Source organism: Salinimicrobium aquimaris (genome assembly GCF_035607535.1).
GTDB lineage: Bacteria > Bacteroidota > Bacteroidia > Flavobacteriales > Flavobacteriaceae > Salinimicrobium.
Genome location: NZ_JAYDZX010000017.1, coordinates 230687 through 346029, shown reverse-complemented (window position 1 = coordinate 346029; position 115343 = coordinate 230687). Strand labels below are relative to the sequence as shown.

The following is a 115343-nucleotide window of genomic DNA, read 5'->3' as shown; positions in this document are numbered from 1 at the left end:
ACAAAACATTGGGACTAAATCTTTCGGGATGATTTTCTACAAGGTCTTCAATTTCCTCCCGGGTCCAGGATATTTCTTTATCGTGAACAAAAAATTTCCCGCCCCTCTCAACGATCCGCTCCCGAAGTCCTTCCGTCATGTAGAACAGGTTGATCTCCCGTGGATTCACCTGTACTTTGTAGCCCTCTTTTTCTAAAGCTTCACTTTGAGTGATGACCGCATTTTGAAAATCGGGTTTAAAAAGTTCTGCTTTTATGTAAGGAATAAAATGTCTTTTAAGATCGGGCTCATGTGCGTCCAGGATTACAAGTCCCTGCTCCCCAAAGAGTTCATTGGCGAGATAGCGGGTAGCATCTGCAAGATTGTCATGCTCCAAATATGCCTTTTTAAACCACTCCTTCAGCTGTTCGGCGTTTTTGCTGTTCCCAATTTCAGCTGAAAATAGCTCAAAGACATCTTCCAGACCGTCGGTCGGCAACTCTCCTACAGGTCCGCCTGACTTATCTGATTTTGGTGGATTCCACTGAAACTTTTTTCCGTGGAGATGAAAAAAACTGATCTCCTCAAAATCATGATCTTCAGTAGCCATCCAGTACACAGGCACAAAATTGTATTCAGGATATGCCTTTTTAAGATCGGCAGCCAGATTTATTGCAGTAACGATCTTGTAAAGGAAATAAAGTGGTCCTGTAAAAAGGTTAAGCTGGTGGCCCGTTGTAATGGTAAAAGTGGTTTCTTCCTGTAAAAGATCGATGTTCCCGGAAGTAGCTTCTGAAACCTTCAGGTGGCGGTACTGCTTCTTCAGGACCTCAACAAGTGTGGAGCGTTTCTCTCTTCCGTCGTTGCTGTTGTAGTTTTCCTTTTTGGAAAGTATTTGTTTTCCGAAGTTATTCAGACTGGGAAAAAGCTCATAGAACTGCTTTACATTCTCTTTTTGGTCCAGATAATCGGTCACTAATGGTGTAAAATAATTAGTCTCCCGATACGAAAGAGAATTTTTCTGCATTGAAATGAATTTTTGCAAATATACAATTAACAGCGGTTGCGGTAAAATTGAGCAAAAAGATATTGGATTGGATAATCATTATATTTACCAGCTAAAATTAAAACTCTGCATCCCGTTATGATAAAAGTACCGGCTTTAGTTACAGCCCTTTTTTTCAGTTTCCAAGTTGCCTTTGCACAACAATCTCCTGAAGAGTTTTTGGGATATCAACTGGGCACTAATTTCACGCGCCACCATAAAGTGGTGGAATATTTTGAACATGTAGCCGAAAAGTCGGGTCTTGTACAATTTAAAAGATACGGTGAAACTCCGGAAGGCAGGCCGCTCACATATGCGGTAATTTCTTCGGAAGAAAACCTGAACAACCTGGAAGAGATCCGTCAAAGTCATCTGCAAAATGCCGGTGTAATTGAAGGAAATACCACTTTACCTTCCAAAAAAGGCATTATTTGGCTTAGTTATAATGTTCATGGAAACGAAGCTTCGAGTACCGAGGCAGCAATGCAAACGCTTTATGAACTTGTAACTGAAAAACAACAGTGGCTACAGGACCTGGTGGTGATCATTGATCCCGCTGTAAACCCCGATGGTCGTGACCGATACGTCAACTGGTATAAACAGGTAAAAGCCACACCTTATAACACAGCACCCATGGCTGTGGAACACAATGAGCCGTGGCCCGGAGGCCGACCCAATCATTACCTGTTTGACCTCAACAGGGACTGGGCGTGGGCAACCCAGGCAGAGACCAGACAACGCCTGGAGATCTACAATCAATGGCTGCCTCACATCCATGTAGATTTTCATGAACAGGGCAGGAACGATCCTTATTATTTCGCCCCTGCAGCCGAACCCTTGCATAACATCATCACTCCTTTCCAGAGAGAATTTCAAAGGGAGATAGGACTTAACCATGCCCGGTATTTTGATGAGGAAGGCTGGCTTTACTTTACTAAAGAAAGATTTGATCTCCTTTACCCCAGCTATGGAGACACCTATCCCACTTTTATGGGAGCTATTGGGATGACTTATGAACAGGCCGGGCAGGAAGGACTTGGTATTGAAACCGAACAAGGTTATGTTTTGATACTCGTAGACCGGGTAGAACACCATCATGTTACGGGATTGTCTACAATTGAAATAGCTTCAGAAAATGTGGAGAGATTAAGTGCTGAATTTTCTAAGTTCTACGATAACAGCGGAAAAAATGCAATTAACTATGTTTTGACCGGGCACCGGGATAAACTTGAACTTCTAAAGGACCTGCTCGATCGGCATGAGATCAATTACGCGATGGCGCAGCCGGGAAAAATAAAAGGTTATGACGCCCTGAAGAAAAAGAACAGTAGCATTGAAGCTGCACAAAATACCCTCGTCGTTAGCACTGCCCAACCCAAGGGAAAAATGGTGAAAGTTCTTATGGAGCCGGCAACTAGCCTTCCGGATTCTCTTACCTATGATATCACTGCCTGGAGCCTTCCTTACGCTTATGGCCTTGATGCTTTGAGCACCACGTCTTCTGTTCCGACTATAGCTGCAACAAAAACCCATATTACAGAAAATAAACCTGCTCCAGGTGCAGCAGCCTATATTACGCGATGGAACAGCATGAAAGATGCACGATTCCTTTCCGCGCTTTTGAAAACCGGAATCAGAGTCAGATTTACAGAAACTGCGTTAGGGACTGCCGGACAAAACTTCGGGCCCGGAAGCCTTATTATTACTAAAAGTGATAACGGAAAAGTTAATGATTTTGATGAGCAGTTAACCCGAATAGCCAACGAGCACGAAAGAGAGCTTTTTTCCACCAGCACCGGCTTCTCTACTTCGGGCCCTGACCTTGGATCTTCGCAGGTCAAAATTATAAACACCCCCAGAATTGGCATTTTAAGAGGGGAAGGTACTTCCTCCCTGAATTATGGAGAACTCTGGTACTTCTTTGAACAGGAGCTAAATTACCCTGTGACCTCTATCGATACGGGATATTTCTCCAACATAGACCTATCAAAACTTAATATCGTCATTCTCCCAAATGGCAATTACAGCGAGCTTTTTAATGAAGTAGGGCTTGACAGAATTACTGAATGGGTAAAATCGGGAGGTAAGGTCATTGCTATTGGAAACGCATTAAAGTCTTTTGCGGGAAAAGAAGGTTTTGACCTAAAACTCAAAGAACAGAAGGAAAAAGATTCACTTTCCAAACCCAACCTTGTTCCTTACGCCCTTCGGGAGAGAGAGGGAATTAAAGAACTCATCACAGGTAGTATTATTGAGACACAAATGGATAGCACGCATCCAATGGCTTTTGGATATGAGGACACGTACCTAAGCCTAAAGCTAAGTTCCGAGAGTTATTCTCTTCTCAGCAATGGTTTCAACGTTGGCTACCTGCAGGATACTCCTAATATTGTTGCAGGATTTGTAGGTAGTGAAGCTGGAAAAGAGATCAGGAATTCCCTTACTTTTGGAGTAGAACCTATGGGTGCCGGTAGTTTTATCTATCTGGTCGACAACCCATTGTTCCGCGCATTCTGGCAAAACGGAAAGCTCCTCTTTGTGAATTCAATATTCTTCGTTGACAACAGTGAAATTTCAACCTACACCAAATTATAGGATCATATGTTAGTAGATATTCTTTTACTTTTAGTGGGTTTTGTTGCTTTAATTTATGGCGCCAATGCTCTGGTCGATGCAGCTTCAAGTCTCGCTGCGAGGTGGGGAGTTCCCAGCATTGTTATTGGGTTGACCATTGTAGCTTTTGGAACATCTGCTCCCGAGCTGGTAGTGAACGTTTTTGCAGCCACCACCGGCAGCACAGATATGGTGCTGGGAAATGTCCTGGGAAGTAACATTTTTAACGTCCTTGGAATCTTAGGTATTTCTGCAATTATCTATCCGCTTACGGTAAAGAGCAATACAACCTGGATTGAGATCCCGCTGAGTTTGCTCGCAGCTATTTGTGTGCTGGTGGTTTCTTCAGATGTATTTCTCGACGGTGCAGGCAACAATTTTATTTCCAGAAGTGACGGGATCATCCTCCTCTTGTTCTTCCTTGTTTTCCTCGTCTATAACCTCATGGTAGCCAAAGCTGGTGGTGCAGATGAGGAGATCCAAACGAAAGATTACAGCACCTGGAAAGCTGTACTATTCATAATTCTGGGCTTAGCCGGGCTGGTAATTGGCGGTCGCCTCATAGTAACAAGTGCAGTGAGTATTGCCGAAGTGATAGGGCTTTCGGAAAGAGTTATAGGATTGACCGTAGTTTCCATTGGAACTTCTCTTCCCGAACTTGCCACATCCATAATCGCAGTCCGAAAGAAGAATGTCGACATCGCCATTGGAAATGTGGTAGGATCGAACATCTTCAATATTTTCCTCATCCTGGGAGTATCGGGCACTATAGTTCCTCTGGGAATTAATCCAGATTCTCTTTTCGATATTATGGTGAACATCCTCACCGGCCTATTGCTCTTTATCTTTGTCTTCACCGGCCGGGGCCGCAAGGTAGAGCGTTGGGAAGGCGCAGTTTTTGTTGTAGGCTATGTCGCTTATGTTACTTATTTAATTATCTAATTCTGAATTTTAAACTGAATGAAATCCTCTCTAAAATTGTATTTTCTGGCATTTCTCCTTACCGTTTTCTCCGGAAATGCCATTGCTCAGAAAACGGCTGAAGCTTCAGGGTTTGAAGTAGATTACGAAACCTTCACCCTCGATAACGGACTCAAAGTCATATTCCACGTCGACCGGTCGGACCCTGTGGTGGCGGTAGCGCTTACCAGCCACGTAGGATCGGCACGTGAAAAAGAAGGAAGGACCGGCTTTGCACACCTTTTTGAGCACCTGTTATTCCTGGAGTCCGAAAATCTTGGGAAAGGCGGACTGGATAAGCTAAGTGCCCGCATAGGAGGTAGTGGTGCTAACGGATCAACGAGTCGTGACCGTACCAATTATTTTCAAACTATCCCTAATGATGCCCTAGAGAAGATGATCTGGGCAGAAGCCGACAAACTCGGGTATTTCATCAACACAGTAACAGAACCTGTACTTGCTAAAGAAAAGCAGGTTGTGAAGAATGAGAAGAGACAAAGCATTGATAACAGGCCTTACGGGCATACCCAGTATGTAATTGATAAGAACCTTTATCCTGAAGGACATCCCTACAGCTGGCAGGTTATCGGCTCCCTTGAGGACCTGCAAAACGCCACTCTTGCCGATGTAAAGGAGTTTTTTAACCGCTGGTATGTTCCCAATAACGTTGTGCTTACTATAGCGGGAGATTTTGATACAGATCAGGCTAAACATTGGGTGGAAAAATATTTCGGAGAGATAAAAAGAGGTCCGGAAGTAAAAGAACTAAAGAAACAACCTGCTAACCTGAAGCAGACAAAAAAGCTTTATTACGAAGACAATTTTGCCAGACTTCCTGAGTTGACCATGACCTGGCCTGGTGTACCTTCTTACCACAAGGATTCCTATGCCCTCGACATCCTTGCCAACTATTTATCTGAAGGAAAAAATGCGCCGTTCTACAAAGAACTGGTAGCAAAGGAGAAGTTAACCCCTAATGTTAGAATGTACAATTACAACTCTGAACTCGCAGGACAATTCATGTTGCAGATAAGAGCCTACGATGGTACAGATCTGGACAAAGTGCAGTCGGCTGTAGAGGAAACTTTCAGCAAATTTGAAAAAGAAGGAATTTCAGAAAAAGATCTGAAACGAATCAAAGCTGGGCAGGAAACCTCTTTTTATAACAGCCTGTCCAGCGTCTTGGGTAAAGGTTTTCAGTTAGCGCAGTACGAGATCTTCGCGAATGATCCTAATATGATCAATAAGGAAATTGAAAACATCCTCGCAGTGACTCCCGAAGACGTGATGCGGGTTTACAGGAAGTATATTCAGAATAAGCCTTACGTAGCTACCAGTTTTGTTCCGAAGGGTCAAAAGGAATTAGCTTTGGAAGGATCGAAACTCGCTGAAGTAGAAGAAGAACAGATTGTGATGGGCGCCGAGCAGGAATTTGATCTCGATGAGGAGGTGACCTATCAGAGAACTCCTTCAAGCTTTGACAGAACGATTGAACCTCCTTATGGAGATGCCCCACAAGTAAAAGTTCCGGCGATCTGGGAAGAGAATCTAAAAAATGGCCTGGAAATCTATGGAATTACAAATTCTGAAGTACCTCTTGTACAATTCATGCTTGAGATCAAAGGGGGAATGCTCCTGGAGGATCCTTCTAAAGTAGGAGTATCTAATCTACTGGCAAACCTAATGACCAAGGGTACCAGGAACAGGACTCCGCAAGAGCTGGAAGAAGCCATTGAACTGCTGGGTGCAAACATCCGGGTAAACGCTACAGATGAGAAGATCATTCTTAGCGGCAGTACTCTTGCAAAGAATTTCGCAGAGACCATGGCACTTGTAGAGGAGATCCTACTGGAACCAAGATGGGACGAAGAAGAATTTGAACTTGCTAAACAACAGGTAATAAGCCGAATTCAGCAGGACAAGGCCTCTCCCAACAGCATTGCTTCCAATGAATTTAAAAAACTTATCTACGGCGAGGATCACATTCTTTCCCACAACAACCTGGGTACAGAAGGATCTGTAGCAGCCATTAACCTGCAGGATCTAAAGGACTATTATAATAATTATCTATCCCCTCACCTTGCCTCTTTTCTGGTCGTAGGTGATATTTCTAAGGCAAATGCAGTTTCTGAAGTCAGAGATCTTACCCAAAACTGGAGTGTCAAAAATGTCATTTTTAAGGACCTTCCGGAAGTAACTCCTCCGGCTGAATCTCAGGTTTATTTTTATGATGTTCCCGGGGCAAAGCAATCGGTACTTCATATTGGGTACCCGGCCCTTGCAGAGACGGATGAAGACTTCTTTCCTGCAACTGTGATGAATTACAGGCTTGGCGGCGGAAGTTTTGCTTCTCAGCTAACACAGGAGCTCAGAGAAGGAAAAGGTTATACTTACGGAATCAGATCGGGGTTTGATGGAAGCACCATCCCGGGACCGTTCCTTATTTCCAGCGGAGTAAGATCCAACATCACTTATGAAGCTGTAGACCTTGTAAAAGAGATCCTGGAGAATTATCCTGAAAGCTTTAACGAACAGGATCTTGATGTCACCAAAGGTTTTATGATAAAAAGTAATGCCCGTAAATTTGAAACCATGGGTTCCAAGCTGCAAATGCTTCGGGAAATAAGCAACTTTGATCGTTCTAAAGATTACATCCTCAAGCAGGAAGAAATTGTGCGAAATATTACTGTTCCTGAAATTAAAGCACTTGCCCGTAAATATGTAGATCCAAACAAAATGTATTACCTAATTGTAGGTGATGCAGCCACTCAGCTTGAGAGACTGGAAGGCCTTGGTTATGGAAAACCGGTTCTTCTCAATGCAGAGATTGAATAATTTTATTTAGGACCTCTTAAAAAGATACTTTAAGACCTCTTTAAAAAATGCCCGGGAAATTTCCGGGCATTTTTATTTCAGAAATTCTGGTGCCAAGAACAACAGGATGGAATTCCTCCTCCCTAGGAATGACAAACAAGTACCCTTTGTCACCCTGACGCAGGAAGGGTCTCCTCTGAGTAAGCAATGGAAATACTGAACAACAGGACGGGATTCCTCCTTTCATCGGAATGACATACAAGTTCCTTTGTCACCCTGACGCAGGAAGGGTTTCATCTGAGTAAGCAAAGGAAGTCCTAAGTAACAGGACGGGATTCCTCCTTCCTCGGAATAACAAACCATCACTTGTGTCACCCTGACGAAGGAAGGGTCTCACCTGAGTAAGCAATGGAAGCACCGAACAACAGGATGGGATCCCTCCTTCGTCGGAATGACAAACGAGTAACCTTTGTCACCCTGACGCAGGAAGGATCTCATCTGAGTAGCATTGGAACACTGAATAACAGAATGGGATTCCTCCTTCGTCGGAATGACAAACAAAGCCCCTTTGTCACCCTGACGCAGAAAGGGTCTCATCTGAGTAAGCAATGGAAGTACTGAACAACAGGATGGGATTCCTCCTTCCTCGAAATGACAAACAAATACCCTTTGTCACCCCGACGCAGGAAGGGTCTCATCTGAGTAAGCAATGGAAGTACTGAACAACAGGATGGGATTCCTCCTTCCTCGGAATGACAAACAAATACCCTTTGTCAACTTGACGCAGGAAGGTCTCATCTGAGTAAGCAATGGAAGCACCGAACAACAGGATGGAATTCCTCCTTCCTCGGAATGAAAAACAAGTACCCTTTGTCACCCTGACGCAGGAAGGGTCTCATCTGAATAAGCAATGGAAGCACCGAACAACAGGAAGGGATTCCTCCTTCCTCGGAATGACAAACAAGTACCCCTTGTCACCCTGACGTAGGAAGGGTCTCATCTGAGTAAGCAATGGAAGCACCGAACAACAAGGGGATATTCCTCCCTCGTCGGAATGACAAGCAAGTACCCTTTGTCACCCTGATGCAGGAAGGGTCTCATCTGAGTAAGCAATAGAAGTACTGAACAACAGGATGGGATTCCTCCTTATTCGGAATGACCAACAGTCACTTGACGCAGGAAAGGACTCATCTGAGTAAGCAATGGAAGCATCGAACAACAGGACGTGATTCCTCCTCTGTCGGAATGACAAACGAGTACCCTTTGTCACCCTGACGCAGGAAGGGTCCCATCTGAGTAAGCAATTGAATTATTGAACAACAAGACAGAATTCCTCCTTCCTCAGAATGAATAACAATCACTTATGTCACCCTGACGCAGGAAGGGTCTCATCTGAGTAAGCAATGGAAGTACTGAACAGGATGGGATTTCTCCTTCCTCGGAATAACAACCAAATACCCTTTGTAGCATATAAAGGTTTGCACAGGATCTTATTCAGACAAAGGATTCGATAATTGCTTTTTAAAAAAAGAATTCTAACTGACAATATTTTTTGGAATGATGCTAAATCGCCTTTTTTGAAGTCTATAAAAAAGAACATGTCCGGGATTTTCCCGGGCATGTTCTTTTAGGTCATAAATCTTGTCTGCAGGATTTTTGTGTTCACTAAGAATCCTTCTTCTTTCCGCCTTTTTTCTTGCGGTGCTTTAGAACTTCAGCTTCTCTGAAGAAAATGATCTCTTCAGCGATATTTGTTACCAGGTCTCCAATCCTTTCCAGCTTCTTGATCACCGAAAACAGCAACATCACCTGGTCTATCACTTCGGCATTAGCCTTTACTTCTTCAGAAATAATGGGGAAAGACTTCATATTGATCTCGTTAAGGATCTTATCTTTTTTGAAAACTTTCCTTGCTATTTTTGTATCTACAGTGTTATAGGCTTCAGTAATGTCGTCCAGCATGGAAAGCGCAGTGGTGAACATCTCCTCTACCCGCATTTTTTCCATTAGCCTCTCCTCGATCTGGGTGTCAAGTTTTACGATATAATTGGAAATTCCGTAGGCGTGATCCCCCACCCTTTCCAGGTCGAAGTTTATCTTCCTCAAGGCCAGTACAAATCTAAGGTCACTGGCCACGGGGTTGTGAAGTGCTATGAACCGCTCACAGTCCCGATCAATTTTAAGATCCAGTGCATTTACCCTGTTCTCGGTATGCAGCACCTCTTCGGCCAGGTCGCTGTCGTGCTTGAAAAAAGCTTCCTGCGCATGCTCCAGCTGAGTAGTACAGAGATTGAGCATTTCAAGACCCGCCTGGTTTAAGGCCTCTTTATGTTGGTCTAAAGTTATCATAGTTGGAAAATTTATCCGAATCTACCGGTAATATAGTTCTCGGTCTGTTGTTTTTCGGGGTTGGTGAAAAGTTTCTTTGACTTGTCATATTCAATCAATTCGCCCATGTAGAAAAAAGCCGTGTAATCGCTTATCCTCCCTGCCTGTTGCATATTGTGGGTAACGATCACTATCGTGTACTTCTCCTTGAGCTCATATATAAGCTCCTCAATTTTAGCAGTTGAAATGGGATCCAATGCTGAAGTGGGTTCATCCATAAGAATAATGGATGGCTCTACAGCCAGGGCACGTGCTATACAAAGCCGCTGTTGCTGCCCTCCGGAAAGAGCAAGGGCCGATTTATTTATATCCTCTTTTACCTCGTTCCACAATCCCACCTGTTTAAGAGAGTCTTCCACCTTATCCTTCAGGTATGCTTTGTCTTTGATCCCCTGAATCTTCAAGCCGTAGGCTACATTTTCATAAATGGATTTTGGAAAAGGGTTGGGCTTTTGAAATACCATCCCCACCTGCTTCCTTAGTTGCTCAACATTTACTTTCTTTTTGTAAATGTTCTCACCGTCTATGAGGATCTCTCCTTCCATTCTAAAGCCCTCAACGTAGTCGTTCATACGGTTGAACAGTCTCAAAAAAGTAGATTTCCCACATCCCGAAGGACCAATAAAAGCGGTGATCTTATTTGCCCTAATTTTCATGTCGATCCCTTTGATCGCCATAAAATCATCATAGAAAACCTTTACTTCCTTAGATTCAAGTTTGTGTTTTCTCTTGAGAGATTTATCTATAATTTCTTTTTCTTTCATTTACTTTAATCTTTTTTGCCAGCGGTTTCTAAAATATACAGCTATACTGTTCATAATAAAGGTAATCAATAGCAGAATAATGATCGCTGCAGCTGCATTGACCTCAAAACCATGCTGGGGTCTTGAGATCCAATTAAAGATCTGGATTGGCAAGACCGAAAATTCATCCATTGGGGAAGCAGGGGCAAAAGGAACGTAGGCCAAGGCACCTATGACAATTAATGGCGCGGTCTCCCCTACTGCACGCGACAGCGCCAGGATGATCCCGGTTAGAATGCCTCCAAAAGAGGCCGGTAACAATTGTTTTGAAATTGTCTGCCATTTTGAGGCTCCCATGGCAAAAGAAGCGTCTCTAATAGATTTGGGTACGGCTTTGAGGGCCTCCCTCGTAGAAACAATTACGATGGGAAGTATCAACAATGCCAAAGTAAAACTACCTGCCAAGACACTCGCCCCCATTTGTAGTATCCTTACAAATACTTCAAGTCCTAATAAACCATAAATGATGGAAGGTACCCCTGCCAGGTTGGAAATATTAACCTCCAGCAAAGATGCGAGTTTACTTTCCTTAGCGTATTCTTCGAGATAGATGGCAGCCGCAATCCCTATAGGTAAAGCAATAATCGTGGTGAGAAGCAGGATCCAAACACTTCCCATTAGAGCTGTATAAATACCTGCTCTTTCAGCTTTTCTGGAAGGTAAGTTGGTGATAAAATCCCAGTCTATCCTTTGAATTCCGTCAATGAAAATGGAACCTATAAAGATGATCAACAGGACCAGGCCTAAAAAAGTACAGGCGATCCCCCAGAATTTAAAGAGTTGGTCAAAAATCCTGTTCTTCTTGATGTTATTCATACTTCTCCCTGAATTTTTTCCTAATCCTGTAACTTATTGTGTTAAGAAGGAAGGTGAAAATGAAAAGTGTAATACCTGCAGCGAAAATTGTACGATATTCAAGGGAACCGTGTTGAACATCTCCCAGACTTACCTGTACAATATATGCAGTAATAGTCTCGACCGGTACTGTGGGATCAAATGTGAGTCTCGGCTGTTGTCCTGCTGCAATTGCCACGATCATGGTTTCGCCAATAGCTCTTGAGATCGCAAGAATAATTGACACTACTATTCCCGAAGAAGCTGCCGGCACTAAAACCCTAAAGGAATTCTGAAGCTTGGTAGAACCCATTCCATAAGCCGCCTCTCTTAAAGAATTTGGTACTGCGTGAAGCGCGTCCTCACTCAAAGAAGAGATAAAGGGTATGATCATGATCCCCATTACCAAACCCGCCGAAAGCGAGTTGAAACCTGAAAGCGACGGGATGAATGTCTGCAGAAATGGTGTCACTACCGTTAGTGCAAAGAAACCATAAACCACAGTTGGCACAGCCGCTAGTAACTCCAGTAGAGGTTTTATGGTTTTCCTGAAACTACGTGGTGCGTATTCGCTGATGTAGATACTAATGGAAAGCCCCACCGGTACAGCAAACAGGATTGCGATAAACGAGGTAAGCAAGGTCCCGGAAAGCAAAGGCAGGATTCCGAAATGTTTATCGGAGTATAATGGAGTCCATTGGGTATCTGTCAAGAACTCTGTAATAGGAACTTCGCTAAAGAAATTAATAGCTTCAATGGAAAGGACAAGGATAATGCCCACTGTCACCAGGATGGTTACAAGGGCACTGGCTTGTAATCCTTTCTCAATAACCGATTCTTTGAGTTTCCTCATAATTTAAGGGAATTAGATCCCAATGAAGTTATTCCTGAGTTGTGTTTTCCTGAACGAAAGAAGAAAATTTCTGTCTTTCTCTTTGGTATTCCTCAGCGGTCAAAGGAATGTATCCCACATCCTGAAGCAACTGAGGAGCTTCGTCGAGGTAGAATTCTACAAAGTCAATCACTGCCGGATTTTCTAAAGAAGAACTGTTCACGTATATGTAAAGTGGTCTCGAAAGCGGTGCATAGCTGCCATTGCTAACAGTTTCGGCAGTTGGTTCGACACATCCTTCTCCCCCGTCAACTGCGACCATTCTCAATTTATCTGCATTTTCCTCATAGTATGCAAGACCGAAGAAACCAAGGCCGTATTTATCTCCGGAAACCCCCTGAACTAATACGTTGTCATCCTCACTGGCAGTATAATCTCCACGGCTGGCTCCACTTTCCCCAACAATGGCTTCAGTAAAATAGTCAAAAGTACCTGAAGCTACTCCGGGGCCAAAAAGGTGAATTTCCTCATCTGGCCAGGAAGGATCGATCTGGTTCCAACGGGTGATATTTCCCTGGGCACCGGGTTCCCATATCTTTTTAAGTTGTTCTACAGTAAAACAATCAACCCAGTCATTTTCAGGGTTTACCACTACTGCAAGTCCGTCATAAGCTACTTCAAGTTCTACAAAAGAGATTCCGTTGCTTTCTGCAATAGCTCTTTCGTCTTCTTTAATGGGTCGGGAGGCATTGGTGATAGCCACTTCTCCTCTACCAAATTTCTGAAATCCACCACCGGTACCCGAAACCCCAATAGTAATATCGGTTCTGGGAGCTTCATTCCTGTATTCTTCGGCTATTGCTTCGGTCACCGGATACACTGTACTGGAACCATCTATGCTTATGGCCGAGCCATCATCTTCTTTTTTGTTATTTCCGCAGGAAGCAAGGGAAACAGTTATTGCTGTAAGTAAAAGGAATTTTTTCATTTTTCTGTAGTTATAGTTGTAGTTCAAGTTGCATTCTAAACATAAGGTCATCTTCCAGTCCCAGGTTCATGTTAAGGTAACTTAGATCTGCCTGCACCTTTAGGTTGTGCTTTGAGATATATTTTGAAAGCCCTAAGGTATACTGGTTTTCAACCGCCTGAGTCACTGTGTCATCAAGATCAATATTGGTATATCTCCCCAGTACTTGATAATTTGAGGGAAATAGATAACCCGCCTGCACATTAAATCCACTACCGGCATTTACTGCAGCTCCTGTTAAGCTGTTATCAGAATTCATTGCTAAGATTTCACCTGCATCCCGGTGTGCAAATTCTGCCAAAGCAGAAATCCCTTCATACTTAAAGATGGCATCCAGAAAGAAAGTTGTAATATCTGTTTGAAAAAATCCATCATCAGTAATCATATAGCTTCCCATGTTGGAACGGGTCTTTACTGCATCGTCATTAAAATCATACGAAACGCCTACAGCCAGTTTAGGTTCTTCTTCACGAGCAAAGTCGGCACCTGCGTAGTCTGCAAAATCTCCGAAAGGAAGAAATTCCAGTCGGGCTGTATATTGATATCCTCCAAGATTTCCGGTAGTGATATTTCTTCCCTCACCCTGGGCAACAGATAAAGCTTCTCTCATGATAAAATCACCTCCAAGAGAAGTTTCGTGGTGTAACTGTAAGCCCAGATCCCTGTCAATATTAAAGCGGCTGTTTACCAGAGAACGGTCAACGGTCTCAAGACTTCCGGAAGAAATGATGCGCTCACGGTTTCCGGGAAGTTTGGTTTGTCCAGCCCACAATTCAAAATTCTTATAGAAATTCCACTTTACTACAGCATCAAGAATGTATCGGGGTGCATCACTGGTAAAAGGCGAAGCTCCTGAAATGTCCCTGTTGGAAAGTCCAAGTTCTATTTTGTACTCCAGGCGTGGAGAGTAGGCAAAACCTCCAAATTTGAGACGGGCCCTTCTAATTAGAAAAGCAGATTCACTATCTCCAAAACCATCCTCTTCGGTAATTCCCCAGTTAGTGGTAAAAAGAGACTGCATTCTAACATTCATTTTCACACTGTAGGAGCTATCCGAGGCTATTGTGTTAATAATACCTTTTCCAAATTTGTTTTCTGTAATATCCTGCCCGTATAAATGAATTGAAAGCAAAAGTGCTATAGCTGTAAGCCAGCCAGAGGTAATTTTCATAATCTCTTAATTTTTGTCGATGCAAAGAAACTGCATCAATGTTAAGCCAATGTTACCTCGAAATTATCAATAAGTAAAAAACTGAAGAATAGTGTCCTTTACAAGCCTTAAAATGAGGTGTCAAAAATGGCATTTTTAGAAGGTTATATACTCATCCTCATGTAAATAAAAGTTTAAGTTTTATTAAGAACTTCTTGCAGCACTGCTGAATATTTTTTTTCTAATTTGTGTCCAAACCGACCTCAGAGTGAGTAAATCGTTTCTTCAAAAATATCTTTCCTTTTTTATTAGCGGTGCAATTCTTTTGTTTCTGGTCATCCTCTACTTTACCCATTCCCCTTTTCAGGAATCGGTTGAAGAAGCATGGAATATACTATTAAGTGAGGACCAGGACCGCATCAAGGAATACGTTCAGCAGTTTGGGGTACTGGGGCCTATAGCGATAATTATTTTCATTATTTTACAAATGTTCCTCATTATTTTTCCCTCCTGGCTACCTATAATTGTTGGGGTGCTTGCTTATGGGTTTTGGTGGGGAGTATTGATCAATCTCATAGGTGTGGGGATAGCTTCTACTATAGGTTACTTCATTGGGAAAAGATTTAAAAAGGTCTTTATAAGCAATAAAAAATATGAGAAGATGGAATTCTGGATCGAGAATTACAGCTTTATAACGGTGATCTTGTTCAGGGTCTCTCCCTTCTTTTCAAATGATGCTATAAGTTTTATTGCAGGAATCTTTAGAATGAACTATAAAAAGTTCATGTTCGCTACTTATGCCGGCATGATCCCATTGTCATTGGCCGTGGGTTACTTTTCCACCGACATCGACCGCCTGGAGAATGGTCTTTACTGGATAGGCGGTGCCGGCGCTGTATTATATGCCATCTACATTTACATTGATTACAACAAAAGAAAGAAAAATGAAAAGCAATAAATTTCCAATTGATGAAGTCCGGTCCCAATTCCCGGCACTAAACTTTAAAAACAAAGAACAGGTTTTCCCTGTTTATTTTGACGGACCGGGAGGAACGCAAATGGTACAATCCTGTATTGACAGGATGCTTGAGTATATCGAAACCGGAATGGCAAATCTTCACGGCACTTTCTCTACAAGTCAAAAAACAGATCTTTTGCTGGAGAAAGCAAAGGAGGCGGTGGGAGATCTCTTGAATTGTTCTGCCAGGGAAGTCGCCTTTGGGCAGAATATGACAAGTCTTGCTTTTCAGGTTTCAAATGCTCTGCGACCGCTAATAGAAGAAGGAGATGAGATCCTGGTCACTCAACTCGATCATCGTGCAAACGTGGATCCCTGGATCCACCTGGCCAAAGAGACGGGCGCAACTGTTAAATGGCTTCCGGTAGATAAGGAAAAACTGGCCCTGGACCTCACTAACCTTGACTCTTTGATCAACCCTAAGACCAAAGTTGTTGCTGTAGGCCTCTCCTCTAATCTCACCGGAACTGTGACTGATGCAAAGAGGATCTTTAAAGCTGCAAAAAACGTAGGTGCGATCACCATTGCCGATGCTGTTCATGCAGTACCTCACTTCCTTATCGATAAACAGGAGCTGGAAAGTGACATCCTGTTCTGTTCTGCCTACAAATTCTTTGGTCCTCACCTGGGAATAGCAGCTATTAAAAAAGGTCTTTTTGAAAGGTTAGAAATTCCGAAGCTACAGCCGGCGCCAAACGAGATCCCTTACAAGCTCGAAACCGGCACCCAAAATCATGAAGGCATCGCCGGACTTTGCGGCGCGATAAGCTTCATTGAAAGCCTTGGCCGTGGAAATTCCCGAAGGGAGAAACTCGGCTTTGGTATGAAGGCAATTGAAGCTCATGAAGAGGAGCTTATGAACGAGCTGCAGGAATTTCTTCAATCCATTCCTGAAGTGGAACTGTTTCGCGCAGGAAATGACATTAAGAAAACACCCACTTTTGCATTCAAGATCAAGGATATCCACTCCAGGGAGGCGACAGAATTCTTTGCTGAAAAGTTCAACCTCTGCATCGGGGACGGGCATTTCTATGCGGCCACCATGGCCGAAGTTTTCCCGGTGATGGACACCGGTGGCTGGATAAGGATTGGTTTTGCCCCCTATAACACGTTTGAGGAGATAGCAATTTTTAAAACAGCTCTTAAGGAACTCCTCCTCATGAAAACATAAAGATGATCGTAAGGGTAATAAAATTCTTTGCCAAAGGCCTGCTCGCTTTTTTGCTCCTTCTTTTGCTGTATTTTGTTGCAGCTTTAATAGGTTCGGCCATACCTGTGAACAGCGACTGGGAACAAGGTGAAGATGTTACTATTTACCTGCGAACGAACGGAGTGCATACAGATTTTGTTTTTCCTGTGGAGAATGAATTCATGAATTGGGAGCAAATGATCGATTCTTCATATACCCTCTCAAAAAGGGGAAATTACCAGTATATTTCTTTTGGGTGGGGAGACCTTAAATTTTACCAGAACACCCCACAGTGGAACGATCTCACTTTTCCCACAGCCATGCAGGCGGTGTTTCTTCCTACTCCTTCGGCCATGCATGTTGAGTTTGAAACAATGCCCAGATTTGACCAGCCTACTGTTCCCATTAAAGTCTCCGAAGATGAGTACATGAGGCTGGTGGAATATGTAAGATGGAGCTTTCAAAAAGATTTCTCCGGAAATGTAAAGCCAGTTCCCGACCTTCACTACAACCGGAATGATGCCTTCTTCTACGCAAAGCGATCTCTCAATTCTTTCTACACCTGCAACACCTGGGTCAATAACGGTTTAAAAGAAGCCGGGCTTCCCGCTTGTTTGTGGACTCCTTTCGACGAAGGGATCTTCTATAAATACCGCTGATTTTATACATATTTTAAGAAGCTGCTGTTTAAGGTTTATAGCTAAAAATCTTAACTTCAGCTTCATACGCTTAAAAATCAACCAAAACACCCTTTTGCTATGAGCGAGATAAACAAGATAACCGAACTTCTGGGGGATGAAGCAGAATCTCTACTGGGATACAAAAGCGAGAAGATTCCGAAGGAAAGACTTACGAAGCCGGGTCCTGAAACCGTCGATAATTTTACTGAAAGTGACCGGAATCCACAGGTTCTTAAAAATCTGGCGCAGCTCTACAACCACGGTGCACTCAGCGGAACGGGCTACCTCAATATTTTACCGGTAGATCAGGGAATTGAGCATAGTGCGGCCGCGTCTTTCTATAAGAACAAAGACTACTTCGATCCCGAAAATATTATCAAGTTAGCTATTGAAGCCGGCTGTAACGGCGTCGCTTCTACTTTTGGCGGGCTCGCACTTCACGCGAGGAAATATGCTCACAAAATTCCTTTTGTAGTAAAGATCAACCACAATGAGCTAATGACCTATCCCAACAAATATGATCAAATCCCCTTCGGAAGCGTTCGGGAAGCCTGGGATATGGGAGCAACAGCTATAGGTGCTACTATCTACTTCGGAAGTGAAGAAAGCACCCGACAAATTCAGGAAGTAGCTGCAGCCTTTGAAGAAGCACATCAACTGGGAATGGCCACCATTCTCTGGTGCTACACCCGAAATTCAGCTTTTAAGAAAGACGGAAAGGATTACCACACCGCCGCCGATCTTACGGGGCAGGCCAATCACATTGGTGTCACGATCAAAGCCGATGTGATCAAACAAAAGCTTCCGGAAACCAATTTCGGCTTCCGGGACATCAACTTTGCTAAACATTCAAAAGAAATGTACGAGAGCCTTACTACAGATCATCCTATAGACCTTTGCCGCCTGCAGGTGGCGAACTGTTATATGGGTAAGATCGGGCTTATTAATTCTGGTGGGGGTTCTGAAGGAGATTCAGATTTTAAAGCCGCTGTAAAAACAGCCGTGATCAACAAACGCGCCGGCGGCTGCGGACTCATCATGGGACGTAAAGCCTTTCAGCGGCCACTTAAAGATGGGATAGATATCCTAAGAAGCGTACAGGAAGTTTATTTGGCCAAAGAAATTGACCTGGCGTAGTGAGTTGACCTGCAAGGTTTCCAAAACCTTGTAGGTCTTATAATAGGAGAAATACAGGTCCAGGTTTAGACCCTGAAATAAATTAAGGGTGACGAAAAGAAGGAAACGTCATGCTGAACTTGCTTCAGCATCTCTGACGTCGCCAAAACTAGACCCTGAAATAAATTCAGGGTGACGAAAAGAGTGAAACGTCATGCTGAACTTAATTCAGCATCTCTGACGTCGCCAAAACAAGACCCTGAAATAAATTCAGGGTGACGAAAAGAAGGAAAGGTCATGCTGGACTTGTTTCAGAATCTCAAATTTTGCGAATCAATACCCTTAAATAAATTCAGGGTGACGAAAAGATTGAAACGTCATGCTGAACTGTTTCAGCATCTCTGGCGTCGCCAAAACAAGACCCTGAAATGATTTCAGGGTGACGAAAAAAACTAAACGTCATGCCGAACTTGTTTCAGCATCTCTGGCGTCTCCAAAACAGGACCCTGAAATAAAATCAGGGTGACGACGGATACGTTACGTCATGCTGAACTTGTTTCAGCATCACAAACTTCGAGTCAATGCCATAAAATGAATTCAAAGAATAACCCTTTCAGGGTTTCGAACCCTAAAAGGGTTGCAGTGGTCTAAGAAAAAAAACCTCTCAGCTCTTGAAGAGCTGAGAGGTTTATACAACAACATTCTGATCCCTGATCACCGATCACTGACCACTCGTTTTGAACAGCTCCTTCCGCTTCGGCTTTTCTGCGTTCGCGTTTACAGGCTCTCCAAAAAGGTCAAAATCGGCAGCATCTGTGATCTTGACATCGTAAAAATCTCCGGTTTTCAGGTAGATCTTTGTCGCATCGATGTGTACCTCGTTATCAACATCGGGGGAATCATGCTCTGTTCTCCCCACATAGTTCTCCCCTTCCTTTCTGTCAATGACAACTCTAAAGGTTTTTCCGATTTTTTGCTGATTAAGTTCCCAGGAGATCTGCGACTGGATTTCCATTATCTCATTAGCCCTTTCCTGCTTCACTTCCTGCGGCACATCATCTTCAAGATTATAAGCGTGGGTGTTCTCCTCATGAGAATAAGTAAAACATCCAAGGCGTTCAAAACGCATATCTTTCACCCACTGCTTCAGCTCCTGAAAATGTGTTTCGGTCTCCCCGGGATAGCCAACAATAAGAGTGGTTCGAATTGCCATTTCCGGAACCCTGTTGCGAAATTCCTTCAGCAGATTAGTAGTTTTTTCTTGGGTAGTTCCGCGGCGCATGGACTTCAGGAGATCATCTGAAATATGCTGCAAAGGGATATCCAGATAATTACAGATCTTCAACTCTCGCTTCATCAGGTCCAGCACATCCATAGGAAATCCGGTTGGGAAGGCATAGTGTAACCTTATCCATTCAATTCCCTCCACCTTCACCAGGTTTTCAAGAAGTTCGGCTAAATTTCGCTTTTTATAGAGGTCTAATCCGTAGTAGGTAAGATCCTGCGCGATAAGAATTAGTTCCTTCACTCCCTGTGCGGCAAGTTTCCTTGCTTCCTCCACCAGGTTTTCAATGGGTGTGGATTTGTGTTTCCCACGCATTAGCGGAATAGCACAAAAAGAACACGGCCTGTCACAACCTTCAGCGATCTTCAGGTAAGCATAATTTTTCGGAGTAGTAGTTAACCGCTCTCCAACCAGTTCATGCTTATAATCGGCTTCAAGTGCGGCAAGAAGTTCAGGCAGTTCGGTAGTTCCGAAGTACTGGTCCACGTCCGGGATCTCTTTAACCAGATCTGGCTTATAGCGCTCGCTGAGACATCCGGTCACGAAGACTTTATCCACTTCACCTTGCTCCTTCAGCTCTACGTACTCTAAAATGGTATTTACCGACTGTTCTTTTGCGTTATCAATAAAGCCACAGGTATTGATCACCACAATATTTCCCTCCTGCTCATGCACCACATCCTTGTTGTTTGCCTTCAACTGCCCCATCAAAACTTCACTGTCATAGACATTCTTGCTACAGCCAAGGGTGACCACATTGATCCTGTTCTTCTTTAACGACTTTGTTCTCATACACTTACTTATCAACAATTTAAAAACCTCACAGGTTTCTGAAACCTCTGAGGTTTCAAAATGAAAGATTTCTAAAAGGGCTGCAAAGATACGATCAAATTTGACAAATCTCACATCCAACAACTTATGCTTTTAATTCTAAAAATCAGGCTGTAATGATTTAAAGGAAGAAATCTTTTTCAAAATATCTTCCTGGCCTCTTTCCGGCAGATTTTAAAATTTTTCGCGGAAGCAAAACAGACAGGTATGGTTGGTACGGGCGGAAACCTCAAAGTGGAGATCTCCAAAAATTGCCTGCTGAAGGTGACGTTATCAGGTTTAGGCACAAAACTTTTTAAAAAATTGGATTGCTTCTTTTTTATTCAATAAAAAATGAAATGCTTACACATTCCTTATCTTTACCCGTACCAACTAAGAATTACCATGAAAAAACTCATTCTCCTTCTCTCACTCCTGACTCTCCTCACCTCCTGCTCTCAAAAAGAAGAACAAACCATAGTCCAAAAAATAGCCGAAGCAAACGGCATCCAAAATTTTGAAGATGTGGAGGAACTCCGCTACACCTTCAATGTCAGAGTCAATGATACCTTAAGAACCAGCAGGGCCTGGACCTGGAACCCGAAGACAGATATGGTTACCCTCACCACTCCCGACAGCACGGTAACCTATAACCACAAAACAGAAGCCGCGGAAAACGAGAAGACAGATCAGCGGTTCATCAACGATCAGTACTGGCTACTATTTCCGTTTCACCTGGTGTGGGATGAGATGGAATGGGAATATTCAGAAGAGGCTACAGCGCCCATCAGCGGCGAACAGATGCAACGAATAACTGTAAAATATCCCGACGGAGCCGGTTATACTCCCGGTGATATGTATGAAGTCTATTTTGGTGACGATTATATGATCAAAGAATGGGTGTACCTATCTGGCGGCAGTAGGGAAAATCCTTTCGCCACCACCTGGGAGGATTATGAAGTACATGAAGGGATCGCTATTGCCAAAATGCACAAAAATGCAGACGGGAGTTTTGAGTTGTATTTTACGGATGTTAGTGTAAAACAAGAATAACTACGAATGTAGAAATTAGAAGTACGAAATAGTTCTGTTGCGGGTTGCGGGTCGGGGTTACGTGTTGCGGGTTGCCTGTTGCCTGTTGCCGGTTTCTTTGGAATTCTTTCGATAAGCTTTTCTTCAACTTTTAAAACTGCCTGACCACTGAATACGGCCTACTAAATTTTTCTAATTATCTGTTGTTGATTACTTTTTTTTCTCTTTTTAGTCCTCTCCTTCGGAGGGGTGCCGATAGGCGGGGTGGGAAATTTACTCCGCCTTTTCCCGTTTTACCCTGACCCTAAAGGGAGCCGGGAAAAGCACTGGATCTTTTAGAAATAGCCTTCGGTTTTTGGCGGAAAAAATTTACAAGTTTCACCTTGCAGCTATTAATGGTTGTGTTTTTGTCGTGTTGCCGGTCACCAGTTGCCCGCCTTTAAAGCCCGTAGTTTTTGGCTGTTGGCTTTTTACCGTCTTTGCAAAGGAGTCCCGAGACTTCGGGACGACTGAAGCAATCTCCTGCTCAAGGAGTGAAAAGCTTCCTCTGTTTTACTTTTAGACCTTCCCTTTCTGACCCTAAAAGCATTTAGCTGGTGGCCCTGCAACGTTAGCCGTGGGCCTTATTACAACTACAGAAAATTCTTGCTCCTACAAATATTTCTGGAAAAGTCCCCTCCTCAGGAGGGGTGCCGATAGACAGGGTGGTAAATATTGCTCCGCCTTTTCCCGTTTTACGCCACACTCCAAAGGGAACCGGGAAAAGCACTGGAACTTTTAGACATAGCCTTTGGTTCTTGGCGGAAACGTGTTGCCGGTCACCAGTTGACCGTCTTTAAACCCCTTAGCCATTGGCTGTTGGCTTTTTACCGTCTCTGCGAAGGAGTCCCGAGACTTCGGGACGACTGAAGCAATCTCCTGCTAGAGGAGTGAAAAGCTTCCTCTGTTTTACTTTTAGACCTTCCCTTTCTGACCCTAAAAGCCTTTAGCTGGTGGCCCTGCAACGTTAGCGTGGGCCCTATTACAACTACAGAAAATTCTTGCTCCTACAAATGTTTCTGGAAAAGTCCCCTCCTCAGGAGGGGTGCCGATAGGCAGGGTGGGAAATTTGCTCCACCTTTTCCCGTTTTACCCTGGCCCTAAAGGGAACCGTAAAAAGTTGCAGTAAAGAGAACAAATTCGTGAATTCGTGGCTTTTTTAATTGCATCTCAATTTATCCCCTTAAAGATTCTCTAATTACCAATCCCGAATTAATAATCAACGAACATCTGTGCATCCGTGGCAAAGTTGCGGGTAATCATCTTCAAATTAGCCAATCTTCAAATCTTCAAATCTACCAATTTTTCTTATTTTTGTATCTCTCTGGAAGAAACTCTTCCATTTATAATTTCTGCTTCCCTACCGCAGAAAAGACATAATCAAATCAACAGAAAAATCCATATGAACTGGTACGCCCTGTACACAAAGCCGCGGTGGGAAAGAAAAGTCGCTAAGGAACTTGAGGAACAGGGAATAGAAGCTTATTGTCCTCAAATCACGGAAGTCCGCCAATGGAGCGACCGCAAAAAAAAAGTCACCACTCCCCTTTTTAAATCCTATGTTTTTGTACATCTGGAAGATAAAGACCGGGCTAAAGTCTTTGAAACTCCCGGAGTGGTTCAATATCTTTTCTGGCTTGGCAAACCCGCCATTGTTCGTGATGAGGAGATAAAAACGATCAAAGCATGGTTGGAAGACGAGCGGGTGGAAAATGTGGAAGTCAGCCACCTCTCCCCCGGCGACCGCCTCATCATCTCCAATGGCAGCTTCAAAGACAAAGAAGCTATTGTACAGGAGATCGGCAACAAACGTCTTAAATTAATCCTGCAAAGTCTCGGACTGGTGGTGAATGTGAGGGGTTCGGATGTTCTGGAAAAGTAAGGATTGGTGATTAGTGATTCCTAAAAAGCTTTTGGCCACTAGCTTTTAGCCTTTAGCTCTTTTGTTCAAAGCTAAATTTGAATCAGAGCTTGTTTCTTTTGTCTCTGTGAAGATCTGCGCGATCTGCGGGAAACCTTTAAATGGTCAGAAAATCAATTGTGGAACTAATAATTAAGTTATCACTAATTAACCATTATTCCTTAATCTTTAATCATTTCACCGACTTGGCTCTTGCTTCTCGAAATAAATTCCTGCATTCGCGGCTCTTTCTAGCCTACAGAATTAACCCACAACTGAGAACCGAAAACTGAGAACGGAGTGCGCAAACGTTTTCTTACAAATTTTACCTGACCACCTTCTATTTATTCAACTTCTTTAATTATTCTGCCCTCCCACCTCCTGCTCAATTTTCTTTACGGAAAACCGTAAAATCAACACTCTTTTATCATCTTGTTCATAACTGCAGCAGAATTTAACACTAACAATTTGTCTTAAACAAAAGTTAACAAATATATTTGCAGGCGCAATTAACATGATCCCGTTAAACGGATTTTCATGCATTTTGTCGGACTGCAGGCCATAAGTTTTTGGGACTGAGAACGGCGAAGCCGTGGCCTCCGCAGGCGGAATTTCGGGTTCAAAATTTAAAATTCAAGATTAACTGCCCACTGATCACCGACCACTGAATACTTCTTTTCAAGAGCCCCTACCCTCCTGAAAAGTCGAAAACATAAGAATGCCAATTATCTTCCTTTCCGTACCCTGCATCCACTCCCTACAGGATCACAGGCAACGGAAGGTAGGGCAGCAACCCGGATATCCCGGACCTAATTACACGTACATAAAGAACATAAAAAATTGCCGAATAAATCGTTCCTTCTATGAACTTTTATCCGCCGAAGTATTAGCGAAGGTGGACCGAACTATCGACTCCTAATAAATAAAACATGAATACAGATTCTCCAAAAATAGCAGTAATAGGCCTTGGCTATGTTGGCCTTCCCCTTGCCAGACTTTTCGCCACTAAATATCCTGTTATAGGTTTTGACATAAACGCCAAACGTGTGGAGGAACTTCAAAAAGGTCATGATTCCACTCTGGAAGTGGAAGATGAAGTGCTGCAGGCAGTACTGCTAAAGAAATATCCGCTGCCTATCGAGATGCCAAAGGAAGGTGAAGAACTTGCTATAGCAGGGCATTGGAATACTCCTTCCCGATTGAATGGCAGCACCAAGGAAGCAAAACCGACAACCGACAACTCACAACCGACAACCGGCTTGTACATTACCAGAGACCTCGGAGACATCCAGGACTGCAATTACTACATCATCACCGTTCCAACTCCGGTGGACAAAAACAATCGCCCCGATCTGACTCCCCTTTATAAAGCCAGCGAGAGTGTGGGAAGAGTATTAAAAACAGGAGACATAGTGATCTATGAATCTACAGTTTATCCCGGTGCTACCGAGGAAGAGTGCGTGCCTGTGCTGGAAGAATTTAGCAACCTCAAATTCAACAAAGATTTCTTTGTGGGTTATTCCCCTGAAAGGATCAATCCGGGAGACAAGGAGCATACGGTAGAAAAGATCTTAAAAGTCACTTCAGGTTCCACTCCGGAAATTGGAAGAAAAGTCGACGACCTATACAAAAGTGTTATCACCGCCGGCACCCATTTGGCTCCTACTATAAAAGTAGCCGAGGCCGCCAAGGTAATCGAAAATTCTCAGCGGGACATAAATATTGCCTTTGTAAACGAGTTGGCCAAGATCTTTAATAGAATGGAGATCGATACCAATGATGTTTTAGATGCAGCAGGAACCAAATGGAATTTCCTACCCTTTAAACCCGGTCTGGTGGGCGGACACTGCATTGGGGTAGATCCTTATTACCTGGCGCAAAAGGCACAAGAATTGGGATATCATCCGGAAATAATTTTGGCCGGGAGGAGGATGAATGACTCTATGGGACAATATGTGGCATCTGAAGTTATTAAGCTAATGCTGCAAAACGATTTAAAAGTAAAAGGAGCCAACATCCTGGTACTGGGAATCACTTTTAAAGAAAACTGCCCGGATGTTCGAAACACAAAAGCTGTGGATGTTGTAAAACAACTACAGGAGTATGGTACTCAAGTGACAATTTACGATCCCCTGGCGAATCCTGCGGAGGTAATGCACGAATATGGTCTGCAAAGCGACAATATTCTTCCCAAGGAGAAATTTGATGCGGTGGTGTTGACGGTAGCTCATAAAGAATTCCTACAAATGGAAATTGATTTCCTCAAAAATAAAGATGCGGTTGTTTATGATGTGAAGGGAGCCTTGAAACTTCCAGGTATTTACTCTTTATAGAACATAGTTTTTAGTAAATTTTTCAATGCTATTAACTTTAAAAAATATAAAACATAAAATCTTTAGAGGAGAAACTCGGAGCGTAAAAGCTAAGAAGAATATCTCTCTGATGTTCTTAATCAAAGGAATAAGCATATTATTAAATTTAGCTTTTGTTCCGCTTCTAATTGATGTCTTAGACACTGAAATTTATGGCATCTGGTTGACAGTTACTACAATTGTCGGATGGATCGGCTTTTTTGATATTGGTCTGGGTCACGGGCTGAGAAATAAACTAGGGGCTGCTATTGCGGAAGGAAAAGAGCAATTGGCAAAATCTTATATTAGTACAACTTATATAACTCTTTTTTTTATAACCATCTGTATTATCGCTTTTCAATTTGCGATCATACCACTATTCAATTGGGCAGAGCTCTTAAATGCTCCTACAGAGATGAACCCGGAATTAACTCGGCTTGTTACCTGGGTTGTCTTTCTGTTCTCCTTGCAATTTTTATTTAAGTTAATAACATCAATAATGCTTGCACTGCAAATGCCAGCATTTTCTTCACTAGTTGTCACCTTAGGACAACTTTCAGCTTTTATAGCTGTCTTATGTCTGGTGAAGCTTAACCTGGAACCGTCCTTATTATTGCTGGGCATAGTCATTTCCTCAGCACCGGTAATTGTATTATTTCTTTCATCTATTATTATATTTTCTGGAAAATACAGAATTTACGCTCCGTCTTTTTCCCATTATGACAAAGCACTTATCGAATCAGTTCTTTCTTTAGGATCTAAATTTTTCCTGATTCAACTGACTGCTTTATTTTTATTTCAGGCGAACAATATAATTATCGCTCATACTGGTGGACCTGCAGATGTAACAGAATTTAATATTGCCTACAAGTACATAGGATTAATACATATGGCTTTTGCTATTATTGCTATGCCTTTCTGGTCGGCTACGACTGAAGCTTTCAGTAAGAATGACATAAATTGGATTAGAAAATCATTGAAGTCGCTAAACCAGTTATGGATGGTATTTACTCTAGGTGGAATACTTCTTATTCTAGGTTCGGAGTTTATTTACCAGTTATGGATAGGTGAGGCACTAAAAGTGGATTACTTTATTTTATTTCTTATGTTAGTTTACTTCTCTCTTTTTATGAGGTGGACAATTTATGGAACTTTTCTGAATGGAATTGGAAAAATCCGACTGCAGTTCTACATAACACTTTTAGAAGCTATAATTCATATTCCCCTAGCCTATTATTTCGGTGTATTGTGGGGTATACCAGGTGTATTATTTTCCATGATTTTAGTTGCGGCCATTAATGTCTTATGGCCGCCAATTCAACTAAAAAAAATAATAACAGGTATCGCTTCGGGACTTTGGAATAAATAATTTTTACGGAAAAAATGACCTATGAAGTAATAAATAGAAAAATAGATAAATTTATTCTGGTGATCATTGTGATTATGATGTCCGGAGCATCTTTACTTAATGATCATGATGAATTACTAATTATTATTTTTACCCTTATGGGTTCCGCAATGTTGGCCAGAAAGCAAAGGATAAATCCTTTCATTATTGGAGTAATTGTATTATGGCTGTTCATAAACATCATCTCCTTTCTGTACAATGAAACTGGTTTAAGTCTGAACACTTTCCTCGGATACCTTCTCCGCCTATTAATTCCTTTTTTTGGATTGAAATTGATAGGAATAACCTTTTGGGAAAAGCTGGAAAATCTTATTTACAAAATGGCTTTATTAACAATACCCATTTTTATTCTTGACTTAATTTTTCCCGAAATTTTTAATGCTCTAAAGCCCATTTTCGAGCCGCTTACTAGTAATACATTTTATAGAAAAGAATCGCAATCTAGTTATTGGTACTCATTTTTTTACACCCACTCGGGCAGAGAAGGTATTCGCAACAGCGGATTTATGTGGGAACCAGGTGCATTTGCAATGGTTTTAGTCCTTATGATTATATATAACTGGTGCACTAAAGGTTTTAGATTTAGCAAACGTGTCTGGATATATTCAATCCTTATCATAACTACTTTTTCAACTGCAGGATATTTAGCTCTTGCCTTTCTATTAGTTGCTTATGTTCAAAAAGCAAAGAAGCTTCATGTAAGCGTAATTTCAATGGTTTTATTAATCGTTTTTGTATTAGTAGGTCGCTCAATGGATTTTCTTGGTCCCAAGATTGAACGCTTCCTAAGTGAAACAGAAAACAATATTCTGTATGAACAGGGCTATTCAAATAGATATGAAGCTAATAGAGTCGCATATTTTCTAATTAATTTAACAAAAAGTATTGAATTACCCACTGGATATGGTGTAGTAGAAGATAAAGAATCCTTTTTTTCTGTCCAAAAAATTGTGGGTGTTAATGGTTTAGGAGATATTCTGCTCATGTGGGGATGGCTAGGTTTACTTTTTGTATTATTTTCTATATTTAAATTCTGTTCTGCAATTTCAACCGTGAATTTATCGTATTTCACTATTTTCCTTTTATCCATTGCTATCCTTATTACCTTCTTCTCTAACCCAATCGAAACGAATCCTATTTTGTTTCTGGTTGTTTTCACTCCTCATATATTCAAGATTAAGGAACAATTACATGAATTTGATTTTCAGCAAATGCTGGAAGATCACAAACAAAACATAGCTAAATGATAAAGCGAATTGGTATCGTTTGCTCCTATCCAATACCTGAAGGTATGGCTGCTACGACAAGAATAATGGCTTACTCTAAGGGCATCGTACAACAGGGTGCGAAGGTAGATGTTTTTTCATACGTCCCCTCGGGTGAAAGCTTTTCATCTTCATATAATAATGAAGGCTTTTTTCAAGGAGTTTTCTATTGCTACCCTTTTAGAAGAAAAAGGCTTAAAAATAGATTTCTTCACAAAGCTGAAAGTATTTATTCCATTGCCCTTACTCTGCGGGCCATAAGAAGAAGAAACTACCAAGAGCCTTATGAAGCTATTATTATAAGCAACGACAATCCCTTTATTTTATACTGCTTTTCAAAATTTGCCAAAAGTATAGGAACAAAGTCAATATTTATATTCGATGAATATCCCATTCCAATTAGAAAATATTTAAAAAATAATATTTCTTACCTCAAAACTCTGGGATATAAATTCACCTTGAAAAATGTTGACGGCTATATCACTATGACTCAGAATTTAGCGAATTTTTACTGTAAGTTGAAGCCTAAACCTTTTTTCCTGGTATCTTCTATAACGGATATTGACCGCTTCACCAAAACTCCAGAACTACCAGCTTCAAAAAAGAAAAGGATTACTTACATGGGAAATATGGAGTTGTCAAAAGATAATGTGGATAATATTATCAGAGCTTTTGCCTTTTTAGCATCTAAACGCGATGATATTGAATTATATCTATATGGAAATCCTACACCCCAGGATAAAAAATATCTTATAAATCTTTCAAAGACTCTTAGGGTTGAATCAAAAGTCTTTTTTGGTTTTGCAGAATTTAATAAAGTTCCAGACTTACTAGCAAATTCACAAATTTTGGTTTCTTCACAACCAAAGACTAAAAGGGCTGAAGGTGGCTTCCCTACGAAACTAGGAGAATATTTGGCCACAGGTGTCCCTGTATTATTAACTAATGTAGGTGAAATTTCGAAATTCGTTAAACATAAAGAACACGTTTTTTTCTCGAATCCAGAGGATCCTGAGGATTTTGCAAATGAACTGCAATGGATTCTTGCCAATTACTCATTTGCTAAAGAAGTTGGGTCAAGGGGAAAAGAAGTTGTTTTAAAAAAATATTCTCACATCACTGCAGGTAAAGGCATTTTAAATTTTATTAAATATTTAAATCAAAAAGATGCATAATTCAGAATTAAAAAATAAAGTATTACTCATCACGGGAGGCACCGGCTCATTTGGAAATGCGGTTCTAAATCGCTTCCTGCAGACCGATCATTTCCGTGAAATCAGAATCTTTTCCAGAGATGAGAAGAAACAAGACGATATGCGAAATGAACTCCAGAACGAAAAATTAAAATTCTATTTAGGAGACGTGCGTGATTATCAAAGTATTGAAGTGGCAATGAGAGGAGTCGATTATGTTTTTCATGCTGCCGCTTTAAAGCAGGTGCCATCATGTGAATTTTTTCCTATGCAGGCTGTTCAAACTAACGTTATAGGAACTCAAAACGTCATAACTGCCGCAGCAGCAAACCAGGTTATAAAAGTTATTTGTCTCAGTACAGATAAAGCTGCTTATCCCATTAATGCAATGGGAATTTCCAAAGCAATGATGGAAAAAGTAGCAATCGCAGCTGCAAGGAATCTAAACAAAACTACTGTCTGTCTTACCCGTTATGGAAATGTCATGGCTTCGAGAGGTTCAGTAATACCACTTTTCTTGAAACAAATTAAAAATAACCAGCCACTAACCGTAACTGACCCAGAAATGACCAGGTTCTTAATGTCTCTAGAAGACGCTGTTGAGTTGGTGCTTTTTGCTTTTGAAAATGGCAACGCCGGAGATCTCTTTGTTAATAAAGCTCCTGCAGCAACTATAGGTGATTTGGCTCAAGCAATGAAAGAATTGTATAGTTCGGACAGTAAGATAAAAGAAATAGGTACCCGTCACGGTGAAAAACTTTATGAAACTCTCTGTACCCGGGAGGAAATGTTGAAAGCAGAAGATATGGGTGATTTTTATCGTATACCGGCAGACAATCGCGATTTGAATTACAACAAATATTTTTCAGAAGGTGAAGGCCATATTTCGGAAGTTGAGGATTATAATTCCCATAATACCACTCGATTGAACGTTTCTGGAGTGAAAAATTTAATAGAAAAATTAGAACTAATACAGGAGCAGGTATTAATCTCTTAATTATATTGAATCCAAAGATCATTAGAGGAAACTCTTTTACCGATGCAAGAGGCTCTATATTTTATAATATAATTTTAATACGACTCAGGCAAAAAGGATTTATGTGACAGAAAATGTTGATATAAGTTTTATTCGGGGTTGGCAAGGGCATAAAATTGAACAACGGTGGTTTTCCGCCGTGAATGGATGTTTTAAAATAGAGTTGAGAAAGATTGATTCAAACGGAGAGATCTCCGAAGGATCGGAACTCCGTACCTTCATTCTCCATTCAGAGAAATTAGATGTTTTACATGTGCCGGCCGGTTACGTTTCTGCAATTAAGGCACAGGAGGAAAATTCAAAATTACTTGCCATGGCAGATCATTTTACAAACGAGGTTCAAGATGAGGTTCGTTGGGAAAAACAATCTAACTAAAATAACATCTATTTAAAAACAGTATTTTATAATGAAAAAAATAGGAATTACCGGCCAATCTGGTTTTATAGGAACGCATTTGTATAATAATGTCAAGTTGTTCCCACAGGAGTTCGAACTGGTGCCTTTTAAAAAGGAATATTTTAAAGAACCCGAAAAATTAGACTTTTTTGTTGAGCAATGTGACGTAATTGTTCATTTGGCGGCAATGAACAGGCATAAGGATCCTGAAGTACTTTATAAGACCAATCTAGAACTTACGCAAAATTTAATCTCCTCTTTAGAACGAACCGGAGTGGCGCCGCATGTGTTAATTTCCTCATCTTCACAGGAAGAGCGGGGTAATTTATACGGAAAATCAAAAAAGGACAGTAGAGAAAGATTGGTCCAATGGGCAAAAAATACTGGTGCGACTTTCACTGGTATGGTTATTCCTAATGTATATGGCCCTTTTGGAAATCCATTCTATAACTCGGTAGTTGCTACTTTCTCTCACCAGATTGCTCACAATGAAACCCCAGAAATAGAAGTGGATGGAGATTTAAAACTGATTTATATATCGGAACTGGTCGGTGAGGTTGTACAAAAAATAAAGGAAAGTAAAACAGAACACATTTGCCATATCCCTCATACAGCTGAAGCTAAGGTATCGGAATTACTACATTTACTGAAAAACTTCAAAGAGGTTTATCAGGATAATGGAGAGATCCCGTCTTTCAAGAATTCTTTTGAATTGAACTTATTCAATACCTATCGCTGTTATATGAACATCAAGGAGCATTTTCCGGTGAAATTTGAACAACATACTGATGATCGTGGTTCATTTGTGGAAATTGTTAGATTAGGCATAGGGGGACAGGTTTCCTTTTCCACCACTGTACCAGGAATTACACGTGGAAACCATTATCACACAAGAAAAGTTGAAAGATTTGCAGTAATCAAAGGAAAGGCTTTGATACGATTACGGAGGATAGGAACAGATGAGATCTTAGATTTTGAACTTAACGGGGATGAGCCAGCTTATGTGGACATGCCGATATGGTACACGCATAACATTGAAAACATTGGGGATGAAATCCTATATACTAATTTCTGGATCAATGAACCCTATAATTCAGAGGATGCAGACACGTTCTTTGAAGAAGTTTAAAAAATAACTATGAAAAAATTAAAGGTTATAACCGTTGTTGGTACCCGGCCTGAAATTATAAGATTATCAAGGGTTTTAATTGCATTAGATGCTTCGGAAGCAATTGAACACACTATCATTCATACAGGACAAAATTATGACTATGAGCTAAACCAGATTTTTTTTGAAGATCTGGGGATACGGAAACCTGATCATTTTCTTGAAGCCGCCGGGAAGTATCCAGCTGAAACAATAGGGAATATTTTGATAAAAATAGATCCCTTGTTAGAGGAAGTTAAGCCAGATGCTTTTTTAATCCTAGGTGATACCAATAGTTGCCTTTGTGCAATACCTGCAAAAAAAAGACATATCCCTATTTTTCATATGGAAGCTGGGAACAGATGCTTTGATCAACGTGTACCCGAGGAAACTAACAGAAGGATTGTAGATCACACTGCAGATGTTAATTTGACCTACAGTGATATTGCGAGAGAATATTTACTAAGGGAAGGCTTGCCGGCAGATCGTATAATAAAAACAGGCTCTCCTATGTTGGAGGTACTCCAGCATTATTTGCCTCAAATAAAAAGTTCTGATGTCTTAAAAAAACTGGAGTTGAAGAAGGAAAAGTATTTTGTTGTTTCGGCCCATAGGGAGGAAAACATTAATTCCCAAAAGCATTTTTCAGAGTTAATGGATAGCCTTAATCAGGTAGCCAAAAACTACAAATTACCTGTTATAGTAAGTACTCACCCAAGGACCCGCGCCATCCTGAAAAGATCGGGTCTGGAGATGCATGAAAACATAATTTTCCTAAAACCACTTGGTTTTTTTGATTATAACGCACTTCAAATAAACAGCTTGGCGGTATTATCTGATAGCGGAACCATTTCTGAAGAAGCTTCCATTTTGGGGTTTTCAGCGCTAAACATAAGAGAAGCGCATGAAAGGCCCGAAGCAATGGAAGAGGCTGCCGTAATGATGGTAGGTGTAAAGCGGGAAAGGATTTTACAAGGCCTGCAACAAATATTGAGTGAAAAAAGAAATGATGCTCAGTTTGATAAAGTCAAGGATTATTCCATGCACAATGTAAGCCATAAGGTGGTAAGGATTATTATATCCTACTCAGATTATGTAAAAAGAGTTGTTTGGAGTGAAAAATAATAGAATGAGAATAATGTACTCACACCTTGGACGCGAGGGGAAAGATGGTTGGGGTCGTTCGTTCTACATGGCTAAGGCTTTGGCAAGTCATGGGCATGAAGTAACGTTTTTGACTACCAGACAGGAAAGATCTTTTTTTACAATTAATAAAAGAAAGTACAACGGAGTAAATATAATTTCTTTTCCAGACGTAATACCCGGAAAATTGAAATCGGCAGGATTTGGATTTATTAGCCTCTTTCTCAAAATATTGCATGCTATAGGAAATAAGTATGATTTAGTTGTTGCAGATTGCGGTCATAGACCCTCCGGCTTACCTTGTATTATAAACAGAATGGCTCACAACTCTCTTTATTTCTCTGAATGGTGGGATTATTTTGGAGATGAAGGATATTACAAGGAAAAAGGATTTTTATTTAAACTTTTCTACGGCAAAATAGAAACTTGGGCAGAAATCGCCGATAAAAAAAATGCCGATGGTGTCATTGTCCTTTCAACCTTAATGAAAGATAGGGCTTTGAACCATGGAGTGTCAAATGTGGAAATTATTCCCGGAGGATCTTTGGTTCAAGAATTAAAGAGGCATAATCACGGTTCCCTTGAAAATAAAAGAATCAATTTTGTCTACTTGGGAATGAGCAATGGAGAAGTGAACGAGCTTGAACCCTTTCTAAAAGCAATAGGAAGAGCGGAGTTCAAGGATAAGGTAAGGTTTGTTACATATGGCAGCTTTCTTAATGAAACAAATTTGCAGAAATATAATCTCTCACATGTTATAGATGAAAGAGGTTGGATAGATTATTTAGAATCTGGGGATGATTTAAAGGATTCCGATGTTTTCGTGCAAATTAGGAGGGATAATGTAATTTCAAGAGCGGGTTGGCCAAATAAACTTGGAGATTATCTAGCGTTAGGGAGGCCAATATTAATTTACCCGTATGGAGATTTGAACAATTTTACAAAACAATATCCTGCCGGCTTTTTCGTAACTCAATTTGATGAAGAAGCGATTGCCCTTAAGATTCACTACATCCTGAAGAGAAAAAAGGATTTTGAAAGCATGGGACTTGCAAATAGAAAAGTTGCTGAAGGTATTTCTTGGGAAAAAAGAGCAGCAGATATATTAAAGTTTTATAGTGCGACACTTTGTTAGAAAAAATAAGAAAATAATTTTGACTTATTTAAAAATTTTATGACAAATCAGAAAATCGAAAAGAGTTTTCAGGACCTCCAACTATTTTGTGAGAAAGAAGAGTATAAAGGGTGGGATCCGTACGATGGAATGAATTCGAAACTTTTTCAAGCTACTCCATTTAAGAAAATAAAACTGGCAAGAATGGCTTGGATCCAATTATTTAAAAGAAACCCTATAAATCTTAGACCCTATGTTGGAATAACAAAAGGCTATAATCCTAAAGGAATAGGTTTATTTTTGACAGGTTATTGCAACCTCTATCAAATTGCACAATCTGGAAATAATAGGTTCGGTACTCCAGAAAATATTTTAGAAAAAATAAATTTTTTAGCAGATTTAGTTATCCGTTTAAAATCCGATGGATATTCAGGTGCTTGCTGGGGCTATAATTTTGATTGGCAATCTAAAGCCTTTTTCCTTCCAGAAAAAACACCTACTGTAGTAGCCACATCGTTTGTGGCTGAAGCCCTCATTTATGCTTATGAATGCACTTCCAATCAAAGATATTTAGAGACAGCTGTGTCATCAGCAGATTTTATTTTAAAAGATCTTAATCGTATTTCTAAGCGGGACAACCTTTTTATGTTTTCATATTCGCCTTTGGATAATAGAGCAGTATACAATGCCACACTTTTAGGCTCGCGACTTTTATCAAAAATATTTCATTATTCTCAGAATGACGAGCATCAAAAAGCAGCTTATATTTCTGCTAGAGCAGTATGTCAAACTCAAAAGGAAGATGGAGCTTTTTTACACAGTGATCAAGTCGGAAATAAATGGAGAGACAACTTTCACACAGGATTTAAACTGGAATCTTTAGCAGCTTACCAGAAAAATTGTAAGGATTACTCCTTTAATGATAATATTGAAAGAGGTTTCAATTACTGGGTAGATAATTTCTTCCTTTCTGATGGAACAGCGAAATATTATGATAATAGTATCTATCCCATTGATTTACATTGTGCAGCTCAAGCAATCCCCACACTTTACAAAACCGATAAGTTCAAAGATTTTCCAAACTTAACTGAAAAAATAATTTTATGGGCAATTAACAATATGCAGAATAAAAAGGACGGCTCATTTTACTTTCAACAATCCCGAAACAAAACCATGAATAAAATTACCTACTCTAGGTGGCCTAATGCCTGGATGTTTTATGGGATTAGTTTTTATTTATTTTATCAAACGAAAAATGGTTAAACTTCGTCAATTGGTTAGGTTAATCGCAATTACCGTTAAACACTGGTACTTCACAAAAATATATTGCATGAATATTGCTAAGAGTGCAAGAATTTCATTCGGCACTAGATTAGATAAAACTAATCCTAAGGGTATTCATATTGGTCAAGAAACATATTTAGCTTCAGGAGTAATAATGTTTACTCACGATTTTTGTAGGAATTTAAAAACAAACACTTTTATTGGAAAAAGATGTTTTATTGGCTCCAGGTCAATTATAATGGCTGGAATTCGAGTCGGTGATGAAGTAGTCGTTGGTTCAGGTTCAATAGTGACAAAAGATGTTCCTTCTAATTCCATTGTGGCCGGTAATCCTGCCAGAATTATTAGGTCTGGTATCCGAACAGGTAAATTTGGAAAGCTCCAAAACTAATCTTCAAATCTTATTCAATGTCATTTAAGCCAGTTCGAGTTAATAACACAAAGATTTATCCCTTTAAAAATTTTGATCAACTTCTACAATTTTGTGAAAATGAAAAGAAAATTTTAATTGCGATCAATGCCAGAAAAATCATCAATGAAGATCCAAATTTAAAGGACTTGATTCACCACAACATTGGTTACGTAGATGGTGTGGGTGCTAAAATAGCAATAAGAAAGAAAACCGGTCTCACAGTTGCAAAAATTCCTGGTTGTGAGCTTTGGTTGGAAATTATTAAAAAATTCCAAAAGACAAAATCCTTTTATTTCATAGGTAGTAAGGACAGGGTTATTGAAGCAACTGTAAAAAAACTGAAACAGGATTTTCCCAATATTAAGATTAAAGGGTACAGAAACGGATATATTAAATCCGAAGAAGAAAGAAATGCACTGTACAGAGATCTTAAAAAAAAGAAGCCCTCAATTATTTTTGTGGCAATGGGCTCCCCAAGACAAGAGTATTTTATGAGGGATTGTTTAGCAGTCCACCCTGCTCTGTACCAGGGATTGGGTGGCAGTTTTGATGTTTATTTAGGAAACAAAAAACGCCCCCCAAAATTACTTATAGATTTCGGTTTAGAAGGCGCCGCCTTAGCGGTCACCGAAGGTCTGAAGAGCCCATGGCAGAGGACGAAACGTTCTTTTACCGTCCTGAAAATGTTTTTCATGCTCTACACCAACAAAATATAACATGGGTAAAAAAAATAGTCTAGCCTATAAGGCTTTGGTAAATGTAGGCCTGAACTTTTCAGAAGAAGAATACGGTGACATAACTTTTACTAGGGCAATTACACGTGCATTAAAAGGGGTGTGCAAAGCTATTTTATTGAAATATTGCATGTATTCCGTAATATTTTCTCCTTTAAATTACCGATACATTCGTCCTCGTCTTTGGCGGATTATGGGAGCAAAGGTGGATAAAAGGGCATTTATAGGTTATGAAGTATGGATGGATTTCAATCACGCTGAATTAATTGAAATTGGAGAAGGTGCACATATCACAAATCGGTGTCTCTTATTGTGCCATCAAAGAGATTTAAAAAATTATTTTGTTGGTGATGATTCTACAAAATTACCGTATACAAAGAAAAAAATTAAAATAGGAAAAGGAGTAATGGTAGGAATGGATACCGTTATAATGCCCGGTGTAACGATTGGTGAAGGAGCTATAATTGGAGCAGGATCCTTAATTACTAAAGATATTCCTTCATGGACAATAGCATCCGGTAGACCAGCAAAAGTAATCAAAGAAATACCTAAACGAAATTGAATATCTTAACATTTGACATAGAAGAATGGTTCCATCTTTTAGACAATGCCTCTACCCGAACAGAAAAGGAATGGAATTCTTTTGAAAGCAGAATTCATTTAAATATAGAACGGATTCTTCAACAACTGGAATGTCATAAAGCAAAAGCGACTTTCTTCTGTGTAGGATGGATTGCTGAAAAATATCCGGAAGTAATCCAGCAAATTCTTAGCCACGGTCATGAAATAGGGTCCCATACAAGAATGCATCAACTAGTATATACCCAAGATCCTATAGAGTTTAGACAGGACGTAGAGCATTCAATTAAAACTCTTCAGGATATTTCTGGGAAGGAAATTAAATATTTTCGAGCTCCTGGCTTCTCGATAACAGAAAGGAATAAATGGGCTTTTGAAATTTTGTATAATCTTGGAATTGAAATAGATTCCTCTGTTTTTCCAGCCGCAAGAGCCCACGGAGGATTTCCCTCTTATAAAGAGGCTAAACCTTCCTTTATACAATACAATGATATCCAGTTAAAGGAAATGCCCATTAGTTCCATAACGATGTTTAAAAAATCTATAATCTTCTCTGGGGGAGGTTATTTCAGGCTTTTTCCTTATTCATTGGTAAAAAAATGGACGACAGCCTCACCCTACATGATGACTTATTTACACCCAAGGGATTTTGACCCTGATCAACCTGTAATTGATGATTTATCTGCTATCAGGAAATTTAAGTCCTATGTGGGAATAAAAGGAGCTGAAAAAAAACTTAACAGATGGTTAGAAGATTTCAAATTCATTGATATTCAAACTGCAGATAATATGATTGATTGGGAACAGGTGCCAGTGGTAAATTTAAATTAAAGATCCTCCTTATATAATTAAAATTCTACTATGACAAATATTACAATAATAGCGGGAGCACGTCCCAATTTCATGAAGATCGCTCCTATTATCAAAGCTGTTAAAGCAGCAAAAGCACAGGGAGAAGATATTGAATTTCGCCTGGTACACACTGGGCAGCATTACGACAAGAAAATGTCGGGTTCCTTCTTTGAGCAACTAGGGATCCCTGAACCACATTCCAACCTGGAAGCCGGTGGCGGGAGTCAGGCAGAACAGACCGCCAATATCATGGTCCGCTTTGAAAAAGAACTTCAGGAGAATCCTGCAGATGTTGTCCTGGTTGTAGGTGATGTAACGTCAACTATGGCCTGCAGTATTACTGCGAAGAAATTAAATACACAGGTGGTGCACGTGGAGGCAGGTATCCGTTCAGGAGATCTTACAATGCCCGAGGAGATCAACCGCATGGTCACTGACAGTATTACCGACCATTTCTTTACCACCTCAGAGATAGCCAACAGTAATTTGCGCAATTCAGGAATCGAAGAAGATCGTATCCACTTTGTGGGCAATACCATGATCGACACGCTTCTTTCCAATATCCCGAATTTCCTTGATCCAAAGATTGAAGTAAATGGCGAAAAATTAAAAGAAAAAGGATATTTCGTGCTTACCCTGCACCGCCCGGCCAATGTGGATGAGGAAGAGAAACTAAAAGAAATGATGCAGGCCATCATAGATGGCACTGGGGAGCTACCGGTGATCTTTCCCGTACATCCACGTACCGCAAAAATCCTTCAGAATCTGGGAATTGAACATGACAGACTGCATTATGTAGAGCCTCTCTCCTACCTCGAATTTAATTACATGGTGAAAAATGCCAAGGCAGTGATCACCGACTCCGGGGGAATTACCGAAGAAACTACTGTCATGGAAGTTCCTTGTCTGACACTACGTGACAATACAGAACGTCCCGAAACCATAACCATGGGAACCAATGAACTCGTGGGAACAGATCCAAAAAAATTGAAGCCTTACCTCGATAAGCTGATGGCTGGAGACTGGAAAAAAGGTGGCGAGATTCCGCTCTGGGATGGTAAAACGGCAGAAAGAATTGTAGAGCGATTGCTGGAGATTTATCAGCCGAAGTTAGAAGTAAACCAAAATTAGAAGGACGAAGTTAGAAGTACGATTTTTTTTCGACGACAGCTTTTAACATGCCTCGCATTTAAATTGTAAACGATTTAAAGCTAAAGGCCAAAGGCTAAAGGCTTTTCCCCATAAACATTACACATTAAACCTTATTCATTTCCCATTCGTCCCCTACCGATTGGAATCCACCAACTAAAATTTTCCAATTATGAACATCCTTGATCAGGAGGTGATCCTGGAACTTTTTCGTGAAAATTATGAGCTATTTGTGCTGCTGGTTTTTTCGCTGACCTTCAGTCTAACTTTTTATCTCATTCCCAAGGTATTATGGGTTAGCAAGGAGAAGAATTTGATGGCCGGAGTGAATGAACGTAGCTCCCACTCCGTTGCTGTACCTAACTTTGGAGGAGTGGCCTTTTATATTACCATTGTGCTTGTGCTCTCCGTGTTGCAGAGCATGCGACTTACCTATGTTGGCAATCATCTTATTGCGGCCATTACCGTACTTTTTATGGTTGGGCTAAAGGACGATCTGGTGATCTCTACTGCCAGAGTTAAATTATTTGGTCAGATCACCGCAGCTCTTTTTCTTATTTTTTCACCTGAGTTACAGCTCAACAACCTACATGGCTTTTTAGGTTTTTCAGAAATTCCTGAAATAGCCGGATATTTTCTAAAAGGTTTTATTGTTGTTGCCCTCATCAACTCATTTAATTTAATAGATGGGATAGATGGATTAGCTGCCATAGTTGGAATTGTGATCTCTGTTGCCTACACCGCCATTTTTTACGTCACCGGCCAGCCATATTTTGTGCTGGTTAGCATTAGCCTAGCTGGAACTTTAGGTGCATTTCTGAGGTTTAACTTTTCACGAGGCAAGAGGAAGATCTTTATGGGAGATTCCGGTAGCTTAATTGTAGGACTCGTCCTGGCTTTTCTGAGTCTAAAATTTCTTGCTATGGAACCGATTGTTCCTCTTAAGTCTCTAGGATATAGCCCTGCAAACAGGCTTCTGTTTTTGGCCTGTATTCTTTTTTTACCGGTTTTTGATACTCTTAGGGTGATCATCATAAGAAAAATGAATGGCCTCAGCGCCTTTTCCCCCGATCGTAACCACGTCCACCACGTACTCATAGATCTTGGCCTATCCCACAAAAAAGCCAGCTTTAGCCTGGGTCTTTTAAACCTGGTGATCATTGGAGTTTATTATTCTCTTTCAAATATACTTAGCCATGCCTGGCTCTTGTTTCTTGTTGTTCTGTTGTATTCAGTCGTATTTGCTCTGTTTGGATGGCTTAAAGTTTTGGGTTCGAAGTCAGCGAAAGAGTCCATAGTCGGCTCCAGGTAGGCCTAGTTCTCGGTTTTAGATTTTAGTTGCCCAAGTTTAAATAAGTTAACCTTTGCCACAGATTTGGAATTTGGAATTTGGTAATTGGAATTTACCCGTATTTACGGGTTTCCGCATTGTTAAACAAATCTTAATATACTACCTTTGCACCTCTTTAATAAATACCTAATGAAAAGGAACTTTTTAATACTGGCGGCTCTTTCCTTGCTGCTAACAACTTCCTGTGTTTCACGTAAAAAAATAGCTTATTTCCAGGATCTGCCACAGCTGCAGGCGGAAGTCGATCTTGCAAAGAGCAACTTGGAAATTCAGCCGAATGACCTGCTTACCATAACTGTTTCCGCAGCTAACCTGGAGGCTGTACAACCTTTCAATTTACCGGTCACTTCTGCTCCGAGAATAGGAGACATGGGAGTACAGGGAAACATGCAACTGCAATCTTACCTGATAGATAGCGACGGGAATATAGAATTCCCTGTTCTGGGTACGGTCCACGTCGCCGGACTCACACGACAGGAGCTAATAGAAAAATTAAAAACAGAGATTTCTGAATATGTTCACAATCCTATAGTTAATATTAAGATCGTAAACTTTCAAATCACCATCCTGGGGGAAGTGAGCCGTCCCGGAACTTTTACCGTACCCGATGAGCGGATAAGTCTTCCAAAAGCGCTTGGTCTGGCAGGAGATCTTACCATCTATGGTCAAAGAGATAATGTGCTTGTAATGCGGGAGACCGGCGGCAAGACCACGTACAAATATATTGACCTCACCGGCAGTGATTTTATCAATTCCCCCTACTATTATCTTCAACAGAACGATGTGATCTATGTGGAGCCAAATAAGGCTCAAAGACAGGGGGCAAGCTATAACCGCAACGCCTCGGTCTATATTTCGATCGCCTCTGTGCTTATTTCATTAATCGTAGTTATTTTCCGTTAATATGTCACAACAACCTACTCCCGTTCGCCCACAGGAAGAAGAAATAGATCTAAGGGAACAGCTTGAAATTTATTTGCGCCGCTGGCCGCTTTTTGTTGCCGGGGTGATCATTTGCCTTGCCCTTGCCTTCCTTTACCTGCGTTACTCCACTGCTGTCTATAATACAGTAGCGACCATCATTATCAAGGATGAGAAAAAAGGTGCAGGCTCTTCGGAACTTGCTGCCTTTGCCGATCTGGGCCTTTTAGGCGGAATGGGTACTGCTTCCATTGAAAATGAAATAGGCATCCTGAAATCAAAACGCCTTATGACCAATGTGGCGAAAGAACTGAATCTGAACGTTCGCTATTATTACGAAGAAACAGTCCCTCCTTCTGAAGTTTTTGCCGAACGCCCTTTTAACATTCAGCTCCTGGCTTTTGATGCAGAACGCTTCAGGAAGATAGAGGAACCTGAGCCGCTCATCTTCACTATTCTTTCAGATTCTACATTTTCGGTAAAAGCTGAAGACATGGGTGTCAAAAAGTTGAATTTTGGAGAGGCTTTTGCTTTAGCCTATGCTGAAATTTCGGTCACTCCTAATCTTACCGACCTTACTGAAGCTATAGAAAAAGGTTCTGTAAAAGTCATTTTTAGCACTGTTGATGCGGCAGCAGCTGCATATCGCGAGAAACTTCAGGTGAATCTAACTGACAAGAATTCCAGTCTGATAGAACTTGGGCTCCAGGATCCTGTGCGATCCAAAGCACAACAGATCCTGGATCAGCTAATTTATCAATACAATCAGGAGGCCATAGAAGACAAAAATTTGGTGTCCCAGAATACTGCCGACTTTATTGAAGACCGTCTGGCTATTATTACTGAAGAACTGGATTCGGTAGAAACTAATAAGGAGCAATTCAAAAAAGCGAATCAGCTAACTGATATTGAAGCTGAATCAAAGCTTTTCATTGAAAACGCCAGTGATTTCAGAAACAGACAACTCGCAGTGGAAACCCAGCTTGAATTGGCTCGTACCATGATAGACTACCTGAAGTCGGACAAAGGCGGATTACTTCCTGCCAATCTAGGCTTTGAAGAAGGCGGAAATGAAGGAGTGGCGAATATAATTCAGTCGTACAACCAACTTGTTCTGGAAAGAGATCGTATTCTTGCTGGCTCTACTTCCAGCAACCCTGTTATTGTAAATCTGAACAATCAAATTCAGCAGATCAAGGCTAACGTACTGGAAAGTTTGAACAATATGCGGACTTCCCTGCAGATCGCCAAAAGAGATCTCGATGCCCAGGAAGCAAAGATCGAATCTCAAATAGCGCGTGTTCCTTCCAAGGAAAAGCAATTTCGAAATATCGAACGCCAGCAGAACATCAAAGAAGCTCTTTACCTGTTCCTGCTTCAAAAAAGGGAAGAAACATCATTGTCTCTGGCCGTAACCGCACCAAAAGCCAAAATCGTGGATGCTGCTTACAGCTCCAACGAACCGGTTTCACCCAAACCAAAGATCATTTTACTTGCTGCTTTGATCCTGGGGCTGCTTATTCCATTCCTGTATATCTATTTAAAGCAGCTACTGAGTAACAAGATTGCAGACCGAAACGATATTGAGAGTGTTACAAAAGAAATTCCAATTGTAGGTGAGGTGCCAAGAATTGCTAAAAAAGAAAGTGATCTTATTGCAAATAATGACCGTTCTGTACTCGCTGAATCTTTCAGGATCTTACATACCAACCTACAGTACCTCCTGGTAAATGCGGGGGATAAGTTTGAAGGAAATACCATCTTTGTCACCTCAACGGTTAAAGGAGAAGGAAAGACCTTCGTAGCATTTAACACCGCACTTACGCTGGCATATTCAGGTAAAAAAGTGTTATTGGTTGGAGCCGATCTGCGGAATCCGCAGCTACAACGTTACGAAGCCGATGCACGATCTTATTTGGGAGTCAGTGATTATCTGGTGAACGATAACCTGAACCTAAACGATCTCATCACCACTTCCAAAGCTAATGAGAGTGTTCATCTTTTAGCCTCCGGAACCATTCCTCCTAACCCCTCGGAATTATGGAGACGTAAAAAAGCTGCTACTTTTTTTAAGGAGCTTGAAGGAAACTATGATTATGTAATAGTGGATACAGCTCCATGTATGCTGGTCACAGATACTTTTCTTATCAATCAATATGCAGATATCACCCTTTACGTCACCCGCGCCGGTTATACGGAAAAGAAACTGCTTAACTTCGCGGTTGATGCCAGGAAAGAAGGTAAGCTTAAGAATGTAAGCTTCGTGCTTAACGACGTGGAAGCTGCCAACTTTGGTTACGGTAATAAGTACGGTTATGCTTACGGAGAAGAGACTGAGGGCTTCTGGAAAAAGTTGAGAGGGAAAGCGGCATTTTGGAGCCTGTAGTTTTTAGTCGATAGTCTTTTGACGGTAGACGGTAGATCAGTCGGTAGACGATAGTTCGTAGTCCAAAAAAGGACGATTTTGCCATTCCGACGGAGCATCAGCTTCGATAGAAGGTGAGGCGACGAGGAAACTCTTTTGAAGTTCGATTTTTAAAAGTACGAAATTAGAAGTTGCTTTGAGCCATTAGCCATTGGCTTTTAGTCCATTAGCTCTGTCGCCTCTTTGCAAGGCTGCATTTTGAAGCAGTCGAAGCAATCTTTCCTAAGAAGAAAGATTTGGCTATTGACTCCTAACTAGAGAAATGCTCACGAACAAGAGATTGCTTCAGTCGGTCTATCATTCCCTCACAAAGACGGAAAAACCCTTATCTTTTTTACTCTTGAGTTTCTTGTAAAAAAGCAGAACAAAATTATTATTTCAACAAATGAACTTTATACTTTCTCACATTAGCAGCATTCTCGTGCTGCTTTTGTTTATGCCATTAACTGCCTTTAGTCAATTAACAGCCGCAGCTGAAATATCAGGAACCGGTTTACTCTCTACCGGCGACACCTTACCCTTCTGGCAGCACACCAACACCCGTGGAAGAATTTCTGAAGAGACAAACTTTGCTGCTCTCGCTTCTGCAGAATTAAATTACAACATCAACCAAAGATCAAACCTACAGGCTGGAGCAGGGATTTTTTTTAACAATGCCCTTCTTGAAGATGACATCAAAGTTGATGAACTTTTCCTAACCTACTCTTTTAGCTGGCTAAATATAACAGCCGGAAGAAAGCAGGAACAAGAGTTATATCAGGGACTGAGTGCCACCAATGAAAATATTCTTTGGTCTCTCAATCCGCGACCTTTCCCCGGGATTAAATTGAAAACTAACAGACCTGTATGCTTTACGAAAAACAAAAAATGGGCTTTTGAAGCAGAATGGGCCGAATACTTAACGACTAATGACCGGTATGTTCAGGATGCTCAATTACATCACAAAAGTTTTCATCTGAACTACTTCACCTCAAAATGGATATTTAAAGCGGGAATTCAACATTTTGCTTTCTGGGCAGGTAACTCACCTTCATGGGGTGAGCAACCAGCTTCTTTTTCGGATTATTTGAGAGTCGTTGCAGGAAGGGAGGGCGGAGAAACGGCTCTAAAAGGAGACCAGGTAAATGTTCTTGGAAGTCATTTAGGTAGCTATGAGCTTTATACTACTAGAAAATTCGACAGTTCATCCCTTACCTTTATATACAACAGCATATTTGAAGACGGTTCCGGAAGCCGCTTGGCAAACTTTCCTGATGGGCGGTATGGATTGTATTTTGAACAACAAAACCAAAATAAATGGATCACTGGTGTTATTTATGAGCTCTACTACACTAAAAATATGAGCCAGACGGGTCCCCATTTGTATGACAGTTATTTTAACAATTGGGTTTACGCCTCGGGCTGGACCAACAACAACAGAATAATTGGGGTTCCATTTATGACCACGAACTACTATGAAGATTATCCCTTGGGCACAAAAACCATAAGAGTGGGAAACAATTCAGTTCTGGTTCATCATTTTGGGCTCACAGGTGCCGCTTTTAAAAACTATCCCTACAAAATATTAGCATCATACCGTAACAATTACGGTCACTATAGAAATACTGGTTTAAAAACTTTCGAGTACTACTCCTCGAATGATCCTAGAGGGAAATTCCGATTACCACCTAATGTTATTTCCACCTTTGCTGAAGTTCAAATACCAGTTCGACCTTTCAAATTAAAGCTACAAGTAGCCGGTGATTTTTCTGTAAAAGAAACTATTATAGGAGCAGGATTTTCTGTTACTTACAGATTTTCTAATTCTTTTTAAAATTTAAATGGTACTTTTCAAGCAATCTGTAACTTTAATATGTCTTTTCACCTTATGTTTTGCCTCCTATAGCCAACAAGTCTCAATGGGCGTAAAAGGTGGCTTAAATTACAGTATCAATCAATACGCAGCAGAAATTACAAGCGCACAAGGAACATTTACAACAACTTCTCAGATTGGATATCAGCTTGGCACTTTTCTACAATGGGAGCTTAGCGACCTTTATCTACGTCCTGAAGCATATTACTCTCTCACAAAAGGAGAATTTTCATTCCCCAATATATCTTCAGCCTACAGCATCAAGAAAGTCAGTTTACCGGTGCTTATAGGGTGCAACATTTCTGAACGGGTAAGTGTATTTGTCGGCCCGGCCTATCAGCATATTTTGGAAAGCAACCTTGACAACGTGAAAGAAGCTGTTTTTAGTCAGCAAAGAAATCTTGCAGCCCAGGTGGGTCTAATGTTAGAATTTCAACGGCTTCAAATAGATCTACGTTATGATTTTACTTTTAATTCTCCCGTTACTCAGCAAATAAGCATCCCCGGTATATTAGATAACGCTCTTTTGGATGATGGCCGACTTAATCAGTTTATGTTGTCTGTTAGCTATAAACTTTTTGCACCAGGTTTACCTGAAGTATTTCAAAAAAGGAATTCGAGCTGTTATTTTTAAAAGAGACTTATGGGAAAATCGGTGTTAACTCTGGGGTTCTGGATACATTCTTCTCTATCGGAATATACTACAAATTTCAAAGTTAGAGCAAAAGTAAGAACTTAGAAGTAAAAGCTTTTTGCTCTTATATTTTTAGAGCATTCTCTCCTTGACTTCGCCATTTCCCGTTTTACCCCTCCCCCTAAAGGGAGCCAGAAAAAGCATCTGCGGTAATTTGCGAGATCTGCGGGAAAATGATTCCGGGTTCAGGATTTAAAATTCAAAATTCCTTTTCTTCTTTCCCTTCGAATATGAAAAAATTATTACTTCACCAGTTATCTTATCACCATTGCCAAAGACGATAATAAGAATTTTCAAATTTTCTAATTCCTAAATCTTCAAATTCAACCTCTTGATTCTTGTCTCTTGATTCTTAATTTTCTATAAAATATTCCTTCAACACCATACCAAACCTCCACATATCCTCAAAGGAACAGTAAAACGGTGCCGGTGCCAGTCTTATCACATTAGGTTCCCGCCAATCAGTAATCACTCCGTTCTTCATAAGGTAATGGAACAGCTCTTTCCCTTGGCCGTGCAGAAAGACTGAAAGCTGAGTTCCCCTTTCCTTCGGAGTAATGATTTCGAAGTCCCCTCCGACTTCCTTGGCTACTTCCTGCAGGATAAACTCGAGGTAAGCAACTATTTTGTCCCGCTTATTAATTAGTGCGGGCATTCCCACTTCTTCAAAGTATTCCAGAGAAGCCAGGTGAGGTGCCTGAGCAATAACGGGAGCGTTAGATATCTGCCAGGCATTGCTGTCCGGTTCCGGTTGAAAATCAGGTTCCATTAAGAATCGGCGTTCTTTATTATGTCCCCACCAGCCCTCAAACCTCGGAATATCCTTCTGCCCGTGATATTGGTCGTGCACGAAGAACCCTGAAACATTACCCGGTCCGGAGTTCATATATTTATAGCTGCACCAGGATGCGAAATCCACTTCCCATTCATGTAGCTTCAGTTCCACATTCCCCGCAGCATGTGCCAGGTCCCATCCCACAAAAGCACCTACTCCCTTACCTGCTTTAGTAATGGTCTCCATATCGAGCACCTGTCCACTGTAGTAGTTCACTCCCCCCATCAACACCAGTGCACACTCCTCTCCTACTTCGTTGATCTTCGACAGGATATCCTCTGTTCTGAAATGATGTTCTCCTTCTCTTTTCTTCACCTCCACAATCACCTCTTCAGGATCCAGTCCATGAAACCGCACCTGACTAGCTATCATATATTGATCACTGGGAAATGCTTTTTCTTCCATAATGATCCTATACCGCTGCTTTGTCGGCCGGTAAAAGCTAACCATCAGCAAATGCAGGTTTACTGTAAGAGTATTCATTACGCCCACCTCAGTTGGCTTTGCTCCCACAATTGGCGCCAGCTTCTGCGAGAACCTCTCGTGATAATCCCACCAGGGCTTCTCTGCCTGAAAATGTCCTTCCACCGCCAGCTCCGCCCAATCGGTCATGATCTCATCAACATACTTTTTGGCATTTTTGGGTTGCAGTCCCAAAGAGTTTCCGGTGAAGTAAATAACCTCTTTGCTGTTAATTTTGGGGAAGTGGAATTTGTTTCTATAGTCTTTTAGAGGGTCTTGTTGGTCGAGGTGTTGGGCGTATTGGAGGGTTTTTTGGAAGTGCATCATTAATTATTTGTTTTCAAAAATACAGTTTTTTAATTCCTTTTCCGGCTCCCTTTAGGGTTGGGGCAGACCGGAAAAGGAAAAACTAATTCTTTTGCCCCTCCCTAAAGGGTGAGAATTAGTTTTCCTAAATTTACTACAGTGAAAAAAGATAATCCATATCATAATAACAGTATGTGGAAAGGTGCCCGATCTGAGACTTTCAAGAGGGCAGAGCATCTTCGCAACAATCCGACAGAGGCAGAAAAACTTCTGTGGGAAAAATTAAGATGTCATCCTTTTAAAAAATTCCACTTCAGGCGGCAACATCCCATCCATAATTTCATTGTCGATTTTTACTCACATCACCTGAAATTAGTAATTGAAGTAGATGGAGGATATCACGAAAGTCACGAGCAGCAAATAGAAGATCAATTACGCACAGAACTAATTCAGTTTCAAGAATTAGAAGTAATTCGCTTCACAAGTCAGCAGATCATCCAAGAAATGGAAACAGTATTAGAAATTCTATCCGAAAAGATAAATACCTAAAAATTTTTCCGGCTCCCTTTAGGGCCGGGGCAAAACGGAAAAAATTGTTGGAATTTGGTGCTTGTAATTTGATCATTCAACTATTTCCTCCTGGAAATAGTTAAACCATCCCTTACCGGCAACATCACCGTCTCCAACCGCTCATCCTCTGCTAATAACCTATTATATTCAAGAAGCGCTTTAGTAGACTCATCATCCTCCTTTACCGGCTCCACAACCTTTCCGCTCCAAAGGACATTGTCTGATAATACCACCCCACCCGGACGAATTTTCTCCATGATCTGCTGAAAATAAATCGGATAATTTGGTTTATCGGCGTCTATAAATACAAGGTCGAAATCCTCTTTTAGAGAGGGAATGATCTCTGTTGCATCTCCCAGATGTTGCACAATCTGATCTTTCCAGGGAGAGGCGTCAAAATATCTTTTTTGAAGATCCACCAATTCTTCATTGATGTCGATGGTGTGCAGAATTCCATCCGACTTCATTCCTTCTGCTAAACATAGAGCTGAGTAGCCTGTGTAGGTGCCGATCTCCAGAATGTTCTGCGGATTGATCAACTTCGACAGAATACTAAGCAACCGACCCTGATAATGTCCGCTCAACATTCTCGGCTGCAAGACCTTCTGGTTTGTTTCCCGGTTTAGTTGTTGAAGCAATTTCGGTTCTCTTGCAGAGTGAGTAACTACATAGTCGTCTATTTCTTGTGGAAGAAAATGCATTTCGAAGTTCGATTTTAGAAGTTGGAAGTACGAAGATAAAAAGCCATTGGCTATTGGCCATTAGCTGTTGGCTAATTTTTAGAAGTAGAGGTGGAAAGCAGAAATAGTAGACCTAAAAAAACAGATGAAAAAATTTTAATTCAATGAAGTTGAAGGCCAAAGGCTAAAAGCTAATGGCTAACGGCTAGAAACGACGTTTCACCGAACCCGTGAGCTCCTCAATCTCCTCTTTCACCTTATCGGCTTCCTTTTTTAGATCGTCACCTATTGAAGTATCCATGCCGTGTTTTTCGGCGCTGCGCATAACTTCATTCTTAATATCATTAGTGGCATTTTTAATGCTGCGCATACCCTTTCCAAGCCCCTTGGCGATCTCTGGAATCTTATCGGCTCCAAAGACCATCACCAGGATGAACATGATAAAGGCAATCTCAGCCCCACTTATGAATAAAGGAAGTGTTTGCATACGCTGCAAATATACTCACTATTCCAATCACTAGAAAAGGCATGACGTTAAAAACAGAGCCTAGATCGCTGCGCTTCTAGAGCCTGGAACCTAGACTTGTGAAGGAACTGCTGCGCTCCCCTCCTTCGGAGGGGCTGGGGGAGGATGACGTCACACAAAAGAACCAGGACCGCTGCGCTACAAGAATCAAGAGCCAAGACAATTTTGAAAAAGAGGCTGGATCAATGCGCTGCCAGAGCCAGGACCCAAGACTTGTTAAGAAACTGCTGCGCACCTCCTGCGGAGGGGCCGGGGAATAAACACCCTACCCTTCGGGCACCCCTTCCTGCCGGCAGGCAGGCCTCCTTGAAAATGAGGTGAACTCACAGGTGCCTTTGGCACCCCCTGCCTCCGGCAGGTCGACAGCTTAAAACGAAAAAAGCGATCTCAGACTAACTAAGAAAAAGAAATACCTCAACTAACTCCCCTCCTTTGGAGAGGCGAGGGGGAGGATGAGCATAAAAAAACCCTCCAAAAAGAGGGTCTTTTACTCATTTATCTGTATAAACTCCTTCCGCAGGAAGGAAAAAACTTTCAAGCGTTTTAACCTCCAAAGACTCCCCTCCTTTTTTTAAGAGGCCCGCCTGCCGGCCGGCCGGCAGGGGTGGCTCCGCCAGAGCGGAGACGGGGTGGTCTACTGTTGCGCCTTTTCCTTAAACTCCTGAAACTTGTCCACCTCAGCCTGCTGTGGCCATGAATTATTATCCACATTCACATCGGCCGTTTCAAGGTCCGGATCTACTACAATCTTTACGATCTCCTTGTCTGTTGCCAGTGCACGACTAACCTGCTGATCGTTTTTTCTCCAGATCTGTACCGGATAGGTCACTTTTTCCGAAGTACCATCAGCATAAGTGTACTCTACGATGATCGGCATTACAAGTCCGCCCGGCTTGTTAAAAGTCACCTGGTAAAAATACTTTGGTGCCTTCATGGAAGCTCTTTGCTGCGGAGTGAAATTATCCATCAAATACTCATTAAGAGTTGGAGCGTTTTCAGCAGGAGTCTTTCCTTTCATTTCAGCACTAAACTCTTCGCTACCCTCTTCCACTACATAAAGAAGATCCATAGATGAAGGATCTTCTACTCCATATCGCTGAAGTAGCTCTGTTCCTTCTTTGGTTGGCTTATCGGTGATATGGAACTTCTTAACTTCCTCTACTCCTATATCTACAAAATCTGTAGTATAGAACCAACCTCTCCAGAACCAGTCAAGATCAACCGCCGATGCATCTTCCATTGTTCTGAAGAAATCTTCGGGCGTTGGGTGTTTGAACATCCATCTCTGAGCATAAGTCTTAAATGCATGGTCAAAAAGCTCTTTTCCCATCACTGTTTCTCTCAAAATATTTAGAGCAGTTGCAGGTTTTCCGTAGGCGTTATTACCAAGCTGGTAAACATTCTCCGGATTTGACATGATAGGAGCAATGTATTTCTGATCTCCTTTCATGTAGTTCACGATCTTTGAAGGCTCTCCCCTTCTTGAAGGATATTTTGTGTGCGGCGCAATATCATCAGGATATTTCTCACCGTATTCCTGCTCGGCCACGTACTGCATGAAAGTATCAAGACCTTCATCCATCCAGCCCCACTGTCGCTCATCTGAATTTACGATCATTGGGAAAAAGTTATGTCCCACCTCGTGAATGATCACGCTCATCATTCCATACTTTACCCGGTCGCTGTAAGTCCCATCTTCATTTGGTCTACCGTAGTTCCAGGAGATCATAGGATATTCCATTCCCTGGTTCTTCGCATGTACCGAAATTGATTTGCTATACGGATAAGTAAACGTGTGATCTGAATATGACTTAAGGGTATGGGCCACCACTTTAGTTGAAAAATCTTCCCACAGCGGATTTCCCTCTTTTGGATAAAGAGAAACTGCCATAACATCTTTCTCGCCCAGATCAACAGCCATCATATCCCAAATGAACTTTCGGGAAGTAGCAAAGGCGAAATCCCTTACCATTTCTGCTTTCAACTTCCAGGTCTTCTTCTTATCAGAAAAACCTTTTTCGGCAGCCTCGGCTTCTTCCTGTGTAACGATCATCACCGGCTTATCGTAAGATTTCTTAGCCTGCTCATAACGACGCATCATTTCTTTGCTGAAAACTTCTTTTCTGTTCTGAAGCTCTCCTGTTCCGTCAAGAACGTGATCTGCAGGCACGGTGATGTTTACTTCATAATCTCCAAACGGAAGCGCAAATTCACCATTTCCCCAGAACTGGTAGTTTTGCCAGCCCTCTACATCATTATAAACAGCCATTCTTGGGAAGAACTGCGCGATCACATATGCGTTGTTTCCATCTTCCGGAAAATGCTCATAACCTGAACGTGCCCTGTCGGTAACGTGGTTGTTGATATTGTACCACCATGCAATGTCAAAAGTGAATTTTTCTCCTGCCTTTAATGGCTGCGGAAGGTCCACGCGCATCATAGTATTGTTGATCACTGTTTTTAGAGGCTTTCCGTTTGCGCTCACTTCTGTAATATTGAATCCGCCGTCAAAAGGCTCTTCCATATATTCTGAAACAAAGTTCCCCGGCTGTGCCACCGGCGGAATTCCATTTCCGTCCTTCAGTTTAGCTACTGCCTCTTTTGAGCGTATATTTTGATCCAGTTGCACCCAAAGATATTCGAGTACATCGGGTGAATTATTGTGGTAAGTGATGGTTTCACGGCCGGTGAGTTTTTGATTCATGTCATCCAGCTCGATGTCCATCTTGTAATCGGCCTCGTTTTGATAATAAGCGGGACCGGGCGCACCGCTTCCCGTGCGGTACTGGTTGGGGGTTGAGAATTCCTGGTATAACTGCCGGAATTTGTTCTCATTAATGTGTCCCTGCTCTGCTTTTTGTGGCTGTTCCGCTTCCTGGGCAAACACCCCGGCTGTAAACAGCATAAAAAAAGCCGCGAGGGCAGTTTTAATTGATCTCATATGTAAAATTTAAGTTTAGGTTGCTAAAAATAATTGAATTCTAAAGTTTCACAATTTTAATTGCTGAAATTTAACGTGCCGCTCAATGCGTCGCGCATTAACAGCAGACTCTTAATAGTCCCGCCATACTCGACTTTGACAACGTTTTTTTGCTCCGGAAAAAGATCGGTCAAAATCGCATTTTTGACACCTAATGTTTTTACAGGTTCGACATCTTCCACTTCCAGGTAAACCAGCAGCTGATCTTTATCGTACTCTTTCCCTATATAACTGAAGCTCCTCTCTTCCCCATTCACAGTCACGCCGAATTTACTCCGGAAATATTTCTCCACATACTCATCGGCAGCAGGATGTTCATCCCCTTTTACCAAAGTCAATTCTTTGCTGTATCTCATTTGCAGAAGATCTTCAAGATCATCGGTAAAAACATGAGAAATGATCTGTAGCGAACGCTGCTTTTCGTTGTACTCAATATCGGTCGCGCTGACATAGAATTTGTGAGCAGCAGTAAAAGCCATAAGCGGCAAAGTCGCTAAAAGAAGTAATATTATTTTTTTCATGAAGTCATCTGTACCTGAAGTTGTCTTCTTTATAACAAAGACCGTTCCATAGCAGGTGTAGTGAGTAAGACTGGTGGATTAGGAAAAGGTTTAACGGTAGTTCGGAGGCGAGAGTTCAGAGTTGAGAGATTTGGTTTCTTTCGTCTTTGCGATGGAGCCGAAAGGCGACTGAAGCAATCTGCCTCTTTAGAATTGCTCTCTTACTTTTACCCTAAAGAAAAATCGTGGTTCCGGCTATAGAGAATAAAAGCCCCAGCGGGGCGGCATATCTATAGCCCGGGGCTTTAGCCCCGGGATTAAATATAATGGGAAACCCAAAGCCCTGTAAGGGCGAAAGACAATTCAACGCCCCGTCCTAGGAAAACCTCTGCCGTCGACAGGCCCGACTCCCGGGAAAGAAAGGTTCAAAGGATAATTCTGAATAAATAGAAGGAGATTGCCGCGCTCCCTCCGGTCGCTCGCAAAGACGGTTCAAATGTTGAACGTAGGAATAGAAGGTCGGAACTTTAAAGCCCCAGCGGGGCGGCATATCCATAGCCCGGGGCTTTAGCCCAGGGATTAAATGAAATGGAAATCCAAAGCCCTGTAAGGGCGAAAGAAAACGGGAGAGATGGCACGGATTTCTAATCCGTGCTGATTAATACAATAAAGAAAAAACCCCGGAGGGGATAGTTCAAAGGATAATTCTGAATAAATAAAAGGAGATTGCCGCGCTCCCTGCGGTCGCTCGCAAAGACGGTTCAAATGTTGAACGTAGGAATAGAAGGTCGGAACTTTAAAGCCCCAGAGGGGCGGCATATCTAAAGCCCGGGGCTTTAGCCCCGGGATTAAATTAAATGAAAACCCAAAGCCCTGTAAGGGCGAAATAAAACGGGAGAGATGGCAGGGATTTCAAGTCCTTGCCGGAAACTAGTAGATCCTTCTACCTTCGTACTTCTAAAATCTGACTTCCTATTTGCTTGCAAACAACCTTACATCCTCCTCACTGACTTCCTGTCCACCAAGGATGATGAGGCGTTCCACCACGTTACGCAGTTCCCGGATATTTCCGGTCCAGTTGTATTCTTTCAGCAAATTAAGTGCGTCTTCGGTGAAGGTCTTTTTGTTGACTCCCTGTTCTTCAGTGATCTTATCGGCAAAGAAGTTCACTAGTAATGGAATGTCCTCTCTTCTCTCGTTAAGCCCGGGCACCTTTATAAGGATTACCGCAAGCCTGTGGTAAAGGTCTTCCCGGAATTTATTTTCCTCGATCTCCTTTTTGAGATCCTTATTCGTTGCGGCAATTACCCGGACATTCACCTTAATATCTTTGTCACTCCCCACGCGGGAGATTTTGCTTTCCTGAAGTGCCCGTAGCACCTTTGCCTGTGCAGAAAGACTCATGTCCCCTACCTCATCAAGAAATATTGTTCCTCCATTGGCGGCTTCAAATTTTCCTGCCCTGTCTTTGGCGGCAGAAGTAAAAGCTCCTTTTACATGCCCAAACAACTCACTTTCAATAAGCTCAGATGGGATTGCTGCGCAGTTCACTTCGATCATTGGTCCACCGGATCTATCGCTCTTTTGGTGCAGCCAGTGTGCTACAAGTTCCTTACCGGTTCCATTGGGGCCTGTAATAAGGACACGGGCATCTGTAGGCGCAACCTTTTCAATGATGTCTTTGATCTTTGTAATTGCTTCCGACTCACCGACCATCTCGAAATTCTTACCCACTTTTTTCTTGAGGCGGGTATTCTCCACTACCAGCTCTTTTCGGTCTAACGCATTCCGAACCGTATTCAGCAGCCTGTTGAGATCGGGTGGTTTGGAGATATAATCAAAAGCACCAAGACGCATGGTATTTACAGCGGTATCCAGATCCCCGTGGCCGGAGATCATCACGATTGGAATTTCCGGCTTGATCTTTTTCACAGCTTCAAGCACTTCCACTCCATCCATCTTTGGCATTTTTATATCACACAAGATAAGGTCGTAATCCTGATCTTTTGCTTTTTCAACTCCTTCAAGTCCGTCGGCAGCTTCGTCGACTTCATAAGCCGAACTTTCTTCAGTAAGTATTTTAATTAGTACTCTCCTAATGGCTGCTTCGTCTTCGATCAAAAGTATTTTTGGCATGCTTCCAGATTTATTTTTCGGCTTTAAAGGCCTCTTTTAATATAGTTCAGTTATCACCTTTTTGAAGTACAGGTAAGATACTAAATGTTTGGAAAGTGCAGTGAGAGCGGCATGCTCCTTTTACTAACCTTTTGAAAACTTTAATATTTAAGCCATTTATACAAGTCCTTGTAACCGGGTTTCTTTCCGTACATGAGAATTCCCACTCTATAGATCTTTGCCGCGATCCACACTACTCCGGCAATGGTAAGGATCAAAATGGCAACAGAAAGCGCAAGTTCCCACCAGGCGACTCCGAAGGGAATACGCATAAGCATTACTATGGGCGAGGTTAGCGGCACCATTGAAAAAACGGTCGACACTACCCCGTGCGGATTCTCAATTACTGCAAAGAAACCTACGTAAATTCCCAGCATAAGCGGGAGGATCACCGGCAGCATGAACTGCTGGGTATCTGTTTCATTATCAACAGCCGCACCAATAGCAGCATAAATTGCACTATAGAGAAAATATCCTCCAATGAAGTAGACCAGGAAACTCACCAGTAATAACAGCATGGGCAACTTGGCTATATCTATCACCAGCTGCTGCAATTCATTGTCGGAGATCTGTTCCACCGCCTGCTGTTGAGGACCGTGAAGCTCGGCCATACTCATTCCAGAAATTGCTGTAACTACTGTTAGCATCACCCCACCTAAAATTACCCAGATAATGAATTGGGTAATTCCTGCGAGAGAAGTCCCCAGGATCTTTCCCAGCATCAGGTGGATAGGTTTTACTGAAGAAATTATGATCTCGATGATCCTGTTGGTCTTTTCCTCAATCACACTTCGCATCACCATATTTCCGTAGATGATGATGAACATCATCAAGAGATATCCCGCCGCACCTCCAAAGAACATCTTGACGTAAGTTGACATTTTAGAGGTCTTTTCTCCGGAAAAGTTCTGGATGCCGATATCTACCTTAGCCCTGGATTCTGCAATAAGATCTACATCAATCCCGCGGGCCAGCAACTGCCGGTTCGTAAGTTTATCGCTAATTGTCTTTTCTACCTGCGTAAGAAATCCAAAGGCTGGTGCTTCTTTGGCAAAAAATTGAATATCGGGTATTGTGTTCTCCTTTAACTGCGGAATGTGAAGAAGCCCGTAATACTCCTTTTCCCTCACAATAGTTTTTGCTGCTTCGAGATCTATGGTAGAAAGGTCTATAAATTCAACATCTTCTGAACTTTTAAAATCGGCAACAAACTGATTACTTTCATCATTGATCGCCACCACACGCTTTTCTTCCGAATTTAAATTCACCAGGTAAGCTATGAGCACGATCATCCCCACCAAGATCAGGGGGCTCAAAAATGTCATTACGATAAAGGCTTTATTCTTCACCCTTGCCAGATACTCCCTCTTAATGATCAATTTCAAATTACGCATTGCTGGTCACGGTTTTAATGAATATGTCATTTACTGAAGGGATCACCTCCACAAAATGGTTGACCTGGGCCTGTGAGGTTAAATATGCCAACAGCTCATTCGGAGAAGAATCCCGGCCGATCTGTATCTGAAGTTTCAGGTCGTCATTGATGCTCTTGAACTGGGTGTCTGAAATGACAAATCTCTCCTCCAATTCTTTCCGCAGAACATCAGCATCGGGGGTTAAAAGCCCTACTTCATAAGTATTGGATTTGTACCTGCGTTTGATCTCATTCACTTCTCCATCCAGCAGTTTATTTCCGCGGTGGATCAGGGCCATATAATCACACATCTCCTCCACACTTTCCATGCGATGCGTAGAAAAAAGAATAGTTGCACCCTCTTTACGCAGCTGTAGAATTTCATCTTTTATCAGGTTGGCATTCACGGGATCGAAGCCGCTAAAGGGTTCATCAAAAATGAGCAACTTGGGACGGTGCAAAACCGTGACCACAAATTGCACTTTTTGAGCCATTCCTTTCGAAAGCTCCTGTATCTTCTTTCCCCACCAGTCCTGTATCTGCAACCTCTCGAACCAGTACTTAAGCCTTTCTTTGGCTTCAGCTTTAGAAAGACCTTTTAACTGGGCCAGGTACAAAGCCTGCTCCCCCACTTTCATGGATTTATAAAGTCCGCGCTCTTCGGGGAGATATCCAATATGCTGAATATCTTCGGGGCGTAATGGATGCCCGTCAAGAAGCATTCTTCCTTTATCGGGCAGCGTAATTTGATTGATGATCCTAATAAAAGTGGTCTTACCGGCGCCATTGGGCCCTAAAAGGCCAAAAATGCTGCCTCTCGGGATTTCCAGAGAAACATCATTAAGTGCAGTAAAGTCTCCAAATTGCTTTGAAACATTTTCTGCTACCAGGAGGTGATCCATAAATGTGGTTTGTGTAAAGATAGAATTTTGAAAAAAGCTGAAAGGGCATTAGGAAGAATTTAAGAATTCGTCCGGCAACCAAATGTGTCATCCCTTTAAATGCAAAACCCACCCTCGATTGCTCAAGGATGGGAAAAAAATTGCTATGAAAAAGAAAAATTTACCACTAACCTGAATTAGTGATGTTCAAATATATGCAAAAAATTTTAACGATTGCAAATTATGTAAACATATCTTTAACTTTTTCAAAAAATGATTTATCCGATTTTTCCGGCTTGGGTTGGAAATGTTCATCGTTAGCCATGCGCTCGAAAAAGTCTTTTTGCTCCCTATTCAGGGTTTTTGGTGTCCAAACATTTACATGAACCAGAAGATCTCCTCTGCCATAACCATTGATATTAGGAATACCCTTACCTCTCAAGCGGAGTATTTTTCCAGATTGTACTCCTTCATCTATTTTGATCCTTACTTTCCCCGAAACCGTTTCAATTTCCCGGGACGTACCAAGCACAGCTTCAGAAAGGCTTATATATAAATCGAAATGCAGGTTATCCCCTTCCCTTTGCAGGTACGCGTGTTCTTTTTCTTCTATGGCTACCAAAAGATCTCCCGGCACCCCATTGCCCGGTGCCTCATTCCCTTTTCCGGAAACCTTAAGCTGCATTCCTTCTACAACCCCGGCAGGGATCTTTATAGAGACAGTTTCTTCATTGACAATCAGGCCTTGGGCATCGGCATCGGCAGGACGTTGATCAATCATTTGTCCGCTTCCACCACAAGTAGTACAAGGAGTGGCAGTTTGCATACGACCAAGAATAGTGTTTGTCACCCTTGTCACCTGCCCGGTACCGTTACAGGTAGAACAGGTTTTATAAGTAGTTCCCGGTGCCTGAACCTTTCTTTTTACTTTTATTTTTTTCTCAACTCCGTTAGCGATCTCCTCTAGGGTAAGTGCAACGCGAATGCGCAGGTTACTACCTTTTGCCCTGCGCTGGCCACCGCCGCCAAAGCCTCCAAAACCTGAAAAGCCGCCGCCGCCGCCAAAGGCACCGCCGAAAATATCTCCAAACTGGCTGAAAATATCATCCATGTTCATTCCGCCACCGCCGCCAAAACCGCCATTCTCGAAAGCCTGGTGACCAAAACGATCGTATCTCGCCCGCTTATCTTCATTACTAAGAACTTCATAAGCCTCGGCAGCTTTCTTGAACATCTCTTCTGCCTTAGTGTCTCCCGGATTCTTGTCGGGGTGAAATTCTATAGCTTTCTTGCGGTACGCCTTCTTGATCTCGGCTGTGGTCGCGTTCTTGCTTATCCCTAATATTTCGTAATAATCCTGTTTCATGATATCTTTAAATGTTCTGGAATTAAAAAGTTACAGCCTACTTACCGGTAACCACTTTTGGATAACGTATAATTCGGTCACCTAGCTTATAACCTTTTTCTACAACGTCAACAACCTTGCCTTTTAATTTGTCCTTGGGCGCAGGGATCTGTGTGATGGCTTCGTGAATTTCGGCATCAAAAGTGTCTCCCTCTTTTACCTCCATTTGCTCAAGACCTTTGGATTTAAGGGTTTCCCTGAATTTGTTACTAATGAGTTCCACCCCTTTCAACAATTCCTTGTCTTTAGCTTTATTGATCTCGTTAAGAGCACGATCAAAATCATCAAGTACAGGAAGCATTGCCACAATGACGTCCTGACTGGCAGTTTTAAACATCTCTACGCGCTCCTTGCTGGTACGACGTTTATAATTTTCGAATTCTGCAAATAAGCGCAGAAATTTGTCTTTCTCCTTTTCAAGATCGGCTTTAAGCTGTTCTTTTTCTGAAGATTCCTCTCCTTCCGAACCGCCCTCATCCTTGCCGGCTTCTTTATTTTCGGCCTCTTCTATAGCATCGTCCAGTATCTCTTCTACCTGGTCCTTGATGCTTTCGTTTTCTGATATATTTTCCTGATTGCGTTCTTTCTCGCTCATTTTGATACAAATTTTATTCCGTGAGACAATTGGCAAAAGTACTGCCAAGAAAGTTGAAATGCCAAAATGTCACAGGAATCTTTTAGTATTCCTTTAGGAGAAATGATCTAACTATTGTTTAATTTTGGCCGATAAACTATAAACAAAATCATGAAGAAGACCGTTTTAAACTTTGTACTTGTAGCAGGAATTACCTTTGGTACTGTTTCCTGTAAAAACGATAAGGAAAATAAGGTAGAGCCGGAAGAAGCTCAGGAAGCTGCAGTTTCTGCCGAAGATGCAATGACCTATGAAATCGACACCACCGAATCTACTATAAAGTGGAGAGGTACCAAACCTACCGGCGAGCACCAGGGAACTATAGATATCCAGGAAGGATCTCTTATGGCCACGTCTGAAGAGATCACTAGCGGTAAGGTTATTATAGACATGAATTCTATCACTGTGACCGATGAAGGTATGGCCGACAAGGATAAAAGAAGCCTTGAAAATCACCTCAAAGGTACAGTTGAAGGTAAGGAAACCGATTTCTTTAACGTGAAGAAATATCCTACTGCTACTTTTGAGATCACCGGTGTCACCGAGGAGAACGGGCAAAAAATGTTACAAGGTAATCTTACTTTAAAAGAAGAAACCAAAAACATCAAGTTCCCGGTGCGAACAAGCCTTGGAAATGAGACGATCATCCTAACCAGTGATGCCTTTGTTATTGACAGAACCGATTGGGGAGTGAACTATGGTTCAAAATCTGTTTTTGATAACCTGGGAGATAATTTTATTAGTGATGATATGGAATTGACAATTAATGTCACCGCCAGAAGAGCACAATAATCCACACCTTTCAAAAATGCAGAAAACCGGCCTTGTTGCCGGTTTTTTTTATGTCAGCAGATCTTTGACCGCAGGCCTCAGGTTCACAAAATTGAAGCTGAAGCCTTCCTGCTGGATCTTGCTGCTGCTTACCAGCTGACTACCTAACACAACGCCTGACATTTCCCCCATTACGAGCTTTAAAGCCGCACCTGGAACTTTTGGCAACCAGAGTTTCTTATCCAGAGCATGAGCCACTTCTTTTGTCAATTCTTCATTAGTTGCAGGATTCGGTGCCACCCCGTTAAAAACTCCGGTGAGACCGTTGGAAATTATATAGAGAAACATCCTGGCCAGGTCATGGATGTGGATCCACGATTGCCATTGTTTCCCCGAACCTAAAGGTGCTCCAAGGTTGTATTTCACAGGCTTCATGATCTGGGGCAGCGCTCCACCCTCGGCAGAAAGGACAATTCCTATCCGTACCTTGGCCACACGAAGCTTAAGGTCATTAAATTTATCTGCAGCGGCCTCCCACTTCTGTGAGACCTCTCCCAGGAAATCATTGGCTAGCTGTGTACTGTCCTCCTCATACATTTTACTCCTTGAGCTTGGATAGATCCCAATGGCACTCGCAGATACCAGTTGCCCCACCTGGTGAGGGTTACTCTTTAAAGTTCGGTGCAAAAGGTTAAGAGAGTCTATCCTGCTTTTCAGGATCTTTTTCTTGTTTGAAGCTGTCCAGGGTTGAAACACACTGGCACCTGCCAGGTTAATAATAGCTCCAACGCCTTCGAGGCATCTTACATCTATTTCTCCGGTTGAGGGATTCCAGTAGTAGCCGCGGAAGGTTTCATTTTTTTCGATTTTTCCCTTGCTCGTAGTAAGGAAATTGATATTGATCCCCTGCTCATGGCACAATCGGGTGATCTCTGAACCTACCAGGCCTGTGGCTCCGGTTATTAGAATTCGCATTTTTGTTTTGAATTTACAGGAAATCTATTAGAAAATGTTGTGGTTTATTAAAGGTTTAACAGGCTCCCATCTTCGTTGCCCGCAGCATTTCCCGCTTTCCGGGCGGTCCTGCCAATCGCTCTACAGTAAAGCCGGCAGCCTGCATGGCCCGTCTTACATCCCCTTTTGCCGAGTATGTCACCAGCACTCCTTTTTCCCTTAAGGCTCTATACATATTTCTGAAGACCTCTTCGCTCCACAGGTCCGGTTGTACACGCGGACCAAAGGCATCAAAGTAAATGAGATCAAAATCTTCAAATGCTGAAATTTCACTAAAAAATTTCTTCTCCTTCTGAAGGCTGAAAAATGTCGAAATTTTGTTTGGCTTTTCCCATTCCGTCTCGTGCAGCTTTTGAAATACTCCGGAAGTATTCTCTCCCGAAACGACTTCAGCATAATCCAGCGCCTTTAGTTCTTCTTCGGAAACCGGATAAGCCTCCACTCCCGTGTAATTCATTTTCACCCTCGCTTTTTCAGCTTCAAAAAAGCTGAGCAGGGCATTGAGTCCGGTTCCAAATCCTATTTCAAGGACTGAAATCTCTTCAGGTTTGTTTTCTGATAAATAGTGTTTGAATCCCGACTTGATAAAAACATGCTCTGCCTCCTGTAAAGCCCCGTGTTTTGAGTGGTAATGCTCGTTCCATTCAGGCAGATAAATAGTCGCCGAACCGTCCCTGGTTTTAATGATCTCCCGTTTCAAAACTTATTTTTTAATTTTCACTCCATCTGCCAGGAAAGATAAAGTTATGGAAGGTTCGGTTATTGCTTTTACTTCGACTTCCGTTTTACCGGCATCTTCGGCATAATGTCTTTGATCTTCAACAGACATTTCGATCACATAGGCCTTGCCTTCCATGATAACCTCTTTATTTTCAATATCTTTAGGCACAAAAAAAGCATAGTCCTTAAACCTCACCATCACTTCCCGACCATCTTCCAGGGCTACGTTCATCCAGCAGCCTTTTTTCTTACAAACCGAAGCCACATCGGCCTTGAAAGTGACACTTAAAGTGTCCCCTACATTTAGGTTCTCATAGCGCTCCTGCATCTGGTAATCCGAAAGAATGTTCTGCATGTCAACTTCCTCTCCTACAGAAAAATAAAGGTCATTTTTACCCGTGCTTTTTTCCTGAGAAAAGCCGGCAAAATTTATCATTATGAAGGTTAATACCAGTAAATAATTGAAATTCTTCATGATCTTCCTGTTAAAGCTTTAGAAAATTTAAATTAAGATAAAATTAGTTATTTCACACCTTTAGAACCTGTATTAATTTCGGTAAATTTGCAGCAAATAAACAACCATGAAAAATATCCCTCTCGCAATCGATGTAGTTGAAGCAAAAACTTCAAAGATCGATTCGGTTGATTTTGATAATTTGATCTTCGGTAATGTGTTTGCAGATCACATGATGGAATGTGATTACATCGATGGTCAATGGCAAAATCCGGTTATAAAACCTTACGGTCCCATTCAGCTGGATCCATCGGCAAAAGTTTTCCACTATGGACAGGCAATCTTTGAAGGCATGAAAGCTTTCAAAGACGATGAAGACCAGGTATGGCTTTTCCGTCCTATGGCAAACATCGATCGCTTTAATAAATCTTCAAAAAGACTTGCAATACCCGAATTCCCTGAAGATCTTTTCCTTGAAGGGCTGGAAACGCTTTGTGACCTTGACCGCGACTGGGTGAAAAAAGGCTTTGGAAATTCCCTTTACATTCGTCCTTTTGTGATCGCTACAGAAAGTGGGGTTTCAGCTTCGCCTTCAAAAACATATAAGTTCATGATCATCTGTTCTCCCGCCAAATCATACTACAGCGGCGAGGTGCGGGTGATATTCGCAGAAAAATTCAGTCGCGCTGCCGACGGCGGAGTAGGATATGCAAAAGCTGCCGGAAATTACGGAGCGCAATTCTATCCAACCAATCTGGCCAAGGAAGAAGGTTTTCAGCAAATCATATGGACAGATGCCAATTCTCACGAGTACCTCGAGGAAGCTGGTACCATGAACATTTTCTTTAGAGTAGGTGACAAGCTGCTCACAGCTCCTACCAGTGACCGTATCCTCGATGGTGTGACCAGAAAAAGTGTACTTACCCTTGCTGAAGAATTTGGAATTGAAGCTGAAGTAAGACGGGTCCAGGTTTCTGAGATCGTAAAAGCTGCCGAAGAAGGGGAGTTAAAGGAGATCTTTGGATCGGGTACTGCGGCAACGATCAATCCTGTAAGAGGTTTTGGTCACCAGGGCAGAAAATTCGAATTGCCGGAGATGGAAAATTCCTATGCCTCCTTCTTCAAGAAAAAATTGATGGAGATCCAGTATAACAAAGTAGAGGATAAATTTGGCTGGAGATATCTTGTGAAAAAGAATTAATTAAAGATAACCGGAATCCGTAGCATCCTGTCATGCTCCGGTTTTCCTGAAGCATTGGCGCGGCTAAAGATCAAATAGCCGCGCTTTTCTTTCGTATCAAATTCCAGCTGGCCGCTAAAAGGCACCCAATCTTCGGTCATCCATTCTCCCTGCGCCTCCATATAACTTTCTGCCAGTTCTTTTCCACTTTCAGTAACCAGCCGTACCGGTGCAGTACCTTCAAAGAACCAGTAGCCTTTTGCCTCTCCTGAAATTTTTAAAGGAGAAGTTACAACCGAATCTTTTTCAGGTTTTTCCACTTTGATCAATTGTGAGATCTCCTGGCGATCCCGGTTAGGATCTGTGAAATATAAACTCTCTAAAATGCCATTTAAAGCTTCTCTTTTTTCTTCGGAAACCTCACCATAGAATTTCATGGCGTCACCTTCCATAGGATTACATTGCTCCATGGGAATCTCTTCCCCTGTATTGGCACTGAAGCATTCTGCCCGGAAGTTGTTCACCTCGTAAAAAATGTAGATTCCGCCATATTGATCCCAACCCGGAGGCGGAGATTGGAAACTTAGGCTTATCGCCCATGGTTGACCGTTTTCCATTACATAGACGAAAGAGTTTTGTCTGTCTACATTAAAAGATAAAGGCAGGTCTCCCTCCCAATCCTGCAAAGTTTTTCTGGGTCCGCCGGGACCATCAACTCCGAAGCCTTTTGGCAAAACAGCTATATAAGCCATGGAAGCATCATTATGTACTGCAAATGGCGGTTCCTGTTCGATTTCCCTGTCGTAAAAATTGATCACCGGACTTTCCCCCGGCAGCTGCCCTTCAAAGACTTCAAATCCCTCCGGAATTTCTGCCGAAAAATGCCATTTTTGAGAGGTGTATTCCGTTGTGCTTTCTTCGGGTTCAGGTGTGGGATCAATTGGTTCTGACGGCTGCTCTGCCTTGTTACCGGAATTACGACAGGAAAAAAGTAACAGGGCGAATAGTATAAAGATCATTGTTCTCATACTTACAAGATAATTGAAAAAGACGTGAGAGCCAAGGATCAAGAGACAAGACTGTTACGAGTTGCGGGTTGCGGGTTGCGGGTTGAAAAAGGGTTGCAAATTTGCAGGTTGGTTTCGGTTGCCGGTTTCCAGTTGCCAGTAGGGATTTGCCAAAGTTTTCTGCTTTTCGACCTATAAATTCACTCTGTAAACCTAAAAATGTTGAAATGAACTGTGGTAAATCTCTGTACAGGAAGTGGAGGTTGGATTGGGTGTGCGTTGCGGGTTACGTGTTCTGGGTTGAAATTGTTGCAGGTTACAAGTTTCAGGTTGTTTCGGTTGCCGGTTACCGGTTACCGGCAATAAGATTTGCCAAAGTTCTCTGTTTTTGACTTATATATTCAATTTATAAACCTAGAGGTATTGAAATGATCTTTGGTAAATCTCTGTACAGGAAGTGGAGGTTAGATTAGGTGCGAGTTGCCGGTTGCGGGTTGAAAAAGGGTTGCAGGTTGCCAGTTGCCGGTTGGGATTTGCCAAAGTTTTCTGTTTTTGACCAATTAATTCAATTGTAAACCTAAAAATGTTGAAATGAACTTTGGTAAATCTCTGTACAGGAAGTTGAGTTTAGATTTGGTGCGGTTGCGCGTTGCGAGGTGCGGTTTGAAAAAGGGTTGCAGCTTTCCTGTTGCCGGTTGCCGGCGAAAATGCGAAGAGAGTCTTTTTTTTTCCAAATGTGCTAGTTGTAATGAAAGATATTCTTCGATCCGCAAAAGCTACTCTCTGAATGACAGTCCTCTGCGCAAATCTGCGGGATCAGCGGGAAACTTTTTGTTGCGGGTTTCCTGTTGCGTGTTTCGGGTTGAAATTGTTGCAGGTTACGAGTTTCAGGTTGTTTCGGTTGCCTGTTGCCAGTTGCCGGCGGAAAGATTTGCCAAAGTTTTCTGTTTTCGACCTATGAATTCAATCTGTAAACCTAAGGATGTTGAAATGAACTTTGGTAAATCTCTGTACAGGAAGTTGAGGTTAATTTAGGTTGCGAGGTGCGGGTTGCGGGGTGCGGGTTGCGGGTTGCGGGTTGCACGTTTCGAGTTGCGGGTTGAAAAAGGGTAGCCGATTACCAGTTGCCGCGGTAAGATTTGCCAAAGTTTTCTGTTTTTTGACTTATAAATTCACTTCGGAAACCTAGGGATGTTGAAATGAACTTTGGTAAATCTCTGTAGATCTTTGCCGGTTACTTTACTGGAATTTGATGTTTGGAATTTGGTGCTTTTTTTTTAGGAAGTTATTCCTTAGTCCTTATTCATTAAACATTAGAAAGTATCTTTTCCAAATTGGGTTGTGAATAATTAGGGCCTTTTAAGACTTTTCCGTCTTCCCTGTAGATAGGTTTGCCGTCGGGACCGAGTTTGCTCATGTTACTGCGCTGGATCTCCTCAAAGACATCAGCTATCTTATGCTGCAGGCCGTGCTCTATTATGGTTCCGCAGAGAATGTAGAGCATATCGTCAAGAGCATCTGCCACCTCCACCAGATCTCCGTTCTTTGCAGCTTCAAGATATTCCTCGTTCTCCTCTTTCATCAATTCATACCTCAACTGCACTTTTTCAGCAGGAAGGTCGGCTGTAGGATCCATATTAACACCCAAACCAAAAGCTTCGTGAAACTCCTGTACTGCGGCTAAGCTTTTTTTCATCTTAATGCTTTAAATTCGCATAAAATTAGAAAAATGTTTAGCACGGGGCAGATTATCTTCGGCGTATTGTTCTTTATTGTTTTTGCAGGTATTATTTTCTTCAGCTACCGCAAAGACCTTAAACTCCACCGCAAGTATTACAAAGGCACCATTTATATTTTGCTGGGATTCATTGCTTTTATCCTGCTTTTGTTCGTTCTAAAAACGTATCTCAAAGGATAGGTTTGAGCATAAAAAAACCGCCACTCCTTCCGGAATGACGGTTTCTTTTGAACCTTTCAGCAATTAGTTGTCCATTGGAAGGACATCATAGTTTTTGGAGTACTCAAGCATTTGCTCTTCAAAAGATGTTGGCTGTACTACCTTGATAGCAGTGATTTCGCCATTAGCATCCATCTCAGGAACAAGTACAGGGTTTACGAATCCGCTATAAGGAGCAGACTTGAATTGAGCATTTCTCTCAAGAACTTCAGCATGAATTTCCTGATCCACTTTTACCCCGTAATTCTCAACCAGGTCTTTAGCTGCCTGGTAATCTCCTTCAGATTTTATCCTTTGGGTCTCTCTTAAAAGATCCCCAAAAAGTTCCCGCAATGCAGCATAATCGGTAATATTGAAATAAGTTTTTCCTTCTCTGCTCACTTTTTCGATGATACCGCGGTCACGACCTTTTTCGAATACCCATGCACTCACCCACTGGCGGTTTCTCATGTGCGCCTCTTCAATATCGGCTCCCGGCTCAAGTCTAATGAGCTGAGTCATCAACCCATTTCTTATGTAACCGTCATAAGCTGCTTTTCCAAGCTTTTCATGATCATCGACCAATCCAAGTTCTTCAAGTTTTGGATCCATTAGATAGTAAAGACCTACAAGATCTGCACGTCCCTCTTCCAAAGTAGAAGCATAGCTTTTCAAGGTTTCCTTGGTTTCTCCTACTCCCGGATTCAGCTGACCTGAGGCGTGCCCCACGACCTCGTGAAGCGCAGTGTGAAGTTTATCGGCAAGTTCGCCATATTCTTTCTCAAGTACTACCTCCTCCTCGTCATGAGCGAATTCTTCCAGTCTTCCGGTGCTGCCGGCATTGTTATAAGCTTCAATAATATTTCCAAGGGAAACAGATTTACTTCCGTGCTCCTTTCTTATCCAGTTCGAGTTTGGAAGGTTTACCCCAATCGGTGTCGCCGGTGAAGCATCTCCTGCTTCTCCTGCTACGATTACCGTTTTATAGGTAACTCCAACCACAGAATCTTTTTTGTGCTCTTCCATTAGAGGTGCATGGTCTTCAAACCACTGTACATTCTCTTCAAGCACCTGCATCTTCTTGCTCATATCAAAGTCCTTGATCTGCACGATAGTTTCATAAGAACCGGTGTAGCCCAGAGGGTCGTTATAAACTTCAATAAAGCTGTTGATGTAGTCGATGTTCCCTTCGGTAGCTTTTACCCATGCAATATTGTATTCGTCCCAGGTTTGAAGATCCCCTGTCTTATAGTAGTCGATCAACAGCCCAAGTGCATCTGCCTGCTGTTGATTTTCGGCAACTCCTTTAGCTTTCTCAAGCCAAAAAATGATCTTGTCTATCGCAGCACCGTACATGCCACCGCTCTTATATACCTTTTCGACGATCTGTCCATTCTCTTTTACCAGTTTGGAGTTAAGACCAAATGCAAGAGGTTTATTGGGATCGGGAGATTTTTTAGTGGCGTAGAACTGCTCTACATCCTTTGCAGTAATACCTTCACCGTAAAAATTTACTGCAGATCCTTCTACCAATCCTTTCGACTCATCAAGATTCACCTTTTTGGCATCTTTGTCGTTAAAGATCACCTCATAAGGCTCTCCTGTCAACTCTGTTCCGGTTTCGCCCAACAGCGTATCGAAATATTCTTTGCTAAAGCCCGGCTTCAGCTTATCCATGGAATAATGGTGGTGGATCCCGTTCGAGAACCAAACCCTCTTAAGGTAAGTTTCAAAGTTCTTCCAATCATCTGTAGTCTTGTCACCTTCATAGCTGGTGTAGATATTTTCAAGCGCTTCACGGATCTTTAGGTTATGCCTGTAATTCTGATCCCAGATAATGTCTCTTCCGCTAAGACCAGCCTGGGTTAAATAATAAACTAATTTTTGCTCCTTAAGACTGAGATCTTCCCAGCCGGGGATTTGATAACGTAGCACCTTAACATCGGCAAATTCGTCTACCTGATAGTCAAAGTCACCGGTTTGTTCCACCTCTCCCACTGCTGCAGGATTCTCCATTTTGGAATCTGCGCAGGAAAAAAGAAATACTGCCGTGAAAAGCAGCATCAAATAAGATTTGATTTTCATTTTCTAAAAATTAATTGTGATTAAAAGTAATGGGCAAATGATCAGAAGGAAGGCCGTTTTCACCACCCTTCTGAGCTTTCACCAATATTTAACAAATGTAAGAATTAACATATTCAAATTATTTATATTAGCGTATTAAATACAACAAACGAGCCACCCAACATGAAGATCCTAAAATACCTCCTGTTCCTGCTGTTAATTGTCTTTATTGCAGGATCAATTTACGTTGCAACCAAAGATGGTGCTTACAAGGTTGAGACCGGTAAGCTCATAAATGCCCCGGCGCCTATGCTCTATAGAGAGGTGGCCGATCTTTCCAACTGGAAGACCTGGAATGCCTGGAATGCGATAGAAGGAATGGACATGAATGTAACGGGCGAGGCTATGGCTGAAGGGTCTGCTATAACGTGGCAGGCCGATGAGATTCGTGATGGCAGCATTGCGACGACGGCACTTGTTCCCTATTCCCGCATTGAACAATTGCTCAACATGCAAACCATCATTGGGGAAGCTGAAGGAGAAATCACCTGGACCTTTACCCCAGAAGATGGTGGCACTCGTGTTAATATAACCCTGGAAGGAAACCAGAGCTTTAAAGAGAAACTGGCTTTTAGTATTCAGGATGATGACCTGGCCGATGTTTTCCTGCCGATCTTTACTGCAAGTCTGGAAAATCTTGAAGAAAATGTGATCCGAAAAATGGAAGCATATTCCATAAACGTGGACGGTGTGACCGAACATGGGGGCGGGTACTATATGTACACTACTACAGCTGCCCGCATGGGCGAAGTCAATACCCGCGCAGCAAGTATGATCGCCCAGGTGAAGGTTTATATGGAACAGAATAATATTTCCATTAGCGGCAGACCGCTTATTATCTATAATCAAAGGAATGATCGCAGCGGTACGACCATCTTCTCCACCGGGGTACCAACGCCGAGCCAGGTGATCACTCCTGCAGGTAGTGAGATCCTCAACGGCTATCTTGAACCGCAAAAGGTGGTGAAAACAACTTTAAAAGGCCACCATAAAAATGCTTCGGAAGCATGGGAAGCCACCTATCGCTACATCGAAGAGAACGGACTCATTGTAGATCCACAGGGGCAGCCTTTTGAGATTCTTATTACAGATCCTACTGAAGTTGATAACCCTGCATTGTGGGTGACAGAAATCTACATACCGGTAGAATGATAAAACAGATCCTGCTTGTTTTCCTGGGTGGCGGAGTTGGCAGTGTTCTTCGGTTTCTTCTTTCCCGGAACTTAAACCAAATTTCCGCAATCCCGCTGGGAACCCTGCTGGTGAACTTCTGCGGAAGTTTAATCATAGGACTTGTTCTGGGACTTGGATTAAAACAGGAAGTGCTTTCTGCCAACGCTACTCTATTACTCGCAACAGGCTTCTGTGGTGGATTCACTACATTTTCGGCTTTTAGTTTCGAGAACCAGGCCCTGTTGAAGGCCGGGGACTACCTCAACTTCGGAATTTATTCCGCCGGAAGTATAGTCCTGGGGATTGCGGCAGTTCTTCTTGGACTTTGGCTTGCCAAGATGGCTTAGGATTTCTTATACGTTTTCACCCCGGCATTAACTGCTATTTCAAGGTGATTCTCTTTTGGCGGGATAGGGCACGAATAGCCACCGCTATAAGCACAGTAGGGATTGTAAGCCTTATTAAAATCCAGTTCTATATATTTTTCTGTAGGTATCGTCATGTCCAGGTATCTTCCTCCCGAATAAGTTGCCTCTCCATTAGTGAGGTCTGTAAAAGGCAAAAAAAGATAATCCTTGTATTCTTCGGTTTGAGATAAGCTGAGGCTTTGGTAGACATTCAACTTGAACTCTTTCCCCTTCAGGTTGAAGTAAAGCTCTCCATATTTCACGTACATCTTCATTTTTTCTGAAGTGGTGGGCATGGCAAAAGGAACTTCGTTAGGTGTCCTTAGAAATTCTGCTGTAACTTTAAAGGCAGGATCAAAGGAAAAGAACTCCAGACCTGCAAACTGCTCACGCTCTTCCTTCGGCAAAGGAGATTCTGCAGGATCTTTAAATTCAGAATTTATCTTTTCCTGAAAAGCTATAAAAGCAGAGTCGGGTTCTACGTGCTGTGCGACGGCTTGTACAGCAAACACGAGAAATATTAAGGATCTCAAAAATGTCATTTTTGACCCGGTATTTCGGCATCATAGAACCTGGAGGTGCCAAGATAATTCTCAATGATCTGGTTATATTCGGGCGTTAACCTCAACCCAAGCGTGCCTTCAATATTGTAAAGATTATCAAGATTTGTATACCCGTGCTTCAGCATCTCTTCGAGGTAGAAATAGGCTGTAGGGAAATCATTGTCCTGTGCGCTTAGAGAAATAATATTGCGATAGGCATCATAGGCATGGGGATCAAAAATGGTTTGGATCATATTCGCAACAAGTTTGCTTTCCAGGGGAGTGCGGTTCTTGTTCAGGTCCTTCCGCTTTATCCACACATATTCATCGATGAAATCTTTTAGTCTGAGCGCCATTTTAGCTTCAGCATTATTTTTCTGTGCCAGGGAGTCCAGCTGATTTTTCTGGTAATTCCACCACCCCAGATTTTCAAAATTGGCAGTACGAATATCCTCTTCCAGGTAATAAATAAAGTCATCCATCAATCTGGCTTCTTTCTCTGAAATTACCTGCTGTTCTCTTTTTTGCTGAAGGAAATTTCGCGAGCGCCTAAGCTGATCCTGTTTTGCCCTTATTTCATTGAGGCTGATGAAACCCTCGTACTTATCTTCCATGAGGTTCAAAAGAGCATCTGCATTCATAAGCTGATTATTGCTCATGAATTTGTTCACCCTTGACATATCCATGTTGTAGAGCTGCTCAATCAAATTTACATCTACAGGTCGCAATTTACTGCGCATAGCTTCCAGAGTGAGCGATCCTACTGCGGCGCTCACGATCTCCGGTTGCGGCCACTCTTCATTACCCGAATAGGTATAGACCTGCGATGGAAACCTTAGGTGAGACAAAGCGCCGGCCGTGCTTTTTATACCTGAATCGGCAAACTGCTCATCGCCAACAATTCCTATAAAAACAAAATTCTTTTTCCCATTGAGCATTTCAAAATTGATCCAGTGGTCACCTACTGCGATGGTTCCAAAAATATTGTCAAAGACCAGGGGAATTGAAGTCGCCACCCGGGCTCCTGCCATTGAACCTATAGTAGAGACCTGGTTGAGATCGATTGGCAGCACCCCCGCAAGGTGCTGCATTAGCCTCGCTCCGGTTCGCAGGTTTTGCTCAAGATCTTTCTGCCGGTTAATATCATTGGAAGATACTATGATGTAGCCCTGCTCTTCGGCAGTACGGCTAAAAAGCTGGGCAGCGGTTCTACCCCGTCCTTCGGCATCAAACACGAACAATACCGGCCACGATCTTTCGTTCTGGTAGCTCCTGGGAAGATATAAGGCATAGCTGTCATTAAGAGTATCAGAGATCTTCAGATCGTCTACTACCACTCCTTTCTTTACAAGAAATTCCTGAGCAGACATTTGTAGGCTCAGCAATAAAAAAAAGATGATCTTTTTCATGGAATTAAGGTAGTGAAATTTCTAAAATGTACTGCAGGATTTCACTTCAGGGCATAAAAAAAGCCTTACAAAATGTAAGGCTTAGGATAAATATCAAAAATTGAGACTATGCTTGTCTCACGTTTACTGCATTTACACCTTTTCTACCTTCTTCAAGGTCGAAAGTTACTTCGTCATCCTGTCTAATCTCGTCAACAAGACCGTTAGCATGTACGAAATACTCGTCGTTTGATTCTTCGTCTTTAATAAATCCGTAACCTTTTGATTCGTTAAAGAACTTAACTGTACCTTTATTCATTATATAAATTTAAATTGACGGCGAAGGTACGACTATAAAAACGATAACCTACTAAAAATCAATTTATTATTTATTTATTCCAAAAAGGCGATGTGAATCCCCTGTATCAGCATGTTAACTCCAATAATGGCAATGATAAGTCCCATTATTTTCTCCACCACCACGATCTTATTGGCACCAATATAGCGAACGAGGTATTCACTGGAAAGGAAAGCGAGGTGATTTAGGTACATCACCAGTGCAAACATCACCAGGATAATTCCCAGTTGCATGTAAGTCGCTGTGGTAGTAAAGTTCATAGCTGTTACGATCGTACCGGGGCCCGCCAGGATAGGTATTCCCAGGGGAGAAATAGATATCTCCTCGTTAAAGTTCACTTCTTTTTGATTATCAATACTGGAAACCTGGGCCCTAATCATTTCAAATCCAACAAAAAATACAAGGATCCCTCCTGTGATCTTGAACGCCGGGATGGTCAAACCGAAGAAGTCGAAAATATATTTACCAAGAATAATAAAACCTGAAACTATGACGAAGGCAGTAAAGGTCGCTTTCCGGGAAATGGTCTTTCGCGTTGGCCGGTCTGCCTGGCGCGTGAGGCTAAGGAAAATTGGAACGTTCCCTACCGGATTATTGATAGCAATGAATCCTGTGAAAACGGCTATGGCAAACACCCATATTCCCTCCATTTCTTGTCTAGTGTAGTGGTTAGTGCCGGTAAAAGTATTTAAAATAAATCAGCTGTAAAAACCGCGACATCTGCACCCACTTTCTCTCTTCAAGTTTTGAGACTTCTTTAACGAAGCTACAGACGCAATTTTTGTACTTTTTCGATTCAGGAATAAAGGGATTCATGAAGACTTACAACGAAAAAAGGGATTTCAGCAAAACCAAAGAACCTAAAGATGTCCCTTCAAAAAAGCGGAATAAAGAACCAATTTTTGTCATTCAGAAGCATGACGCCACCAATCTTCACTACGATTTTCGGCTTGAAATAGATAATACCCTTAAATCCTGGTCGGTTCCTAAAGGTCCCAGCACAGATCCTTCAGTAAAAAGAATGGCGATCCCTACAGAGGACCATCCTATTGCCTACGCCGATTTTGAAGGAGTAATTCCGCAGGGAGAATATGGGGGTGGTACAGTAATGATCTGGGACACCGGAACGATCGAAAGCAACAAGAAAGACGATGAGGGAAACATAATTTCACTGGAGGAGAGTTTCAAGGCCGGTAGTATAGAGGTCACTCTGCATGGAAAAAAGCTCAAAGGTGGTTACAACCTGGTGGAAATGAAAGGCGGAAGAATGAAGGGAAACTGGCTGCTCATGAAACAGGATGATGCCGAAGCCGATGCCCGCCGCAATCCTGTGAGCACCCAATCTAAAAGTGTGGTCACCGGAAGAACCTTGAAGCAGATCGAAAAAGATGAATCATAAAACGCCTAGTCAATGAAAGTAGCCGGAGTGGAGATCTCGAGTGCCGATAAAATTATTTTTCCGAAGAAGAAGATCACCAAGGGAGACATGGTGATGTATTATGAGAGGATCGCGCCACTCATGCTGCCATATTTAAAAAACCGGCCTCTCACCCTGCATCGCTTCCCCAGCGGAATTAAGGAAAATGGCTTCTACCAAAAAAACGCTTCCGATTATTTTCCCGACTTCATTAAAACAGTTGAAATAGAAACAGAGGAAGGCACCAATACCCAAATCCTTTGCAATGATGTCAAAACACTTGTCTACCTCGCAAATCAGGGCACCGTGGCTTTTCACATATGGCTAAGTAAAAAGGAAAAACTGCGACAACCGGACAAAATAGTATTCGATCTGGATCCTTCAGAAAACGATTTTGAAAAAATAAAAGAAGGAGCAAAAGCATTGAAAAGTTTGCTCCAGAAAAAAAATATTGATCCTTCTCTTATGACGAGCGGAAAAAGCGGCTTACATTTATACTACAAAATAAGGCGTGGGAAGGATTTTGATCAGGTGAAAGAGATAGCCCGTGAAATTGCTGAAGAAGCAGAAAAACAGGAACCCGATCTCTTTACTACCCAGATTAGAAAGGATAAACGCAACGGAAAGATATTCGTAGATTACCTGCGCAATGCCTATGCCCAAACCGCTGTTTGTCCTTACTCCCTAAGAGCGACAGAGGAGGCCGGTATTGCGACTCCGCTGGAGTGGGATGAACTTTCCCGCATCAAAAGCGCCTCAGAATACAACATTGAGAACATATTTAGAAGAACCGGACAATTAAATTCAAATAAATAAAAGAAAATGAAGGAAATCACTCCCGAAGAAGCTAATCGCGCATTAAACGAACAAGCAGAAAAAGTAGAGAAAAAAGACCTGGAAAAGGTGTTGGCGAAGGAGCAAAAGATAGAAGACAAGTTTCGCAATAACGAATCAATGAGCGGATATTTGGCCAAGGCCAAGAGCATGTTTGGTCTTATACGGGATTACTGGAACGGAAATTACCGCCAGGTCCCATGGAAGACCATTGCTGCAGTAGCCGGAGCCCTGCTCTACGTTCTTATGCCACTCGACCTTATCCCCGATTTTATTCCTGTTGCAGGTTTCCTGGATGACGCCGGGGTTATTGCTGCATGTCTCGCCCTGGTGAGTGATGATCTTGTTACCTACGAAAAATGGAAAATGCACCAGGATAATTCGATTAAAAGCAAGTCTGAAGATACCCTTACCTAGTACGGTTTTGTCAATGAAAAAAGATAAACTGGAAAAAATGCCATTGTACAAAAAAGCAATGGAAATTTTCGACATAGTAGACCGGGTGCGACAGCTTGTTCCCGAAGAAAATGAGTTCACACAATCTGTAGCCCAGAACATGTATGTCGATGCCCTGCAGCTAGCTCCTAAAATTGCGGGAGCAGAAGCGGTCGACCTGTACGACATAAAAATGGAGAATGCCGCCATTATAAGGAAGTGCGCCCGGGAAATATATGTGGGCTGCAATGGTTTTCTCATGGAAGGTTTTAAGGAAATGGAATACCTGGAAATGTTACGGGCCGAAATAGAAGAATTTCGGGTATTATTTGCCGAGTGGGTAAAAACCTTCGACCAGTGGAATTATATTATTGACCGCTGGGGTTTGTTTAATCCACCGGGAGTCAATTACGATGACAAAGATCCCGATGATGATATTCCGTTTGATAATCCTTTTGATGAAGAGGATTAGCCCTTCGAAAATGGCAAATTCCTCCGTTATTCTTGAGACAACAAAAAAAACCTAACTTGCTCCTGCTGAAAGTAAACTCTTAAAAAAGGGATTTCAGAACAACATTTTTGGGGCAGTAATGAAACTTATTATCAATAATATTGAGGAGGATCAGTCGAAATTTTTTTGGCTGGTCCTTCTTTTATTTAGCACGATCTTTTCGATTGAAGCTCAAACTTCACTTAATGATTGTTCCGGGGCGATAGAAGTTTGCGGAAATGGAGCCATTTCCAGTAATGCTACGGGTGTGGGAGAGCAGGAGATCGGGATGAATGCCTGCTCCAGCATGGAACACAACAGTTTGTGGATAAGAATCGAAATTACTAAAGCAGGTACTCTGGGATTTACGCTATCTCCTACAAGTCCTAACCTGGAAGTGGATTACGATTTCTTCATTTTTGGCCCAAACGCCAGCTGCGGAAATCTGGGGGAGGCAATTCGCTGTTCCACTACAAATCCTTTAGCATCGAATCAGGCGGATAATCTTACCGGAATGAACGACCAGGAATCAGAAACTTCTGAAGGTCCGGGTGCTGATGGAAACAGTTTCGTTAGATCGCTTGATGTGCTTCCGGGAGAATCCTACTTTATTGTAATCGACCGGCCAATTGGGCAAAGTCCTTTCGACCTGGAATGGACCGGCACCTCCACCGTTGGCGGCTTTCCTTTTCCCGAAGGAGTTGAAGTGAATAAACCCGATGATCTCATTAAGTGCGGTATAAATGGCACTGCAGAATTTGACCTTTTTGACACCCGGGATGAGATCACCTCCCAGCCGCAAACAGAAATTAAATATTTTGCCCAGCTCGCTCAGGCTATAGACAACACCAATGAACTTTCTTCCCGCTATACCAGCTCGCTACCAAACAAAACGATCTATGCAAGGGTAGAAAACCTGGCTACGGGTTGTTCGGAGATCGTAGATTTTTCCCTCATTGTAAATCCCGGTCCATCTATTAAGACCGGGGTGAATTTCGGAATATGTGATCTGGACCTGGACGGACTGGCTACTTTTGATCTGGAACAGGTGCAAAATGAAATCCTGGAGGATCTTTCATCTGAAGATCATTCTATTTCTTTTTTTTCTTCTGAAGAGGATGCAATAAATGACATTTCTGAAATTAATTCCGCTCAAAATTTTTCCGGCGGAAGAATTTTTGCCCGCGTGGAAGAGATCAATGGGTCGGAATGTTTTAGCATTGCTGCTGTCGATCTACAGGTGAACGAACCTGTGAGCATACCCGGTCTTTCAATTGCCGACCAGAATTTACGGGTGGCTTCCAAAAAAATTATAGTTGCGACCAGGCCTGAATTGGATTATGCCGTAAATGATCCTAACGGACCTTATTTTCCCGGTCCCGGAATCGGTAATGTTCCTGCAGGCATGAATACCCTTTACATTCGGAATGCAGATCGCTGTGAGATCACCTCCTTGGATGTCCTGGTTCCTGAATTTGCTGCTGCCTTTAGTCCGAACAACGACGGGATCAATGACAACTGGTACGTAAGTACCGGAAATTATCCTGTACCCGAAAGGCCGGTAACAATATTTGACCGCTACGGAAAATTACTTTCCCGATTCTTCGTCAACTCCGGAAGCTGGGACGGCACGTTCAATGGCAGCGAATTACCCGCAGATGATTACTGGTTCGAATTCTCTCTTCCCGAAAATGGGATTTTAAGAGGACATTTTAGTTTGGTTAGATGATTAACCATTTCAGGGCTTCAAACCCTGAAGAGTTGTAACTGGAACGAAAAAACCTCACAGGTTTTTGAAACCTGTGAGGTTTGATTCTTAATTGATCCCGAGTCGGCTGCGCCTCTCGGGACAAGCCTGCCTACCGACAGGCAGGCGATTCGTACACTTTTTGGTGAGAACAAATTTCCCGAAAAAAAGATCCCAATATCGCTAGCGCTCATCGGGATAAGCAGCCTGCACTATTTTATAATTTTCCAGAACTAAACTCCGGTCTACAAGATCCCGAGTCGGCTGCGCCTCTCGGGATAAGCGATTCGCACACTTTTAGGTGAAAACAAACTTCCCGAAAAAAAGATCCCGAGTCGGCTGCGCCTCTCGGGATAAGCGATTCGCACACTTTTTGCAAAAGCAAAAAGTGGCTCTCTGCTTACATATTTCTCCTATACTGCCCTCCTACTTCAAATAAAGCAGTGGTGATCTGACCAAGGGAACAGACCTTTGTGGCTTCCATAAGCACTTCAAAGATATTCTCGTTTTGAATAGCTGCCTTTTTTACCTTTTCCAGGGTCTCCTGCTCCAGTTCTTTTTTGGCCTCGTGAAGATTCTGTAGCGTTTCGATCTGGTTTTGCTTTTCTTCCTCGGTAGCCCGAATTACCTCTCCCGGAGTGACTGTAGGCGAGCCGGTAGAACTAAGGAAGGTATTCACCCCAATGATGGGGAAATCGCCGTTGTGCTTGAGAGTTTCGTAATACAGACTCTCCTCCTGAATTTTACTGCGTTGATACATGGTTTCCATGGCTCCGAGCACTCCGCCTCTTTCGGTAATGCGGTCGAACTCCTGCAGTACAGCTTCCTCCACAAGGTCGGTTAGTTCTTCTATGATAAAGGCTCCCTGAATAGGATTTTCATTCTTCGCCAGACCTAATTCTTTATTGATGATCAACTGAATTGCCATCGCTCTTCTTACTGAAGCTTCTGTTGGCGTGGTGATCGCCTCATCATAAGCGTTTGTATGCAGCGAATTACAGTTGTCGTAGATCGCGTAAAGCGCCTGAAGCGTAGTTCTTATATCGTTAAAATCGATCTCCTGCGCATGAAGGGATCTTCCGGAGGTCTGGATGTGATACTTCAGCATCTGTGCCCGCGGGTTCGCACCATATTTGTACTTAAGCGCCTTTGACCAGATCTTTCTCGCTACCCTTCCAATTACTGCATATTCGGGATCAATTCCGTTCGAAAAGAAGAACGAGAGGTTAGGTCCGAACTTGTTGATGTCCATTCCCCTGCTCAGGTAATATTCCACATAGGTGAATCCGTTGGCCAGTGTAAGTGCCAGCTGCGTGATAGGATTGGCTCCGGCTTCGGCGATATGGTAACCTGAAATAGATACGGAATAGAAATTCCGTACATTCTCCCGAATAAAATATTCCTGTACATCCCCCATTAATCTCAACGCGAATTCCGTAGAGAAGATACAGGTGTTCTGCGCCTGATCTTCCTTCAGGATATCCGCCTGTACTGTTCCACGAACCTGGCTTAGCGTTCTTTTCTTGATGTCGGCATAAACATCTGCCGGCAGCACCTGGTCACCGGTAACTCCGAGAAGCATTAATCCAAGGCCGTCATTACCTTCAGGAAGCTGCCCGCGATATTTTGGCTGCTCCATTCCTTTCTCATCGTAGATCTTTTTGATCTTCTGCTTCACTTCCTCTTCCAGTCCATTCTCCACTATGTATTTCTCACATTGCTGATCAATAGCTGCATTCATGAAGAATCCAAGCAACATGGGCGCGGGACCGTTGATGGTCATACTTACCGAGGTCATAGGATCGGCAAGATCAAATCCGGAATACAGTTTCTTGGCATCATCAAGACAGCAGATGGAAACTCCAGAGTTCCCGATCTTTCCGTAGATATCGGGTCGGCGGTCTGGGTCATTTCCGTAGAGCGTAACCGAATCAAAAGCAGTAGACAGCCTCTTTGCAGGCATCCCAAGACTCACGTAGTGGAAACGGCGGTTAGTACGTTCCGGCGAGCCTTCCCCGGCAAACATCCTGGTTGGATCCTCTCCCTGTCGCTTAAAGGGATATAATCCGGCGGTATATGGGAATTCCCCGGGGACGTTCTCCTGCAGGCACCATCTTAAAATGTCACCCCAGGCCTGATATTTTGGAAGCGCCACTTTCGGGATCTGCGTGTGGGAAAGAGATTCGGTATGGGTTTCGATCTTTATTTCCTTATCCCTTACTTTAAATGAATATATAGGATCTTTATAACGATTTACCTTTTCGTCCCATCCGGTAATGATCTCCCAATTATAGGGATCAAGATCCATTTTTACTTTGTCAAATTCCTTTTTCAGCAGGTTTACCAAATCCTCATTTTCTGAAGTTGTGGCATTCTTCAGATCATCCTCCTCAAGTCCATATTGATTCAAAGCGATCTTAGTCCCGGTTACTGATTCGATGGTCTTATAAATTCCGTAGAGTTTTTGAGCCACTTCGGACTGCGCTGCAGCTTTTTCATCATACGCCCGGTTGTTCTCGGAAATTTCAGAAAGATAGCGCGTCCTGTTTGGCGGGATCACGAAGATCTTTTCGCTCATTTCTTTTGAGATCTCAAAGGTAGAAACAAATTTGCTTCCCACCTTTTCATCGATCTTATCCATGATCTGCTTGTAGAGCGTATTCATTCCGGGATCGTTGAACTGGGAAGCAATAGTTCCAAAAACCGGAAGATTGTCGGCATTCTCATGCCACAGTCCGTGATTACGCTGATATTGTTTTTTGACATCACGAAGGGCATCCAGTGCTCCGCGCTTATCAAACTTGTTGATCGCCACAAGATCGGCAAAGTCGAGCATGTCAATCTTTTCCAGCTGAGTAGCCGCCCCGAATTCGGGCGTCATAACGTATAGAGACACATCCGAATGCTCCAGGATCTCGGTATCAGATTGCCCAATTCCGGAAGTTTCCAGAACAATAAGGTCGTAATTTGCCGCTTTAAGCACTTGTATCGCTTCAGCAACATATTTTGAAAGCGCAAGATTTGATTGACGCGTTGCCAAAGATCTCATATAGACCCGCGGATTGTTGATCGCATTCATCCTGATACGATCTCCTAAAAGGGCACCTCCGGTCTTCCTTTTTGAAGGGTCAACAGAAATGATCCCAATGGTCTTCTCGGGAAAATCCATAAGAAAACGGCGTACGAGCTCGTCTACAAGAGAGGATTTCCCGGCACCACCGGTTCCGGTAATCCCTAAAACAGGAATTTCAGATTTCTCATTTTCAGAATGGATCTTATCAAGAGTTTCTTTGGCGACCTCAGGAAAGTTCTCTGCTGCCGAAATTACTCTCGCAATTGCTCCGGGTGTTTTGTTTTCAAGTTCCTTAATTTCCCCATTCAGGGTGTCCCCTAAGGGATAATCAGACTGCTTTACGAGGTCATTGATCATCCCCTGCAGGCCAAGCTCGCGCCCATCATCGGGAGAATAGATACGGGTGATCCCGTAATCCTCAAGCTCTTTGATCTCTTCCGGAAGGATTACACCGCCGCCGCCGCCGAAGATCTTGATGTGACCGGCTCCTCTTTCCTTAAGCAGGTCATACATGTATTTAAAGTACTCGGTATGTCCACCCTGGTAAGAGGTCATGGCAATCGCATTGGCATCTTCCTGTATTGCGCAGTTCACCACCTCTTCCACGCTGCGGTCGTGGCCCAGGTGAATCACCTCAACGCCCGTAGACTGGATGATGCGGCGCATAATATTTATGGCTGCATCGTGCCCGTCAAAAAGGGAAGCTGCAGTGACAATTCTTACTTTATTCTTGGGTTTATAAGGAGCTTGTTGTTCCATTTCTTCGAAATCGTTTTAGGGCGTGCAATTTACGAATTTAGAAACGAAGATGCCATTTTTGAAAGGATATTAAAACTGCCGGCTTTTTTACTGAAAATTCCTGAAAAATGCTTCCACAGCAGGATAACTTTTGTTTATGATTTTAATCCTGAGTTAATGGCTAACTTTGGCAAAAACAGTATTATGAAGAAATTTTTCCTCCTGGCAGTAATCCCTTTCTTTTTAGGTTGTGCCGAGCTGCAACAAATCGCCGACTCCCTTCCGCAGGAAGGCACTACAATTTCTAATGCTGAAGTTGCTGCCGGGCTAAGGCAGGCGCTCGACTTTGGAATTGACAAACAGGTCACCAAACTGGCAAAGGAGGACGGATTCTTTAACAACGAACTGGTGCGCATTGGTCTTCCTCCCGAATTGCAGAAAGTGGACAGAACGCTGCGGGATGTTGGGCTGGACGCCTTAGCCGATGAGGGCCTGAAGGTTCTAAACCGTGCTGCCGAAGAGGCCGTGCAGGAGGCAACCCCCATCTTTGTAAATGCAGTTAAAGAGATCACTTTTACCGATGCCCGCAATATTCTTTTAGGAGATGATACCGCTGCTACAACCTATCTTGCACAAAAAACTACAGATCCCTTGTACTCCAAGTTCAATCCTGTCATTACGACCTCCCTTGAGGAAGTCGGAGCCAACAGAGTGTGGACGAATATTATCAATAGATATAACGCCCTGCCGCTTACAAGCGATGTCAACCCCGATCTTGCCGATTATGTGACGCGGGAAGCATTAAAAGGAGTTTACACGATGATCGCCATAGAAGAAAAAGAGATCAGGAACAATTTTGCTGCCAGAACCACGAATTTACTGAAACGCGTATTTGGTTTGCAGGACTAAAAGATTCAAAATTTAAGGTTCAAGATTCAAGGTTCTAGGTTCAAGGTTCAAGGTTTAAGGTTTAAGGTTTAAGGTTTAAATGATTTGAGGGATTTGGTTTTAATTATTATTCCTTAGACAATAAACCTTGAGGGGATTATTCACAATCATAACCTTTCCTGAACATCGGTAGATCCTGGCTTTCTTTCTGCTAACTCATAAGTTTTTAACAAGAGAAGCAACCCGATCAAGCACTTTTACCAAAAAGTTAACTTTAGGTTATGAAATCTTCGAAAAACCACCGAATATCTTTGTAGTACTAATAATAGTATATGTTTCGATTATTTGAACCCAGGTCTACTTTGGAAAGACTTCGAGAAAAGTACTCGTTTCTTATGCGTCGATCTTTTGAGCTCGCTTTAGTGGATAAACCGCGAAGCGATGTGCTCAACGACAAGGCGTGCAAAATTCTAGAGGAAATCCGTCGAATGGAGAGAAATCAGGAAAGGACAGCCTGAAGCTTCCTGAAGTAAGCAAATGCAGCCGACAAGCGAGACCCGTACCAGCTAAAGAATTCCCCGTCCACAATGTGGACAGATGACATCCCCACCTTTCTTTTCAACGAATCTTTATCTTTATTTTTAAACGGAAATGGCTCGGTAGAAAGTAATACCAGTTCCACATTCTTCTCTTCCAGCTGTTCAAGAGCTACTTCGGGGTACCTGGAATCCTCTTCCGAAAAGACATTTCGAAAACGGTTCAATTCCAGAAGGTGATCGATAAAAGTATCCTTCCCTGCCACCATCCAGGGATCTTTCCAAATGAAATAGGCCACATTTCGCTGAGGCAGCCCTAACATTTCCTTCTGAAAAAGCTCCTTTTCAATACCTATTTTTTCAGCTATTGCTGAAGCCTTTCTAACCACTCCAAAAATCTCCCCGTATTGAAGGATCAATTGCAGGGAGTCATCAATAGTTTTGATATCTGAGACATGAACGGGAGCGAACTTTTCCAGCTCCGCCACCATTTCCTCAGTATTTTCTTCTTTATTGCACAGGATAATTTCCGGATCCAGGGCAGCAATCTTTTCGTAATGCACTTGTTTTGTGCCGCCCACCACCTTTTTTTCCTTCCGAAGCTCTGCCGGATGAACACAGAATTTCGTCACCCCAACGATTTGCTCCCGAAGTCCCAGGTCTACCAGCAGCTCTGTCTGGCTCGGCACCAGGCTCACAATACGCTGCGGAATTTCCTTCAGCTCAATTTTTCGGTCTAACTGATCGTAAAATGTTCTCATAACTCCGGAAATTAAGAGGTGCCAAAAATGTCATTTTTGAGACCTGTTTCAGATAAACACCGGCTACAGAAAAGAAGCCATTTCCTGTTGCAATCTTTCTGCCTCAGCAGCAGCGGCTTCAGCAAAGTCGGCACCTTGAGAAGCATAGATCACAGCACGGGAGGCATTGATAAGTAACCCGACCTTCCTATTCATCCCAAATTCGCAAACTTCCTTGAGGCTCCCACCCTGTGCTCCCACGCCGGGCACTAAAAGAAAACTTTCAGGAATGATCTTCCTTATCTCCCTTAAATGCTCGGCTTTAGTCGCCCCGACTACGTACATAAGATTCTGACCGTTATTCCAGGTCTTGGAAATTTTGATCACTTTTTTATAAAGCTCCTCTCCATCGACCTGCTGGGTCTGGAAATCGTATGCACCGGCGTTAGACGTTAAGGCCAGCAAAATCGTGTGTTTATTCCCGTAAGCCAAAAATGGCTCTACAGAGTCTTTTCCCATATATGGCGCTACGGTGACAGCATCGAAATTGAGGTCCTCAAAAAAGGCTTTTGCGTACATGCCCGAAGTATTGCCAATATCTCCCCTTTTTGCATCCGCAATTGTAAAGATCTCGGGATGTTTCTCGTTCAGGTAATCTATGGTTTTCCCCAAAGCCTTAAAGCCTTTTATGCCATGCGCCTCGTAAAAGGCAAGATTTGGCTTATAAGCCACAGCCAGATGCTGCGTTGCATCAATGATCGCTTTATTGAAGGCAAAAATGGGATCTTCCTCTTTCAACAAATGTTGAGGGATCTTGTTAAGGTCAACATCAAGACCTATACACAGAAAACTTTTTTTTAAGCGTATTTGTTCTGTAAGCTGGGAAGTGGTCATTGGCTGGAAATAAAAAAGCTGCCGGAGTGCGGCAGCTTTGGTGATTTTATCTTTAGAAAACGTCGGAGTTCTCTTTCAGTTTTTCGGTGTTTTCAACTAATTGTAATTCGTCTATGATCTTTTGAATATCTCCATTGATGATATTTCCAAGGTCGTAAAGCGTTAAACCAATTCTGTGATCCGTTACGCGGCCCTGCGCATAGTTATAGGTTCGGATCTTTGCACTTCGGTCGCCGCTGGAAACCATCGAGTTCCTCTTCGCGGCATCCTCTTCCATTTTCTTGGCCAGTTCCTGCTCATAAAGCCTGGACCTCAACACCCGAAAAGCCTTTTCTTTGTTCTTATGCTGGGACTTTTGATCCTGACATTGCGCCACCAAGCCTGTTGGAATGTGTGTCAAACGTACTGCCGAGTAAGTCGTGTTTACCGACTGTCCACCCGGTCCTGACGAACAGAAATAGTCAATTCGCACATCTTTTGGATCGATCTCCACGTCAAACTCTTCAGCTTCGGGCAGCACCATTACAGTAGCGGCCGAGGTATGTACCCGCCCCTGAGTTTCAGTTTGAGGTACGCGTTGAACCCTGTGTACTCCGGCCTCAAATTTCAAAGTTCCGTAGACATCTTCACCTGTAACGTCAAAAATGATCTCTTTGAATCCGCCGCTGGTTCCTTCGCTAAAGTCGACGATCTGGTGTTTCCAGCCTCTGCTTTCAATGTATTTGGTGTACATGCGGTAAAGATCACCGGCAAAAATACTCGCCTCATCCCCACCGGTACCGGCACGAATTTCCATCACCACGTTCTTGGCATCTTCAGGATCTTTAGGAACGAGCATCATTCTTATCTTCTCCTCCATTCCGGGAAGCTGCTCCTTGGCTTCTTCCAGCTGCATCTTCGCCATATCGGTCATCTCGGGATCACTACCATCGGCAATGATCTCTTCGGCCTCTTTTTTATTTTCAAGCAGGCTCATATATTCTGAACGCGCTTCCATTAACTTTTTCAGCTCCTTGTATTCCTTGTTCAGCTCTATATAACGCTTTTGATCGGCAATCACGTCGGGCTGAATGATAAGATCATTCACCTCGTCAAAACGCTGCTTCACAATATTTAATTTCTCGATCATAACATCTCCTTAAAGTGGCAAATTTACGATAAATCCATTGGATTCTTATAAAGGATTTTATTGATCCCTAAACTTTGTGCTATTGCTTTGACCTTATTTTGTTTTGTGTGAAATTTCATAGAATTTATCACACGAAGAGCACGAAGTTCCAGAGAAGGACACAAAGAAAAAAAGCATTTTGTATATTCTATTTTAGATGAAAGAATTAGAAAAAATAGGGTTAGGCGGTGGGTGCCACTGGTGTACTGAAGCTGTTTTCCAGGCAGTGGAGGGTGTGGTGAAGGTAGAGCAGGGATATATCGCTTCTGCGCCGCCCGCTGAAGCTTTTTCGGAAGCTGTCATTGTTCATTACCTCACGAAAAGGGTGAAATTGAAGCGGCTTTTGGAGATACATCTTCACACCCATAATTCCACCTCCAATCATTCCTTCCGGAAGAAATATCGAAGTGCTGTTTATTATTTTTCTTTGGAAGAGGAAAAAGCAGCAAGAGAAATCCTGGAAGTTCTTCAGAAGCAATTTGAGGAACAACTGGTGACAAAGGTGTTGCCCTTCCGGAAGTTTAATGCTTCCAGAGACTCTATTCAGAATTACTACAGGAAAAATCCCGATGCGCCGTTTTGTAGAAGGTTTATTGAACCTAAACTGGAGATTTTAAAGAGGAAATACTCCTAAATGTTTCCCGCAGATTTCGCGAGATTACCATATATTTTCACACGAAGGGCACAAAGATTAATAAGAAGAACACGAAGAAGAACAGTAAAATAATACTTTAAAGAATGCAGGAACAGGATTTATCATATAAGATAATAGGTATAGCGCTTGACCTTCATAGAAATCTCGGACCGGGATTATTGGAGTCTTCTTACGAAAATGCATTGGCGTATGACCTCCGGAATTCAGGTTTAGAAGTTAAACAACAACATCCAATGCCTTTCTTTTACAAGGAGGTAAAAATGGATGTGGGATACAGAATTGATCTACTCGTTGAAAACAAGATCATAATTGAAGTAAAATCTTTAGAAAACTTAGCGCCTGTTCATTTTGCGCAACTATTAACATATTTGAAGCTTTCAAATTTAAAAGTAGGCCTCTTAATAAACTTCAACACAAAGATGCTCAAAGACGGTATTCACCGAATAGTCAATTGAAGTATAGGATTCATTTTTCTTTCAATATCTCAGTGTGCTTAATTTAAACTTATTTTGCTTCGTGTGAAAAAATGAGTGGTTCAATTATACTTAAACTCCCCAAACTCACTCCTAATCGTCAATTTCTTTTCTTCGGAAGCCTCTACTCTACCCACAATTTTAGCATCGACATTAAAAGATTTTGAGATAGAAATAATATCATCTGCAATGGCTTCATCAACATAAAGCTCCATTCTATGACCCATGTTGAACACCTGGTACATCTCCTTCCAATCGGTTTTGCTTTCCTGCTGAATGAGTTTAAATAGTGGCGGCACTTCAAAAAGATTGTCTTTGATCACATGCACCTTGTCTACAAAATGAAGCACTTTGGTCTGTGCGCCCCCGCTGCAATGAACCATTCCAAAAATGTCATTTTTGGAATACTTCTCCAGGATCTTCTTTATCACCGGTGCATAGGTACGGGTTGGGGATAGCACCAGTTTTCCCGCATCCAGCGGACTGTTCTCTACTGTTGAAGTGAGGTTTTTAGAACCGCTGTATACCAGATCTTCAGGTACAGCAGGATCGAAACTCTCCGGATATTTTTCGGCTAAAGTCTTTCCGAAGACATCATGTCGCGCAGAGGTGAGACCGTTGCTGCCCATGCCGCCGTTGTATTCCTTTTCGTAGGTAGCCTGTCCAAAAGAGGCCAATCCAACGATCACATTTCCGGGTTTGATATTAGCATTGTCAATGACTTCACTGCGTTTCATCCTTGCCGTGACCGTGGAATCAACAATGATGGTACGCACAAGGTCACCCACATCGGCCGTTTCGCCACCGGTGGAATGGATATTTATTCCGAAGCCTTTAAGATCCTCGAGCAGTTCTTCTGTACCATTAATAATTGCAGATATGACTTCTCCCGGCACCAGGTTCTTGTTACGACCAATGGTGGAAGAAAGCATGATATTATCAACCGCACCAACGCACAAAAGATCATCGATGTTCATAATAAGTGCATCCTGCGCAATTCCTTTCCACACGCCGAGATCCCCGGTTTCTTTCCAGTACATATAGGCCAGGGACGATTTCGTTCCGGCGCCATCGGCATGCATGATGAGACAGTAATCTTCATCACCAGTGAGGTGATCGGGCACAATTTTACAGAAGGCTTTTGGGAATAATCCTTTATCCACATTCTTTATGGCGTTATGAACATCCTCCTTTCCGGCAGAAACTCCGCGGCCGGCATATCTTTTACTTGTTTCCTGGCTCATGCTGATTCATTTGCTGGTCAAAGATAATTAGATTAGATTTTTTGACCTTCGGTTTATAGAAATATAAAAGCCACCCCCAGAAAAGAGGTGGCTCTAAAATGTCATTTCTGACAGGTATTATCTTGTAAACAATAATTCACGGTACTTGGTCAATGGCCAGATCTCATCATCGATCAACAGCTCCAGCTTATCGCAGTGGTACCGGATTGTTTCAAAGAATGGCTTCACTTCATTACAATATGCAAAAGCTTTTTCTTCGGCCTCTTCGATCTTATTTGCTTTTTTACGCGCTTCGATCATTTCTGTGATTCCGGAATTGATTTTCTCGATGTGCCTTGAAACTTCCTTAATGATCTCCAGTTGCTCTTTAGAGTGAGTTTCATAATCGGCTTCAAAGATCTCCTTAAGTCCGCGAACGTTCTTGATAAGGATATTCTGGTAACGAATAGCGGTAGGGATCACGTGGTTACGTGCGATATCGCCTAGAATACGACTTTCGATCTGAACTCTCATGATGTACTCTTCCAGCTCGATCTCATGACGCGCCTCGATCTCCACCTCATTCATTACGCCCAGCTCCCTGTACATTTCAATGGTCTCTTTTTTCACAAGAGCTTTAAGAGCTTCGGGAGTATTCCGATTGTTGCTCAGGCCACGTTTTGCAGCTTCTTTTTCCCATTCTTCGGAATATCCGTCTCCTTCAAAACGAATATTTTTGGATTCCTTGATGTATTCTCTTAACACATTGAAAATAGCATCATCCTTCTTCATTTTTTTGCCTTTGATGAGGCTGTCCACTTCCTTCTTGAAATCTATCAGCTGCTTTGCAACAATAGAGTTCAATGCAGTCATTGGTTCGGCACAGTTTGCTGTAGATCCAACCGCACGGAATTCAAATTTATTTCCGGTGAAGGCGAAAGATGAAGTTCTGTTCCTGTCTGTGTTGTCCAGAAGGATCTCTGGGATCTTACCTACAACATTTAGTTTTAGCTCTGTTTTCTCCTGCGGAGAAAGTTTCCCGTCGGTTACTTTTTCGAGCTCGTCAAGAACTTCGGTTAACTGGGAACCAATAAAAGTGGAAATAATAGCCGGAGGCGCTTCATTGGCTCCCAGCCTAAAATCGTTTGAAGCGCTGGCAATTGTCGCTCTTAACAGCTCTTCATTATCATGTACTGCTTTGATCGTATTGATGAAAAATGTCAAAAACTGCAGGTTTTTCATCGGTGTTGATCCGGGACCCAGAAGGTTTACACCGGTATCTGTACTCAAGGACCAGTTGTTGTGTTTTCCACTTCCGTTAATACCCGCAAAAGGTTTTTCATGGAAAAGGACTACAAAGCTGTGACGATCGGCTACTCTTTGCATAATGTCCATAAGCAGCGAGTTGTGATCTACCGCCAGGTTAGCCTCCTCAAAAATAGGGGCAAGCTCAAACTGGTTTGGCGCTACCTCATTGTGTCTTGTCTTCACCGGAATCCCAAGAAGCATACATTCCTTCTCAAGATCTCTCATGTAAGCAAGAACACGGGAGGGAATTGAACCGAAATAGTGATCATCCAGCTGCTGACCTTTAGCCGGGGAATGCCCTAACAGCGTTCTTCCGGCAAGGGTAAGATCGGGTCTTGACGCCGCCAAAGCCGAATCGATCAGGAAATATTCCTGTTCCCAGCCCAGCGTAGCCTGAACCTTATTGACATTTTTATCAAAATACTTGGCAACATCTGTCGCTGCACTGTCTACGGCCTGCAGAGCTCTTAACAGCGGAGTCTTATAATCGAGTGCATCGCCTGTATAGGAAACAAAAACACTGGGGATACAAAGGGTAGTTCCATAGATAAAAGCAGGAGAAGTTGGATCCCAGGCTGTATAACCACGGGCTTCAAAAGTGTTTCTTATTCCCCCGTGAGGAAAACTCGAGGCATCGGGCTCCTGCTGTACAAGCTGCCCACCTCCAAATTTTTCAATTGCAAGTCCGTCACCAATGGTTTCAAAAAAAGCATCGTGCTTTTCGGCCGTACTTCCTGTGAGAGGCTGGAACCAGTGGGTATAGTGAGTAGCACCTTTAGAAATGGCCCACTCTTTCATTCCGGTAGAGATGTGATCGGCGATGGTGCGATCGATCTTTTTTCCGGTGGCATTGGCTTCCAGTACACTTTGATAAGCTTCCTTTGTGAGGAATTGCCGCATGACACTTTCGGTAAAGACATTGCGGCCGAACAATTCTGAACGCCGTTCCTTCTCTTCAATTTCGATAGGTTTGCGGTTTAAGGTCTCCTTAAGTGCCTGGAATCTTAATGTTGCCATTTCTGAAATATGTTTTATAGGTTACGGCAACAAATATATTTAATTTTTAAACACACCCCCTTAAATTTTGGGGGATGTTTATAAAAATTTTATGTTTTGTTATGACTACCCCTAATTTATAAAGGCCAAACTAACAAATACAGCATAACCTGCGAAGAGTAAAAAACCTTTCCAGCGGCTCATGGAATATCGCTGCGGAAGAAATGCCAATGGGATAAGTATGAAAGCAATTCCAATCATCCAGAAAATATCACTGGTGAGAATAGCTTCAGATTTTACAGCAATAGGTTGAATAATAGCTGTAATTCCTAATACTGAAGCAATATTGAAAATGTTGGAACCTATTAGATTTCCGAGGGAAATAGCTTTTTCCTGCTTCATTGCTGCGATAACTGAAGCTGCCAGTTCTGGTACACTTGTACCCACTGCGATCATAGTGACAGAGATCACCCTTTCACTCACTCCCAAAGCCGAAGCCAGGTCAACAGCTCCCGAAACCAGTAATTCTGATCCAAAATAGAGGGCCGCTCCTCCAATGATTAACCAAAGAATAGTTTTAAATCCAGATGCCACCTTTAGATCGGGGTCTACCTCATCGGGTTGTAATTCAGGTTTTCTACGGGCACGGCGAATAAGGAGAACCAGGTAAAGAACAATAGCACATACAAGAACGATCCCCTCAAGGCGGGAAAGTACATATTCTGAAGAGAGAAAATAGAAGAGCGCCAGGGAAAACAACATCATGATTGGCCAGTTGAACCTGTAGAATTCCCGGTCGATCGTTAAAGGAGAGATCATAGCCGTAATTCCCAGAACGAGACCGATGTTTGCTATGTTGGAGCCTATGACATTACCCAAGGAGATATCTGAAAATCCTTCCAGGGCCGCTTGTAAACTCACCAGTAATTCGGGTGCAGAAGTAGCAAAAGAAACCACCGTAAGTCCGATCACCATCCGTGAAAGTTTCAGTTTTAAAGAAATAGCTACAGATGATCTTACAAGGAACTCTCCTCCTATTACCAGCAAAATAAAACCAAGGATGATATAGACTACGCTCATTCAGAATTTTTTTTGCGAAGATAGAAGATTCTGAAAGAATGGGGAATGCGCGGCCACTGAACATAGATAAGCTATCACCTGAAAAATAATAACTACAAAAATAGTTATTGAACGATTTTTTTAGTTATGTTTGCTGTAGGATGTTATAAATTAATAAACCGAAATGGAAAAACTCACCAATAAAGAAGAAGAGATCATGAGGATCCTGTGGCAGCTAAAAGCAGCATTTGTCAAAGAGGTCATTGCAGAGATCCCCGACGCCGGGCTTCATTATAATACCGTTTCCACCATCATAAGGAACCTGGAAGAAAAAGGCTATGTGGGACACAAAGCCTATGGAAAGACTCACCAGTACCACCCGCTTGTTAGCAAAGAGGAGTACAGGAAGCAATTCATGAATATGGCGACCAAAAAGTTCTTTGACAGCTCCTACAAAAGTGTGGTTTCCTTCTTTGCCCGTGAGGAAAAGATAAGTGCAGCAGAACTCCGGGAGATCCTGGACATCATCGAAAAGAAAAAATGATGCAGGATCTAATTATTTACCTTCTCAAAAGCTCAGGTTTACTAAGTCTTTTTTTCCTTGGATATTTTTTCCTTCTGAAAAATGACACGACTTTCAAGGCCAACCGTTTCTTTTTGCTGGCAGGTATTTTCACATCTTTGCTCCTGCCCTTCTTTGAGATCACGCAGACAGTGGAAGTTCAAACCACCGCTGTACCATTGCTCCCCGAAAATTTTTCGGCAGAAATAAATCCTGAAACTATTAATCAGCCCCAACCAACCGACTGGTGGTTGGTCGCAGGAGTCATATATCTTCTGGGGTTGGGTTTTTTCCTTTTGAAATTCATTCTGGAACTTTTTTCCTTGCTCCGCCTTATGGTTACCCACAAAACCAGCAGGAAAGAGAATTTTTATATCATAGACAAAGAAGGCGTTACCCAACCATTTTCCTTCTTTAACTATATAGTTCTTGATACCAACCAGCATTCTGCCTTAGAACAGGAATTGATCCTGAAGCACGAGATGTCTCATGCCCGCCAATGGCATTCCCTGGATCAAATCATTAGCAGTCTATGTGTTTACATGCTTTGGTTCAATCCCTTTTCATGGCTTTACAGAAAAAGCCTGGTTCAAAACCTGGAGTTTCTTGCAGATAAGGACGTAATAGCTGCTAAGGTGTCAAAAAAGGAATATCAGAAGACTCTTCTAAAAATATCTGTCGGCGGTTTTCAACCGGCACTATCCAATCAATTTTACCAATCCCTTATTAAAAAACGTATTATGATGATCAACAAAAATTCATCCCAAAAATCTCATTTTTGGAAGACCAGTTTGCTACTGCCTTTTCTTGCATTCTTCGTTTTCAGTTTTAACATAAAGACCGAAGCAAAGGAAGTTACGGCAGAGCAGGAACAACAAGTTACCACAAATGAACTCACAGTTTATATCACCAAAGAGACCGACAAAAGAGCACTGAGGGCCTATAAACGCCTTTTCAGGGCAGAAGGCGTGGAACTCACTTTTAAAAATCTGGGATATTCCGAAGGACTCCTTATTAATATCGAAGTCAGCTTTAAAAAAGAATCCAGTGGTGCAACAGGAAGTCTTTCCCTAAGCAACCCCGATGGAATTTCCCCATTGATGATCCAAACAAACGGAAAAGAGGTAACAATGACACCACAGACTGCTACTCCCAAGAGATCTAATAGCGATAATGCACTTTCAGGTATAGGCAAGACCCCACTTTACATACTTTCCGGTAAAGAGTACAGCAGCGCTGAACTCATCAACAAACATCTCGAGGTCAAGGGAGATTGGCAGGTGCTTCAACCAGGAGAAGCCAGAAAGAAATATGGTACCAAAGCTAAAGATGGTGCTATAATTATTCCTCATGATAATATAGTGGAAGATTTTAAAGCAGCTTTAAAGGATATAGATCTTTCCCAGATGCCAATGAAGAAGATCTTTATTCACGTACGAAAAGACCAACCTCCGGTTTTAATGGGATTGGACTCGAAAATTATGGTACATGGGTCTTCAAAGCCAACTGCTTTTGAACAACAGGAGATAAGCTTTCACAAAAAACCAGAAGATATTATTGCAGTTCAGAATGACAAGGGAAAGCTTCAGATAAATGTGTCTCAGGAAAAAAAACCTCTGGTGGTCATTAATGGAAAGATCCAGGAAAAAGATTTCGATGTCTCGGAAATTGACCCCTCAACTATTGAAAATATATTGGTGCTCAAGAATAAAAACGCGATAGACAAATATTCAGAGAAAGGTAAGAATGGTGTGATCGAGATCGCCTTGTTACCTGAAAATGAAACAAAAGCAATAAAGTCTTCTTCGGAAGAACCTGAAACCAAAGAAACTGAGGAAGAAAATAAATCCTTTTCTTTTTCAACTTCGGTGGTGACCCATAAGAACTACGATGAGAAGAAGACTTTAAATGTACGGGATGTGGGAAGTGCAGATCCAGATGCTGCAAAACCTCTTTATGTTGTAGATGGCAAAATAATGCCTGAAGATTTTGAGCCGGATTCGATTAATAGGGAAAATATTCAATCTGTCACCGTGCTTAAAGGTGAAAACGCTTCTGAAAAGTATGGCGAAAAAGCTTCAAAAGGGGTTATAGAGATCATCACCAGGAAATAACAGTTGAGTTAGCTTTTAAAGCCTTTCAAAAATGCCATTTTTGGAAGGCTTTTTTTATAGGACCAGCAATCATTGGAAGTTTTCTATCTTTATAGGAAACCAACTAATATGAAAAAAACTTTTTTCAAAACCCTATCAAAGCTCAATAAAAAAGTGCTTCCAAGCTATTCAAAGAGACAACTGGATCTGGCCAAAGCTACCAAACTACAAAAGGCGATCCTGGGCTGGAAGATCTGGGTAACTAAGAATTCACTTTAAACGATTAAGGTTAAAGGTCTAATGATTAATGATTAATGTTCAGCAATAACGTATTATGACTCCCAACTCTGAACTCTCAACTAGTAACTAATAAGCGACACCACGTTATAAGCACTTATCTTCTCTTTTCCTTTCAGGAACTCAAGGTCCATGATAAAGTTGACCTGCACGATCTCCCCTCCCATTTTTTCCACCAGTTTACAAGCAGCGGCCGCCGTACCTCCCGTAGCCAGAACGTCGTCATGCACCAGTACTTTTTCTCCTTTTTTGATGGCATCACAGTGCACCTCGAGAACATCTTCTCCGTACTCAAGTGAGTAGCTTTCCCTGTAGGTCTTGTAAGGAAGTTTCCCCGGTTTACGAATAGGTACGAATCCGGCATTTAGTTCCTGTGCAAGAAGAGTCGCAAAAAAGAATCCCCGGGATTCGATTCCCACTACCTTTTGAATATTCTCACCTTTCAAAAAAGTCAAGAAGGACTCAAGGGTTTTGCGGGTGGCTTCGGGATCTTCGAGTAGCGGGGTGATATCTTTATATATAATTCCCTCTTTGGGGAAATCCTTTACGTCTCGTATGAAGTTGTCAATTTTAAACATGAAGAAGAATTTACCAGCGAAGGTACTAAGAAATCAGGAGCCAAAAAGGCCATTTCCTCTACTCATTTAGCAAAAAATCAACAAAGATTTATTACTCATTTAACTGGCACCTGGGACGTCAAGTTCTATTTTAGAGAGAATTTTAAAAGCTAGAAAAATGAAAAATTTAAAAGATCTGTTTGAACATCAATTAAAGGATTTGTACAGTGCCGAAAACCAGTTGGTAAAAGCCCTTCCTAAAATGCAGAAAAATGCTAATGACGATAAATTAAAAGAGGCATTTGAGAAGCACCTTAAAGAAACTGAAGGTCATGTAAAGCGTCTTGAGGAGATCTGTGAAAAACTGGGAATTAAACCGGGAGGTGAAAAGTGCAAGGCAATGGAAGGCTTGGTAAAAGAAGCCGAATCTTTTCTCGAAGAAGACGCTGAAGAGGATGTGCGGGATGCCGGATTGATCGCCGAAGCTCAAAGAGTGGAGCATTATGAGATATCAGGTTATGGTACTGCAGTTCGCTACGCCAAAGAACTTGGACATGATGACATCGCAGCCAAGTTACAACAAACACTTGACGAAGAATACAAAGCCGACAATTTACTGACAGATATGGCCGAAGACCGACTCAATCGCGAAGCTAAATCCTGATAAAGATCAATATTTTACAATGGAACCACCTGCATTTCACAGGTGGTTTTGTTTTTTCAGCAGGAAAAATGACACAAAAAAATTCATTTTAAGAAGCTTTTTGTCATCTTCTTCTTGAACTCCCAAAAATGAGTTAAGTCCTAAATTTTACGAAAACGTTTGCGGGATATTTATTAAATTGAAATAACAGGAAAGCATTGATTTAAGCACTTCAAAAATGGTCAATAACGAGATAAGAGAAATGACTTTGCGACAGCTTCTGGAAGACAATTTTATAAGCTCCAGACGATTCCGCAAACTAATGGAAACCCTCCAGGATGTTTCCCTAAAGTATTACTTTCAAAATCTCGCTTCACGAAGATCTCAGTTCGCCATGGAAATAAGTGATGAAATTTCCTTCTACGGCGGGAAAAGACCATATTTCCCTTCCTCTTATTATGAGCGAAACCGGGACGGAAATAGTGAAGAAGATAAAAGAAAATGTATTAAAAAGGCATTGAAAATTAATAAAACAAGCTTACAAAAATACCAGGAATCGCTTTGCCGAATCCATGACGGCTCGTGCCGCGAAGTCTTACTTAGGCACAAGGCCTATGTTGAAAACTGTATCTTTGAACTTAAAGCCCTTAAGAGTCTGCTAAAGTACAGTTCTTCAAGAGATGGACAATTTGACGAGATTCGCAGTCATTCCTGACAACTGACCTATTTTACAAATCTGCCATATCAAAAGCACCTTTAGCCAAGCCCGGGGTGCTTTTGCTTTTTCTGCCTTTTTCACAAGGAATTTCTATCTTGGCCTTTCAATTACACACACAGTTTATGAACAAAAAAATTTTCCTCTGCGTTCTGGCCTTTTTGAGCCTGCAATTTACCTATGCCCAAACTTCAGATCTTACTGTAGAAAAAATCATGCAGGATCCCTCCTGGATGGGAACATTCCCCTCAAATATTTCCTGGGGGCCCCACAGTGAATTTATTTACTTCAGCTATAATCCTGAAAAAAATCCTTCAGACTCATTATACCGGGTGAGCGTAAAGAACCTGCAGAAGATCGAGAAGGTCTCCTGGCAGGATGAACATAAAATGATCCCTCGCTACGGAGATTATAATAATGCGCGGAACAAAAAAATCTATACCCGAAATGGGGATCTTTATTTGTACGACCTAAAAAAGAAACAGGAACGAAAGCTGCTTCAATTGACAGGAAGTATTGCAGATCCCCAATTCTTGGCCAATGAGAATAAGCTGAGCTTTGTCCTGGAAAATAATGCCTTTCTATACGATCTGGAAACAGGAGTGATCACCAGGTTGACAAACATCCAGACCGGCTCTAAAAAAGAGGAAGGAGAAAAAGAACTCACTGCACAAGACAAATGGTTGCAGGAAGAGAACTTGCAGCTTCTGGAAGAAGTAAGAAAAAGGGACGAGAACAGAGAGGCGAGCAAAGCTTACCGCGAGATGACTGAGCAGCCCGAGCCTTTTACTTTCTACCTGGGAAAAAAACGCCTTCGAAACCTGCAGGTAGCTCCAACAGGCGACTATGCTACCTTTCAGTTGATCACTCCGGCGAATGCAAAAGACACAGATGTACCCGACTTTACAGATAAATCGGGTTACACGGTAGATCTTCCTGCCCGCAGTAAGGTTGGAAGTGAGCAAACGAAAATGGAAGCCATGGTGTACAATCTGAAGCAGGATACGGTTTATCAGGTGAAAACCGAAGATCTCCCCGGCATTAAAGATCTTCCCGATTACGTAAAAGATTATCCCGACAAAGAATGGAAAGAAGAAGCCAGGGAAGTATATGTAAATGGCCCGATATTTTCCCATGACGGGAAAAAGGCGGTAGTCGTAGTGCGTTCGGCAGACAATAAAGACCGGTGGATCGCCTCCCTTGACCTCAACACCGGAAGCTTAAAGTCTCTTGACAGGCAACGGGATGAAGCCTGGATCGCCGGCCCGGGAATTGGGTACAACTGGAGTACGGGAGATATGGGATGGCTGCACGACAACAAGACCGTCTATTTCCAAAGCGAAGAGAGCGGTTATTCCCACCTCTATCTTCTTGACGTCACTTCCGGAAAGAAGACACAGCTAACAAGCGGAAATTATGAGGTTTTTGACCCGCAACTTTCCAGGGACGGAAAAACTTTCTTTTTAACTACTTCTGAAATCGACGCCGGGGAAAGACATTTCTACCAGATGCCCGTACGTGGTGGAAAAATGAAGCAGCTGACTAGTCTCACAGGAAACAATGAGGTAAATCTTTCTCCGGACGAAAAGTATATGGCGATAAGATATTCTTATTCCAACAAACCCTGGGAGCTTTACCTGAAGAAAACAGCTGCAAATGCAGAAGAAAAGCAGATCACTTCTGGACAATCTCCCGAATTTAAAAATTACAACTGGAGGGAACCTCAGCAAATCCATTTTGCTGCCCAAGATGGCGCCAAGGTACCGGCCCGGTTGTATAAACCCACTGCCGAGGCTAAGAATGGAGCCGCTGTGGTATTTGTACATGGGGCAGGATATTTACAGAATGCCCATAGCTGGTGGTCGAGTTACTTCAGGGAATACATGTTCCATAATTTACTCACAGACCTCGGGTACACCGTTTTAGACATTGATTACCGCGGCAGTGCAGGCTATGGACGCGACTGGAGAACAGGCATCTATCGGCACATGGGAGGTAAAGACCTGAGCGACCAGGTCGATGGGGTAAAATACCTTATTGATGAACATGGAATAGATCCTGAAAAAATAGGGATCTATGGAGGTAGCTATGGCGGCTTTATTACCTTAATGGCCATGTTTACAGAACCTGATGTTTTTGAGTCGGGTGCTGCCTTGAGGTCGGTAACAGACTGGGCTCATTACAATCACGGTTACACCTCGAATATCCTCAATGAACCTGTTAACGATCCCATAGCTTACAGGCGTTCCTCCCCTATCTATTTTGCTGAAGGCCTGGAAGGCAACCTGCTGATTGCCCATGGGATGATAGATGTTAACGTGCAATTCCAGGATGTGGTAAGGCTGGCACAGAGGCTAATAGAACTGGAAAAGGACAACTGGGAAATGGCGGTATATCCCGTAGAAGACCACGGCTTTACAGAGCCTAGCAGCTGGACCGATGAATATAAGAGGATCCTGAAGTTGTTCAATGAAACACTGCTCGACTAGACCTGCGAAAAATGCAAAAAAACCGGCCCTTTCCTGGAGCCGGTTTTTTTTATTTTCAGCCTGGACTGCTTTTCCAGGCGGAGTAATTTTTCTACCTTTAAATAACTAATCCACACCACCATGAAAAAGATCCTGGTTGCCATAAACATCGAAAAAAATGCTGAGCAACTGCTTGCAAAAGCTGAAGAAATAGCCAAAGCCTTTGGATCCAAAATTTGGATCCTCCACGTAAGCGAACCCGATCCAGATGACTACCTCGGCCTGGAAGCAGGCCCTCAATTCGCCCAGGATAAGAGGGTAGAAAACAGAAAAAAAGAAAGAGCATTGGTCAACCGGCTTGCCGAAGAACTAAGGGAGAAAAATATCGATGCCTATGGAGTGCAACTGGAAGGATCTACTGCAAAAATGATCAAGGCTGAAGTTCAGGAAATTCAGGCCGACCTGGTTATTGCAGGGCACCACAAACGAAATTATTTTTATCAGATGTTCGTGGGAAGTGTTGAACAGGATATAATAGATGATCTCAGGGTCCCGGTGCTATTGGTACCGGTAAAATACTGAGGATTAACCCTATTCGAAACCCTGCGGACCAGAGCATAACATCCCCCCTTTTCTTGTAAGAAGTTTCTTAATAATTTTATTATTCTTATCGTTTAAAGTCTATAATTCTCCGATTAAATCACAAAAATCAAATTAAATAGCTGCTGTTAGCAATTTTTTTTGATTATATTTGTGATGCCTTTAACATAATATTAAGACCAAGGGCAGGTTTTATTTTCAGATCCCTTACTATGAAAAAAGACTGCTGGAAAGAAATTTTCGAAGCCATACCGTTTGCTTGCCTGGTGTTAATGCCAAAATTACCCGATGAATTTGTAGTTGTAGATGCTAATCCTGCCTATCTCCGCCTCACCGGATTTTCAAAAGAAGATGTTCTTAACAGAGACAGCAGGGAAGCATTTCCTCCAGTTCCTGCAGTTGAAGAGTGTGGTCGGGATCAAATTTCCGCAGCTCTGTTAAAGGTTTTGAAGACAGGAAAGAAAGTGGAGATAAAAGATCTGCGATTAGATCTTCGGAATAATAATACCGGGAGATTTGAACAACAAGCTTTCACTTCTCAAAATATTCCGATCAAAAATTCCGCAGGGGAGGTCGAAGTAATCCTTCACACAATACGGAAAGTCACTATAGAGAACCAGTACGATAAACGGGAAAAGGAGATACTGGAAGAACTCAATTTAAGCAGGCAACAGTTCAAGAATTTTATCCATGAAAATCCCGATGGTCTTTACAGGCTTGATCTTGAAGGGAATTTTATTCATGCCAATGAAGGCCTTACAAAAATGGCAGAGATTCCTCTTGATAAATTAAAGAAGACGAACTTTTTACCTTTTTGCGCCCCTTACCATAAGGAACTTATACTTGACCACTTCTCCAGGGCCACAGCGGGAAGAATAACCTCCTTTGAAGCCGATTTCTTTTCGGCCAAAGGAAACAAGTTAAACCTAAAGATCCTTTTAATGCCCATGCAAGTCGAGGGCAAGGTTGTAGAAGTCCACGGAATCGCAAAAGACGTGACTCAGCTTAAGCAAAACGAGAAAGTGATCGTTGAAAAAAGCCGGTTTCTGGAAGTCCATGCTGCTTTTGTTAGCTCCCTTCTCGAAAACGACATCCAGCATGATGCTCTTAATGAGACCTTTGGAATCATTGGGAAAACTGTAAATGCAGATAGGATGTACTACTTTGGAGCCGATAAAGATCCCGATACAGGGGAGATCCTTATTAGTCAAAAAGTAGAGTGGTGCAGTGCCAATGCAATTCCCCAAATTGATAATGAGGAGCTTCAGAACATGCCCATTAAAAAAGTGGAGGAGATCACGGCCCCACTAATAAAGAACCTTCCCTTCACAGCTATTTATCAAGATCTTGAACCAGGTGCTTTAAAAGATATATTTGAAGAACAGCAAATTAAATCCATGCTGTTGCTACCGATCTTTGTGGGGGAAAATCTCTCGGGATTTGTTGGCTTTGATGATTGCACCCGGCAAAGGGTGTGGAATGAAGAAGAGATAAGTTTCTTAAAGAGCCTTACCCAAAATCTAACTAATGCCTTTGAGAAATCGGCGGCGCTGGAAAAGGTAAAGAAGAGGGAAGAAGAACTAAAGCTGAGTGAACAGAAGTTTCGTGCCCTGGTACAGGAAGGATCGGACCTTATTTCAATTCTCAATATCAATGGCTATTATTCTTTCGTTAGTGAAAACTATAAAAAACTTTTAGGATTTAATCCCGAAGAGCTTACAGGAAAGAATGCATACCACTACATACATCCGGAAGATACCGAAAAGGTGCGTACTCAATTCTTCCGGCTTACGGAAGAGAAACAGGTGACCATTTCCCCATACCGCTTCAGAAACAAGGAGGGGCAATACAGATGGGTACAGACCACCCTTACCAATTTGCTGGACGACTCGGCAGTGCAGGGTATCGTGGCGAATTCCCGGGACATTACCACTGTTATAAAACAGGCCCGGGAAATCGAACATATTAATGAAAGATATCAACTAGCGGCCACGGCCACCGAAGATCTCATCTATGACTGGGATCTCACGAGCAATGAAGTGACCCGCTTCCATAGAGGGCTCCAGGAACTTTTTGGCTATCCTTCGGATGTAGTGAACAAAAGGTCATTCTGGAAAGAAAACATACATCCCGAAGACAAACCCATTGAGAAAAAGAAACTTTACCAGGCAATAGGTGATCCAAACCAGGATTTCATCAAGACCGAATACCGCTTCAGAAAAGCCGACGGCACCTATGCCCGGGTAGTAGATAAGGGATACATCATAAGAGACCACACAGGCAAAGCCGTAAGACTTATTGGTGCCACCAGTGACATATCTGAAATTACAGCAAAGCGGGAAGCGGTTAAAGTGGCCAACAAACGCTTTAAAATGGCCATGAAAGCCACGAGTGAAATGATCTGGGATTGGGATATCAAGAAGGATTTTGTAACCAGGAGCAAAGGCTATAAAAAAATCTTTGGATATGATACCAATAATGCCACTTCGGTAAATTCTTTTTGGCTGGACAAGGTTGCGAAGGAAGACAGGGAAAAGGTTGAACACTCCCTTAAGTGTGCATTGAAAGATACCGAAGCCAAGAAGTGGAAGCTGGAATATCGCATTGTAAAAGCAGACGGAAAAATAGCACATGTCGTTGACCGCGGATATATTTTAAGGGATAAGAATGGCCAAGCCACCCGAATGGTAGGAGCCGTACTGGACGTGACCCACTCCAGGAAGATCCTTCGCAAGATCCAGAAACAGAATAAGATCCTCAAAGAGATCGCCTGGGAACAATCTCATGTGGTACGGGCTCCCCTGGCAAGAATAAAAGGATTGCTACACCTTCTTGAAGAGGAGGAATTTGAAGAAATGTCCAAAGAGGAGATACTTTTTCACATGAAGGATTCTACAAATGAACTTGACAGCATCATTCGCAATATTGTAGGTAAAACTGAGAAGATAAATGTCAGGGTCCGCTAGTTCAGAACTCTGTGAAGTTTTGATCGTAGACGATGACAAGGTAGTCGCTCTCCTGCATAAGAACAGTCTTAGGTCTTCACAAATCGAACCGGCCCCGGTAATATGTGACAACGGCCGCAAAGCACTGGAGTACATTGCCGCTCATGACGGTACCGGCAAGAAATTTTTGATACTGCTCGACCTGAACATGCCCGTACTGGATGGTTGGAAATTTCTTAAGAAACTAAATAAAAATCCTCCCCAGGCAAAGGTTTTCATCATCATCGTTACCTCATCAATAAATCAAAAGGACCACCTCAAAGCACAGACTTACGGGCAGGTCATCCATTTTTGCAGAAAACCTTTAAGTGCGGGATGCATCTTAAAAATCAAAGATCTGGAGCAGGTACGGCTTTTTTTTCTGGATCAAAAAGAGCAGTAAAAGTATCTCTGAAAGGAGTGCTAAAAATGTCATTTTTGGAAGGAATTAATCAGTGAAAATTTCTAACTTAAAAACAAAAATGAAGCAGGTAAAAACTGCCTTTGCCGGCTATGGGCCCGGCGGAAGTATTTACAACTCTCCTATCCTTTCCAGCGTACCGGGATTTGTTGTTACAAAGATCCTCACCTCCAGCACTTCAAATATAGCCTTAGCCCGAAGAGATCACCCAAGAGCTGAAATAGTCGATAATTTTTCAGAAATTTTAAAAGACCCGGAAATTAATCTTGTGATTCTGGTCCTGCCGAATCATCTTCACTATTCTTTTGCAAAACAGGCTTTAGAGGCGGGAAAGCATGTACTGGTAGAAAAACCTTTCACCTCAAATGTTAAGGAGGCAAATGAGCTAATAAATTTAGCTCATCAAAAGAAACTTATACTCAGCGTACATCATAACCGGAGATGGGACAGCGACTTTCAAACAGTAAAAAAAGTGGTCGAAACCGGCCTTTTAGGAAAGGTAGTGGAATATGAGGCGCATTTTGACCGCTTCAGGAATGAAGTAAAACCCGGTTGGAAAGAGAAAAAGGAAAATCCGGGCAGTGGTATCCTCTATGACCTTGGCAGCCATCTCATCGACCAGGCGCTCACTTTATTTGGACTACCCAAGGAAGTTTTTGCCGATATAAGAATGCAACGGGATGGAGCCATGGTTCCCGATGCCTTTGAACTTCTGCTTTTTTACCCCAACCTGAAGGTCACTCTAAAAGCCGGACAGTTGATCAAGGAAAAGGGGCCGACCTTTCAGGTTTTTGGCACCCGGGGAAGCTTTGTGAAATATGGTGCAGATGTACAGGAAGAAGCCTTAAAGGCAGGAAAAAAACCATCAGACACTGTAGCCTGGGGAACAGAACCAAAGGAAATATGGGGTAAGTTAAATACGCTGGAGGAAGAAAGACTGGTAGACAGTGAACCCGGCAATTATCCTTTTATTTTTCAAAACCTCCTCAAAGCGATTACCGAAGGAGCAGCACTGGCTGTAACTCCTCAACAAGCCCGGGATGTAATAAGGATCATTGAAGCTGCTCATAAGAGCCAGGATGAGCGCTGCGTGGTTACCTTTGGTTGAGCTGCCTCTTATTATCTTTAAGTCCTGAAAAATATCTTTTCGCTTCCTTCAGCACCCGTGGTGCCATGATCAAAGTTGCAGTCATGGTTGGGATGGCCATCAAAGCAAAAAATCCGTCGATGAGATTGATCATCATACTCAGGGAAGTAGTTGCACCCAGGAGGATACTCAGGATATAGAAGTAATTGTAGTAATGCTTCCGGTGAGCTCCTATTAAAAATGACAGACATTTACTTCCGTAGTATGAATAAGAGAAAAGGGAAGAAATACTAAAGATCGCAATACAGATAAGTAACAGGTAATTTCCGTAGAAAGGTATGGAGGCATCAAATGCTGCTGCCGTTAAACTTACGCCGTTCACATCATGAGTATTCCACACGCCGGTGACGAGAATGGCCATTCCGGTCAAGGAACATACAATAAGAGTATCAATGGCAGGACCCAACATTGCAACCAGACCTTCACGAACCGGCTCTGCGGTCTTTGCAGCTCCGTGAGCCATTGGAGCGGTACCAATACCGGCCTCGTTTGAAAATGCTCCCCTCCGGATTCCCAGAATGATAAGCCCACCAAGCATACCTCCCAAAAATGGCTCTCCGGCGTAGTTTTCTGCTGCAAAGGCATCGGTGAAAATAAGCTGGAAATAATAAGGCACCTGTTCATAATTGACCAGGAGAATGATCAATACAGACACGAAGTAAAGAGCGACCATAATGGGCACCATTCTGGAGACGGTATTACTAATCCTTTCGAGTCCGCCATAGATCACAACGGCCGTAATTATTGCCAGCACGATTCCAATGCTGAGATTGGAAACGAAATCCACTTCCACTCCATTTGGGGTAAGCAGGATGTAATTTATGGCCTGTGTGAGCTGGTTGACATTGAAAACTGGTAATGCACCCACCAGACCTGCGACACTGAAAAAAGCGGCCATGATCCACCATTTTTTTCCAAGGCCTTCTGTTATGAAGTACATGGGACCTCCCTGCAGTTTCCCTTCGGAATCTTTGCCGCGGTACATCACCGCCAGGGTATTGGTGAAAAATTTTGTCGCCATCCCTATTACGGCACTAATCCACAGCCAAAACATTGCTCCCGGCCCTCCAATTGCAATTGCCACCGCAACCCCGGCAATATTACCCATCCCGATGGTTGAAGAAAGTGCCGTAGAAAGGGCTTTAAAATGATTGATCTCCCCCGGGTCATTGGGATCATCATATTTTCCACGCAGCACCTCCAGCGAATGTCGAAGATATCTGAAGGGTAAGAATTTTGAAAGAATTAGCAGATATAATCCGCCACCGGTAAGCAAAATTAAAAGCGGAAGTCCCCAGACAAATGAGGCAAATTCAGCTATAAACTCATCTAGTTCAGCCATAGAACAAATATAGCTATTGCAGAAGATTGTGCAAGTAAAGCTATCTCTAAGCACAAGAATTTATGGAGAATGGTGAAATGTCCTTCTTCCATGATTTCTATTAATATTTTGTTAAAAGCCCCTCTAATTCTCTTACATTTGGAGCGCATAAACTACTCCCGAAAGGGGGTATCATAGAAGAAAAATTTTTTAATGCGACATCTTTTCCTTTTCCTTACATGTCTTTTAATTTTCGGCCAGAGCCGGAGCCAGGAGCTTTTATGGGAAAAAACCATTGGAGGAGATGGTGCAGATTGGTTTCATCATGCCTTCCAGGATAGCCGCGGAAATTACTTTTTTTCAGGCTATTCCTATTCTTCAGCTTCAGGAGACAAAACTGTTCCCAATCATTTGAGTGGTGATTCCGATTCCTGGATCGTAGAAACGGATACCGACGGAAATATCCTTTGGCAGCAAACATTCGGTGGATACAGCCAGGATATGATCATGAAGGTAATTGAAATGGCAGACGGCACCTTTCTCCTGGCCGGTTATTCCTATTCAGGAGCTTCAGGGGATAAGACTGAAGCTTTAAGAGGATTTAGGGATCTATGGCTGGTAAAACTGGACCAGAATCGGGAAATACAATGGCAGCGCACCTATGGAGGGAACGATGCTGAAGATCTTAATGACATTGTGGTCACCAGCGACGGCGGTTTCCTTCTTACCTCTACCTCCAATTCAATTGCTTCAGGAGACAAAACAACTGCGGCAATGGGAAATTCCGATATCTGGATCCTTAAACTGGACAGCTTGGGCCGGCTTGAATGGCAAAAAAGTTACGGAGGTAGTGGTCATGACCACGATGCGCAGATCGAAAAAAAGAACAACGGCAACTTTCTCATTGCGGCAACTTCCTCTTCTGGAGTTTCAGCTACAAAAACTGAAGATTCTAAAGGATTAGGTGATTACTGGGTTTTTGAAATAGATCCACAGGGGGAGATCATTTGGCAAAGAACCATTGGAGGAAATAATGGAGAATATTTGACCGACTTGCAGGAAACCCGGGATGGAGGTTACTTTTTGGGTGGAGACTCAAGTTCAGAAATCAGTGGTGATAAAACCATGAGCTCTAAGGGCTTTATTGACCTTTGGGTAGTGAAGATCAATAGCAGCGGGGACATCCTATGGCAGCAAACCTATGGCGGGAATTCTACGGAATGGCTTTCCAGCTTTCACCCGGCACCAGATGGCGGCTATATGATCGCAGCCATGTCGGGTTCCGATCCCGGATTTGATAAAACGGAACCCAATCGCGGAGACCGGGATTTCTGGGTTTTTCATATTTCGGAAGAAGGAGAAAAATGCTGGGACAAAACAATTGGTGGTAATAGTACAGATCAACCTATGTATGGCTTCGTGGACCTGGAAGGCAACTATGTAATGGCAGGCTGGACCGATTCAGGCGCTTCAGGAGATAAGACAGAAAATTCCAGGGGAGGCAGAGATGGCTGGGTGGTAAAAATTAAGCCCCTCGAGATAGTTCCTCCCTCGGTGAATACTCCAGATCCATATATCGCTTGTGACGAGAATGGAGATGGGTTCGCAGAGTTTGATCTAAGCGATCTACACCGGGACATAGCAGGAGATCAAACCGATCTGGAGATCACGTACTTCGACGCTGAAGGAAATCTTCTGCCCTCACCCTTACCGGATAAATTCACCAACACTATAAAAGGAAACCAGGTCATCACAGCCCGCATCTCAACTGTGAATAATTCCTGTTCTTCGGTGACTATTGAATTTACTTTAGCACTTGACAACTCCTGTAAAAAACCGGGTGGCAGTGGAAAAGCACCTGACTTCAGACTTTACTTTCCTGAATTCTTTACACCCAACAGTGACGGTCACAATGATGACTGGGGACCATTAACAGATAAGGCAGGGAACATAAAGGTTGTGGAGATCTATGATCGCTACGGAAAATTGCTTAAAAAGCTTGCGCCTGGGGAAACCTGGAATGGAGTTTACAATGGCAATGAAATGCCTGTGGATGACTACTGGTTCACAGCAATCACTTCCAAAAATGATATTTTAAAAGGACATTTTAGCCTGTTGAGGTAAAGGTTCCTTAGTTATCTCTCTTTATTCGGCTTCCTGTAGCTGAACAATCGCTTTAGTAAAAATCGCAGTAGGAAGAGGCTCCAGAAGATGAGTTGGAATTCCGTTCACATACTCCTGGATGATCTTTATCTCCTCTGCCAGCTCACTACCTGCAAATCCCGTGATCTCTCGGCTGCTGATCACAGCGTTATACAACGACAGAAACTTAGAAGCTATTGGCAGGTAAGACCAGTGCCATTTTTCCTCGTGATATCCTTTTCGGCCGAACTCCTGAGAAGTATATACCTGATGAAATCCGAATTCTGCAGCATTTTTCACCAGCCATTCGTAAACAGCTTTACCCTTACCCTCTTCAAAATGACAATTTTCAAGGTAGTTCAGGTCTATGTCTGTTCCCCAGTGATGACGGGAGGTGGAAGGCATAGCACTATAGACAAGAATGGATTTGGCTCTTTCTAAAGGAGAGAGACTTACCAGTTTTCGCCACTTATATTCCCAAATCTTCTTTTGCTCTTCAAAACTGCGAGTGCCCGAGAGTATTTTCAGATCAATACCATCTTTTGAAGCTGCACGATGCATTTCCTTAAAAGCTGTATAAACCACGGAATTTAAGTAAATGGTTTTATCCGCATACTCTGGATCCACCTTTACGAAATCGCCCGATTGTTTGTAATCAAATTTTCCAAGGAGAAATTTTTTTTCCACTGCAGTTTCTTGAGAGAAAGCAGGAATGGAAATAAAGAAAATGAAAGCGAATAATCTTAGGATCATTGGCAGCTCAGACTGTAAATTATAAAGCTTCAGGTTAGTTTCTCCACATCAACAAGTGCTACATTTCTCCTTAAGCAAATGAAGTAGCCAAAATCTTAAAAGTTTCTTAATCGAGCAAGTGGAAAATTAATGTAGAGAGAAAATGCTACAATCCTGCAGATGGCAAAAAAAATTTTTATTTCAGCTGAAATAGTTTTCCTTTTTTCCAAAATGGTCTATATTTGCACCCGCCTACGGAAAATGGTTATAACCTTTTGCATCGGCGTGCAGGCCTTCTTCTTTTAGTAGGGAGCAGGCGAAAGTACAAGGCCTCGTGGCGCAACTGAATAGCGCATCTGATTACGGCTCAGAAGGTTCCAGGTTTGAATCCTGGCGAGGTCACAAAAAAAGATCCTAACTACATACTTTTAAAGTAGTTAGGATTTTTTGTTTTTACATTGTGACGAAAATTGTGTCGAGATTTCGATAGTTACTCTTAGTGTTGGAAAACCTTTTTCGGGTCAAAAGTGAATGGTTCATCTTAATAGTTTGCGATTAAACTTCTGCAAATTCCCTACTCCTCAATATCAATAGCTCAATCAGCTCCAGCTCTCTTTCTTTTTCAAGGAGGTCGGCAGAGAATCCTTTTGAATCCAGAAATTCTATGAAGTCACTGATGCTTTCTGTAGAAATATTCAATACATCCTTAAAAAAGATCTCATCATATCGGCTCCTTATTTCCCGCTCCAGTTTAATAAGTCCAATGTTATTGCGTTGAGAAGGTGCCGGACTCTTGACCTTTTTCGGAGGCAATAGCAGACTGATCGCTTCTCCAAAAAGCGCCTTAAGATTTGCACCATTTTTCATACCTGTACTTGATGGCATGGCAGCATTTACAACCCCGGTTTGAGCATCTGCCCTCCACTCCCAATCGTAATCATTAATAGAAAATGCAGTCATGGTAGGCAGAAAGAGGTCCTGCGTTTCAATATTTTCTGCATCTATTTCAAGATCTCCTGAAAGATCATGCGGCCGAATTACCACCTCCGGAAGTTCGTTGACACCGACCAGGATCTCCACTACCAGCCTACCTCTTTTTTCGACTTCAGCATCTACTACGACAAGTTGTTCTTTGAATTGCAATGCCGAAAAATATATCGAATCGCCCTCTATAACCCGTATTTCGAAGTTACCTCCAGAATCAGAAACACTTCCCTTACCAGTAGATTTGTTGTAGACGTGGATGGAGCCGGGAGAATGTCCTGCAGGAACTATAATTGTTCCGGTTACCTCTACCCGCTCCTGGGATTGAGCTGCAGAAATATTTAAAAAAATGAAAGAAATTAAAAGGAGAAGCTTCTTCATCTTCTAAAGAAAGGAAAAATCTGGTAAGAAATTGCAATATTCCAACTACTGCTTTCAGAATGGAGACATAAACCCGCTATTTATTCCCTGCCTTCCGTTGTTTGTATTTCTGGCTTTGAGCTACTAAAAATTCAACCAGGAGCATCTCATTATCCGGCTCCAGCATTTCAGGAGTCAGACCGTTATCTTCAGCAAAATAGATGAACTCCCTGATGTTGTCCTCAGAAATATTCAGGTGTTCCATAAAGAAATCATCCTCATATAAAAGCAGCACCTGTTCATCCAGTTCTTCCTCTTCTCCCACTGTGGTCATTACATCGCGGGAAGTGAAGATGTTCCTGAAGATATTGGCGAAATCCATTCCGCTGTAGATCATTCCGCTGCGCATAGCGGCATTGGCAGGTGATACAAGCGAATCGGGCCTAAAGGTGTGTTCATAAGGATTAATTTCGGCAGCCGGTTTGGTAGGAAGATCTACCGTTACCACTGGAATAATAGCCACATCTACCCTTACATTCCCCGAAAGATCATAAGGAGTGACCACGACTTCCGGAAGCTCTGTAACCGCTTCAGACATGAAAACCTTCAACCGTCCGTTTTCCACCACCCCTTCATCTATTAAAACCGAAAAGTTCTGAAACTGTAAGGCAGAAAAGAAGAGAGTATCTCCTGCAGCCACCCTAATATTGAAACTCCCCGACTCATCGGCGATGGTCGCTGTTTTTGCAGTGCGGTTAATGATCGAAATACCTTCTGCACTTTCACCAATTGGCGGGGTAATATTCCCCGTGATCTGCACCCTGTCCTGGCCCAGAGCAGTAAAAGAAATAAACAAAAAAAATAACTTTAGAAGGGATTTCATATTGGCTGTTTTCTTAAAGAAACAAAATCAAATCTTTATAAAAATCTAATCCCCGACTAAACTTTAGTTAAATTCAGTGGCCAGGGGATAATGACGCACTTCAAAAAATTCAATCCTTCCTGAAAACTCCACTGATTAGAAATTGAATTCTAAATCCTGAACTTTGAATCTTGAATCATAAATCCAGCCGAGAATTGGCCAAATTTTAAAACATCCCTCTGCGAGTTTTCTTAATTTTACAATCCTTACTAATTTTTGAAAGATGAAAAACCTCCTCCTCGCCAGTACCTCGACCCTGCACGGCCAGGAATACCTCGAATATTTGATTCCTACTCTAAAAAGCCATTTTTCGGGCTGCACCGAGATCCTGTTTATTCCTTATGCTCGCCCCGGCGGGATCACTCATGATGAATACACCTCGACAGCTCAAAAAGCTTTTGAAAAGGCGGGTCTGGGAATTAAGGGAATTCATGATTTTGATACTCCAGCTGAAGCCATTAGAAAGGCTGAAGGTTTTTTCACAGGCGGCGGAAATACTTTCCTGCTTGTACAACAGCTTTATAATTATGACCTCATCCCGGTGCTAAAGGAGAGAATTAATAATGGTGCTCCATACATGGGCACCAGTGCGGGAACTAATATCGCCGGTCTCAGCATGAAGACCACCAACGATATGCCTATTGTCTATCCCCCATCCTTTACCACATTGGGCGCAGTACCTTTCAATATTAATCCGCACTACCTCGATCCAGATCCTAAGTCCACTCATAAAGGAGAAACAAGAGAAACCCGCATTAAAGAATTCCATAATTTTAATACGCCACCGGTGGTTGGCCTGCGGGAGGGAAGCTGGCTCGAAGTCAAAGGGAAGGACATCAGGCTAAAGGGGATGCTCAATGCACGCATTTTTGAAGCCGGCCAGGATCCATATGAAGTTGAACCGGAAACCCTGCTTAATGACCTCACATAATGTAGAATATCAAAAGATCCTCGACCAGATAAAGCAGGAGTTCATCAACAAACCAAGGTCTGGTAAGGTGGCCTCCTATATTCCGGAACTGGCCAAAGTGCCTTCTTCAAAATACGGAATGCATCTTTATGACCTGCAGGGAAACAACTATTGCTTTGGGGATAGCGAAGAACGTTTCTCCATTCAATCCATTTCAAAAGTTTTCACCCTTTCCCTGGCGATGAAGGTAATGGGTGATAAATTGTGGAATCGCGTGGGCGTAGAGCCTTCGGGAGATCCGTTCAATTCCTTGTCGCAACTGGAAAACGATTCGGGTATTCCCAGAAATCCTTATATCAACGCCGGCGCCCTTGTAGTGGCCGATGTTCTGGTCTCTTCTTTTAGTAATGCCAAAGCGTCTCTACTGGCGTTTTTGCACGAGATCACCGGCAATTCCAGTATTGATTATGATCCCGTAGTGGCTGCATCCGAAAGATCTGAAGGCTACAGGAACTACGCAATTGTAAATTATCTCAAGTCTTTTGGGAATATTGAGAATGACGTTGAAGAGGTGCTGGATTTCTACTTTCACCAATGCTCCATTGCCATGTCCTGTAAGGAATTGGCTAACGCTTTTATCATTTTTGCCAACAACGGTACCACAATAGAATCTGACAGAGAATTCCTTACCGGCCGGCAGGTGAAAAGGATTAACGCTCTCATGCAAACCTGCGGATTTTATGATGAAGCGGGCGAATTCAGTTTTGAAGTTGGTCTCCCGGGGAAAAGTGGCGTTGGTGGCGGGATTGTTGCTGTTCACCCCGATAGGTTTGCGGTAGCCGTTTGGAGTCCGCCGCTCAATCCTAAAGGTAATTCGGCTTTAGGCATGGCTTCCCTGGAACGCCTTACCACCCTAACCGGATTTTCTATTTTTTAATATTTCTGAAGGTGAGGTTGATCCTCGGCTCCTTTATCTTCTTTGACTTCGGAAGGCTGTGTAACCAGTATTTCTGAGTTTTTCCAGCCATGAGCAGAAGACTTCCCGGTTCCAGCTGAAGCTCTATTTTTTCTCCTGATTTTTTGTGTTTGAACACGAACCTTCTTTCTATTCCCAGGCTCAGGGAAGCTATTGCAGGTTCAGGCCCTAACTCTGCTTCGGCATCAGAATGCCAGGACATACCTTCTTCCCCGCTGTGGTACAGGTTGAGCAAACAGGAATTGAATTCCAGGCCTGTCTCCTGCTCTACCCTCTGCTTCAGTGGCGATAGCTCCGGAATCCAAAGCCTTGCCTTTTTTGTCATTTTTGAGTAGGTATATTCGAACTCTCTGTCTCCATACCAGGCAGTCTTTCGGGCGGTAGTGATCTTTTTTCCGAAGATCAAAACCTCGTCATGCTTCCAATCAACTTTTTTCATCAATTCCATGAAAAAATTTTCCTCCTCTTCCTTGCTCAGGATCCTTCCGAAGTAGAAACTTTTCCCATCTACGGGTAACAAATTGGGAGGATATTGTTGGGATTTCATGTTCCTGAAGATTTAATTCTTTTTTTATTCCTGGATTCTTGCCCAAGTTTTAGACGATGAACATTTCCATCTCGTACTGGTTCACAGGGTTCAAAAAATGCCATTTTTGAAGAGTCTTTATCAGTTCAGTTCTTTCTGAATCTACATTCTTCAATTTTACATCTTTTGCAATTACAGCTGCCGAACCAAGAAGCCGTTCATAGTTATCATCTTTACTCTCCAGCTGAAGAATATTTCCGGTTTTATCAATTACCAAATAAGCATCGGGAGAGATTTTATTTCCAATGCACCAGGTCTGAACTTCTTCAGACATCATAACTACTGCTTCTGCTGTATTATCCCAGGAATAGTGTTTTGATTTGTAAAGTCCGCTTTCAATTGCCTGCGAAAAATGACATTTTTGAAGGGTATTCTCAGAAGGAACTTCGGGTATAGTTCCGGTAAAGCTGCGAAGGCTTCGTGTCGATCTAAAACCAATACGTTCATATACTTTTATGGCTCTTTCATTTTCACAGATCACTTCCAGCAGACATTTTTCTATTCCCCGCTCCTTCAAAAGTGGCAGTGCATGTTCATAAAGGTTGTCTACTATTCCTCTTCCCCGATATTCTGTTAGAACACCGGTTCCTGTATTATAAGCGGTAAGGTATCCTAGGTGATTGTCAACTGCACTTATGATGTAGCCAACCAATTTCTCCCCGTCAAACATCCCATAGGAAAGCTCCCAGTCAACCCGTGCATTGATAAATCGCTTTTCCCAGTAGGACTTATCCGTGGGAAGTTCCACAAAGTAGTTTTTAAAAGCGGCGAGGAAAGAGGCTAATACCTCATCAAAAGGAGTAGAAGCAAGATTTTTGATCTTCATGAGCCGAAAATTAGCGGCTCAAATTTAGCTGAATTTATTCTTTAACGGCTTGTTTTCTTTTCATCATCACCAAAGTCCCGGCAATAAGTACCACGGCAAAAACCGGATAAAGCATCCAAAAAGCTGCCGCAGCAGTTTCTTCAGAAGTCATGGCAGCCATTAAGATGTGGAACATGGAAGTGAAGAGCATTCCCAGTGTACCGGTAAGGAAAAGTGGATTTATCTGTCTCATTCCGTAGGGTTTTTGAATCAATTTTAAATCAAATTACAAAGAATAAGAGCAGATGCTTCCCTTTTAAATAAAACATTAACATTCCCGAGTAGATCTTGAAAAAATTGTGAAGCTGGTTAAAAGGAAATATGCGGAACAAAGAAGCCCCATCTTACGACGAGGCTTTGAGCCGGAGACCGGGTTCCCTTCGATCCCGAAATCTGGGGACTCAGAACAGGCTTCTCACACGTTCTCCCGCATAAAAAAAGCCCCGTCTTTCGACGAGGCTTTGAGCGGGAGACCGGGTTCGAACCGGCGACATTCAGCTTGGAAGGCTGACGCTCTACCAACTGAGCTACTCCCGCCTTTTAAATTCTTGTTGCATAATCGGGATGACTTACACTCTACTCCCGAGGACTCGGGAAGCTACTCCCGCGTTGGTATTGCTCTGCAAATATATATTGAAAGTTTTTATTGCTCCAAATAAATTTAGAGCTTTTTCAAAAAATGATATCCCTTGATCTCATAGCCCTCGTTGAGGTAAAATTTATGACTCCTGTAGTTGCTCACATAGCTGTTCAATTCTGATGTTTCACAACCTTTTTCGGCTGCATAGCCGTAAATAAACCTGAAGAGCTGTTTGCCCACTCCTTTACTTCTGTAGTCCTCCCTTATAAAGATGTGATCTGGTTCACAGGAGCGGCCGGCATAGTGGCGGGTCATGAACCACAGACCAAAGACACCTATCATTTCCTCCTCATCGAAGATCCCGAAACATTCATAATTCTGGCTAAACATTTCAGTGAACCTTTCTGTAAGAATTTCATCTGAAAACTGGTTGCCCATCAACTGCTGTATCATTGGCAGGATCTGCGGAATTTCTTCCTTTAAAATCTTGTTAAATGCAAGGTTCATCCCCTATTTTTCTGCAAAAATAGTCATATTTTTA

At 42.3% G+C, this 115343-nt stretch carries 101 protein-coding genes and 2 tRNA genes (1 of these 103 cut by a window edge); 58 read left to right on the top strand and 45 right to left on the bottom strand.

The features are described 5' to 3' along the window. Positions 1 to 1006 carry the 5' portion of a bacillithiol biosynthesis cysteine-adding enzyme BshC gene (gene bshC, locus VR862_RS15200; RefSeq protein WP_324721883.1) on the bottom strand. It extends 614 nt beyond the left edge of the window, so the window shows 1006 of its 1620 coding nt (coding positions 1-1006); the start codon lies at positions 1004 to 1006; the stop codon falls past the left edge of the window. A 117-nt stretch (positions 1007 to 1123) separates the two neighbouring features. Here bshC and VR862_RS15195 point away from each other — a divergent pair, with 117 nt between their 5' ends. Genes VR862_RS15195 through VR862_RS15185 form a run of 3 tightly spaced genes read left to right on the top strand, consistent with a single transcriptional unit; the run spans position 1124 to position 7432 of the window. Then, the gene (locus VR862_RS15195) at positions 1124 to 3619 is read left to right on the top strand and encodes a M14 family metallopeptidase (RefSeq protein WP_324721882.1); all 2496 of its coding nucleotides are present in this window, start codon (positions 1124 to 1126) and stop codon (positions 3617 to 3619) included. A 6-nt stretch (positions 3620 to 3625) separates the two neighbouring features. Next, positions 3626 to 4579, top strand: coding sequence for a calcium/sodium antiporter (locus VR862_RS15190; protein WP_324721881.1), 954 nt, complete (start codon positions 3626 to 3628; stop codon positions 4577 to 4579). An 18-nt stretch (positions 4580 to 4597) separates the two neighbouring features. After that, positions 4598 to 7432 (top strand): M16 family metallopeptidase, encoded by a 2835-nt coding sequence (locus VR862_RS15185; RefSeq protein ID WP_324721880.1) that lies wholly within the window; start codon positions 4598 to 4600, stop codon positions 7430 to 7432. Between the two features lie 1644 nt (positions 7433 to 9076). Here VR862_RS15185 and phoU read toward each other — a convergent pair. The 6 genes from phoU to VR862_RS15155 are packed head-to-tail and all read right to left on the bottom strand — an operon-like array spanning position 9077 to position 14466. Beyond that, positions 9077 to 9760 (bottom strand): phosphate signaling complex protein PhoU, encoded by a 684-nt coding sequence (phoU, locus tag VR862_RS15180; RefSeq protein ID WP_324721879.1) that lies wholly within the window; start codon positions 9758 to 9760, stop codon positions 9077 to 9079. Positions 9761 to 9771: 11 nt separating this feature from the next. Then, positions 9772 to 10563, bottom strand: a complete 792-nt coding sequence (gene pstB, locus VR862_RS15175) for a phosphate ABC transporter ATP-binding protein PstB (protein ID WP_324721878.1) — start codon at positions 10561 to 10563, stop codon at positions 9772 to 9774. Then, positions 10564 to 11418, bottom strand: coding sequence for a phosphate ABC transporter permease PstA (pstA, locus tag VR862_RS15170; protein WP_324721877.1), 855 nt, complete (start codon positions 11416 to 11418; stop codon positions 10564 to 10566). Further along, positions 11411 to 12289: a phosphate ABC transporter permease subunit PstC gene (gene pstC, locus VR862_RS15165; protein ID WP_324721876.1), complete on the bottom strand. Its 879-nt coding sequence runs from the start codon at positions 12287 to 12289 to the stop codon at positions 11411 to 11413. Before pstC ends, pstA begins: the two co-directional genes overlap by 8 nt. 28 nt (positions 12290 to 12317) lie before the next feature. Beyond that, entirely contained in the window at positions 12318 to 13256 is a 939-nt protein-coding gene (locus VR862_RS15160; protein WP_324721875.1) for a PstS family phosphate ABC transporter substrate-binding protein, read from the bottom strand. Positions 13257 to 13266: 10 nt separating this feature from the next. Continuing rightward, positions 13267 to 14466, bottom strand: coding sequence for a porin (locus tag VR862_RS15155; RefSeq protein ID WP_324721873.1), 1200 nt, complete (start codon positions 14464 to 14466; stop codon positions 13267 to 13269). Positions 14467 to 14713: 247 nt separating this feature from the next. Here VR862_RS15155 and VR862_RS15150 point away from each other — a divergent pair, with 247 nt between their 5' ends. From VR862_RS15150 to VR862_RS15135, 4 genes are all read left to right on the top strand, one after another. Beyond that, complete coding sequence (locus tag VR862_RS15150) at positions 14714 to 15403, top strand: TVP38/TMEM64 family protein (protein ID WP_324721872.1); 690 nt, start codon at positions 14714 to 14716, stop codon at positions 15401 to 15403. Then, the gene (locus VR862_RS15145; RefSeq protein ID WP_324721871.1) at positions 15390 to 16634 is read left to right on the top strand and encodes a cysteine desulfurase-like protein; all 1245 of its coding nucleotides are present in this window, start codon (positions 15390 to 15392) and stop codon (positions 16632 to 16634) included. Before VR862_RS15150 ends, VR862_RS15145 begins: the two co-directional genes overlap by 14 nt. 2 nt (positions 16635 to 16636) lie before the next feature. Next, positions 16637 to 17311, top strand: coding sequence for a TIGR02117 family protein (locus VR862_RS15140; protein WP_324721870.1), 675 nt, complete (start codon positions 16637 to 16639; stop codon positions 17309 to 17311). A 99-nt stretch (positions 17312 to 17410) separates the two neighbouring features. Then, positions 17411 to 18469: a class I fructose-bisphosphate aldolase gene (locus VR862_RS15135; protein ID WP_324721869.1), complete on the top strand. Its 1059-nt coding sequence runs from the start codon at positions 17411 to 17413 to the stop codon at positions 18467 to 18469. Positions 18470 to 19169: 700 nt separating this feature from the next. Here VR862_RS15135 and rimO read toward each other — a convergent pair. Next, a complete protein-coding gene (gene rimO, locus VR862_RS15130) occupies positions 19170 to 20525 on the bottom strand; it encodes a 30S ribosomal protein S12 methylthiotransferase RimO (RefSeq protein ID WP_324721868.1) in 1356 nt (451 codons plus the stop codon). 423 nt (positions 20526 to 20948) lie between these two features. On the opposite strand from rimO, the gene VR862_RS15125 reads away from it, so the two are divergent. The 22 genes from VR862_RS15125 to VR862_RS15020 all read left to right on the top strand — a co-directional run bounded on the left by VR862_RS15125 (position 20949) and on the right by VR862_RS15020 (position 46761). Beyond that, positions 20949 to 21596 (top strand): hypothetical protein, encoded by a 648-nt coding sequence (locus VR862_RS15125; RefSeq protein ID WP_324721867.1) that lies wholly within the window; start codon positions 20949 to 20951, stop codon positions 21594 to 21596. Between the two features lie 1420 nt (positions 21597 to 23016). Then, entirely contained in the window at positions 23017 to 23496 is a 480-nt protein-coding gene (locus VR862_RS15120) for a UpxY family transcription antiterminator (RefSeq protein ID WP_324721866.1), read from the top strand. A gap of 947 nt (positions 23497 to 24443) precedes the next feature. Then, positions 24444 to 25847, top strand: a complete 1404-nt coding sequence (locus VR862_RS15115) for a nucleotide sugar dehydrogenase (protein ID WP_324721865.1) — start codon at positions 24444 to 24446, stop codon at positions 25845 to 25847. 25 nt (positions 25848 to 25872) lie between these two features. After that, positions 25873 to 27234, top strand: coding sequence for an oligosaccharide flippase family protein (locus VR862_RS15110; RefSeq protein ID WP_324721864.1), 1362 nt, complete (start codon positions 25873 to 25875; stop codon positions 27232 to 27234). Positions 27235 to 27248: 14 nt separating this feature from the next. Further along, positions 27249 to 28520, top strand: a complete 1272-nt coding sequence (locus tag VR862_RS15105; protein WP_324721863.1) for a hypothetical protein — start codon at positions 27249 to 27251, stop codon at positions 28518 to 28520. Continuing rightward, positions 28517 to 29713: a glycosyltransferase gene (locus VR862_RS15100; RefSeq protein WP_324721862.1), complete on the top strand. Its 1197-nt coding sequence runs from the start codon at positions 28517 to 28519 to the stop codon at positions 29711 to 29713. Before VR862_RS15105 ends, VR862_RS15100 begins: the two co-directional genes overlap by 4 nt. Continuing rightward, positions 29706 to 30728: a polysaccharide biosynthesis protein gene (locus VR862_RS15095; protein ID WP_324721861.1), complete on the top strand. Its 1023-nt coding sequence runs from the start codon at positions 29706 to 29708 to the stop codon at positions 30726 to 30728. Before VR862_RS15100 ends, VR862_RS15095 begins: the two co-directional genes overlap by 8 nt. A gap of 103 nt (positions 30729 to 30831) precedes the next feature. After that, positions 30832 to 31143 carry a sugar epimerase gene (locus tag VR862_RS15090; RefSeq protein WP_324721860.1) on the top strand — a complete coding sequence of 104 codons (312 nt, stop codon included), beginning with the start codon at positions 30832 to 30834 and terminating at the stop codon, positions 31141 to 31143. A 31-nt stretch (positions 31144 to 31174) separates the two neighbouring features. After that, on the top strand, positions 31175 to 32293 hold the full coding sequence (locus tag VR862_RS15085; RefSeq protein WP_324721859.1) for a polysaccharide biosynthesis C-terminal domain-containing protein: 1119 nt from the start codon (positions 31175 to 31177) through the stop codon (positions 32291 to 32293). Positions 32294 to 32302: 9 nt separating this feature from the next. Further along, entirely contained in the window at positions 32303 to 33436 is a 1134-nt protein-coding gene (gene wecB, locus VR862_RS15080) for a non-hydrolyzing UDP-N-acetylglucosamine 2-epimerase (protein WP_324721858.1), read from the top strand. A 4-nt stretch (positions 33437 to 33440) separates the two neighbouring features. Continuing rightward, positions 33441 to 34589, top strand: a complete 1149-nt coding sequence (locus VR862_RS15075; protein ID WP_324721857.1) for a glycosyltransferase — start codon at positions 33441 to 33443, stop codon at positions 34587 to 34589. A gap of 39 nt (positions 34590 to 34628) precedes the next feature. Then, on the top strand, positions 34629 to 35831 hold the full coding sequence (locus VR862_RS15070; protein WP_324721856.1) for a glycoside hydrolase family protein: 1203 nt from the start codon (positions 34629 to 34631) through the stop codon (positions 35829 to 35831). 67 nt (positions 35832 to 35898) lie between these two features. Further along, on the top strand, positions 35899 to 36243 hold the full coding sequence (locus VR862_RS15065; RefSeq protein WP_324721854.1) for an acyltransferase: 345 nt from the start codon (positions 35899 to 35901) through the stop codon (positions 36241 to 36243). Positions 36244 to 36260: 17 nt separating this feature from the next. Next, positions 36261 to 36980 (top strand): WecB/TagA/CpsF family glycosyltransferase, encoded by a 720-nt coding sequence (locus VR862_RS15060; protein WP_324721853.1) that lies wholly within the window; start codon positions 36261 to 36263, stop codon positions 36978 to 36980. Position 36981: 1 nt separating this feature from the next. Next, positions 36982 to 37560 carry an acyltransferase gene (locus VR862_RS15055; protein ID WP_324721852.1) on the top strand — a complete coding sequence of 193 codons (579 nt, stop codon included), beginning with the start codon at positions 36982 to 36984 and terminating at the stop codon, positions 37558 to 37560. Then, a complete protein-coding gene (locus VR862_RS15050; protein WP_324721851.1) occupies positions 37557 to 38408 on the top strand; it encodes a polysaccharide deacetylase family protein in 852 nt (283 codons plus the stop codon). The genes VR862_RS15055 and VR862_RS15050 overlap by 4 nt, the downstream gene beginning before the upstream one ends. Positions 38409 to 38438: 30 nt before the next feature. After that, complete coding sequence (gene wecB / locus VR862_RS15045) at positions 38439 to 39560, top strand: non-hydrolyzing UDP-N-acetylglucosamine 2-epimerase (RefSeq protein ID WP_324721850.1); 1122 nt, start codon at positions 38439 to 38441, stop codon at positions 39558 to 39560. Positions 39561 to 39750: 190 nt separating this feature from the next. Further along, positions 39751 to 40890: an MraY family glycosyltransferase gene (locus VR862_RS15040; protein ID WP_324721849.1), complete on the top strand. Its 1140-nt coding sequence runs from the start codon at positions 39751 to 39753 to the stop codon at positions 40888 to 40890. A 168-nt stretch (positions 40891 to 41058) separates the two neighbouring features. Continuing rightward, positions 41059 to 41832, top strand: coding sequence for a polysaccharide biosynthesis/export family protein (locus VR862_RS15035; protein WP_324721848.1), 774 nt, complete (start codon positions 41059 to 41061; stop codon positions 41830 to 41832). Between the two features lies 1 nt (position 41833). Continuing rightward, positions 41834 to 44236: a GumC family protein gene (locus VR862_RS15030; protein ID WP_324721847.1), complete on the top strand. Its 2403-nt coding sequence runs from the start codon at positions 41834 to 41836 to the stop codon at positions 44234 to 44236. A gap of 424 nt (positions 44237 to 44660) precedes the next feature. Then, complete coding sequence (locus tag VR862_RS15025) at positions 44661 to 46088, top strand: capsule assembly Wzi family protein (RefSeq protein WP_324721846.1); 1428 nt, start codon at positions 44661 to 44663, stop codon at positions 46086 to 46088. Between the two features lie 85 nt (positions 46089 to 46173). Next, positions 46174 to 46761 carry a porin family protein gene (locus tag VR862_RS15020; protein WP_416384504.1) on the top strand — a complete coding sequence of 196 codons (588 nt, stop codon included), beginning with the start codon at positions 46174 to 46176 and terminating at the stop codon, positions 46759 to 46761. Positions 46762 to 47173: 412 nt separating this feature from the next. On the opposite strand, the gene kynU is transcribed toward VR862_RS15020, so the two are convergent. After that, positions 47174 to 48442, bottom strand: a complete 1269-nt coding sequence (kynU, locus tag VR862_RS15015) for a kynureninase (protein ID WP_324721977.1) — start codon at positions 48440 to 48442, stop codon at positions 47174 to 47176. A 141-nt stretch (positions 48443 to 48583) separates the two neighbouring features. Between kynU and VR862_RS15010 the strand changes: the two genes are divergently transcribed. Continuing rightward, complete coding sequence (locus VR862_RS15010) at positions 48584 to 48973, top strand: endonuclease domain-containing protein (RefSeq protein WP_324721844.1); 390 nt, start codon at positions 48584 to 48586, stop codon at positions 48971 to 48973. 80 nt (positions 48974 to 49053) lie between these two features. Here VR862_RS15010 and VR862_RS15005 read toward each other — a convergent pair whose 3' ends face one another. The 9 genes from VR862_RS15005 to VR862_RS14965 form a co-directional block, all read right to left on the bottom strand. Then, on the bottom strand, positions 49054 to 49695 hold the full coding sequence (locus tag VR862_RS15005) for an O-methyltransferase (RefSeq protein ID WP_324721843.1): 642 nt from the start codon (positions 49693 to 49695) through the stop codon (positions 49054 to 49056). A 184-nt stretch (positions 49696 to 49879) separates the two neighbouring features. Next, complete coding sequence (locus VR862_RS15000) at positions 49880 to 50161, bottom strand: Sec-independent protein translocase subunit TatA/TatB (protein ID WP_324721842.1); 282 nt, start codon at positions 50159 to 50161, stop codon at positions 49880 to 49882. A 673-nt stretch (positions 50162 to 50834) separates the two neighbouring features. After that, entirely contained in the window at positions 50835 to 53141 is a 2307-nt protein-coding gene (locus tag VR862_RS14995; protein WP_324721841.1) for a M1 family metallopeptidase, read from the bottom strand. 56 nt (positions 53142 to 53197) lie between these two features. Further along, entirely contained in the window at positions 53198 to 53701 is a 504-nt protein-coding gene (locus tag VR862_RS14990; RefSeq protein WP_324721840.1) for a DUF6702 family protein, read from the bottom strand. A gap of 951 nt (positions 53702 to 54652) precedes the next feature. Continuing rightward, positions 54653 to 55816, bottom strand: a complete 1164-nt coding sequence (locus VR862_RS14985; protein WP_324721839.1) for a sigma-54-dependent transcriptional regulator — start codon at positions 55814 to 55816, stop codon at positions 54653 to 54655. Between the two features lie 140 nt (positions 55817 to 55956). Continuing rightward, the gene (locus VR862_RS14980; RefSeq protein WP_324721838.1) at positions 55957 to 57249 is read right to left on the bottom strand and encodes an ABC transporter permease; all 1293 of its coding nucleotides are present in this window, start codon (positions 57247 to 57249) and stop codon (positions 55957 to 55959) included. Then, on the bottom strand, positions 57242 to 58171 hold the full coding sequence (locus tag VR862_RS14975) for an ABC transporter ATP-binding protein (protein WP_324721837.1): 930 nt from the start codon (positions 58169 to 58171) through the stop codon (positions 57242 to 57244). The genes VR862_RS14980 and VR862_RS14975 overlap by 8 nt, the downstream gene beginning before the upstream one ends. A gap of 220 nt (positions 58172 to 58391) precedes the next feature. After that, a complete protein-coding gene (gene dnaJ / locus VR862_RS14970) occupies positions 58392 to 59516 on the bottom strand; it encodes a molecular chaperone DnaJ (protein ID WP_324721836.1) in 1125 nt (374 codons plus the stop codon). A gap of 37 nt (positions 59517 to 59553) precedes the next feature. Next, complete coding sequence (locus VR862_RS14965; protein WP_324721835.1) at positions 59554 to 60150, bottom strand: nucleotide exchange factor GrpE; 597 nt, start codon at positions 60148 to 60150, stop codon at positions 59554 to 59556. Positions 60151 to 60300: 150 nt separating this feature from the next. Here VR862_RS14965 and VR862_RS14960 point away from each other — a divergent pair, with 150 nt between their 5' ends. Then, positions 60301 to 60981: a YceI family protein gene (locus VR862_RS14960; protein WP_324721834.1), complete on the top strand. Its 681-nt coding sequence runs from the start codon at positions 60301 to 60303 to the stop codon at positions 60979 to 60981. 48 nt (positions 60982 to 61029) lie between these two features. Here the strand turns inward: VR862_RS14960 and VR862_RS14955 are convergent, their stop codons facing one another. From VR862_RS14955 to VR862_RS14945, 3 genes are read right to left on the bottom strand one after another with little or no spacing between them, the layout of a single operon-like run. Then, positions 61030 to 61935 carry a TIGR01777 family oxidoreductase gene (locus tag VR862_RS14955; RefSeq protein WP_324721833.1) on the bottom strand — a complete coding sequence of 302 codons (906 nt, stop codon included), beginning with the start codon at positions 61933 to 61935 and terminating at the stop codon, positions 61030 to 61032. A gap of 55 nt (positions 61936 to 61990) precedes the next feature. Continuing rightward, positions 61991 to 62674: a tRNA (5-methylaminomethyl-2-thiouridine)(34)-methyltransferase MnmC2 gene (gene mnmC2 / locus VR862_RS14950; protein ID WP_324721832.1), complete on the bottom strand. Its 684-nt coding sequence runs from the start codon at positions 62672 to 62674 to the stop codon at positions 61991 to 61993. Between the two features lie 3 nt (positions 62675 to 62677). Next, the gene (locus tag VR862_RS14945; RefSeq protein ID WP_324721831.1) at positions 62678 to 63169 is read right to left on the bottom strand and encodes a DUF4920 domain-containing protein; all 492 of its coding nucleotides are present in this window, start codon (positions 63167 to 63169) and stop codon (positions 62678 to 62680) included. A 106-nt stretch (positions 63170 to 63275) separates the two neighbouring features. Here VR862_RS14945 and VR862_RS14940 point away from each other — a divergent pair, with 106 nt between their 5' ends. Next, positions 63276 to 64349, top strand: a complete 1074-nt coding sequence (locus VR862_RS14940; protein ID WP_324721830.1) for a branched-chain amino acid aminotransferase — start codon at positions 63276 to 63278, stop codon at positions 64347 to 64349. Here VR862_RS14940 and VR862_RS14935 read toward each other — a convergent pair. Both VR862_RS14935 and VR862_RS14930 read right to left on the bottom strand, forming a co-directional pair. After that, the gene (locus tag VR862_RS14935) at positions 64346 to 65347 is read right to left on the bottom strand and encodes a Gmad2 immunoglobulin-like domain-containing protein (protein ID WP_324721828.1); all 1002 of its coding nucleotides are present in this window, start codon (positions 65345 to 65347) and stop codon (positions 64346 to 64348) included. The genes VR862_RS14940 and VR862_RS14935 overlap by 4 nt on opposite strands. 1294 nt (positions 65348 to 66641) lie before the next feature. After that, positions 66642 to 67031, bottom strand: a complete 390-nt coding sequence (locus VR862_RS14930) for a pyrophosphohydrolase domain-containing protein (RefSeq protein ID WP_324721827.1) — start codon at positions 67029 to 67031, stop codon at positions 66642 to 66644. 33 nt (positions 67032 to 67064) lie between these two features. On the opposite strand from VR862_RS14930, the gene VR862_RS14925 reads away from it, so the two are divergent. Further along, positions 67065 to 67253 (top strand): hypothetical protein, encoded by a 189-nt coding sequence (locus tag VR862_RS14925; RefSeq protein WP_324721826.1) that lies wholly within the window; start codon positions 67065 to 67067, stop codon positions 67251 to 67253. Positions 67254 to 67316: 63 nt separating this feature from the next. Here the strand turns inward: VR862_RS14925 and VR862_RS14920 are convergent, their stop codons facing one another. Then, positions 67317 to 69356: a dipeptidyl-peptidase 3 family protein gene (locus VR862_RS14920; protein ID WP_416384503.1), complete on the bottom strand. Its 2040-nt coding sequence runs from the start codon at positions 69354 to 69356 to the stop codon at positions 67317 to 67319. 162 nt (positions 69357 to 69518) lie between these two features. On the opposite strand from VR862_RS14920, the gene VR862_RS14915 reads away from it, so the two are divergent. Together VR862_RS14915 and crcB are read left to right on the top strand one after the other, a co-directional pair. Continuing rightward, a complete protein-coding gene (locus tag VR862_RS14915) occupies positions 69519 to 70547 on the top strand; it encodes a GyrI-like domain-containing protein (RefSeq protein WP_324721825.1) in 1029 nt (342 codons plus the stop codon). Beyond that, positions 70544 to 70915 (top strand): fluoride efflux transporter CrcB, encoded by a 372-nt coding sequence (crcB, locus tag VR862_RS14910; protein WP_324721824.1) that lies wholly within the window; start codon positions 70544 to 70546, stop codon positions 70913 to 70915. The genes VR862_RS14915 and crcB overlap by 4 nt, the downstream gene beginning before the upstream one ends. Here the strand turns inward: crcB and VR862_RS14905 are convergent. The 4 genes from VR862_RS14905 to VR862_RS14890 form a co-directional block, all read right to left on the bottom strand. Continuing rightward, a complete protein-coding gene (locus VR862_RS14905) occupies positions 70912 to 71517 on the bottom strand; it encodes a DUF1684 domain-containing protein (RefSeq protein WP_324721823.1) in 606 nt (201 codons plus the stop codon). The genes crcB and VR862_RS14905 overlap by 4 nt on opposite strands. Then, positions 71514 to 72926 carry a hypothetical protein gene (locus VR862_RS14900; protein WP_324721822.1) on the bottom strand — a complete coding sequence of 471 codons (1413 nt, stop codon included), beginning with the start codon at positions 72924 to 72926 and terminating at the stop codon, positions 71514 to 71516. The genes VR862_RS14905 and VR862_RS14900 overlap by 4 nt, the downstream gene beginning before the upstream one ends. A 106-nt stretch (positions 72927 to 73032) precedes the next feature. Next, positions 73033 to 73224, bottom strand: coding sequence for a cold-shock protein (locus VR862_RS14895; protein ID WP_029035283.1), 192 nt, complete (start codon positions 73222 to 73224; stop codon positions 73033 to 73035). Positions 73225 to 73298: 74 nt separating this feature from the next. Then, complete coding sequence (locus VR862_RS14890; RefSeq protein WP_324721821.1) at positions 73299 to 73913, bottom strand: MarC family protein; 615 nt, start codon at positions 73911 to 73913, stop codon at positions 73299 to 73301. A 164-nt stretch (positions 73914 to 74077) separates the two neighbouring features. On the opposite strand from VR862_RS14890, the gene VR862_RS14885 reads away from it, so the two are divergent. The 5 genes from VR862_RS14885 (at position 74078) to VR862_RS14865 (ending at position 78168) form a co-directional block, all read left to right on the top strand. Continuing rightward, entirely contained in the window at positions 74078 to 74662 is a 585-nt protein-coding gene (locus tag VR862_RS14885) for a DNA polymerase ligase N-terminal domain-containing protein (RefSeq protein WP_324721820.1), read from the top strand. A 12-nt stretch (positions 74663 to 74674) separates the two neighbouring features. Further along, the gene (gene ligD / locus VR862_RS14880; RefSeq protein WP_324721818.1) at positions 74675 to 75496 is read left to right on the top strand and encodes a non-homologous end-joining DNA ligase; all 822 of its coding nucleotides are present in this window, start codon (positions 74675 to 74677) and stop codon (positions 75494 to 75496) included. A gap of 6 nt (positions 75497 to 75502) precedes the next feature. Then, positions 75503 to 75931, top strand: a complete 429-nt coding sequence (locus tag VR862_RS14875; protein WP_324721817.1) for a YkvA family protein — start codon at positions 75503 to 75505, stop codon at positions 75929 to 75931. A 13-nt stretch (positions 75932 to 75944) separates the two neighbouring features. Then, complete coding sequence (locus tag VR862_RS14870; RefSeq protein WP_324721816.1) at positions 75945 to 76421, top strand: hypothetical protein; 477 nt, start codon at positions 75945 to 75947, stop codon at positions 76419 to 76421. Positions 76422 to 76539: 118 nt separating this feature from the next. Next, entirely contained in the window at positions 76540 to 78168 is a 1629-nt protein-coding gene (locus VR862_RS14865; protein ID WP_324721815.1) for a T9SS type B sorting domain-containing protein, read from the top strand. A gap of 418 nt (positions 78169 to 78586) precedes the next feature. Here VR862_RS14865 and VR862_RS14860 read toward each other — a convergent pair whose 3' ends face one another. Continuing rightward, the gene (locus VR862_RS14860; RefSeq protein ID WP_324721813.1) at positions 78587 to 82018 is read right to left on the bottom strand and encodes a methylmalonyl-CoA mutase family protein; all 3432 of its coding nucleotides are present in this window, start codon (positions 82016 to 82018) and stop codon (positions 78587 to 78589) included. A gap of 183 nt (positions 82019 to 82201) precedes the next feature. Here VR862_RS14860 and VR862_RS14855 point away from each other — a divergent pair, with 183 nt between their 5' ends. Beyond that, positions 82202 to 82906: a DUF4197 domain-containing protein gene (locus VR862_RS14855; protein WP_324721811.1), complete on the top strand. Its 705-nt coding sequence runs from the start codon at positions 82202 to 82204 to the stop codon at positions 82904 to 82906. A 311-nt stretch (positions 82907 to 83217) separates the two neighbouring features. After that, a complete protein-coding gene (locus VR862_RS14850) occupies positions 83218 to 83403 on the top strand; it encodes a Lacal_2735 family protein (RefSeq protein ID WP_324721809.1) in 186 nt (61 codons plus the stop codon). Here the strand turns inward: VR862_RS14850 and VR862_RS14845 are convergent. The 3 genes from VR862_RS14845 to prfA all read right to left on the bottom strand — a co-directional run bounded on the left by VR862_RS14845 (position 83385) and on the right by prfA (position 86184). After that, positions 83385 to 84182, bottom strand: coding sequence for a helical backbone metal receptor (locus tag VR862_RS14845; RefSeq protein WP_324721807.1), 798 nt, complete (start codon positions 84180 to 84182; stop codon positions 83385 to 83387). The two genes, VR862_RS14850 and VR862_RS14845, sit on opposite strands and share 19 nt — an antisense overlap. A 63-nt stretch (positions 84183 to 84245) precedes the next feature. Further along, complete coding sequence (pyrF, locus tag VR862_RS14840) at positions 84246 to 85055, bottom strand: orotidine-5'-phosphate decarboxylase (protein WP_324721806.1); 810 nt, start codon at positions 85053 to 85055, stop codon at positions 84246 to 84248. 52 nt (positions 85056 to 85107) lie between these two features. Further along, complete coding sequence (gene prfA / locus VR862_RS14835) at positions 85108 to 86184, bottom strand: peptide chain release factor 1 (protein WP_324721805.1); 1077 nt, start codon at positions 86182 to 86184, stop codon at positions 85108 to 85110. A gap of 196 nt (positions 86185 to 86380) precedes the next feature. Here prfA and VR862_RS14830 point away from each other — a divergent pair, with 196 nt between their 5' ends. Beyond that, positions 86381 to 86857: a peptide-methionine (S)-S-oxide reductase gene (locus VR862_RS14830; RefSeq protein WP_324721803.1), complete on the top strand. Its 477-nt coding sequence runs from the start codon at positions 86381 to 86383 to the stop codon at positions 86855 to 86857. A gap of 104 nt (positions 86858 to 86961) precedes the next feature. Next, entirely contained in the window at positions 86962 to 87333 is a 372-nt protein-coding gene (locus VR862_RS14825) for a GxxExxY protein (protein WP_324721802.1), read from the top strand. Positions 87334 to 87413: 80 nt separating this feature from the next. Here the strand turns inward: VR862_RS14825 and VR862_RS14820 are convergent, their stop codons facing one another. The 3 genes from VR862_RS14820 to VR862_RS14810 all read right to left on the bottom strand — a co-directional run bounded on the left by VR862_RS14820 (position 87414) and on the right by VR862_RS14810 (position 91958). Continuing rightward, a complete protein-coding gene (locus tag VR862_RS14820; protein WP_324721801.1) occupies positions 87414 to 88595 on the bottom strand; it encodes an AIR synthase related protein in 1182 nt (393 codons plus the stop codon). Between the two features lie 117 nt (positions 88596 to 88712). Beyond that, the gene (locus tag VR862_RS14815) at positions 88713 to 90899 is read right to left on the bottom strand and encodes a glutamine synthetase III family protein (protein WP_324721800.1); all 2187 of its coding nucleotides are present in this window, start codon (positions 90897 to 90899) and stop codon (positions 88713 to 88715) included. Positions 90900 to 91010: 111 nt separating this feature from the next. Further along, positions 91011 to 91958, bottom strand: a complete 948-nt coding sequence (locus tag VR862_RS14810) for a calcium/sodium antiporter (protein ID WP_324721799.1) — start codon at positions 91956 to 91958, stop codon at positions 91011 to 91013. Positions 91959 to 92121: 163 nt separating this feature from the next. On the opposite strand from VR862_RS14810, the gene VR862_RS14805 reads away from it, so the two are divergent. From VR862_RS14805 to VR862_RS14795, 3 genes are all read left to right on the top strand, one after another. Beyond that, on the top strand, positions 92122 to 92481 hold the full coding sequence (locus VR862_RS14805) for a BlaI/MecI/CopY family transcriptional regulator (RefSeq protein WP_324721798.1): 360 nt from the start codon (positions 92122 to 92124) through the stop codon (positions 92479 to 92481). Next, a complete protein-coding gene (locus VR862_RS14800; protein WP_324721797.1) occupies positions 92478 to 94613 on the top strand; it encodes a M56 family metallopeptidase in 2136 nt (711 codons plus the stop codon). The genes VR862_RS14805 and VR862_RS14800 overlap by 4 nt, the downstream gene beginning before the upstream one ends. Before the next feature lie 108 nt (positions 94614 to 94721). Further along, positions 94722 to 94871 carry an SsrA-binding protein gene (locus tag VR862_RS14795; RefSeq protein WP_324721795.1) on the top strand — a complete coding sequence of 50 codons (150 nt, stop codon included), beginning with the start codon at positions 94722 to 94724 and terminating at the stop codon, positions 94869 to 94871. 80 nt (positions 94872 to 94951) lie between these two features. Here VR862_RS14795 and VR862_RS14790 read toward each other — a convergent pair whose 3' ends face one another. Continuing rightward, positions 94952 to 95467, bottom strand: a complete 516-nt coding sequence (locus VR862_RS14790) for an adenine phosphoribosyltransferase (protein WP_324721794.1) — start codon at positions 95465 to 95467, stop codon at positions 94952 to 94954. 157 nt (positions 95468 to 95624) lie between these two features. Between VR862_RS14790 and VR862_RS14785 the strand changes: the two genes are divergently transcribed. The 7 genes from VR862_RS14785 (at position 95625) to VR862_RS14755 (ending at position 104385) form a co-directional block, all read left to right on the top strand. Next, entirely contained in the window at positions 95625 to 96110 is a 486-nt protein-coding gene (locus VR862_RS14785) for a YciE/YciF ferroxidase family protein (protein ID WP_324721793.1), read from the top strand. A gap of 217 nt (positions 96111 to 96327) precedes the next feature. After that, positions 96328 to 96804 carry a ferritin family protein gene (locus tag VR862_RS14780; protein WP_324721792.1) on the top strand — a complete coding sequence of 159 codons (477 nt, stop codon included), beginning with the start codon at positions 96328 to 96330 and terminating at the stop codon, positions 96802 to 96804. Positions 96805 to 96929: 125 nt separating this feature from the next. Next, positions 96930 to 99293, top strand: coding sequence for a S9 family peptidase (locus tag VR862_RS14775; RefSeq protein WP_324721791.1), 2364 nt, complete (start codon positions 96930 to 96932; stop codon positions 99291 to 99293). 120 nt (positions 99294 to 99413) lie between these two features. Next, on the top strand, positions 99414 to 99854 hold the full coding sequence (locus VR862_RS14770; protein WP_324721790.1) for a universal stress protein: 441 nt from the start codon (positions 99414 to 99416) through the stop codon (positions 99852 to 99854). A 230-nt stretch (positions 99855 to 100084) separates the two neighbouring features. After that, the gene (locus tag VR862_RS14765; protein ID WP_324721789.1) at positions 100085 to 102838 is read left to right on the top strand and encodes a PAS domain-containing protein; all 2754 of its coding nucleotides are present in this window, start codon (positions 100085 to 100087) and stop codon (positions 102836 to 102838) included. After that, positions 102822 to 103259: a response regulator gene (locus VR862_RS14760; RefSeq protein ID WP_324721788.1), complete on the top strand. Its 438-nt coding sequence runs from the start codon at positions 102822 to 102824 to the stop codon at positions 103257 to 103259. Before VR862_RS14765 ends, VR862_RS14760 begins: the two co-directional genes overlap by 17 nt. Positions 103260 to 103338: 79 nt before the next feature. After that, on the top strand, positions 103339 to 104385 hold the full coding sequence (locus VR862_RS14755; protein WP_324721787.1) for a Gfo/Idh/MocA family oxidoreductase: 1047 nt from the start codon (positions 103339 to 103341) through the stop codon (positions 104383 to 104385). On the opposite strand, the gene VR862_RS14750 is transcribed toward VR862_RS14755, so the two are convergent. Then, positions 104372 to 105766, bottom strand: coding sequence for an alanine/glycine:cation symporter family protein (locus VR862_RS14750; RefSeq protein ID WP_324721786.1), 1395 nt, complete (start codon positions 105764 to 105766; stop codon positions 104372 to 104374). The genes VR862_RS14755 and VR862_RS14750 overlap by 14 nt on opposite strands. A 192-nt stretch (positions 105767 to 105958) precedes the next feature. Between VR862_RS14750 and VR862_RS14745 the strand changes: the two genes are divergently transcribed. Further along, on the top strand, positions 105959 to 107869 hold the full coding sequence (locus tag VR862_RS14745) for a T9SS type B sorting domain-containing protein (protein WP_324721785.1): 1911 nt from the start codon (positions 105959 to 105961) through the stop codon (positions 107867 to 107869). Positions 107870 to 107890: 21 nt separating this feature from the next. Here the strand turns inward: VR862_RS14745 and VR862_RS14740 are convergent, their stop codons facing one another. Next, a complete protein-coding gene (locus tag VR862_RS14740; protein WP_324721784.1) occupies positions 107891 to 108640 on the bottom strand; it encodes a M15 family metallopeptidase in 750 nt (249 codons plus the stop codon). Positions 108641 to 108947: 307 nt separating this feature from the next. On the opposite strand from VR862_RS14740, the gene VR862_RS14735 reads away from it, so the two are divergent. Then, positions 108948 to 109021, top strand: a tRNA-Arg gene (locus VR862_RS14735). Between the two features lie 153 nt (positions 109022 to 109174). Here VR862_RS14735 and VR862_RS14730 read toward each other — a convergent pair. Then, positions 109175 to 109984 carry a BamP family beta-assembly machinery protein gene (locus tag VR862_RS14730; protein WP_324721783.1) on the bottom strand — a complete coding sequence of 270 codons (810 nt, stop codon included), beginning with the start codon at positions 109982 to 109984 and terminating at the stop codon, positions 109175 to 109177. Positions 109985 to 110060: 76 nt separating this feature from the next. After that, positions 110061 to 110846 (bottom strand): BamP family beta-assembly machinery protein, encoded by a 786-nt coding sequence (locus tag VR862_RS14725; RefSeq protein WP_324721782.1) that lies wholly within the window; start codon positions 110844 to 110846, stop codon positions 110061 to 110063. A 262-nt stretch (positions 110847 to 111108) separates the two neighbouring features. On the opposite strand from VR862_RS14725, the gene pepE reads away from it, so the two are divergent. Both pepE and VR862_RS14715 read left to right on the top strand, forming a co-directional pair. After that, a complete protein-coding gene (pepE, locus tag VR862_RS14720; RefSeq protein WP_324721781.1) occupies positions 111109 to 111816 on the top strand; it encodes a dipeptidase PepE in 708 nt (235 codons plus the stop codon). Further along, entirely contained in the window at positions 111803 to 112732 is a 930-nt protein-coding gene (locus tag VR862_RS14715) for a glutaminase (protein WP_324721780.1), read from the top strand. The genes pepE and VR862_RS14715 overlap by 14 nt, the downstream gene beginning before the upstream one ends. Here the strand turns inward: VR862_RS14715 and VR862_RS14710 are convergent. The 5 genes from VR862_RS14710 to VR862_RS14690 form a co-directional block, all read right to left on the bottom strand. Continuing rightward, positions 112722 to 113318, bottom strand: a complete 597-nt coding sequence (locus VR862_RS14710) for an alpha-ketoglutarate-dependent dioxygenase AlkB family protein (protein ID WP_324721779.1) — start codon at positions 113316 to 113318, stop codon at positions 112722 to 112724. The genes VR862_RS14715 and VR862_RS14710 overlap by 11 nt on opposite strands. A gap of 49 nt (positions 113319 to 113367) precedes the next feature. Further along, the gene (locus VR862_RS14705) at positions 113368 to 114183 is read right to left on the bottom strand and encodes a GNAT family N-acetyltransferase (protein WP_324721778.1); all 816 of its coding nucleotides are present in this window, start codon (positions 114181 to 114183) and stop codon (positions 113368 to 113370) included. Positions 114184 to 114217: 34 nt separating this feature from the next. Further along, positions 114218 to 114415, bottom strand: a complete 198-nt coding sequence (locus VR862_RS14700; RefSeq protein WP_324721777.1) for a hypothetical protein — start codon at positions 114413 to 114415, stop codon at positions 114218 to 114220. A gap of 271 nt (positions 114416 to 114686) precedes the next feature. Then, positions 114687 to 114759 (bottom strand) — tRNA-Gly (locus tag VR862_RS14695). A 124-nt stretch (positions 114760 to 114883) separates the two neighbouring features. After that, positions 114884 to 115309: a GNAT family N-acetyltransferase gene (locus tag VR862_RS14690; protein ID WP_324721776.1), complete on the bottom strand. Its 426-nt coding sequence runs from the start codon at positions 115307 to 115309 to the stop codon at positions 114884 to 114886. Positions 115310 to 115343 lie beyond the last annotated feature (34 nt).

Coding starts and splice junctions, on each gene's coding strand:
- VR862_RS15195 (WP_324721882.1), top strand. CDS start 1,124: ATGATAAAAGTACCGGCTTTAGTTACAGCCCTTTTTTTCAGTTTCCAA.
- VR862_RS15190 (WP_324721881.1), top strand. CDS start 3,626: ATGTTAGTAGATATTCTTTTACTTTTAGTGGGTTTTGTTGCTTTAATT.
- VR862_RS15185 (WP_324721880.1), top strand. CDS start 4,598: ATGAAATCCTCTCTAAAATTGTATTTTCTGGCATTTCTCCTTACCGTT.
- phoU (WP_324721879.1), bottom strand. CDS start 9,760: ATGATAACTTTAGACCAACATAAAGAGGCCTTAAACCAGGCGGGTCTT.
- pstB (WP_324721878.1), bottom strand. CDS start 10,563: ATGAAAGAAAAAGAAATTATAGATAAATCTCTCAAGAGAAAACACAAA.
- pstA (WP_324721877.1), bottom strand. CDS start 11,418: ATGAATAACATCAAGAAGAACAGGATTTTTGACCAACTCTTTAAATTC.
- pstC (WP_324721876.1), bottom strand. CDS start 12,289: ATGAGGAAACTCAAAGAATCGGTTATTGAGAAAGGATTACAAGCCAGT.
- VR862_RS15160 (WP_324721875.1), bottom strand. CDS start 13,256: ATGAAAAAATTCCTTTTACTTACAGCAATAACTGTTTCCCTTGCTTCC.
- VR862_RS15155 (WP_324721873.1), bottom strand. CDS start 14,466: ATGAAAATTACCTCTGGCTGGCTTACAGCTATAGCACTTTTGCTTTCA.
- VR862_RS15145 (WP_324721871.1), top strand. CDS start 15,390: ATGAAAAGCAATAAATTTCCAATTGATGAAGTCCGGTCCCAATTCCCG.
- VR862_RS15140 (WP_324721870.1), top strand. CDS start 16,637: ATGATCGTAAGGGTAATAAAATTCTTTGCCAAAGGCCTGCTCGCTTTT.
- VR862_RS15135 (WP_324721869.1), top strand. CDS start 17,411: ATGAGCGAGATAAACAAGATAACCGAACTTCTGGGGGATGAAGCAGAA.
- rimO (WP_324721868.1), bottom strand. CDS start 20,525: ATGAGAACAAAGTCGTTAAAGAAGAACAGGATCAATGTGGTCACCCTT.
- VR862_RS15125 (WP_324721867.1), top strand. CDS start 20,949: ATGAAAAAACTCATTCTCCTTCTCTCACTCCTGACTCTCCTCACCTCC.
- VR862_RS15120 (WP_324721866.1), top strand. CDS start 23,017: ATGAACTGGTACGCCCTGTACACAAAGCCGCGGTGGGAAAGAAAAGTC.
- VR862_RS15115 (WP_324721865.1), top strand. CDS start 24,444: ATGAATACAGATTCTCCAAAAATAGCAGTAATAGGCCTTGGCTATGTT.
- VR862_RS15110 (WP_324721864.1), top strand. CDS start 25,873: ATGCTATTAACTTTAAAAAATATAAAACATAAAATCTTTAGAGGAGAA.
- VR862_RS15105 (WP_324721863.1), top strand. CDS start 27,249: ATGACCTATGAAGTAATAAATAGAAAAATAGATAAATTTATTCTGGTG.
- VR862_RS15100 (WP_324721862.1), top strand. CDS start 28,517: ATGATAAAGCGAATTGGTATCGTTTGCTCCTATCCAATACCTGAAGGT.
- VR862_RS15095 (WP_324721861.1), top strand. CDS start 29,706: ATGCATAATTCAGAATTAAAAAATAAAGTATTACTCATCACGGGAGGC.
- VR862_RS15085 (WP_324721859.1), top strand. CDS start 31,175: ATGAAAAAAATAGGAATTACCGGCCAATCTGGTTTTATAGGAACGCAT.
- wecB (WP_324721858.1), top strand. CDS start 32,303: ATGAAAAAATTAAAGGTTATAACCGTTGTTGGTACCCGGCCTGAAATT.
- VR862_RS15075 (WP_324721857.1), top strand. CDS start 33,441: ATGAGAATAATGTACTCACACCTTGGACGCGAGGGGAAAGATGGTTGG.
- VR862_RS15070 (WP_324721856.1), top strand. CDS start 34,629: ATGACAAATCAGAAAATCGAAAAGAGTTTTCAGGACCTCCAACTATTT.
- VR862_RS15065 (WP_324721854.1), top strand. CDS start 35,899: ATGAATATTGCTAAGAGTGCAAGAATTTCATTCGGCACTAGATTAGAT.
- VR862_RS15060 (WP_324721853.1), top strand. CDS start 36,261: ATGTCATTTAAGCCAGTTCGAGTTAATAACACAAAGATTTATCCCTTT.
- VR862_RS15055 (WP_324721852.1), top strand. CDS start 36,982: ATGGGTAAAAAAAATAGTCTAGCCTATAAGGCTTTGGTAAATGTAGGC.
- wecB (WP_324721850.1), top strand. CDS start 38,439: ATGACAAATATTACAATAATAGCGGGAGCACGTCCCAATTTCATGAAG.
- VR862_RS15040 (WP_324721849.1), top strand. CDS start 39,751: ATGAACATCCTTGATCAGGAGGTGATCCTGGAACTTTTTCGTGAAAAT.
- VR862_RS15035 (WP_324721848.1), top strand. CDS start 41,059: ATGAAAAGGAACTTTTTAATACTGGCGGCTCTTTCCTTGCTGCTAACA.
- VR862_RS15030 (WP_324721847.1), top strand. CDS start 41,834: ATGTCACAACAACCTACTCCCGTTCGCCCACAGGAAGAAGAAATAGAT.
- VR862_RS15025 (WP_324721846.1), top strand. CDS start 44,661: ATGAACTTTATACTTTCTCACATTAGCAGCATTCTCGTGCTGCTTTTG.
- VR862_RS15020 (WP_416384504.1), top strand. CDS start 46,174: ATGGGCGTAAAAGGTGGCTTAAATTACAGTATCAATCAATACGCAGCA.
- kynU (WP_324721977.1), bottom strand. CDS start 48,442: ATGCACTTCCAAAAAACCCTCCAATACGCCCAACACCTCGACCAACAA.
- VR862_RS15005 (WP_324721843.1), bottom strand. CDS start 49,695: ATGCATTTTCTTCCACAAGAAATAGACGACTATGTAGTTACTCACTCT.
- VR862_RS15000 (WP_324721842.1), bottom strand. CDS start 50,161: ATGCAAACACTTCCTTTATTCATAAGTGGGGCTGAGATTGCCTTTATC.
- VR862_RS14995 (WP_324721841.1), bottom strand. CDS start 53,141: ATGAGATCAATTAAAACTGCCCTCGCGGCTTTTTTTATGCTGTTTACA.
- VR862_RS14990 (WP_324721840.1), bottom strand. CDS start 53,701: ATGAAAAAAATAATATTACTTCTTTTAGCGACTTTGCCGCTTATGGCT.
- VR862_RS14985 (WP_324721839.1), bottom strand. CDS start 55,816: ATGCCAAAAATACTTTTGATCGAAGACGAAGCAGCCATTAGGAGAGTA.
- VR862_RS14980 (WP_324721838.1), bottom strand. CDS start 57,249: ATGCGTAATTTGAAATTGATCATTAAGAGGGAGTATCTGGCAAGGGTG.
- VR862_RS14975 (WP_324721837.1), bottom strand. CDS start 58,171: ATGGATCACCTCCTGGTAGCAGAAAATGTTTCAAAGCAATTTGGAGAC.
- dnaJ (WP_324721836.1), bottom strand. CDS start 59,516: ATGAAACAGGATTATTACGAAATATTAGGGATAAGCAAGAACGCGACC.
- VR862_RS14965 (WP_324721835.1), bottom strand. CDS start 60,150: ATGAGCGAGAAAGAACGCAATCAGGAAAATATATCAGAAAACGAAAGC.
- VR862_RS14960 (WP_324721834.1), top strand. CDS start 60,301: ATGAAGAAGACCGTTTTAAACTTTGTACTTGTAGCAGGAATTACCTTT.
- VR862_RS14955 (WP_324721833.1), bottom strand. CDS start 61,935: ATGCGAATTCTAATAACCGGAGCCACAGGCCTGGTAGGTTCAGAGATC.
- VR862_RS14945 (WP_324721831.1), bottom strand. CDS start 63,169: ATGAAGAATTTCAATTATTTACTGGTATTAACCTTCATAATGATAAAT.
- VR862_RS14940 (WP_324721830.1), top strand. CDS start 63,276: ATGAAAAATATCCCTCTCGCAATCGATGTAGTTGAAGCAAAAACTTCA.
- VR862_RS14935 (WP_324721828.1), bottom strand. CDS start 65,347: ATGATCTTTATACTATTCGCCCTGTTACTTTTTTCCTGTCGTAATTCC.
- VR862_RS14930 (WP_324721827.1), bottom strand. CDS start 67,031: ATGAAAAAAAGCTTAGCCGCAGTACAGGAGTTTCACGAAGCTTTTGGT.
- VR862_RS14925 (WP_324721826.1), top strand. CDS start 67,065: ATGTTTAGCACGGGGCAGATTATCTTCGGCGTATTGTTCTTTATTGTT.
- VR862_RS14920 (WP_416384503.1), bottom strand. CDS start 69,356: ATGAAAATCAAATCTTATTTGATGCTGCTTTTCACGGCAGTATTTCTT.
- VR862_RS14915 (WP_324721825.1), top strand. CDS start 69,519: ATGAAGATCCTAAAATACCTCCTGTTCCTGCTGTTAATTGTCTTTATT.
- crcB (WP_324721824.1), top strand. CDS start 70,544: ATGATAAAACAGATCCTGCTTGTTTTCCTGGGTGGCGGAGTTGGCAGT.
- VR862_RS14905 (WP_324721823.1), bottom strand. CDS start 71,517: ATGACATTTTTGAGATCCTTAATATTTCTCGTGTTTGCTGTACAAGCC.
- VR862_RS14900 (WP_324721822.1), bottom strand. CDS start 72,926: ATGAAAAAGATCATCTTTTTTTTATTGCTGAGCCTACAAATGTCTGCT.
- VR862_RS14895 (WP_029035283.1), bottom strand. CDS start 73,224: ATGAATAAAGGTACAGTTAAGTTCTTTAACGAATCAAAAGGTTACGGA.
- VR862_RS14890 (WP_324721821.1), bottom strand. CDS start 73,913: ATGGAGGGAATATGGGTGTTTGCCATAGCCGTTTTCACAGGATTCATT.
- VR862_RS14885 (WP_324721820.1), top strand. CDS start 74,078: ATGAAGACTTACAACGAAAAAAGGGATTTCAGCAAAACCAAAGAACCT.
- ligD (WP_324721818.1), top strand. CDS start 74,675: ATGAAAGTAGCCGGAGTGGAGATCTCGAGTGCCGATAAAATTATTTTT.
- VR862_RS14875 (WP_324721817.1), top strand. CDS start 75,503: ATGAAGGAAATCACTCCCGAAGAAGCTAATCGCGCATTAAACGAACAA.
- VR862_RS14870 (WP_324721816.1), top strand. CDS start 75,945: ATGAAAAAAGATAAACTGGAAAAAATGCCATTGTACAAAAAAGCAATG.
- VR862_RS14865 (WP_324721815.1), top strand. CDS start 76,540: ATGAAACTTATTATCAATAATATTGAGGAGGATCAGTCGAAATTTTTT.
- VR862_RS14860 (WP_324721813.1), bottom strand. CDS start 82,018: ATGGAACAACAAGCTCCTTATAAACCCAAGAATAAAGTAAGAATTGTC.
- VR862_RS14855 (WP_324721811.1), top strand. CDS start 82,202: ATGAAGAAATTTTTCCTCCTGGCAGTAATCCCTTTCTTTTTAGGTTGT.
- VR862_RS14850 (WP_324721809.1), top strand. CDS start 83,218: ATGTTTCGATTATTTGAACCCAGGTCTACTTTGGAAAGACTTCGAGAA.
- VR862_RS14845 (WP_324721807.1), bottom strand. CDS start 84,182: ATGAGAACATTTTACGATCAGTTAGACCGAAAAATTGAGCTGAAGGAA.
- pyrF (WP_324721806.1), bottom strand. CDS start 85,055: ATGACCACTTCCCAGCTTACAGAACAAATACGCTTAAAAAAAAGTTTT.
- prfA (WP_324721805.1), bottom strand. CDS start 86,184: ATGATCGAGAAATTAAATATTGTGAAGCAGCGTTTTGACGAGGTGAAT.
- VR862_RS14830 (WP_324721803.1), top strand. CDS start 86,381: ATGAAAGAATTAGAAAAAATAGGGTTAGGCGGTGGGTGCCACTGGTGT.
- VR862_RS14825 (WP_324721802.1), top strand. CDS start 86,962: ATGCAGGAACAGGATTTATCATATAAGATAATAGGTATAGCGCTTGAC.
- VR862_RS14820 (WP_324721801.1), bottom strand. CDS start 88,595: ATGAGCCAGGAAACAAGTAAAAGATATGCCGGCCGCGGAGTTTCTGCC.
- VR862_RS14815 (WP_324721800.1), bottom strand. CDS start 90,899: ATGGCAACATTAAGATTCCAGGCACTTAAGGAGACCTTAAACCGCAAA.
- VR862_RS14810 (WP_324721799.1), bottom strand. CDS start 91,958: ATGAGCGTAGTCTATATCATCCTTGGTTTTATTTTGCTGGTAATAGGA.
- VR862_RS14805 (WP_324721798.1), top strand. CDS start 92,122: ATGGAAAAACTCACCAATAAAGAAGAAGAGATCATGAGGATCCTGTGG.
- VR862_RS14800 (WP_324721797.1), top strand. CDS start 92,478: ATGATGCAGGATCTAATTATTTACCTTCTCAAAAGCTCAGGTTTACTA.
- VR862_RS14795 (WP_324721795.1), top strand. CDS start 94,722: ATGAAAAAAACTTTTTTCAAAACCCTATCAAAGCTCAATAAAAAAGTG.
- VR862_RS14790 (WP_324721794.1), bottom strand. CDS start 95,467: ATGTTTAAAATTGACAACTTCATACGAGACGTAAAGGATTTCCCCAAA.
- VR862_RS14785 (WP_324721793.1), top strand. CDS start 95,625: ATGAAAAATTTAAAAGATCTGTTTGAACATCAATTAAAGGATTTGTAC.
- VR862_RS14780 (WP_324721792.1), top strand. CDS start 96,328: ATGGTCAATAACGAGATAAGAGAAATGACTTTGCGACAGCTTCTGGAA.
- VR862_RS14775 (WP_324721791.1), top strand. CDS start 96,930: ATGAACAAAAAAATTTTCCTCTGCGTTCTGGCCTTTTTGAGCCTGCAA.
- VR862_RS14770 (WP_324721790.1), top strand. CDS start 99,414: ATGAAAAAGATCCTGGTTGCCATAAACATCGAAAAAAATGCTGAGCAA.
- VR862_RS14765 (WP_324721789.1), top strand. CDS start 100,085: ATGAAAAAAGACTGCTGGAAAGAAATTTTCGAAGCCATACCGTTTGCT.
- VR862_RS14760 (WP_324721788.1), top strand. CDS start 102,822: ATGTCAGGGTCCGCTAGTTCAGAACTCTGTGAAGTTTTGATCGTAGAC.
- VR862_RS14755 (WP_324721787.1), top strand. CDS start 103,339: ATGAAGCAGGTAAAAACTGCCTTTGCCGGCTATGGGCCCGGCGGAAGT.
- VR862_RS14750 (WP_324721786.1), bottom strand. CDS start 105,766: ATGGCTGAACTAGATGAGTTTATAGCTGAATTTGCCTCATTTGTCTGG.
- VR862_RS14745 (WP_324721785.1), top strand. CDS start 105,959: ATGCGACATCTTTTCCTTTTCCTTACATGTCTTTTAATTTTCGGCCAG.
- VR862_RS14740 (WP_324721784.1), bottom strand. CDS start 108,640: ATGATCCTAAGATTATTCGCTTTCATTTTCTTTATTTCCATTCCTGCT.
- VR862_RS14730 (WP_324721783.1), bottom strand. CDS start 109,984: ATGAAGAAGCTTCTCCTTTTAATTTCTTTCATTTTTTTAAATATTTCT.
- VR862_RS14725 (WP_324721782.1), bottom strand. CDS start 110,846: ATGAAATCCCTTCTAAAGTTATTTTTTTTGTTTATTTCTTTTACTGCT.
- pepE (WP_324721781.1), top strand. CDS start 111,109: ATGAAAAACCTCCTCCTCGCCAGTACCTCGACCCTGCACGGCCAGGAA.
- VR862_RS14715 (WP_324721780.1), top strand. CDS start 111,803: ATGACCTCACATAATGTAGAATATCAAAAGATCCTCGACCAGATAAAG.
- VR862_RS14710 (WP_324721779.1), bottom strand. CDS start 113,318: ATGAAATCCCAACAATATCCTCCCAATTTGTTACCCGTAGATGGGAAA.
- VR862_RS14705 (WP_324721778.1), bottom strand. CDS start 114,183: ATGAAGATCAAAAATCTTGCTTCTACTCCTTTTGATGAGGTATTAGCC.
- VR862_RS14700 (WP_324721777.1), bottom strand. CDS start 114,415: ATGAGACAGATAAATCCACTTTTCCTTACCGGTACACTGGGAATGCTC.
- VR862_RS14690 (WP_324721776.1), bottom strand. CDS start 115,309: ATGAACCTTGCATTTAACAAGATTTTAAAGGAAGAAATTCCGCAGATC.